At 57.7% G+C, this 115,343-nt stretch carries 100 protein-coding genes (2 of these 100 cut by a window edge); 37 read left to right on the plus strand and 63 right to left on the minus strand.

Annotated elements, in window-relative coordinates:
- From CFT68_RS18770 to CFT68_RS21590, 4 genes are all read right to left on the minus strand, one after another.
- Positions 1-403 carry the 5' portion of an MBOAT family O-acyltransferase gene (locus CFT68_RS18770; RefSeq protein ID WP_088845221.1) on the minus strand. The gene continues 1,022 nt to the left of window position 1, outside the view, so only the first 403 of its 1,425 coding nucleotides appear in the window; the start codon lies at positions 401-403; its stop codon lies beyond the left edge, outside the window.
- 129 nt (positions 404-532) lie between these two features.
- Positions 533-1,000 (minus strand): hypothetical protein, encoded by a 468-nt coding sequence (locus tag CFT68_RS18775; RefSeq protein ID WP_088845222.1) that lies wholly within the window; start codon positions 998-1,000, stop codon positions 533-535.
- A gap of 104 nt (positions 1,001-1,104) precedes the next feature.
- Positions 1,105-2,277 carry an alginate O-acetyltransferase AlgX-related protein gene (locus tag CFT68_RS18780; protein ID WP_088845223.1) on the minus strand — a complete coding sequence of 391 codons (1,173 nt, stop codon included), beginning with the start codon at positions 2,275-2,277 and terminating at the stop codon, positions 1,105-1,107.
- Positions 2,278-2,451: 174 nt separating this feature from the next.
- Positions 2,452-3,213 (minus strand): hypothetical protein, encoded by a 762-nt coding sequence (locus CFT68_RS21590; protein ID WP_141106623.1) that lies wholly within the window; start codon positions 3,211-3,213, stop codon positions 2,452-2,454.
- 581 nt (positions 3,214-3,794) lie between these two features.
- On the opposite strand from CFT68_RS21590, the gene uvrA reads away from it, so the two are divergent.
- Positions 3,795-6,659 carry an excinuclease ABC subunit UvrA gene (uvrA, locus tag CFT68_RS18790; RefSeq protein ID WP_088845506.1) on the plus strand — a complete coding sequence of 955 codons (2,865 nt, stop codon included), beginning with the start codon at positions 3,795-3,797 and terminating at the stop codon, positions 6,657-6,659.
- Between the two features lie 96 nt (positions 6,660-6,755).
- On the opposite strand, the gene CFT68_RS18795 is transcribed toward uvrA, so the two are convergent.
- The 4 genes from CFT68_RS18795 to CFT68_RS18810 are packed head-to-tail and all read right to left on the minus strand — an operon-like array spanning position 6,756 to position 8,941.
- On the minus strand, positions 6,756-7,397 hold the full coding sequence (locus CFT68_RS18795) for a DUF4142 domain-containing protein (RefSeq protein ID WP_088845224.1): 642 nt from the start codon (positions 7,395-7,397) through the stop codon (positions 6,756-6,758).
- Positions 7,398-7,443: 46 nt separating this feature from the next.
- Entirely contained in the window at positions 7,444-8,046 is a 603-nt protein-coding gene (locus CFT68_RS18800) for a DUF4142 domain-containing protein (protein ID WP_088845225.1), read from the minus strand.
- A 51-nt stretch (positions 8,047-8,097) separates the two neighbouring features.
- The gene (locus tag CFT68_RS18805) at positions 8,098-8,325 is read right to left on the minus strand and encodes a hypothetical protein (RefSeq protein ID WP_088845226.1); all 228 of its coding nucleotides are present in this window, start codon (positions 8,323-8,325) and stop codon (positions 8,098-8,100) included.
- A gap of 37 nt (positions 8,326-8,362) precedes the next feature.
- Positions 8,363-8,941: a DUF4142 domain-containing protein gene (locus tag CFT68_RS18810; protein ID WP_088845227.1), complete on the minus strand. Its 579-nt coding sequence runs from the start codon at positions 8,939-8,941 to the stop codon at positions 8,363-8,365.
- 174 nt (positions 8,942-9,115) lie between these two features.
- On the opposite strand from CFT68_RS18810, the gene CFT68_RS18815 reads away from it, so the two are divergent.
- On the plus strand, positions 9,116-9,967 hold the full coding sequence (locus CFT68_RS18815; protein WP_088845228.1) for a hypothetical protein: 852 nt from the start codon (positions 9,116-9,118) through the stop codon (positions 9,965-9,967).
- Positions 9,968-10,062: 95 nt separating this feature from the next.
- On the opposite strand, the gene CFT68_RS18820 is transcribed toward CFT68_RS18815, so the two are convergent.
- Both CFT68_RS18820 and queA read right to left on the minus strand, forming a co-directional pair.
- Positions 10,063-10,743 (minus strand): 2-C-methyl-D-erythritol 4-phosphate cytidylyltransferase, encoded by a 681-nt coding sequence (locus CFT68_RS18820; protein WP_088845229.1) that lies wholly within the window; start codon positions 10,741-10,743, stop codon positions 10,063-10,065.
- Between the two features lie 126 nt (positions 10,744-10,869).
- A complete protein-coding gene (queA, locus tag CFT68_RS18825; RefSeq protein ID WP_088845230.1) occupies positions 10,870-11,919 on the minus strand; it encodes a tRNA preQ1(34) S-adenosylmethionine ribosyltransferase-isomerase QueA in 1,050 nt (349 codons plus the stop codon).
- A gap of 202 nt (positions 11,920-12,121) precedes the next feature.
- Here queA and CFT68_RS18830 point away from each other — a divergent pair, with 202 nt between their 5' ends.
- From CFT68_RS18830 to CFT68_RS18840, 3 genes are all read left to right on the plus strand, one after another.
- Entirely contained in the window at positions 12,122-13,381 is a 1,260-nt protein-coding gene (locus CFT68_RS18830; protein ID WP_088845231.1) for an ABC transporter permease, read from the plus strand.
- Between the two features lie 238 nt (positions 13,382-13,619).
- Positions 13,620-14,483 carry an LOG family protein gene (locus CFT68_RS18835; RefSeq protein ID WP_088845232.1) on the plus strand — a complete coding sequence of 288 codons (864 nt, stop codon included), beginning with the start codon at positions 13,620-13,622 and terminating at the stop codon, positions 14,481-14,483.
- 226 nt (positions 14,484-14,709) lie between these two features.
- On the plus strand, positions 14,710-15,885 hold the full coding sequence (locus CFT68_RS18840; RefSeq protein WP_170934860.1) for a lycopene cyclase family protein: 1,176 nt from the start codon (positions 14,710-14,712) through the stop codon (positions 15,883-15,885).
- A gap of 206 nt (positions 15,886-16,091) precedes the next feature.
- On the opposite strand, the gene CFT68_RS18845 is transcribed toward CFT68_RS18840, so the two are convergent.
- The 3 genes from CFT68_RS18845 to CFT68_RS18855 form a co-directional block, all read right to left on the minus strand.
- Complete coding sequence (locus tag CFT68_RS18845) at positions 16,092-16,862, minus strand: ABC transporter ATP-binding protein (RefSeq protein ID WP_394340120.1); 771 nt, start codon at positions 16,860-16,862, stop codon at positions 16,092-16,094.
- A 44-nt stretch (positions 16,863-16,906) separates the two neighbouring features.
- Complete coding sequence (locus tag CFT68_RS18850; protein ID WP_019948259.1) at positions 16,907-17,128, minus strand: DUF2795 domain-containing protein; 222 nt, start codon at positions 17,126-17,128, stop codon at positions 16,907-16,909.
- 140 nt (positions 17,129-17,268) lie between these two features.
- On the minus strand, positions 17,269-18,576 hold the full coding sequence (locus CFT68_RS18855; protein WP_088845235.1) for a DUF349 domain-containing protein: 1,308 nt from the start codon (positions 18,574-18,576) through the stop codon (positions 17,269-17,271).
- Between the two features lie 419 nt (positions 18,577-18,995).
- Between CFT68_RS18855 and ettA the strand changes: the two genes are divergently transcribed.
- Positions 18,996-20,663: an energy-dependent translational throttle protein EttA gene (gene ettA / locus CFT68_RS18860; protein ID WP_088845236.1), complete on the plus strand. Its 1,668-nt coding sequence runs from the start codon at positions 18,996-18,998 to the stop codon at positions 20,661-20,663.
- An 82-nt stretch (positions 20,664-20,745) separates the two neighbouring features.
- On the opposite strand, the gene CFT68_RS18865 is transcribed toward ettA, so the two are convergent.
- The 4 genes from CFT68_RS18865 to CFT68_RS18880 all read right to left on the minus strand — a co-directional run bounded on the left by CFT68_RS18865 (position 20,746) and on the right by CFT68_RS18880 (position 23,731).
- Positions 20,746-22,368, minus strand: coding sequence for a Na+/H+ antiporter (locus CFT68_RS18865; protein WP_088845237.1), 1,623 nt, complete (start codon positions 22,366-22,368; stop codon positions 20,746-20,748).
- A 181-nt stretch (positions 22,369-22,549) separates the two neighbouring features.
- Entirely contained in the window at positions 22,550-22,774 is a 225-nt protein-coding gene (locus CFT68_RS18870; protein WP_088845238.1) for a hypothetical protein, read from the minus strand.
- A 90-nt stretch (positions 22,775-22,864) separates the two neighbouring features.
- A complete protein-coding gene (locus CFT68_RS18875; protein ID WP_245815451.1) occupies positions 22,865-23,209 on the minus strand; it encodes a DoxX family protein in 345 nt (114 codons plus the stop codon).
- Positions 23,210-23,308: 99 nt separating this feature from the next.
- Complete coding sequence (locus CFT68_RS18880; protein WP_088845239.1) at positions 23,309-23,731, minus strand: VOC family protein; 423 nt, start codon at positions 23,729-23,731, stop codon at positions 23,309-23,311.
- Between the two features lie 194 nt (positions 23,732-23,925).
- Here CFT68_RS18880 and CFT68_RS18885 point away from each other — a divergent pair, with 194 nt between their 5' ends.
- On the plus strand, positions 23,926-24,909 hold the full coding sequence (locus CFT68_RS18885; RefSeq protein WP_088845240.1) for a GlxA family transcriptional regulator: 984 nt from the start codon (positions 23,926-23,928) through the stop codon (positions 24,907-24,909).
- A gap of 129 nt (positions 24,910-25,038) precedes the next feature.
- Here the strand turns inward: CFT68_RS18885 and CFT68_RS18890 are convergent, their stop codons facing one another.
- The gene (locus tag CFT68_RS18890) at positions 25,039-25,989 is read right to left on the minus strand and encodes a GDSL-type esterase/lipase family protein (RefSeq protein WP_170934861.1); all 951 of its coding nucleotides are present in this window, start codon (positions 25,987-25,989) and stop codon (positions 25,039-25,041) included.
- Positions 25,990-26,104: 115 nt separating this feature from the next.
- Positions 26,105-26,737, minus strand: coding sequence for a helix-turn-helix transcriptional regulator (locus CFT68_RS18895; RefSeq protein ID WP_088845242.1), 633 nt, complete (start codon positions 26,735-26,737; stop codon positions 26,105-26,107).
- A gap of 234 nt (positions 26,738-26,971) precedes the next feature.
- On the opposite strand from CFT68_RS18895, the gene CFT68_RS18900 reads away from it, so the two are divergent.
- Positions 26,972-27,409 (plus strand): hypothetical protein, encoded by a 438-nt coding sequence (locus CFT68_RS18900; protein WP_088845243.1) that lies wholly within the window; start codon positions 26,972-26,974, stop codon positions 27,407-27,409.
- Positions 27,410-27,495: 86 nt separating this feature from the next.
- Entirely contained in the window at positions 27,496-27,900 is a 405-nt protein-coding gene (locus CFT68_RS18905) for a hypothetical protein (protein WP_088845244.1), read from the plus strand.
- Between the two features lie 22 nt (positions 27,901-27,922).
- Here the strand turns inward: CFT68_RS18905 and CFT68_RS18910 are convergent, their stop codons facing one another.
- Positions 27,923-28,864 carry an SMP-30/gluconolactonase/LRE family protein gene (locus CFT68_RS18910; RefSeq protein WP_088845245.1) on the minus strand — a complete coding sequence of 314 codons (942 nt, stop codon included), beginning with the start codon at positions 28,862-28,864 and terminating at the stop codon, positions 27,923-27,925.
- 314 nt (positions 28,865-29,178) lie between these two features.
- On the opposite strand from CFT68_RS18910, the gene CFT68_RS18915 reads away from it, so the two are divergent.
- The 3 genes from CFT68_RS18915 to CFT68_RS18925 all read left to right on the plus strand — a co-directional run bounded on the left by CFT68_RS18915 (position 29,179) and on the right by CFT68_RS18925 (position 32,815).
- Positions 29,179-30,258 (plus strand): PAS domain-containing sensor histidine kinase, encoded by a 1,080-nt coding sequence (locus tag CFT68_RS18915; RefSeq protein WP_170934862.1) that lies wholly within the window; start codon positions 29,179-29,181, stop codon positions 30,256-30,258.
- Between the two features lie 106 nt (positions 30,259-30,364).
- Entirely contained in the window at positions 30,365-31,939 is a 1,575-nt protein-coding gene (gene treF / locus CFT68_RS18920) for an alpha,alpha-trehalase TreF (RefSeq protein ID WP_088845247.1), read from the plus strand.
- A 207-nt stretch (positions 31,940-32,146) separates the two neighbouring features.
- Positions 32,147-32,815, plus strand: a complete 669-nt coding sequence (locus CFT68_RS18925; protein ID WP_088845248.1) for an SOS response-associated peptidase — start codon at positions 32,147-32,149, stop codon at positions 32,813-32,815.
- Between the two features lie 145 nt (positions 32,816-32,960).
- Here the strand turns inward: CFT68_RS18925 and CFT68_RS18930 are convergent, their stop codons facing one another.
- From CFT68_RS18930 to CFT68_RS18945, 4 genes are all read right to left on the minus strand, one after another.
- Positions 32,961-33,161, minus strand: coding sequence for a hypothetical protein (locus CFT68_RS18930; protein ID WP_088845249.1), 201 nt, complete (start codon positions 33,159-33,161; stop codon positions 32,961-32,963).
- Between the two features lie 209 nt (positions 33,162-33,370).
- Positions 33,371-33,640 (minus strand): hypothetical protein, encoded by a 270-nt coding sequence (locus CFT68_RS18935; RefSeq protein WP_088845250.1) that lies wholly within the window; start codon positions 33,638-33,640, stop codon positions 33,371-33,373.
- 233 nt (positions 33,641-33,873) lie between these two features.
- Positions 33,874-35,046, minus strand: coding sequence for a trypsin-like peptidase domain-containing protein (locus CFT68_RS18940; RefSeq protein ID WP_088845251.1), 1,173 nt, complete (start codon positions 35,044-35,046; stop codon positions 33,874-33,876).
- 114 nt (positions 35,047-35,160) lie between these two features.
- Positions 35,161-35,745 (minus strand): RNA polymerase sigma factor, encoded by a 585-nt coding sequence (locus tag CFT68_RS18945; protein WP_088845252.1) that lies wholly within the window; start codon positions 35,743-35,745, stop codon positions 35,161-35,163.
- A gap of 134 nt (positions 35,746-35,879) precedes the next feature.
- Between CFT68_RS18945 and CFT68_RS18950 the strand changes: the two genes are divergently transcribed.
- Positions 35,880-36,131: a hypothetical protein gene (locus tag CFT68_RS18950; protein WP_141106625.1), complete on the plus strand. Its 252-nt coding sequence runs from the start codon at positions 35,880-35,882 to the stop codon at positions 36,129-36,131.
- Between the two features lie 409 nt (positions 36,132-36,540).
- On the opposite strand, the gene CFT68_RS18955 is transcribed toward CFT68_RS18950, so the two are convergent.
- The 7 genes from CFT68_RS18955 to CFT68_RS18985 form a co-directional block, all read right to left on the minus strand.
- Positions 36,541-38,364 (minus strand): hypothetical protein, encoded by a 1,824-nt coding sequence (locus CFT68_RS18955; protein WP_088845254.1) that lies wholly within the window; start codon positions 38,362-38,364, stop codon positions 36,541-36,543.
- A 15-nt stretch (positions 38,365-38,379) separates the two neighbouring features.
- Positions 38,380-40,671, minus strand: a complete 2,292-nt coding sequence (locus tag CFT68_RS18960; protein ID WP_088845255.1) for a hypothetical protein — start codon at positions 40,669-40,671, stop codon at positions 38,380-38,382.
- Positions 40,668-42,284, minus strand: a complete 1,617-nt coding sequence (locus tag CFT68_RS18965) for a BatA domain-containing protein (protein ID WP_170934863.1) — start codon at positions 42,282-42,284, stop codon at positions 40,668-40,670. Before CFT68_RS18965 ends, CFT68_RS18960 begins: the two co-directional genes overlap by 4 nt.
- Before the next feature lie 200 nt (positions 42,285-42,484).
- Positions 42,485-43,144: a DUF4468 domain-containing protein gene (locus CFT68_RS18970; protein ID WP_088845257.1), complete on the minus strand. Its 660-nt coding sequence runs from the start codon at positions 43,142-43,144 to the stop codon at positions 42,485-42,487.
- A gap of 57 nt (positions 43,145-43,201) precedes the next feature.
- Complete coding sequence (locus CFT68_RS18975; protein ID WP_088845258.1) at positions 43,202-44,077, minus strand: DUF58 domain-containing protein; 876 nt, start codon at positions 44,075-44,077, stop codon at positions 43,202-43,204.
- 15 nt (positions 44,078-44,092) lie between these two features.
- On the minus strand, positions 44,093-45,070 hold the full coding sequence (locus tag CFT68_RS18980; protein ID WP_088845259.1) for an AAA family ATPase: 978 nt from the start codon (positions 45,068-45,070) through the stop codon (positions 44,093-44,095).
- Between the two features lie 67 nt (positions 45,071-45,137).
- Positions 45,138-45,761: a DUF4159 domain-containing protein gene (locus tag CFT68_RS18985; RefSeq protein ID WP_088845260.1), complete on the minus strand. Its 624-nt coding sequence runs from the start codon at positions 45,759-45,761 to the stop codon at positions 45,138-45,140.
- Between the two features lie 197 nt (positions 45,762-45,958).
- On the opposite strand from CFT68_RS18985, the gene CFT68_RS18990 reads away from it, so the two are divergent.
- On the plus strand, positions 45,959-46,555 hold the full coding sequence (locus tag CFT68_RS18990; protein WP_088845261.1) for a porin family protein: 597 nt from the start codon (positions 45,959-45,961) through the stop codon (positions 46,553-46,555).
- Positions 46,556-46,619: 64 nt separating this feature from the next.
- Here CFT68_RS18990 and CFT68_RS18995 read toward each other — a convergent pair whose 3' ends face one another.
- The 8 genes from CFT68_RS18995 to CFT68_RS22280 all read right to left on the minus strand — a co-directional run bounded on the left by CFT68_RS18995 (position 46,620) and on the right by CFT68_RS22280 (position 57,179).
- On the minus strand, positions 46,620-47,945 hold the full coding sequence (locus CFT68_RS18995) for a TldD/PmbA family protein (protein ID WP_088845262.1): 1,326 nt from the start codon (positions 47,943-47,945) through the stop codon (positions 46,620-46,622).
- A 184-nt stretch (positions 47,946-48,129) separates the two neighbouring features.
- Positions 48,130-49,782 (minus strand): TldD/PmbA family protein, encoded by a 1,653-nt coding sequence (locus tag CFT68_RS19000; protein ID WP_088845263.1) that lies wholly within the window; start codon positions 49,780-49,782, stop codon positions 48,130-48,132.
- A gap of 63 nt (positions 49,783-49,845) precedes the next feature.
- A complete protein-coding gene (locus CFT68_RS19005; protein WP_088845264.1) occupies positions 49,846-51,042 on the minus strand; it encodes a carboxypeptidase-like regulatory domain-containing protein in 1,197 nt (398 codons plus the stop codon).
- A gap of 156 nt (positions 51,043-51,198) precedes the next feature.
- On the minus strand, positions 51,199-52,533 hold the full coding sequence (locus CFT68_RS19010; RefSeq protein ID WP_088845265.1) for a TldD/PmbA family protein: 1,335 nt from the start codon (positions 52,531-52,533) through the stop codon (positions 51,199-51,201).
- A gap of 24 nt (positions 52,534-52,557) precedes the next feature.
- Positions 52,558-54,210: a TldD/PmbA family protein gene (locus CFT68_RS19015; RefSeq protein ID WP_088845266.1), complete on the minus strand. Its 1,653-nt coding sequence runs from the start codon at positions 54,208-54,210 to the stop codon at positions 52,558-52,560.
- 158 nt (positions 54,211-54,368) lie between these two features.
- Positions 54,369-55,400, minus strand: a complete 1,032-nt coding sequence (locus CFT68_RS19020) for a 5-methylcytosine restriction system specificity protein McrC (RefSeq protein ID WP_088845267.1) — start codon at positions 55,398-55,400, stop codon at positions 54,369-54,371.
- A gap of 219 nt (positions 55,401-55,619) precedes the next feature.
- On the minus strand, positions 55,620-56,936 hold the full coding sequence (locus tag CFT68_RS19025) for an AAA family ATPase (protein WP_088845268.1): 1,317 nt from the start codon (positions 56,934-56,936) through the stop codon (positions 55,620-55,622).
- A gap of 120 nt (positions 56,937-57,056) precedes the next feature.
- Positions 57,057-57,179 carry a hypothetical protein gene (locus CFT68_RS22280; protein WP_262490722.1) on the minus strand — a complete coding sequence of 41 codons (123 nt, stop codon included), beginning with the start codon at positions 57,177-57,179 and terminating at the stop codon, positions 57,057-57,059.
- A gap of 179 nt (positions 57,180-57,358) precedes the next feature.
- Between CFT68_RS22280 and CFT68_RS19030 the strand changes: the two genes are divergently transcribed.
- A complete protein-coding gene (locus CFT68_RS19030) occupies positions 57,359-58,759 on the plus strand; it encodes a hypothetical protein (protein ID WP_141106626.1) in 1,401 nt (466 codons plus the stop codon).
- Positions 58,760-58,790: 31 nt separating this feature from the next.
- Here CFT68_RS19030 and CFT68_RS19035 read toward each other — a convergent pair whose 3' ends face one another.
- The gene (locus CFT68_RS19035) at positions 58,791-60,893 is read right to left on the minus strand and encodes a sigma 54-interacting transcriptional regulator (RefSeq protein ID WP_088845270.1); all 2,103 of its coding nucleotides are present in this window, start codon (positions 60,891-60,893) and stop codon (positions 58,791-58,793) included.
- 219 nt (positions 60,894-61,112) lie between these two features.
- On the opposite strand from CFT68_RS19035, the gene CFT68_RS19040 reads away from it, so the two are divergent.
- From CFT68_RS19040 to CFT68_RS19050, 3 genes are all read left to right on the plus strand, one after another.
- Positions 61,113-62,447, plus strand: coding sequence for a TolC family protein (locus CFT68_RS19040; RefSeq protein WP_088845271.1), 1,335 nt, complete (start codon positions 61,113-61,115; stop codon positions 62,445-62,447).
- Positions 62,448-62,561: 114 nt separating this feature from the next.
- Positions 62,562-62,996: a universal stress protein gene (locus tag CFT68_RS19045; protein WP_088845272.1), complete on the plus strand. Its 435-nt coding sequence runs from the start codon at positions 62,562-62,564 to the stop codon at positions 62,994-62,996.
- A 120-nt stretch (positions 62,997-63,116) separates the two neighbouring features.
- Positions 63,117-64,229 (plus strand): HlyD family secretion protein, encoded by a 1,113-nt coding sequence (locus CFT68_RS19050; RefSeq protein ID WP_088845273.1) that lies wholly within the window; start codon positions 63,117-63,119, stop codon positions 64,227-64,229.
- Positions 64,230-64,274: 45 nt separating this feature from the next.
- Here CFT68_RS19050 and CFT68_RS19055 read toward each other — a convergent pair whose 3' ends face one another.
- Positions 64,275-64,664 (minus strand): four helix bundle protein, encoded by a 390-nt coding sequence (locus tag CFT68_RS19055; protein WP_088845274.1) that lies wholly within the window; start codon positions 64,662-64,664, stop codon positions 64,275-64,277.
- A gap of 81 nt (positions 64,665-64,745) precedes the next feature.
- Between CFT68_RS19055 and CFT68_RS19060 the strand changes: the two genes are divergently transcribed.
- Entirely contained in the window at positions 64,746-66,317 is a 1,572-nt protein-coding gene (locus CFT68_RS19060) for a DHA2 family efflux MFS transporter permease subunit (protein WP_088845275.1), read from the plus strand.
- A gap of 63 nt (positions 66,318-66,380) precedes the next feature.
- Here the strand turns inward: CFT68_RS19060 and CFT68_RS19065 are convergent, their stop codons facing one another.
- From CFT68_RS19065 to CFT68_RS19085, 5 genes are all read right to left on the minus strand, one after another.
- Complete coding sequence (locus CFT68_RS19065) at positions 66,381-69,878, minus strand: PAS domain S-box protein (RefSeq protein WP_088845276.1); 3,498 nt, start codon at positions 69,876-69,878, stop codon at positions 66,381-66,383.
- A 255-nt stretch (positions 69,879-70,133) separates the two neighbouring features.
- Complete coding sequence (locus CFT68_RS19070; protein ID WP_170934864.1) at positions 70,134-71,171, minus strand: hypothetical protein; 1,038 nt, start codon at positions 71,169-71,171, stop codon at positions 70,134-70,136.
- A 309-nt stretch (positions 71,172-71,480) separates the two neighbouring features.
- Complete coding sequence (locus CFT68_RS19075; protein WP_088845277.1) at positions 71,481-72,110, minus strand: DUF6624 domain-containing protein; 630 nt, start codon at positions 72,108-72,110, stop codon at positions 71,481-71,483.
- 63 nt (positions 72,111-72,173) lie between these two features.
- The gene (locus CFT68_RS19080; protein WP_170934865.1) at positions 72,174-73,601 is read right to left on the minus strand and encodes an energy transducer TonB; all 1,428 of its coding nucleotides are present in this window, start codon (positions 73,599-73,601) and stop codon (positions 72,174-72,176) included.
- Complete coding sequence (locus CFT68_RS19085) at positions 73,558-73,989, minus strand: BlaI/MecI/CopY family transcriptional regulator (protein WP_088845279.1); 432 nt, start codon at positions 73,987-73,989, stop codon at positions 73,558-73,560. Before CFT68_RS19085 ends, CFT68_RS19080 begins: the two co-directional genes overlap by 44 nt.
- Positions 73,990-74,194: 205 nt before the next feature.
- Between CFT68_RS19085 and CFT68_RS19090 the strand changes: the two genes are divergently transcribed.
- Positions 74,195-75,418 carry an alpha/beta hydrolase family protein gene (locus CFT68_RS19090; RefSeq protein ID WP_245815452.1) on the plus strand — a complete coding sequence of 408 codons (1,224 nt, stop codon included), beginning with the start codon at positions 74,195-74,197 and terminating at the stop codon, positions 75,416-75,418.
- 97 nt (positions 75,419-75,515) lie between these two features.
- Here the strand turns inward: CFT68_RS19090 and CFT68_RS19095 are convergent, their stop codons facing one another.
- From CFT68_RS19095 to CFT68_RS19110, 4 genes are all read right to left on the minus strand, one after another.
- A complete protein-coding gene (locus CFT68_RS19095) occupies positions 75,516-75,926 on the minus strand; it encodes a hypothetical protein (RefSeq protein WP_141106628.1) in 411 nt (136 codons plus the stop codon).
- A gap of 58 nt (positions 75,927-75,984) precedes the next feature.
- Positions 75,985-78,459 carry a penicillin acylase family protein gene (locus CFT68_RS19100; protein WP_088845281.1) on the minus strand — a complete coding sequence of 825 codons (2,475 nt, stop codon included), beginning with the start codon at positions 78,457-78,459 and terminating at the stop codon, positions 75,985-75,987.
- A gap of 73 nt (positions 78,460-78,532) precedes the next feature.
- A complete protein-coding gene (locus tag CFT68_RS19105; RefSeq protein WP_088845282.1) occupies positions 78,533-79,144 on the minus strand; it encodes a hypothetical protein in 612 nt (203 codons plus the stop codon).
- A gap of 165 nt (positions 79,145-79,309) precedes the next feature.
- Positions 79,310-80,134, minus strand: coding sequence for a septal ring lytic transglycosylase RlpA family protein (locus CFT68_RS19110; RefSeq protein WP_141106629.1), 825 nt, complete (start codon positions 80,132-80,134; stop codon positions 79,310-79,312).
- A gap of 392 nt (positions 80,135-80,526) precedes the next feature.
- On the opposite strand from CFT68_RS19110, the gene CFT68_RS19115 reads away from it, so the two are divergent.
- Positions 80,527-81,441, plus strand: coding sequence for a DUF72 domain-containing protein (locus tag CFT68_RS19115; protein ID WP_088845284.1), 915 nt, complete (start codon positions 80,527-80,529; stop codon positions 81,439-81,441).
- Positions 81,442-81,509: 68 nt separating this feature from the next.
- Here the strand turns inward: CFT68_RS19115 and CFT68_RS19120 are convergent, their stop codons facing one another.
- Positions 81,510-82,193: a hypothetical protein gene (locus CFT68_RS19120; protein WP_088845285.1), complete on the minus strand. Its 684-nt coding sequence runs from the start codon at positions 82,191-82,193 to the stop codon at positions 81,510-81,512.
- A 135-nt stretch (positions 82,194-82,328) separates the two neighbouring features.
- Positions 82,329-83,006, minus strand: coding sequence for a DUF3575 domain-containing protein (locus CFT68_RS19125; RefSeq protein ID WP_088845286.1), 678 nt, complete (start codon positions 83,004-83,006; stop codon positions 82,329-82,331).
- Between the two features lie 198 nt (positions 83,007-83,204).
- Here CFT68_RS19125 and CFT68_RS19130 point away from each other — a divergent pair, with 198 nt between their 5' ends.
- Complete coding sequence (locus CFT68_RS19130) at positions 83,205-85,319, plus strand: matrixin family metalloprotease (protein WP_088845287.1); 2,115 nt, start codon at positions 83,205-83,207, stop codon at positions 85,317-85,319.
- A 109-nt stretch (positions 85,320-85,428) separates the two neighbouring features.
- Here CFT68_RS19130 and CFT68_RS19135 read toward each other — a convergent pair whose 3' ends face one another.
- Positions 85,429-86,376 carry a 3-oxoacyl-ACP synthase III family protein gene (locus CFT68_RS19135; RefSeq protein WP_088845288.1) on the minus strand — a complete coding sequence of 316 codons (948 nt, stop codon included), beginning with the start codon at positions 86,374-86,376 and terminating at the stop codon, positions 85,429-85,431.
- Between the two features lie 161 nt (positions 86,377-86,537).
- On the opposite strand from CFT68_RS19135, the gene CFT68_RS19140 reads away from it, so the two are divergent.
- Together CFT68_RS19140 and CFT68_RS19145 are read left to right on the plus strand one after the other, a co-directional pair.
- Entirely contained in the window at positions 86,538-87,104 is a 567-nt protein-coding gene (locus tag CFT68_RS19140; RefSeq protein WP_212590444.1) for a hypothetical protein, read from the plus strand.
- 357 nt (positions 87,105-87,461) lie between these two features.
- On the plus strand, positions 87,462-90,353 hold the full coding sequence (locus CFT68_RS19145) for a PA14 domain-containing protein (RefSeq protein WP_088845289.1): 2,892 nt from the start codon (positions 87,462-87,464) through the stop codon (positions 90,351-90,353).
- A gap of 87 nt (positions 90,354-90,440) precedes the next feature.
- Here CFT68_RS19145 and CFT68_RS19150 read toward each other — a convergent pair whose 3' ends face one another.
- Positions 90,441-91,154 (minus strand): head GIN domain-containing protein, encoded by a 714-nt coding sequence (locus tag CFT68_RS19150; RefSeq protein WP_088845290.1) that lies wholly within the window; start codon positions 91,152-91,154, stop codon positions 90,441-90,443.
- A gap of 288 nt (positions 91,155-91,442) precedes the next feature.
- Between CFT68_RS19150 and CFT68_RS19155 the strand changes: the two genes are divergently transcribed.
- Positions 91,443-91,916 (plus strand): nuclear transport factor 2 family protein, encoded by a 474-nt coding sequence (locus CFT68_RS19155; protein WP_088845291.1) that lies wholly within the window; start codon positions 91,443-91,445, stop codon positions 91,914-91,916.
- Between the two features lie 56 nt (positions 91,917-91,972).
- Here CFT68_RS19155 and CFT68_RS19160 read toward each other — a convergent pair whose 3' ends face one another.
- On the minus strand, positions 91,973-94,030 hold the full coding sequence (locus CFT68_RS19160; protein ID WP_088845292.1) for a M13 family metallopeptidase: 2,058 nt from the start codon (positions 94,028-94,030) through the stop codon (positions 91,973-91,975).
- Between the two features lie 218 nt (positions 94,031-94,248).
- On the opposite strand from CFT68_RS19160, the gene CFT68_RS19165 reads away from it, so the two are divergent.
- A complete protein-coding gene (locus CFT68_RS19165; protein ID WP_088845293.1) occupies positions 94,249-94,692 on the plus strand; it encodes a hypothetical protein in 444 nt (147 codons plus the stop codon).
- Positions 94,693-94,752: 60 nt separating this feature from the next.
- Positions 94,753-95,160 (plus strand): alternative ribosome rescue aminoacyl-tRNA hydrolase ArfB, encoded by a 408-nt coding sequence (arfB, locus tag CFT68_RS19170; protein WP_088845294.1) that lies wholly within the window; start codon positions 94,753-94,755, stop codon positions 95,158-95,160.
- A gap of 19 nt (positions 95,161-95,179) precedes the next feature.
- Here the strand turns inward: arfB and CFT68_RS19175 are convergent, their stop codons facing one another.
- Together CFT68_RS19175 and mgtE are read right to left on the minus strand one after the other, a co-directional pair.
- A complete protein-coding gene (locus CFT68_RS19175; RefSeq protein WP_141106630.1) occupies positions 95,180-95,890 on the minus strand; it encodes a hypothetical protein in 711 nt (236 codons plus the stop codon).
- 53 nt (positions 95,891-95,943) lie between these two features.
- On the minus strand, positions 95,944-97,329 hold the full coding sequence (mgtE, locus tag CFT68_RS19180; protein WP_088845296.1) for a magnesium transporter: 1,386 nt from the start codon (positions 97,327-97,329) through the stop codon (positions 95,944-95,946).
- A gap of 303 nt (positions 97,330-97,632) precedes the next feature.
- On the opposite strand from mgtE, the gene CFT68_RS19185 reads away from it, so the two are divergent.
- The 3 genes from CFT68_RS19185 (at position 97,633) to CFT68_RS19195 (ending at position 101,499) form a co-directional block, all read left to right on the plus strand.
- The gene (locus CFT68_RS19185; RefSeq protein WP_088845297.1) at positions 97,633-98,478 is read left to right on the plus strand and encodes a cyanophycinase; all 846 of its coding nucleotides are present in this window, start codon (positions 97,633-97,635) and stop codon (positions 98,476-98,478) included.
- 281 nt (positions 98,479-98,759) lie between these two features.
- The gene (locus tag CFT68_RS19190; RefSeq protein ID WP_088845298.1) at positions 98,760-100,019 is read left to right on the plus strand and encodes an OmpP1/FadL family transporter; all 1,260 of its coding nucleotides are present in this window, start codon (positions 98,760-98,762) and stop codon (positions 100,017-100,019) included.
- A gap of 22 nt (positions 100,020-100,041) precedes the next feature.
- Positions 100,042-101,499, plus strand: a complete 1,458-nt coding sequence (locus CFT68_RS19195; protein ID WP_088845299.1) for an SGNH/GDSL hydrolase family protein — start codon at positions 100,042-100,044, stop codon at positions 101,497-101,499.
- Positions 101,500-101,581: 82 nt separating this feature from the next.
- Here the strand turns inward: CFT68_RS19195 and CFT68_RS19200 are convergent, their stop codons facing one another.
- Together CFT68_RS19200 and CFT68_RS19205 are read right to left on the minus strand one after the other, a co-directional pair.
- A complete protein-coding gene (locus tag CFT68_RS19200) occupies positions 101,582-102,598 on the minus strand; it encodes a YpdA family putative bacillithiol disulfide reductase (protein WP_088845300.1) in 1,017 nt (338 codons plus the stop codon).
- Between the two features lie 66 nt (positions 102,599-102,664).
- A complete protein-coding gene (locus tag CFT68_RS19205; RefSeq protein ID WP_088845301.1) occupies positions 102,665-103,087 on the minus strand; it encodes a DoxX family protein in 423 nt (140 codons plus the stop codon).
- A gap of 158 nt (positions 103,088-103,245) precedes the next feature.
- Between CFT68_RS19205 and CFT68_RS21595 the strand changes: the two genes are divergently transcribed.
- Positions 103,246-103,791 (plus strand): hypothetical protein, encoded by a 546-nt coding sequence (locus CFT68_RS21595; protein ID WP_141106631.1) that lies wholly within the window; start codon positions 103,246-103,248, stop codon positions 103,789-103,791.
- An 86-nt stretch (positions 103,792-103,877) separates the two neighbouring features.
- On the opposite strand, the gene polA is transcribed toward CFT68_RS21595, so the two are convergent.
- Entirely contained in the window at positions 103,878-106,763 is a 2,886-nt protein-coding gene (gene polA / locus CFT68_RS19215; protein WP_088845303.1) for a DNA polymerase I, read from the minus strand.
- A 305-nt stretch (positions 106,764-107,068) separates the two neighbouring features.
- Here polA and CFT68_RS19220 point away from each other — a divergent pair, with 305 nt between their 5' ends.
- The 4 genes from CFT68_RS19220 (at position 107,069) to CFT68_RS19235 (ending at position 111,795) form a co-directional block, all read left to right on the plus strand.
- The gene (locus tag CFT68_RS19220) at positions 107,069-109,597 is read left to right on the plus strand and encodes a T9SS type A sorting domain-containing protein (RefSeq protein ID WP_170934866.1); all 2,529 of its coding nucleotides are present in this window, start codon (positions 107,069-107,071) and stop codon (positions 109,595-109,597) included.
- Between the two features lie 60 nt (positions 109,598-109,657).
- On the plus strand, positions 109,658-110,260 hold the full coding sequence (locus CFT68_RS19225) for a 3'-5' exonuclease (RefSeq protein ID WP_088845305.1): 603 nt from the start codon (positions 109,658-109,660) through the stop codon (positions 110,258-110,260).
- 36 nt (positions 110,261-110,296) lie between these two features.
- On the plus strand, positions 110,297-110,935 hold the full coding sequence (locus CFT68_RS19230; protein ID WP_088845306.1) for a DUF1684 domain-containing protein: 639 nt from the start codon (positions 110,297-110,299) through the stop codon (positions 110,933-110,935).
- A 131-nt stretch (positions 110,936-111,066) separates the two neighbouring features.
- The gene (locus CFT68_RS19235) at positions 111,067-111,795 is read left to right on the plus strand and encodes a glycosyltransferase family 2 protein (RefSeq protein ID WP_088845307.1); all 729 of its coding nucleotides are present in this window, start codon (positions 111,067-111,069) and stop codon (positions 111,793-111,795) included.
- A 134-nt stretch (positions 111,796-111,929) separates the two neighbouring features.
- Here CFT68_RS19235 and CFT68_RS19240 read toward each other — a convergent pair whose 3' ends face one another.
- The 3 genes from CFT68_RS19240 to CFT68_RS19250 all read right to left on the minus strand — a co-directional run bounded on the left by CFT68_RS19240 (position 111,930) and on the right by CFT68_RS19250 (position 113,902).
- Positions 111,930-112,775 carry a TPM domain-containing protein gene (locus CFT68_RS19240; RefSeq protein WP_088845308.1) on the minus strand — a complete coding sequence of 282 codons (846 nt, stop codon included), beginning with the start codon at positions 112,773-112,775 and terminating at the stop codon, positions 111,930-111,932.
- Entirely contained in the window at positions 112,772-113,227 is a 456-nt protein-coding gene (locus tag CFT68_RS19245) for a TPM domain-containing protein (RefSeq protein WP_088845309.1), read from the minus strand. Before CFT68_RS19245 ends, CFT68_RS19240 begins: the two co-directional genes overlap by 4 nt.
- A gap of 96 nt (positions 113,228-113,323) precedes the next feature.
- Entirely contained in the window at positions 113,324-113,902 is a 579-nt protein-coding gene (locus tag CFT68_RS19250; RefSeq protein WP_088845310.1) for a LemA family protein, read from the minus strand.
- 209 nt (positions 113,903-114,111) lie between these two features.
- Here CFT68_RS19250 and CFT68_RS19255 point away from each other — a divergent pair, with 209 nt between their 5' ends.
- Positions 114,112-115,107 (plus strand): sugar phosphate nucleotidyltransferase, encoded by a 996-nt coding sequence (locus CFT68_RS19255; protein ID WP_088845311.1) that lies wholly within the window; start codon positions 114,112-114,114, stop codon positions 115,105-115,107.
- An 8-nt stretch (positions 115,108-115,115) separates the two neighbouring features.
- On the plus strand, positions 115,116-115,343 hold the beginning of the coding sequence (locus tag CFT68_RS19260; protein ID WP_170934867.1) for a DUF4272 domain-containing protein. Its footprint extends 486 nt past the window's final position; only the first 228 of its 714 coding nucleotides appear in the window; its start codon is at positions 115,116-115,118; the stop codon falls past the right edge of the window.

The raw sequence follows: 115,343 nt of genomic DNA on the forward strand, positions 1-115,343 counted from the left end.
AATACGTGAGCTTTTCAAAGGTGAAAAATGAGATACCGATGGGCAACACTACCTGCTGCCAATGCAGGGCTTCGCCGCCCAAAGCTGTCTTCACTTCGCTCAAGTTTCCGAGGAAGAAGTTGGCGTACTTGAAGTAGAACAGCATGCCTACATTCAGCAGGATGCTGCTGGTGAGGTAGATGCGTTTCTGCCAGCCCATGGCCGCGTCCATCAGCCGGATGAGGTAGAAGTTCAGAACTACCGAGCCCAGAAACAGCGCCAGAAAATTCAGGCCGCCCCAGGCGTAAAACAGCAAGCTCCCTATTAGCGCCACGGCATTTTTGAGGCGAGTAGGCGCCAGAAAATACAGCAGCAGAAACCCGGGCAGGAAATAGAACAGGAAGAGCGTACTGCTGAATACCATGAGGCGCGGAGTGGAAAGGCCCGGCGAAAATACAGGGCTACCGGCGGTACGCCGCAGCTGAGCACAAAAAAGCCGACCCGGCGCAGCAATGGATGCGCCGGGTCGGCTGATGAATCGTCGCCGGCAGGCCTAGTGCTTGCCCTTGCCGTGGCCTTTGCCGTTTCCGTTGCCATGCCCATTTCCGGGGTTGCCACCGTAGATTTTCTTGGCTTGTCCGGGCGGCAGACCTTTGCCGCTCTGCAGGCGCTTCACTTGTCCGGGCGGCAGGTATATTTCGCGGTGGCGGCTGTACTGCGACCACGGCTGCGAGCCATGATAATCCAGCACTACCGGGTGAAAAGAGCTCGGGTTGTAGCCATTGACATTCGCGACACGCACCCATTGCCCGTTTTGTGGGACGATGTAGCGCTGGGCCCGCAGATCATAGTAGCTCTGGGTTTCGGGAATGTAGTAATACTCGGTGCCGGCCGGGGTAGAAGGTCCCCAGGAGGGCGGGTTGATGTTGACCGTCACCTGAGCCTGGGCCGATGAAGTGGCTAGGCCAGTTAAGGAGCCAGCCAGTAGGCCAGTCAGGGCCATTTTTGCAAGAAGCTTCATAGAAAGAGGTGCTATGGTGGGAGGAGAAAGCATTAAGACAAGAACGGGGCCAAACCCCACGGTTCCCGCTTACGCTGCCGCTGCCAAAAATGATATAGCCAGGCTCAGGGCTTGCTGAACGCCTGTAGTGCATCTTGGCTGAAGCCTTGGTCGAAGTAGCGCAGGTTGTGCTCCGTGAAAAGTACCAGCACGATATCAAAGCGCAGCAGCTCCGCTTTACGGTCGAGGTTGGCAACACTAGTTTCGCCCTGCATCTTATCCTGATGTTTGCGCCAGACCACCTCCTTGTTGTAGTACCAAAACCGAGAGTCAGGGGAAAATAATGAGTCTAGGTAAGGATACTGTTCGATGAAATTCCAGACGAAACTATCGCCCACCACCAAGAGGCGGGGGCGCTGCTGCCCGGCCCGAATAGGCTCAAACTGAATGGTTGGGTAGGCCAACGGAAACGCCGGTGGGTTCCAGAGCAGGTTCAGGGCTTTGGTGATGTCGCCGTCGGGGTGGCGCGGCGTAGTGCTAACCTCTAGGCCAGTCTGGCGGAAGTTGGGCAGGTCGAGGTGGGCACGCTGCTCCAGGTAGCGGAAGAGGGTATCGGCCACAAGCGTGAGCCCATAGCCGCTCCAATGAATACCGCTCCGCGCAAACAACGGATACGGAGAAGAGGTCTTCCACTGCCGAAACAAGGCACCGGCATCCAGCACGTTCAGTCCGGCTTGCTGCATGTGCACAGCATAAAGATCATAGTTAGAAGAACGCTTTGGCTGATTCTCGTAGGCCACTGGCAGCAATTCCGGATATATGGCCGCCTTGCTGGGAGCCACCACAAACACCAGGAACTTGCCGCGGCGGGCCAGCGTATCCTGCACCGCCCGAAACCGACTCACGCTGGCTTGCACTTCTTCCTGGCTCACGGCATCCTGCCCAAGAGAGGCTAAAATGGGCGCTTCCTCAAACAACACCCCCCGTGCGCCTACCACCACGCCATGCGCCCTTGCTTGCCCGAAAAGACTGTAGGCCACCTGATTGCGCGGCCGGATCAGCAGATCATGAAAGCCAACATGCTCCGTGATGTAGCGCTCCAGTGCTGGCTGGTAGGTGTTGTCGCGCAGGCCTTGCCAGGTGAGAGTGGGGCGTGGTGCCGGCTCGGCATAGCCGGCTAATGAGCTCGTTCTGAAAATCTTAATATTAAGCCAGCCCTGAATGGCCGGCATCAGCAACAGCAGAAACAATACGCCAAACACGCGCCGCTTACCCGTCAGAAACGAAAACTTAGCCACGCCGCACGCTGAATAAAAACACAGAAACCATAAGAAACCCCGCCCCAGAACGCCCCGAAAAATAGCGACTATTTCGGGAGAGCCGCGTGGGCACTCATCCAGAATCAGGGCGACACAAAAAAGGCCCTTCCACCGGAAGGGCCTTTTTTGTGTTGGAAGCAGTAGCGGGTTGGGCTAGTTAATGCGGCCCCGGCCACCGCTCGGGGTGCTTATGGTCTGGTTCTGACCGCCACGGTTATTGTCGATGGTGCCGCGGTTGTCGTTCCGCTCGTAGCCGCCACCGCGGTTGTCATTACCACGATGATCATTGCTGCGGTTATCGTTGCCGCGGTTATCATGGGAGCCATAATTTCCGGGGCTTGGGTTGCTGCGGTTGTCATAGCCGCCACGATTGTCGTTGCGGTTGCCGCCGTAGTAGCCACCGCGGTTATCATCGCGGTAGTCGCCCCGGGCATACCCACCTTGGTTGTTCGGGCGGTTGTAGTAGCCATTGTTGCCGTTGTAATAGCTGCCGCGCGGAACCGCGTAGCTATAGCCGCGGCCCGGCCAGTTGGCGCCGTAGTAGCGGCCCGGCTGCACGCCCCAGTTGTTGCAATACGCACGGTGGTCACGCAGATAGCCCCAAGGCTGGCGGCCTACATACTGGATTACAACCGGGTGAAAGAAGCGCGGGTCGTAGGAAGCGTAGGCGCGCGGCAAAACCGGCGAGCTAACCCACGCTCCATATACAGGGTCGAAAAACAGGTAGGACTGGCTGTACAGATCGTAGTAGCCATCAATTTCAGGGATGTAGTAATACTGCACACCCTGCGCTACAGGTGGGCCCCAGTACGGCTGGTTGATACCCACTTGAATTTGCACCTGAGCCTGAGCTGGCTCCGTGTAAACCAGCAGGCCCAGCGCCAGCAGGAAGGCAGATTTGAGCAATAGTTTCATGAGCGAAGAGAACAAAAGGGAGATACCTATCAAACGCAAAAACAGCACCATAATTCAAAATATACGTTGGCGGCCTCAAGTTTTTAGCGGCTCGCCGGAAGAACTTCTGAAGGCGTGGGACATTTCGGCCACTTGCGTTGTTATAGGCCGTCTATCCTCTTCTGTACCTGTTGTTGAAACAGGAATGCTAAGCCGCTAACAGGCTTGGCAAATACCTACACGAGGGTAGCCATCGGGGCGCGTTTTGCGTACCTTTGCAGACTTATCCGCTTCGCTGTTGCATGGCCAAAAAAACAACTGCCGCTACTAGTTCCTCTACTTCGGCTGCTTCTAAAACCAAAGCGGCCCCCAAGGCCGACCGCGCAGCTAAAGCGCCGGCTACCAAGGCCGCCAAAAAAGCGGCTCCGGCGGCTCCTCAGCCCGACCTGACCACGGCGAAGGGTGCGCAGCAGGCGGCTATGGCTTCCACACCCCGCTCTGAACAGATTTCCGAAGCAGTAGTAGCCACGGCCACTACGCTGGAGCTGCCTGGCGTATTGCCCTCCCTCGCGAAAGGCCAGCTAGGCCACCACGCCGCCGATATGGACGCGCCTTTTATTGAGGTATATGGCGCACGGGAGCACAACCTGAAGAACGTATCTATTAAGATTCCGCGGGGCCGGCTGGTGGTGTTCACCGGTATTTCAGGCTCGGGCAAGTCGTCGTTGGCCTTCGATACCATCTATGCTGAGGGCCAGCGGCGCTACATGGAGACGTTTTCGGCCTATGCCCGGAGCTTCATGGGTGGCCTAGAGCGCCCCGATGTGGACAAGATTGAGGGCCTGTCGCCGGTTATCAGCATCGAGCAGAAAACCACTTCGCGCAACCCGCGCTCCACGGTCGGGACTATCACCGAGATATACGACTTCTTGCGCTTGTTCTACGCCCGTACCGCCGAGGCGTTCAGCTACGCTACGGGCAAGAAGATGATCCGGCAGAGCGATGACCAGATCATCAATTACATCCTCAAGCACTACGACGACAAGAAGCTGGTAGTGCTGGCTCCGGTAGTAAAGGGCCGGAAAGGGCACTACCGCGAGCTGTTCCAGCAGATTGCCAAGCTGGGCTTCACGAAGGTGCGCGTAGATGGCGAGCTGCTCGACATAACGCCCAAGATGCAGGTGGACCGCTACAAGATCCACGACATCGAGATTGTGATTGACCGCTTGGTGGTGAAGGAAGAAGACCGGTTCCGACTGTCGGGCTCGGCTCAGAACGCTCTCACCCACGGCAAAGGCACCATGCTGGTGCTGGCCCCCGACGAGAAGAATGAGGCCAAAAAGACGCAGTTCTTCTCGCGCTTCCTTATGGACCCCACTACCGGCATCGCCTACGATGACCCGGCCCCCAATACGTTTTCCTTCAACTCTCCATACGGTGCCTGCCCCGTCTGCAATGGCCTGGGTGAGGTACAGGAAATCACCGAAGACTCGGTGATGCCCGATAAGAAGCTGAGTGTGAGCCGCGGCGGCATTGCGCCGCTGGGCGAGTACAGAGATATCTGGATTTTCCAGCAGCTAGGCCTCATCCTGAAGAAGAATAAAGCTAGCCTCAGCACGCCCATCGAGAAGCTCCCCGAAGACTTAGTGCAGCGTCTGCTTTATGGTGTGGCCGAGGACGAAGATGCTGACCCCAAAAAGCCGAACTATACCGAGCCGTTCGAAGGCATTATCCCGTTCCTGCAGCGTCAGATGGAGTCCGATTCGGAGAACATCCGGGAATGGATTCAGCAGTATACCCAGGCGCAGGAGTGCCCCGAGTGCCACGGCTTCCGCCTGAAAAAGGAATCCCTGCACTTCAAGATTGCCGATAAGCACATTGGAGAGCTATCGGTGATGGATTTGAACGATCTGGCCGATTGGTTTGAAGGGCTGGAAGACCGTCTCACAGACCGCCAGAACCTGATTGCGCGTGAGCTGCTGAAAGAAATTCGCAAGCGCATTGGTTTCCTGCTGGAAGTAGGCCTCGATTACCTGAACCTGCACCGCTCCGTGCGTACACTTTCGGGCGGCGAAAGCCAGCGCATCCGTTTGGCCACCCAGATTGGTACCCAGCTGGTAGGCGTGCTCTACATCATGGATGAGCCCAGCATTGGTCTGCACCAGCGCGACAACGAGCGCCTGATCAAGGCCCTGCAGCACCTGCGCGACCTGGGTAACTCCGTGATTGTGGTGGAGCACGATAAGGACATGATCATGCACGCCGACCACGTGCTGGACATTGGCCCCGGTGCCGGTATTCATGGCGGGCACATTGTGGCGCAAGGTTCGCCCAAGGAAATCTTCACATCGGGCAGCTTAACCTCGCAGTATCTCAGTGGGCAGAAGCACATTGAGCTGCGCAAGAAAAAGCGTGCCGGTGAGGGCAATGAGCTGGTGCTGAAAGGTGCCCGTGGCCACAACCTCAAAAACGTAACGGCCAAGTTTCCGCTGGGCAAGCTCATTGCCGTGACGGGCGTATCAGGCTCGGGCAAGTCGTCGCTCATCCACGACACGCTGTACCCAATTCTCAACCAGCACTTCTTCAACGCCAAGCGTGAGCCACTGGCCTACGACAAGATCGAAGGCCTGGAGCTCATTGATAAAGTGATTGAGGTAGACCAGTCGCCGATTGGACGCACGCCGCGCTCCAATCCGGCTACGTACACCGGCGTGTTCACCGAGATTCGCCAGCTGTTCTCGTCGCTGCCGGAAGCCAAGATCCGGGGTTACGGGCCGGGCCGCTTTTCCTTCAACGTGAAGGGTGGGCGTTGCGAAACCTGCGAAGGAGCTGGCATGCGAACCATCGAGATGAACTTCCTGCCCGACGTGCACGTGCCCTGCGAAACCTGCAAAGGCCGTCGCTACAACCGCGAAACGCTGGAAGTTCGCTTCAAAGGCAAGTCCATTACCGACGTGCTGGATATGACGGTGGAGAAAGCTGTAGAGTTCTTCGAGTTTCAGCCCCGCATTCTGCGCAAGATCCAGACCCTGAATGAAGTAGGCCTCGGCTACCTCACGCTAGGCCAGCAAGCTACTACGCTTTCAGGTGGCGAAGCCCAGCGGGTGAAACTGGCCACCGAGCTCAGCAAAAAGGACACCGGCAAGACGTTCTACATCCTCGATGAGCCCACGACTGGCCTACACTTCGAGGACATCAACCACCTCTCGGTAGTGCTGCACAAGCTGGCCGATAAAGGCAACACAGTGCTCATCATTGAGCACAACCTGGACCTGATTAAGGTGGCCGACCACGTCATTGACATCGGGCCGGAAGGTGGCGGAGGTGGCGGCACTATTGTAGCCCAAGGCACACCGGAGCAGGTAGCTAAGTCGGGCAAGGGGCACACCAGCCGCTTCCTGGCCGAAGAGCTGCGCACCAGCAAATACGCTACTGAAACGGAAAGTAAAGCGGAAAAAGTGGCCTAGACCACTTTTTCCGCTTTACTTTAGTAAAGAACAAAAGAGCCGCTTCCTGAACAGGAAGCGGCTCTTTTATGATCAAGTATTTAGAGCCAAGGTGGCCTACATGGTACCGCTAGCGTGCTGCTTAAACATAGTGAGGTGGGCCTGTACTACGGGCTGCACCTTTGTGATGAAGCCTTGTACATCGCTGTCCTTGGTCATCTTCTGATGTGCTGCCAGCGTGTTCAGAGTCTTCTGGTGGTCCATTTCCATTTGCTGCATGTACTTCGTTTCGAAGTCCTTGCCCGACAGCTTGCGCATATCGGCGGCAATGGTCTTGTGCTCGGCGTCCATGTCGGCGGGGAGCGTTACGTTCTTTTTCTGCGCAATGGATTTCAGATCATTCGTGGACGTAGTGTGGTCCTTAATCATCATGTTGGCGTGGTCTTTCACCATGCCCGTTACGCCTTTCTCCAGGGCCAGCTTGCTGAGCTGAATCTCGTTCTGGTCGCTGGCTGCAGCCGACTTCATGAACTCAGCATCCGTGGAATGCGGAGCCGTAGGCCCGTTGGGGTCAGCCATAGCAGAACCAGCCGCCATACCAGAGTCGGCGGGCATGCCAGAGGTAGCCATACCGCTGGTATCGGTAGCGGTAGCATCCGTTGCTGTTGTATCAGAAGCAGCCGTCGTCGAGTCGTTCGAAGAGCAAGCCGAGGTAATCATCAGGGCCGCAATGGCCATGCTAAACAAAGTGCGTTTCATAGTAGTGGATGGTTTGGAGTGGGGTAGGGAAAAAACGCGCAAATAATTACTTACGCGATTCCAGGGCAGTGCTCATCTTTTGCGCCATTTCCAGGTGGTGCTGCAAGACGGGTACTTGTTTAGTAGCAAAAGCTTTAATCTCAGGATCAGAGGCTTTTACAGAGGCTTTCGTGAATTCCTTCACGTCTTCCTCATGGTCCTTGACCATTTCTTTCAGGTATTCTTTGTCCATCTCGGTGCCCTTTTCCTCGGTTACATCTTTCAGAACTTTCTGATGATCGTCGCCTAGGGTGGCGGGTAGCGTGATGTTCTTTTTGGCGGCCAGGGCTTTCAGCTCCGCATTGGCTTTGGTGTGGTCCTTCACCATCATGTTGGCGAATTCTTTGCCCTCCGAGGTGGTGCCCTTAGCGGCTACTGCCTGGCCTAGCTGTACTTCCAGCATGCCGCCACTAGCCGCTTTGGCCATAAACTCAGCATCGAAGTTTTTACCTTCTTCTTTCACATCACCCAACTCTGTGTCAGAAGTGGCTGCTTCGTTTTTCGCTTCATTCGTTTGCTCTGCTTGCTTCACCGAGTCCTGGGAGTTGCAGGCTGCGGTTCCAACGAGTAGGGCTAGGGAACAGGTCAGAAATAAGAAGGAACGTTTCATGGCAGATGAGGGGATAGAGGTGGATGCTACTGGTGGCCTAGAGCCGCTATGCTACTTGGCAGTGTCGGCGGTTGCCGAATCTGCATCGGCCGTAACGGTGGGGCCAGCATTGTTATCAATCACGACGGCATCGGCTTTCACACCACCTTCCGTGGCAGCAGAATCCATGTCCGTTACAGCCGTACCAGCAGTACCATCCGTGCGTTTGTTTGCGTCGCCGCAGCTGCTGAGTGAAAGGGCAGCGAAAAGGGACAGTACCGAGAGAATGCGCATTTTCATAAAGGAGAATGTTAAGTCCAGAAAACTGGAAAAGAAGTTATTTTTTGAGTTGATCTTGAAGTTCTTCAGCAGCTTCCAGATGCTGTTTCAGCAAGGGCAGCTGCTGGGTGGCCAGTTGCCGGATGTCGCCATCGTAGGCCTCATCCCGCATATCCTCCGCCTCGTCTACAGCTTTCTTGTGCAGGTCGATGAGCGCATCGGTATACTTTTGGTCGAAAGCGGCTCCGTTCAGGGCGGCTAACTGGCCTAGCGTCTGGGCTTGGTCGCCGCCTAGGCCAGTAGGCAGCACAATGTTTTTCTGCGCGGCCAGCGTCTGGATGGTTTGCTGGTTGGCCGCGTGTTGGGCTACCAGGCTCTGGGCAAGGGCTTTGACTGCTGGTGCAGTAGATTTAGTCTGGGCCAGTTGGCTGGCGTCGCGCACAAACATGTTGTGGCTGGCCGTATTCACCACGTACTCGGCATCCTGCTCCTGCTTTTCGGTAATGGCTTCGTCGCCAATGCGCTTTTCGTTTTTGAACTTGGCTTCTGCTACCGGGTCTTTGTTGCTCTCGCCCGAGGAGCAGGAGGAGAGGCCTAGCGGTAGAAGCAGAAGTGGGAACAACCGGGAAACAGACATAAAGACAGGATATTACGACCGATGGGGTAGATGCCCTGAACTATACGCACCCCCGGGAATGGAGTTGGGAAGGCCTTTTAAAAATACTTTCAAAAGCATTTAAACTTATCTATATAGTGTTGGTCCAAGCGCCGAAATCAGTTGTTCCACCACTCACCATTTCTCCCCCTCTTTATGTTTACTTCTACATCGCGCTTGCTCAGCGGCGTACTCTTGGCAGGTAGTTTATTCGTACTGGCTGGCTGCGACAAAGGCAATGATCCGCAGGATGCTGCTACTGTTACGGCCTCGGCCGAAGACCAAAGCGTGGCAGAGGACGAAAATGCGGCCATGGGCGACCTGGTAGAAGCCGCCTCGCCCGCCGATATCACGGTGGCCGGCAGCCCGGCCGCGGAGCCCACGGACCTAGTTCGCCTGGCGGGCTCTTGCTTCACGCGCACCTTTGATGCCGCCACTCGCACCCTCACCCTCGACTTTGGCCCCGTAAACTGCGTGGGCCCGAACGGCGTAGCGCGCCGAGGTAAGATTGTGGCCGTTTTCAGTGGCCCGTATCGGCAGGCGGGAGCCACAACCACCATTACCCTGGTAGATTATTACCGCAACGACAACCACCATACCGGTACGCGCACCATCACGAATCTTGGGGGCGGCTCCTGGGACCTCTCAGTGCAGGGGGCCAGCGTAACTACGCCGGCCGGCACGCATACCTGGACCTCGCAGCGCAAGTATACCCGTACGGCTGGTAGCGCTACCCGAACCGTGCTGGATGACACGTATTCCGTAACGGGGCAGGCCAGCGGCACAAACCGCCGGGGCGTCAGCTACACCGCTACTATTGATCAACCTCTGATCAAGAAGTTTCAACTGGGATGCGCCCGCACCTTTGTAGCCGGTACCCTGAGCATTACGAACTCGAAGGAGAAAACCATGCTGCTCAACTACGACCCCACCGGCACCCAGGCCTGCGACAACCTGGCTTCCGTAACCGTGAATGGCAAAACCTGGACCATCCGCTGCGGTCGTTAAGCCCAGCAGACATAAAAATGGCGGCCGGACTCCCAGAGTCCGGCCGCCATTTTTATGTCTGCTGAGGTGGCCTAGGCCACTCGTGCGAGCTTGCGCTACTGCGCGCGGAGCAGGGCTTCGGCCAGAATCAGGTCTTCCGGCGTCGTGATTTTCAGATTGCGGTAGTCGCCGTTTACCAGATGAATGGGTTGCAGGTCTTCCACCACGCTGGCATCATCGGTAAAAGTCGAGAGCTCCGGAAGCTGATAGGCGCGTTGTAATAGGCCTAGCTCGAAGCATTGGGGCGTTTGCACCAGGCGCAGTCGGGTGCGGTCGAGGGCATAGGAGCCCTGCTGACTCAAGCTGCGCACCGAGTCCTTGGGCGGCACTGCTGCTACGGCGGCGCCATGCAGCTCGGCGGCAGCATAAGTGGCCTCTATCACGGCAGCCGACACCAGCGGCCGTACGCCATCGTGTACAGCTACTACACCGGCTTTCTGGGCCTGCAGATGAGCGAGTCCGTTGCGTACTGAAGCCCACCGCGAATGGCCGCCAGCCACAATTGTATGCGGAATAGAAACGCTGTGCCGCGCACAGAGCTCATGCCAGATAGTAAACTGATCCTGAGGTAGTACTACCACACAGTCCTGCACGCTTAGCGCGGGTTCCATAAAGCGCCGAAGCGTATGCAGGAGCACTGGCTCACCGAGGAGTTCCAGAAACTGCTTCGGCCGGCCGGCGCCCATGCGCGTACCGGTTCCGCCCGCAACCAGAATGGCGAATCTGCTTAGTGGCATGCGTGAAACGAGATAAGAAGTGGGAAGATATACCTGGAGAGTGGCCTAGGCTAGTAAACCACAACGCCCAGCCACCAAAGGTAGCTGGGCGTTGTGGTTTGTAGGCGGTAGTCGTCGAAACGAAACCTACAGAATCAGCATGGCGTCGCCGTAGCTGAAGAACTTATACTTCTCCTTGATAGCCAACTGGTAGGCCTCAATTAGGAGTGGATGGCCGGCAAAAGCCGAAGCCATCATCATCAGCGTGCTCTCCGGAGTATGGAAGTTGGTGAGCAGAGCGTTCGAGATTTTGAACTCGTAAGGAGGGAAGATAAACTTATCCGTCCAGCCTTCCGTGGCCTTCAGGCGGGAGTGAGCCGATACCGACGATTCCATGGCGCGCATGGAAGTGGTGCCGATAGCGCAAACCCGCTTCTTGTTATCCAAGGCCCGGTTTACTATCGTGGCCGTTTCGGCGGGCACAATGAAGTTCTCCGAGTCCATTTTGTGCTTGGTCAGGTCTTCCACATCTACGGGGCGGAAGGTGCCTAGGCCTACGTGCAGCGTTACCGGAGCAACCTCTACGCCTTTGATTTCCAGGCGTTTCATTACCTCGCGGGTGAAATGCAAACCAGCCGAAGGCGCGGCTACAGCACCCGTGTTCTTGGCATAAATGGTCTGGTAGCGCTCCTTGTCGGCAGCTTCCGTTTCGCGCGGGATAAACTCCTTCGGAATTGGGGTTTCGCCCAGGTCGTGTAGTGCTTTGTAGAACTCCTCGTCGGGGCCATCAAACAAGAACTTGATAGTCCGGCCGCGCGAGGTGGTGTTGTCGATAACCTCGGCCACCATGTCGCTTTCGCCGAAATACAGCTTATTACCAACGCGGATTTTACGGGCCGGATCTACCAGCACGTCCCAGAGATGAATTTCCTTGTTCAGCTCACGGAGCAGAAATACTTCAATCTTGGCACCGGTTTTTTCCTTGTTGCCATACAGACGAGCGGGAAATACCTTCGTATCGTTTACTACGAAAACGTCTCCTTCGCCAAAATATTCAATAATATCTTTGAAGATGCGGTGCTCAATCTTGCCAGTATCGCGGTGCAGCACCATCAGGCGTGATTCGTCGCGGTTTTTGGCCGGATGCTGTGCCAGTAAGTTTTCAGGCAAGTCAAATTTGAACTCGGACAGTTTCATGGGCCAGACAGGGCAATAGGTGGGGAACCTAATGAAAAAATTGAGCCGCAAAAGTAGTCATTTGCGCCGGATTAATCGTTACTTTTCGCCCGGTGAGGTAAAATGGCGAATTCGTGAAATGGTGCGTGTGTCGTTCAGACTGTGCCATGGATGCCAATGGAACGTTCTGCCTGTCACCAGTGCCTAACTGCTTGCTTCCCTGATGAAAGAACTGCGCCTGACGTTGGAGAGTTTCCGCTTTGCCTGGCAAGCACTTAAGTCCAATCTTCTTCGTACAGTTTTGTCGCTGTTGGGCGTTACCGTCGGGATTTTTGCCATCATTGCGGTATTCACCGTCGTCGATTCGCTGGAAACGAACGTACGGCAAAGCATGAACTTCGTGGGCGACAAGGTCATTTATGTAAATAAGTGGCCGTGGGTGTTCGAAAACAACTTTGCGTGGTGGAAATACTTCAACCGACCCGTGCCTACGGTGCGGGAGTTCCGGGAGTTGCAGCGCCGCTTGGGGCCCAACAACAAGGGCATTGCCATCTTTGCTAATACCAGCGGCAATCTGTTTCGTGTGGGCAGTAACAGCATGGAAGGCTGCAACCTGCAGGGCGTGAGCATGGACTACAACATTGTCTCGGATGTGCCCATTGTGGAAGGACGCTATTTCACACCCCAGGAGGTAGAATCGGCGAGAAACGTGGCTATCATCGGGGCCGAAATTGCCGAAACGCTGTTCCCTAATGGCTCGGCATTGGGTCAGGAGTTCAAAACCCGCGGCCAGAAATTCGTAGTGATTGGCGTGATGCAGAAGGAAGGCAAGAAGCTACTTGATACTCCCAGCAACGACACTAACTGCTTGGTTCCGTTTGGCATGTTCACGAAGATGTTCGCCCTGAGCTCCAATGGCATGGGCGGCGTGGCCCCGAGCATTGGCGTGAAGGGCCGCGACGATGACCCTGGCCTGCTGGATCTGGAGTATGAGATGAAAGGCGTGATGCGCAACATTCGGGGCCTGAAGCCCCAGGATGAGGACAACTTCGCCCTGAACCGCCCCGAAATGCTGGCCAACGCCATTACACAACTCTTCTCGGTCATCGGCATTGCGGGCGCCGTCATAGGTTCGTTTGCTATGCTGGTGGGCGGCTTCGGTATTGCCAACATCATGTTTGTGTCGGTGAAGGAGCGCACCAATATCATCGGGATTCAAAAGTCGTTGGGGGCCAAGAATTATTTCATCCTGTTCCAGTTCCTGTTTGAAGCCGTGTTCCTATGCCTGCTGGGTGGTGGCGCCGGTATTTTGCTCGTGTTCCTGATTACGCTCTTGCCGCAGGATGGGCTGCCGCTTTTCCTTACGGCCGGCAACATCTCGCTGGGCCTGACGGTATCAGTAGTGATTGGGGTATTGGCCGGTATTATTCCGGCAGTGCTGGCCTCTAACCTGGACCCCGTAATTGCTATTCGGGCCCAATGAAAAGCGTTGGCAGTAAGCCTTCAGTGGCCTAGGCCTATCCGTAACAATTTCGTTACCTGGCCTAGGGTAATGTTAACAAATTGTTAACTTGCCGGTCGCTACTTTTGGTCGCCTTCCTTCCGTGAGGCGACCTTCTTTTTGCCATTTTCCTAATTTTTACCTTGGTACAGGCCAATCCCACGCCGTCAGTGGCTTCGTGCTGCTGGCTGTCTGTGCCATTTTTACCCTTGTAGCTCCTATGTCGAAGCTCAAAAAAACCAGTAGAACCAAAGTTGCCGACGAAGTACTGAACGCAGGCAGCGGCCAGACTATCAGGCAGCCCAACATCAACGACAATAAGGTCAAGACCATCAGTGATATCCGCGAGCAGACGCATGGTGAGCGTACCGTTCAGGTAGACGACGAGCAGCGCATCCGCAAAGCTTTCGTAGATAAAGACTGGAACGAAATCAAGATTGCCGACTCCTGGCAGATCTTCAAGGTGATGGCCGAGTTCGTGGAAGGCTTCGAGAAGATGTCGAAGATCGGGCCCTGCGTGTCCATCTTTGGCTCGGCCCGCACCAAGCCCGATAACCCCTACTATCAGATGGCCGAAGAAATTGCGGCTAAGCTGGTGCGCCACGGCTACGGCGTTATCACGGGGGGCGGCCCCGGCATCATGGAGGCTGGCAACAAGGGTGCCCACTCTGAGGGCGGCCGCTCGGTAGGCCTGAACATTGAGCTGCCCTTCGAGCAGTTCAACAACATCTACATCGACCCCGATAAGATCATCAACTTCGACTACTTCTTCGTGCGGAAGGTGATGTTCGTTAAGTATGCGCAGGGCTTCATCGGCATGCCCGGCGGCTTCGGCACGCTCGATGAGCTGTTTGAGGCTATTACCCTGATTCAGACCAAGAAGATTGGCCGCTTCCCCATCGTGCTGGTAGGTACCAAGTACTGGCAGGGGATGTTCGACTGGATTGAGCAAGTGATGCTCCAGGACGAGCGCAACATTTCGCCCGAGGACATGCACCTCGTGCAGTTGGTTGACGATGCCGAATCGGCGGTGAAAATCATCGACGATTTCTACAGCAAATACTTGCTCTCGCCAAACTTCTAGGCCACTTCGGCTGCTATACAAGCTCCCCGCTTTTTCGTGAGAAGAGGCGGGGAATTTTGTGTGTAGTGCGTCTGGTACGGTGGGTGAAGCGGTTGATGACTGCGACTTTAGCCCTAAGGCATGTTTCCAAAGCTGTGGCGCAGTTGGGCATATTACTGTTGTAATGCCGAAATCGGTGCGACTGGCTTACCTTGCAACGGCGGCCAAAACACGGTCGTCGTTTCGTATGGAGGCAGTAGTTGAGTATGATTATCTGATTGTGGGCGGCGGTGCGGCGGGGCTGAGCCTGGCTTATCACATCAGCCAGGAGCCGCGCCTGCGCCACAAGCGGGTGCTGCTGCTGGAACCCGAAGCCAAGGATAAAAACGACCGTACTTGGTCGTTCTGGGCTGATAAGCCCACGCTTTTCGATGGCATAGTGGCCTACGAGTGGGGCCAGCTGGCTTTTCGCAGCCCCGGTTTCGAGCACGTGTTTCCCTTGAAGCGCCACCGCTACAAAATGATTCGGGGCCTGGATTTCTACCGATTTGTACGGGCCGCGCTGGCCGATAACCCGCAGTTTACACTGCTCCAAACGACGGTGAGTGGCCTAGAGAACCGGCCTGAAGGTGGCGCACAAGCCACTACGCCGCTCGGCACGTTTACGGCCCGCTACGCCTTCGATAGCCGCCCGCCCGAGCTAGTGCCACGCCCCGAGAAGCATCGGTATCTGCTGCAGCATTTTGTGGGTTGGGAGGTAGAAACAGACCACGACGTGTTTGACCCCACCACGGTGGAGTTCATGGACTTTCGGGGTGAGCAGCACCACGAAGCACGCTTTATGTATGTGCTGCCCTTCAGTAAGCGCCGGGCTTTAGTCGAATATACCCTGTTTTCGGCCGAGCTGCTCCCTAAAGAGGCCTACGAACAGGCCATGCGACTATACCTGCACAATACGCTGGGAGTAACCGATTTCCGGATTGAGGCCGAGGAAATTGGCGCCATCCCGATGACGGACCACCCGCTGCAGAGCCGTGTAGGCCACTCCATCATCAACCTAGGCACCCGCGCCGGACGGGCAAAACCCAGCACGGGCTATGCCTTTAAGCGCATTCAGGAGCACTCGGCCCGCCTGGTGGAGGCGCTGGCTACTACTGACAACCCCCCCCGGAACTCTACCAACGACCACTGGCAGTTTCAGCTGTTTGATACGCTGCTGCTGGATATCATGCAGCGCCGCGGCGAGCGTACCCGCGACCTGTTCACGGAGCTTTTCCAGCGAAACCCACCGGAGCGGATTTTTGATTTTCTGGATGAGCGTACTTCCTGGGCTGAAAACCTGCAGGTGATGAACTCCGTGACGCCGTGGCCCTTTCTGCAGTCTATCTGGCACGTGTTGCGCCGCAGGCCGGGTAAAAGGTGAAATGGTCAAGCCGTGAGGTAGGGAAGAGGTGAAGATGTGACCTAGGGCATCTATGCCAACTACGCCTACTCTAAAAGCACGTCATCCTGAGCTGGCGCAGGATCTTGTCAGGTAAGAACGACTGGCCTAGAGCCCCGTGCTCACGTGAGAAGATCCTGCGCCAGGTTAGGATGACGTACTTGCTATACTTATATACTGCTCTGACTTCACTGTCTTACCGCCAGGCTTTCCTCGCTCTCTAGGTACTCCCGTGCGGCACGCACTGTAGCTGGGGTAAGCGGCTCTAAGCAGGGCGCGGGCGCGGAGAGATTGAGCAAATAGCCGCTCAGGCTTGGCAGATTATCCAGATCGTGCGTGATGCAGAGTACGGTTTTCTGTTGTTCTGTAACCCAGGAGTGCAACAAGTCGAACACGCGGCGCCGGTAGTACACATCGAGCTGCTGCGTGGGCTCATCGAGGAGGTACAGGGCGGCATCTTGCAGGCTCAGCTGCGCCAACCACACCAGTTGCTGCTCACCCCCCGATAGTTGGGTGAAGTCGCGCTCGGCGAGATGCGTGGCGCCCACTTTCGCCAAAGCTTCATCGGCCAGCGCATAATCAACCGATGTATAGGCACTCAGAAAACGGTGGTGCCGAAAACGGCCCATCACTACCAACTGACGCACCGAAATGGAAAACTCCACGCTGCCACGCTGGGGCAGGTAGGCCAGTAGGCCACTGTTGGCTGGCTGGCGCACCGTGCGCAAGTCCTGGCCGAGTACCTCAATGGTGCCTTGGTACGGAATGCGGCCCGTAAGGGCCCGGAAAAGAGTGGTTTTGCCGCAGCCGTTGTGGCCTACAATAGCTATGAAGGTGGGCTCAGGTACCGACAAAAAAAGATTGCGGAGCAGGACACGCTGTCCATACCCCGCAATCAGATTTTCTATAGTCAGAGGTAGAAGCTGGGAGCTAGATGCTAGAGGCGGTTGATTATCAATAACCTGCTGCATTTTCTTTGTCCTGGCTCCCGTCTTCTAGCTTCTTAATACTCGTCTTCGTTGAACATGAAGTCTTCTTTGGTCGGGTAGTCCGGCCAAACTTCTTCAATATTCTCGTAAGGCTGACCGTCGTCCTCCAGGGCCTGTAGGTTTTCCACTACTTCCATCGGGGCACCCGAGCGGATAGAGTAATCGATGAGCTCATCCTTGGTGGCAGGCCAGGGTGCATCTTCCAGATACGAAGCAAGTTCCAGAGTCCAGTACATAGTCGTGTGTGCTACTAAAAAAGGTTGGCAAATTGTAGAGCGTCGTTAGCAAAAACCTAGCCGATGCCGTGGGCATGACACCATTACCGACGCGGGGTTGCTTTTGCTGACGACAACGTAAAATACAAGCGAAAGTTGAACTACTGGCTTACGCGCTGGCGCAACATGGTAATCAGGTCGTTTTTAGTGCGAATTTTTCGCTCAAACGCCCTGATTTTGCCTTGCAGCATCGTGCGGAACGCGTCATTGCCGGGCGAGTCGTTGAGCTTGCCCAGGTTGTCCTCCAGCACTTCCTGTTCCTGCTTATCAGACTTGATGAAGTCGCGTAGGGCCTGCACCCGGATGGTGACCTGCTCCTCGGGCGTACCGGCCTCGGGGCCGGAGGGCTGGCGCTTCCGGATGAAATGCTCTAGGGCGCTCATCTCAAATACTTTATCGCAGGCAAGAATAAACTGCTCCCACACCCGGTCAGACTCTTCGCCACGCACCGGACCTACTTTTTTCCAGGCGGCCTGCAGCTCCTTGGCGCGGGCCACCGCCTCCGACATAGGCCTATTGATGAGGGCCTGTGCCTCCGTTACGAGGGCGCGCTTGCGGGTCAGGTTGTCATCGGTAGAGGAGGAAGTCTGGCCTTCGGTGCGCTTGCTTTCGATATGCACTTTCAGGCGCTCAAAGAAATGGTTGTGCGCCGCCCGGAAACGCGTCCAAAGGTCGTTGGCCTGCTTGCGCGGCAAGGAGCCGCCCACCTCTTTCCAGTCTTGCTGCAGCTGCTTGAGCTTGCGGGTGGTTTCCTCAAACTCGTTGGAGTTCTGCAGGGCTTCCGATTTGTGGATCAGCTCCTTATAACGGTCATACACACGGTTGACCATGGCCTTTTTCTCGGCCAGGAATTCCTTCTTGCGGGCAAAAAACGCATCAACGGCGGCCTGGAAACGGGCTTCTAGCTCATCGGTGAGGTGCTTTTCTACGGGGCCGGTCTTGATCCAGCCCTGGCGCAGATCCTTGATTTTCTCGGTGCCTTCCTGCCAGTCGATGGTTTCGGCCAGCTCCTCGGTTTCCTGAATCAGGCTGATTTTGGTGGCCAGGTTTTTCTCGCGGTTGCGAATAATCGTGACCTTGATGGAGTCCTCGGCCTCGGTCAGGCGGCGGTGCAGGCCTTCGAAATCTCCGAGGGCGTCGTAGCTGGCTACCTGCTCCTTCAGGTGCAGGGCTTTCATCAGGAAAGAGCCTTTGTTCTCCGACTCTTCCATTTTCTGCAGCAAATCCTCCACTTTGGTGCGGAAAAGCTCGAAACGCTGGGCAAAATAGACCAGAGAGGCGTCGCCGGATACTTTGACCTGACCCACCTGCCGGGCGGGCAGGTCCAGCAACGGGCGGAGCCACACCTGGTCGCCCTCGATGTAGCCATAACGGCGGGCTTCGGCCAGTAGGTGGTCTTGTTGTTCCATAAGTAGAATAGGAGGGGGAGCGGAATAGGTGGAAAGGTCGATACTGAGGCCAGAAAAGCTGTACAAGTTTACGCGTTGTCGGCTAAACCTTGCGTGGCAGCCGGCTGCGGAATCTTTCGCTAGGCTGCCTACCTTTGGCCCAACTGGCCTAGGGAAGCCTACCTTGCGCGTCAGCGGTTTGGTGGTTTCTGTGTGGAAGAGCTACGCACAGACGGCCAATGCGGTTATTTTCAGATCACAAGACACATACAATAACGAGCTAGATTACTTAAGCTTGCCCCGGGCCTAGGCCAGTAGCAGAATCAGCTCGCAAAATAGAAACCTAAATTGGGCGGGCAACTTTTTGTTTTGGGCTGCTAGTGGCCTAGCAAAGTGCCCAGCCTGCTTTTTACCCCTCATTCGCACCTCTTTTTCCTACTATGAGCGACCAACCCACCATTATCTTCTCCATGGAGAGGGTAAGCAAGATTTACCCCCCGCAAAAGCAGGTTCTCAAGAACATTTACCTCTCTTTCTTCTACGGCGCCAAAATCGGCGTACTCGGTCTGAACGGCTCGGGTAAGTCTTCTTTGCTGAAGATTATTGCCGGCGTAGACAAGCAGATTCAGGGCGACGTGGTATGGTCGCCGGGCTATACGGTGGGCTACCTGGAGCAGGAGCCTCAGCTGGATGCCACCAAAACGGTGCTGGAAGTAGTGCAGGAAGGCGTGGCCGAAACAGTGGCCTTGCTCAAGGAATTCGACGAAATCAACGAAGCCTTCGGGGCTGAGGATGCTGATTTCGACAAGCTGCTGGAGCGCCAGGGCACCGTACAGGAACGCTTGGACCAGCTCGACGCCTGGAACCTCGACAGCAAGCTGGAGCGTGCCATGGACGCCCTGCGCACCCCCGAAGCCGATGCTATCATCGGTAACCTCTCGGGTGGGGAGAAGCGCCGCGTAGCTCTGTGCCGCCTGCTGCTGCAGGAGCCCGATGTGCTGCTGCTCGACGAACCAACCAACCACCTCGACGCCGAAAGCGTGCTCTGGCTGGAGCAGCATCTGCAGCAGTACAAAGGCACCGTAATAGCCGTAACCCACGACCGGTACTTCCTCGATAACGTGGCCGGCTGGATTCTGGAGCTCGACCGCGGCGAAGGTATTCCGTGGAAAGGCAACTACTCTTCGTGGCTGGAGCAGAAGTCGAACCGTCTGGCGCAGGAAGAGAAAACCGAGAGCAAGCGCCAGAAAACGCTGCAGCGCGAGCTGGAGTGGGTGCGCATGGCCCCCAAGGCTCGCCAGGCCAAGAGCAAGGCCCGCCTCGCTGGCTATGACAAAATGGTGAACGAGGACTCCAAAGAGAAGGAGCAGAAGCTGGAGTTATTCATCCCTGATGGGCCACGCCTGGGCTCTCAGGTGATTGAGGCCGAGGGACTGAGCAAAGCCTTCGGCGACAAGCTGCTGTTTGAAAACCTGAGCTTCCAGCTTCCCCAAGGCGGCATCGTGGGCATCATCGGGCCGAACGGCGCCGGTAAAACCACGCTATTCCGTCTTATCACCGACCAAATCAAGCCTGACGCGGGTACGTTCGTGGTGGGCCCAACGGTGCTGACGGCTTACGTAGACCAGCAGCACGATACGCTGGAGCCGAATAAGTCGGTATTCGAAACGATTTCCGGTGGCACCGAGACCATGATGCTGGCGGGCCGCCCAGTTAACTCCCGTGCCTTCGTGAGCAACTTCAACTTCCGCGGCGGCGACCAGGAGAAGAAAGTGGGCTCGCTCTCCGGTGGGGAGCGAAACCGCGTGCACCTGGCCACTACCCTAAAGCAAGGCGCTAACCTGCTGCTACTCGACGAACCAACCAACGACCTGGACGTGAATGCCATCCGGGCCCTGGAAGATGCGCTGGAGAATTTCGCCGGTTGCGCCGTTATCATCAGCCACGACCGCTGGTTCCTGGACCGTCTGGCCACGCACATCCTGGCCTTCGAGGGCGACTCGCAGGTGGTGTGGTTTGAAGGCAACTTCTCTGACTACGAGGAAGCTAAGAAAAAGCGCCTCGGCGATGTGGAGCCCAAGCGTGTCCGCTACCGTAGCCTGAACTAGGCCAGTAGCTTATCTGCTTGACAGTGTAAAAAAGGCCCGCGCCAATATGGTGCGGGCCTTTGTGGTTTTCAGTGGCCTAGCGCTAGTGGGGCATGTGGCTGATTTTAGCCTCGTCGAGGTCGAGTTGCGCCTCTTGGTGGCGTAGCATCTCTTCCTCGAATACATCCTCGTGGCGCAGCACAAACAGTTCTTCCCGCTGCACGCGCAGCACATCCAAGAGCACTTGGTGGTAGCGCTGCAGGGCCTGGCGCTTGGTTTCGTCGTAGTCGAGGGCTTCCAGCAGGTTGCCGGTGCGCTGGGCTTCGGCCAGCATGCGCTGCTGCAGGGCTTTGATCAGCTCGTTTTTCTGCATATCGGGCGAGTAGTGCAGGTCCATGTGGGCCAGCGCTACCCGGCGCAGCCGCAGCCGGATGCCGGCTTCCTGGGCATCGGTAGGCATGCGTTCTTCCTGATCGGCTATGCCAGTTAAGCGAATAATGGCCGGTAGTGTCAGGCCCTGAAATACCAGCGTCACTAGAATAACTACGAAGGTGATGAACAGAATCAAGTTGCGCTGCGGGAATTCTTGCCCATTGCTGAGCAGCAACGGCACCGACAACGCCGACGCCAACGACACGACGCCCCGCATCCCCGCCCAACCGATAATCACAGGGCCCTTCCAGCCGGGGCTGGTTTCGTGGGTGCGAATACTGCGGAACAGCCACCGCGGCACAAAGGCGGCCGGGAACATCCACACCAACCGAATCAGGATAATAATGACGCTGATGATAAGACCATAGGTAATAGCCTCTTTGAGTGAGTAGTCGCCAAGGCCTTGCACGGCAATGGGCAGTTCTAGGCCTATCAGAATGAATACTAGGCCGTTGAGCGCAAAGCCCACACTGGCCCACACGCTATTGGCTTGCAAACGGGTATCAGCATCAAACACCCTATGCGACTTATGCGACAGCAGCAACCCTCCGCTCACCACGGCGAGTACGCCTGAATAGTGAAACTCCTCGGCCAGCAAATACATCACGTAAGGTGCAATGAACGTGAGCAGCGTATTGATGCTGGGCGTGGTGGGCAGGTAGCGGTGAATCAGGTAGAAACCATAGGCCACCACTAGACCTATGGCCAGGCCCAGGGTGCTGACCAACACGAAGGTGGTGGCGGCATCATGCAATACAAACGTGCCCGATACCACGGCAGCCAAGGCAAACCGAAACACAATAAGGCTGCTGGCGTCGTTGATGAGGCTTTCTCCTTCCAGAATACTGGTTACGCGGCGTGGCACCTTCACGCCCTTCAGCACAGACGTAGCGGCTACGGCATCGGGCGGCGAGATAATGCCGCCGAGCAGGAACCCCAGCGGTAGCGTGAAGCCCGGAATCATGGCCCGCGAGACGTAGGCCACTATGGTGGAAGTGAAAAATACTAGGCCGAAGGCAAGCAGGGTAATAGGGCGTTTCCAGCGCCAGAAATCCTGCCAGGAGGTTTCCCACGCCGCTTGGTACAGCAGGGGTGGCAGGAAAATCAGGAAAATCAGGTCGGGGTCGATGACGATGAGTGGCAACCCAGGCACGAAGCTCAATGCCAGCCCGGCTAGTACCAAGAAAATAGGGTAGGAGATACGCAGCTTCTGTCCCAGCATCACGAGCAGTAGCATGGCAAACAGGAGGCCTAGAACCAGCAGAATGTTTTCGTGCAGGGCGTTGTCAATCATCAGCAGCAAAAGCAATAGAATAGAGTCCGGACCGGAAGGTAGAGGCTACCTGCCGAAAACGCTACAGTTCTAGGCCACTTGCCTGTGGCTTCCTTCCCCGGCGCCCAGCAAAACGCCACCGGAATTTCTTCCGGTGGCGTTGTACTTAATGGACCAGCATAGGCTCGCGCCGCCCTACGACTCAAAAGTCATCGGGCAACACTTCGGCCTGAAAGCCAGCTTCCTGCAGCAATTGGATAAGGCTGCCGGGTTGAATACGCTCTTCGGGAGACTCAACTCGCAGAATCTGGTCACAATCTTCCAGATCGAAGTTGGCCCGGTAGCCCTGAAAATTCTGATGAATCTGGGCCACGAGGCGCCGGGCATGACGCCGGGCCTTCACGTTGGTTCTGAAAACTTCTACCATAACTGCAAACGGGCTTAAGCAGATGAGGCGCTTCAAAAGAAAGCGGGTTTACCATTCAGATACTGGCCTAGAAGGTACCAGTAGCATACGCTAGGCCAGTGTGGGCACCTGCGCCGAGAAACGGGCTGCTTGTGCTTGGCGCTGGTTGAGCCAGTAAGAAGCGGCAATCAGGGCGAAACCGATGGTGATGGGCAGCCAGGTACTAACCGGGTCGCCTATGGCATAGCTTGAATACATGGCTCCGCTCAAATCAAACACAAAGCCGGCGTAGGCCCATTCGCGAAGCTTCGGGAAGCTGGGCACCAGTATGGCAGCTACGCCCAGGAGCTTGGCCACGCCCAGGAAAGGCAGCAGGTAAGCGGGGTAGCCCAGGTGCTGGAAACCAGCTACTGCCTCCGGCACGCTCAACAGGTTCGACACGCCCGACATCGTCATCAGGGCCGCTAGCAGTCCGGTAAAAACCAGTACAGGATCTTTGTCTTTCTCATGATGGATGAGGCCGTGCCTCCGTTTAAGTGTGTGAATAAAAAAGGGTTACTGCTGCTCCGGCTTGTCGTAGTTGAGCAGCCAATCGATGCCGAACCGGTCTGTGAACATGCCGAAGGTGGCACCCCAAAACGTGTCTTCCAGCGGCATTGTGATGGTGCCGCCCGCGGAGAGCTGGCTGAACAAGCGCTGAATCTGCTCGGGGCTGGTGCAGTTCACAGACAGCGAAACCATGTTGCCCTTCGTGATTTTCTGCATCCCGGAGTCGGAGGCCATCAGCGTAAACTCCTCGCTTTTCAGGGTAGCATGCATCACGCCCTGTTGCGCCTCAGGAGGCATCAGCTCGCCGGCAGGGGAGTCGGCGAAAGATTGAATCATCAGCTCGCCGCCCAGGCACTGCTGATAGAAAGTAATGGCGTCGCGGCAGGTACCATCGAAAGCGAGGTAGGGAATAATCTGAAAGGCACTCATGGGGAGAGGGTGAAAAGTGAAAGGTGAAATATGCCGCAATACTACTGCTAATAAATATAGTAATATTGATTATCTTGTGTAGCTTGGTGCTAGCAAAATTAGTAATTGAGCGTGCCTTACTGCGGGCCGATTGCGACTAATTCAGGGCTAATTGCGACACTTCTTCCTCGACCTATCAACTCCTCTGAGCTTCTATGAAACGAATTTCCATCCTGGTTCCTAAGGGAGCTATTCTGGGTAGTATTGAAGGACCCCGACTGGTTTTTGCCGAAGTGAATGCGCTGTTGCAGCGCATGGGCAAGCCCGCTCTGTTTAGTATTCAGCTGGTAGGCCTGCACCACGCTACTTCCGTGTGCGGTGGCCTCTACACCGTGGCGACCGATGTGCTGCTACCGGACGTGACCCAGACGGACCTGGTGATTATTCCGGCAGTGGACGGCGACCTGGAGCAGGCGCTGGAGAACAACCGCGAGTTTCTGCCCTGGATAGTGCAGCAGTATAAAAGCGGGGCCGAAGTAGCCAGCCTGTGCCTGGGAGCCTTCCTGCTGGCAGCCACCGGGCTAATAGACGGCCGGCAGTGCACCACGCATTGGGCCGCGGCCAACGATTTTCGGCGCATGTTCCCCGGCGTGGAGCTGTGCGAGGACAAGCTCATTACCGATGAGCACGGCATTTATTCCAGCGGCGGCGCCTTTTCCTACCTGAACCTGGTACTCTACCTGATTGAAAAGTACGCCGGGCGCGAAATGGCCGTGTTCTGCGCCAAGGTGTTCCAGATTGATATTGAGCGGGTCAGTCAGTCGGCTTTCGTGGTGTTCAATGGGCAAAAGGCGCACGAAGACGAACCCATCAAAAAGGCCCAGGCCTACATCGAGGCGAACTACCAGGAGAAAATAACGGTGGATGAGCTGGCCTCCATGCTCGCGCTAGGCCGGCGCAACCTGGAGCGGCGCTTCAAGAAAGCCACCGCCAACTCAGTAGTGGAATACATCCAGCGGGTAAAGATGGAGGTAGCTAAAAACAGCCTGGAGTCGTCGCGAGAAAATGTAAATGAGGTGATGTACCAGGTAGGCTACACCGACCCCAAAGCTTTCCGCCTGACGTTCAAGCGTGTGACGGGCCTCTCGCCCAAACAGTACCGCAGCAAATACAGCCGCGAAAGTGCCGTGCGCGTCTAGGCCTATAGGCCTATTGGGCCACAGGTTTTCGCCGGAATGTGAGTTGACAAGTGCCGCTTGCCTTCTTCCGAAAGCCTGTGGCCGGTACCATAGAGTGTGGCGGACAGGCCTACAGTGCCATCGGGCTTCTCAGATAACGGCTGCAAACCGATTGGTAATCAGCTCGAAGCCGGCAGTGGTAGGGTGAAGCTCGTTGTCCCACCATTTCTTGTAGTTGGCGCCGCTTGATAAGCTCCCGCGCAGGTCTACGTACTTCACGTGGCGGAAAGCGGGCATGGCGGCTACCTCGGCCAGCATTACATTGAAGCGGTCAATGAGGTCTTTTGCAATCTTCTTGCGGACGGCCAGATTGCGGTAGCCTTTCACCTCGAAGCCTGGGGACAGCCAGGGCCCCGGCAAAATCCACCAGCCGCCCAAAAAGCCCCGCCCATCGGGCACGGGGTAGTCGTAGCCGTGCACCACAATAGGAATGGTGCGGTTCAGGTGCTGCTGGCATATCTGCGTAACGGCACTGAGAATAGAGATGTAGGCCAGTTTGATGCGTTCCTGAATCACGCCATCCACTACGGCTGTGTTCAGGCCTGGGGTGGCCGAGCTGGCGTAGTTCAGCAGCATGTAGAATTCATCGCCGGCTACGTCGTTGCCGCCGCCGGAAAGCAGGATTGCCCGCGGCACCACGTTGCGGCGCAGCAGCTTCTCGATGCGGCGGGTAAAGTTGGCCAGCTGCCCGTCGCTGTAGGCCATAGCCTCTACCCGGTCGCCCTTGTGCGCCACCGATTCCACATCGTACCCATGCTGGTCTTCCAACAGGCCTACGATATCAGCCCACGGATAATCAAACCAGGAGTCGCCTTCCGCTACCAGCACTCCTCTATTGCTCAGGCTGCCCATTGCCTGCACCAGCGCAGGTGCAGGCGCCTCCGGTTGCAGCATGGCCAACGACCTCAAGCCCTCTTTCTGCACTCGCTCGGTAAGCACCTCTTCCCGCTGCTCAAGCGCCTTGTCGCGTTGCCGAAGTACCCGCGTGGCCTGCTGCTGGCCTAGCGTTAAGGCCTTGTCAGCAATAGTCTTCTTCGCCATACCACCTGTGTGAATAAGATGAGAGTTTCTGAAAACGGAATGTACGCGCACCATCCGGCGCGATATGAAACGGGTTGTTTAACAGGTTTTTACGTGGCTAGGCCACTGGCCCGCACTACGCGCTAACCCAACCCTGCTTTACTGCCTGCACGGCCAGGCCTACCAGCGTGCGGACGCCGGCTTTCTGGAGCAGGGCGCGGCGGTGGCTCTCAACAGTGCGCACGCTCAGAAACAATTGGTCGGCTATTTCCTGGTTGCAGCAGTCCTGCACTACCAGGCGCAATACCTCCAGCTCGCGCCGGCTGAATGGGGTAGGAGGAAGCGAAAACCGTGGCACAGGAACTGACAAAGGAGCCTCTGCTGCATCTGGCGGCAGGAACGCATGAAACAAGGCGGCCACAGTAGCAGGCGCGGCGTGGCGCGGAACCCAGGTGTGCGCTGGGCTTGCCCCGGCCAGATACTGGCGCATATCAGGGGGCAAACGGTTGCTCGTGAGCAATAACACAGGCTGCGTGCTACGGATAGCCCGCAGCCGTTTCAGAAACACCGGAATAGGCTCCGTCAGTAAGGCACAATCCACTACTATTACCGCGTAGGCCTCCTGGTAAAGCAATCGGGGCAGACTAGCACTATCCAGCTGCAGGGTAATGTGCAGGGCGGGCCACGATTCGCGCAGTACCGTAACCAGCCCCTGACGGTGGAGCGTAGGCGGGGCTACAATCAGCACCCCATTAGCAAAGGCACACATAGGCTAAGGCGTAAATAGTTACGACGCGAAATAAGCCAGTAGCAATAGGTGAGCCCGAGGGCTATAGATAGGGCAGATTGTACTCTAAGAACGCCATTTTAAATTAAAATATCAATATTTTATATATGAATAATTAATTTACGGGTAATTGTCGTGGCGAAGAATTAAATTGTAGATAAACGCCACTATTCTTGGAAGCCAGCTTACGTAGAAGCTCTCTGCCAGCCTCCTTTTATGCAGCCTCTACCTTTCGCTGACTACCTGAGCTTAACGCATCGGCCCGATATGGGCGTGTTGGTAGCGCGCTGGCAGCGGCAACCGCTGCTGGAAGAGTTTCAGCACGGATATTGGCAAATGCTGGACATGGCCACAGCACAGCAGTGTCGATATTGGCTGATAGACTGCCGCCGCCGCGACAACGCCAACAACCAGAACGTGCAGTGGATGCTGGAGGCGTTTTTTCCAGCCCTGGCAGCGCAGCTTGGCCCGCCCGCGTATCTGGCGTATTTGTTCTCGCCTCAGCATTTGGCTGATATAGAGGCCGATACCACGGTGCCGGCCCTCGCGTACTTCGATGACCGCCCCTACCACGTGAAGCGCTTCACGGATGAACACCATGCTATGGAGTGGCTAGCCAATTGCCAGCAGGCTGATAAAAACAGAGCGACCTGACAGGAGTATTTTTAGCGCAAGGTGTCCCTGCCTTCCTATACATTAGAGGCTGCTTTCTCTTTGCCCATCAGGCCCGGTTACCTACTATGCAGCTGCATCCTATTCTTGATACTCCCGCCATTGCTATCGGCTACGACTCAGATAACCAGTGGCTTTATACCGATTGGAAAGGAGAGCATGATCAGGAATCGTCGCAGCAGGGGCGTCTCCTGATTCTGGAGTGCCTGCGGAAACATCCCTGCCACAAGATCCTGAACGATAATTCTAGCATCACCAGAACTACCGTGCAACTGTCAGTTTGGGGCGCGTGGTGGCTGGAAGAAATGATGCGCGCCGGCCTGGAGTATGTAGCCTGGGTGTATCCGCGCAATTTTGAGGCCCGCCAGGCTACAGAGGCTACGTTGCTTCTAATTCAGAAGCCAGTGGTAGTAAGCTTCGATGATGTGGCTACGGCTTATCTGTGGCTACAGAAGCAAGGCCAGAAGGTGTAGCCAAGCCTCCTGGACCAGTGGCCTACTGCACACCTTTTACCCGCATCGGGAGCACATATACCGCCTCAGAGGCCGTTATAAACAGGGTTTTGCGGTCTTTGCCTCCGAAGCAGAGGTTGGCCGTCCACTCCTCCGGAACATCAATGTGCTCTATCTGCTGGCCGGCGGCGTTGTACACCGTAACGCCCTTGCCGGTCAGGTAAATGTTGCCCTGGTTGTCGATGGTCATGCCATCGGAGCCCTGGCCTACAAAGAGCCGGCGGTTGGTGAGCGTACCGTCGGGTGCAATCTGGTACTGGTAGGTTTTGTTAGCCTCAATATCAGCCACGTACAGCACCTTGCCATCGGGAGTGCCCACGAGGCCGTTGGGCTTTTTTAGTTGGTCGTCTACCACCTGGGCCGTTTTCTTTCCGGGAGCCAGGTAGTACAGTTTCTGGCCCCCAAGGCCAGGGTCGGGGGCCTGGCGCGTCCAGTAGTCGCGCTGATAGTAGGGGTCCGTGAAGTAAATACCCTCATTCCTGGGGTTCACCCACACGTCGTTGGGGCCATTGAGCTGGTGGCCTTCTACGTGGGAGAGCAGTACGGTGGGCTGGCCCTTTCTGTCAACAGACCACAGCTGGTTCTGCTCATCGGCGCAGGCCAGCAGGTTGCCCTTCTGGTCGAAGTACAGGCCATTAGACCGTCCGGCTTTTTCCATAAATACGGAAAGCTTACCGTCGGTGCCGTACTTCCAGATCTTGTCGTTGGGCTGGTCCGTGAAAAACACATTCCCCGCCTTATCTACAGCCGGTCCTTCCGTGAATTTGAACTGCCTTGCCACGAGCTTCGGCTTCGCCTGCCCAGCCACCACCGAACTACTCTGTAGGCCAGTAGGTAGCGGGGCTCTGGTTGCAAAGGCCTGGTAGGCACTGGCGGCCACGGCGGCAGTCAGGAGGCTGAAATAGAGAAAGTGACGGGTTTTCATAGGCAAGATCTGAGAGAAGAGAACGAGTGAACAGCTTTCACAGACATACGCAGGCTCAAGTAGAATGGCAGCCTTCGGGATGCAAGCCGGATGGGCTGGGTAGCATCAGACAGTGGCCTAGAAGCTGCCAGTGATTTATGTAAATATAAAATTGTCAATAATTTAACTGTGTAATTTGTCGTGGCCAGGCCGCCACGGAAAGGTACTTTTCCGCGGTTTGCTTCCGGCCGTAACACCGAAATGCGCAACGCCCCGCTTGCAGGCGCGTATGCACAGCACAATATATAGTTAAGGCCATGTTGGATTTTGCAGTTTTGTTTCGTCCATTTCTTGAGCGCGGGCAGCTCCTGTACTTTGTCTACCATCTGGAAGCGCAGCGGGTAGTATTTGTAAGCTCTGCCTACGAAGGCATTGTGGGCCGCTCTCCGGAAACTGTGAACGAGGACCTGCCCAGCCTGCTGGCCCGCTTGCACCCCGACGATCTGGAGTATGCCAGCACCCGCATGAAGCACCTACTGCAGGGTAAGTTTGTGGAAGACATTGAGTTGCGCCTGCGCCCCGCCCTCGACCCCGAAGAGCAGGTGCAGTGGCTGTGTTGCACCGCGGCGCGCGTAGAGTATGCGCCGGGCCACACCTACCTCAGTGGTACGCTGCAGGACAATACCAGCACTCGCCAGTACATGGAGAATGCCGACCGCTTCAACAAGAAAAAGAACACAACGCTGGAGATTCTATCGCACGATCTGGCTGGCCCCTTCACCATGATTCAGCAGGTGGCCGGCTACGTGAGCGAGAAGGTGGAAGGGCTAAAGGATGACAAGCTCAATGAGCTGTTGAGCGTGATGAAGACCACCTGCCAGGATAGCATCAACCTGATTCGGGACTTCGTGGACAACGAGTTTCTGGAATCGGTGAACGTGGACATGAAAACCGAGCGGATCAATCTGGCGCATGAGCTTAGCGATTTGATCGGCCAGTTTCAGAAATCAGAGACCAACCTGGAAAAGTACTTCGCCTATGAAGGACCGGAACAGCTGTATTACTCCCTCGACTACAACAAGTTTATGCAGGTATTCAATAACCTGCTCAGCAACTCCATGAAGTTCACGCCGGATGGGGGCCGCATTACCGTTACCTTGGAGCAACAGCCCAATCAGCTACTGCTTTCGGTGGCCGATACCGGCATTGGCATTCCGGAAGTCATGCAACCGGTTATCTTTGAGCGGTTTACTCCGGCTCGCCGACCTGGCCTACGCGGCGAAAAAACCACCGGCCTGGGCATGTCCATCATCAAAACCATTGTGGAACTGCATCAGGGCCACATTTGGTTGGAAAGCAAGGAAGGCGAGGGTAGCACCTTCTTTATCTCGCTGCCGCTGGACAAGTTGGGCTAGTGACGCGAGTGGCCTAGGCCACTTCCAATCTACCACCGCCCTTGGGTAGGTGGGAGCTGCCTGCCTGAGTAGCCATATCATCCGCTCCTTAACCGCAACACCCCGCATGAAGAACGCCCTACTTGCCTGCTTCTGCTTCCTGGCACTGACCGTTTCGGCCCAGACCACCAACCTGCGCACTCCCCGGCAGCTTTTTCCCGGGCTGTTTGAGCAAGTACAGCTGCAGCGCATTTTCCCCGACAATAAGACCTTTGTGGATGCCGTGCCTAAGGAGGCACCGGCGGTTATTCTGGCGGCCTACGAACAGCAGCGGAGCCTGCCCGGCTTCGATCTGAACCGGTTTGTGCTGGCCTATTTCCGGCTGCCTGCTTCTGCTGCCACCGCCTACCACACCAATATTGCCGGTGGCCTACGCCGCCACCTCGATACGCTCTGGACGGTACTGCAGCGCCCGCCTACCGATACGGTGGCACGGTACTCGTCGTTGCTGCCGCTGCCCCGGCCCTACGTGGTGCCCGGCGGGCGTTTCCGGGAAGTGTACTACTGGGATTCCTACTTCACCATGCTCGGCCTGCAGGTCAGCCACCGGCCCGATCTGATCCGGGGCATGCTGGATAACTTCGCCTTCCTGATTAACCGCTACGGCTTCATCCCAAACGGCAACCGCACCTACTACCTCACCCGCTCGCAGCCGCCGTTTTTTAGCCGCATGGTGGAACTGCTGGCCCGCGAGCAAGGCGACAGTGTGCTGCGGCGCTACCACGGGCCTTTGCTCCGCGAGTACCAGTTCTGGATGGCCGGCTCCGATTCTGTAAGCCCGGGGGCCGCCCGCCGCTCCGTGGTGCGTATGCCTGGCGGCGAACTGCTTAACCGCTACTGGGACCAAAGTGCCGAGCCCCGAGAAGAGTCGTATGAGAAAGATGTGCAGGCGGCCAAACGCAGCACCCGCCCAGCGGCCCAGTTCTACCGCGATGTGCGCGCGGCCGCCGCTTCCGGCTGGGACTTTAGCAGCCGCTGGTTTGTGCCCGGCGCCGGCCTGGAGTCCATCCGCACCACCAGTCTGGTGCCCGTCGATCTGAATAGCTTGCTGTATCAGTTGGAAATGACGCTGGCCCGCAGTAGCCAACTGCAGGGCCAGACCGCCGCGGCTAAGGATTTCCGGGCCAAAGCGGCGGCTCGCAGCAAAGCTCTGCAGCGCTACTGTTGGGACCAAAATGCCGGCTGGTTCGTGGATTATGACTGGGAGAAGCGCAAGCCTTCCCTGATCCGGACGCTGGCGGGCGTATTTCCGTTGGAGAGTGGCCTAGCTACGCCAGCGCAGGCCCGTAAAGTAGCCGAAGGCCTCCGCCGCGACTTCCTGAAGCCTGGTGGATTGGTGACCACGCTGGCAAGCACCGGCCAGCAGTGGGATGCTCCCAACGCCTGGGCGCCCTTGCAATGGATGGCCATTGAAGGGTTGCGCCACTACAAGCAAGATGAACTGGCGCGCACCATTGCCCTGCGCTGGATTGACCTCAACCGAGGCGTGTTTCAGCAAACGGGCAAGCTGATGGAAAAATATAATGTGGAGCAGACTGGCGCACTGGGGGGCGGCGGCGAGTACCCGCTGCAAGACGGTTTCGGCTGGACCAATGGCGTGCTGCTGCAATTACTCAATCGGTATCCCGACGCCAATCAGTAGCCATCTGGCCTAGCTAGCTTCGTTCTACTTCCTAAGAGTGGCCTACTGGAAGCGTGCAGCACTAGGCCTATAGCACCGAATCATTAGCTTTCTGAAAAGCCTGGCCGTGTATGCGGCTGGGACTTTTTTATTGGGTTACTAAATGACTGAAGTAGTCGGATGCCCCGGATTTACGTAAAAAACGGAAACCCAAAACTCCTTCCTGCTATGTGTGGCCGCTATACTCTTACACCTGCCCCAGGTATTTTAGAAGACCGGTTTGATGCTGCCTTTGCGGCAAGTTTACCGGGCCCTACCTACAACGCGGCGCCTTCCCAGTCGCTCCCCGTTATTCTCAACACCGAGCCCGGTCGCATACAACTGATGCGCTGGGGCCTAGTGCCAGGCTGGGTGAAAGACCTGAAGGCCGCGCCGAAACCCATTAATGCGCGCGCTGAAACCCTCACGGAAAAGCCGTCATTCCGGACGCTGCTGCAGCGGCGCCGCGCCTTGGTGCTTGCCGACAGTTTCTACGAGTGGCAAGCCAGTACCCACGGCAAAACGCCCTACCGGATCCTACTCAAAGATCAGCAGCCCTTTGCTTTCGCCGGCCTCTGGGACGAGTGGGTTGACCGGCAGACGGGAGAGGTACTGCCTACTTTCACCATCATCACTACGGAACCCAACGAGCTGATGGCTCCCATCCATAACCGGATGCCCGTCATTCTGCCAAGCCGGGAGTCTGAGCTGGCCTGGCTCGATGATGGCCTAGGCCTAGAGGAGTACCAGCACCTGTTGCAGCCTTATCCTGCCGAGGCAATGCAGGCCTACGCCATTAGTACCCTCGTAAACTCGCCCGCCCACAACTCCCCGGAGGTGATGGCACCAGCTGCCTAGGCCTGTGTCGAGCTACACTTTACTTGTCAGGTATACTCAGAAATCGTTCATACAAAAGCCCAACCTACACTGGCGTAGGTCGGGCTTTTGTATGAACGATTAAGTGGCCTAGGGCTGCTAAAAACCCGACAGGGAAAGAGAAATGTTAGAAACGGGAATGCAGCTTGCGTTTCCGGTTTTGCTTATAAGCTACATTCGTCCGGCGCTTTTTCTTGCGCTTTAAAATGCTTTCTGAGGATTTGACGCTCGGGCTGACGGTTGCGGTTGCGGTGGTGGCTGTAGCGGAACTATGCTGGTAAGGAGCGAGGAAGGCTCCCAGCAGCAGCAGGGTAACAACTCGTTTCATTGAGGATGAGGTGTGTGGAAGGATATGCGAGTAAGTATATGTATAGTTTTTGTTTAAATTATATATAATATTATTTATATAATATGGTCTGATGCACTTCACTACTTTTATGCTTACTCTACCACTCCAGAAGCAAACCAAGCACAAAAACCAACGGCCTCTTTCCAGCTAGTGGAAAGAGGCCGTTGGGTAAATAAGAATTAGCCAGACTAGGCGTGCGACTCATCTGTATCGTGCTCAGCTGCTTTGGCCGCCGCGAAAACGGCAATGCTGGCGAGAACGGCAATACCGATGATGAGCTGCGTAGTACTGAAACGCTGAGAAGCCTTACGGATCAGCTGTCCGCCGTGCTTTAAGAACTCATCCAGTTGCTCTGCTTCGCCGCTGAACACTTTGTAGCCGCTTTGCAGTGTATTGATGATATCTTCAGGAAGGATTTTCTCGATGTTTTTTTCCAGTTGAGTGCTCGGGTTGCTCATAACAGAGGTGGAAAGTGCAGATGAATGGAGTCAGGAATAATGGCGGGTCTGCCGCCGGAAACCATGTACGCAAACTCCTCCAATTTTGATATAGTCGACTTAGGTAACCCCAGAGTTACTTGCCCTTAATCAGACAGAACTTCAGACTTTATGCCGACAGGCCTAGGGCCGCCCCTAACAAAAAAAAGCCCTTCAGGATAACTGAAGGGCTTTTTCGAGAGAGCGAAGTTGGTTTATTCGTACACTTTCACTACGAATATATAATCGCGCAGCTTGCGGATTTGCTGAGGGCGTGAGGTGCCGGCAAGCTGGTTGTTGCGGGGCATGTTGTAGGGCTGCGCGGTACCAGCCGCACTCAAGGAGTCAACCAAACGCATCAGGTACGACGATTTAGTGGCGAAAGCGGCGCTTTGCACATCCATCTGCCGGCCACTGATGATGCCAATCAGGTTACCCCGGTCATCAAGAAGCGGGCCGCCCGAGTTGCCGGGGTTCACCGGAATGCTGATCTGGTAGAAGCCCGTGTCGCCTTCAAAGCCAGAGCGCGCACTCAGTGAGCCATCATTGAACACCAAGTCTTCGCGGGGGTAGCCCAGCGTGTACACTTTCTCGCCCAGGTCCGATTGGCCGCGCTTAAACGAATACGGCAGGCGGCCAAAACCCTTAAAGGAAGCGTCTTTGATGTGCAGAATTGCCAGATCGTGGGCTACGTCGGTGAAGACTGGCTCGGCCCGGTACCGCTGCCGGTCGTGGCCTTCAATCAGCAGAGAATCAGCACCCTGAATAACGTGGTAGCTTGTAACCAAATAGCCGTCGGCGGTCAGGGCGAAGCCCGTTCCGCTGAACTTACCTTGGTTAGCGGAAGGCGTGTTGGGCGCACCTATCTGATTGATAGCCTTGTTCATCACGCGCTGGGTGCGTTTGATGCGGTCCACCTCACGGCGCAGCGTAGCATAACCGTACACAGAAGGCTGCTGACGAGCTTTCCACCACTCCAGGCCCAGCAGCGTAGCAAATACGGCCATGATGGCTACTGAGGCCGCTACCATCATGGTGGCGCGGTGAGCACCCCAGAACTGGCGCAGCTTCTCCTCCGTCCGCGAAATGCGCAGCATAGGGCGCGGCACCTCGTCGGTAGAGAAAATACCCGCCGGGGAGTCTTCGGGGGAGAGGCGCACGGCCCGCTCGGCGTTCATATCCGCCTGAATGGCGCGCAGCTTGCGGCGCGTAGCCAGGCGCTGGCCGTAAGCGGTCAGCGTATTGGTCAGGGATTCATAATCGGCCAGCCGGCGCGCCAAGTCCGGATCAGCGGCTAAGCGATGCTCCAGTTCGGCCCGCTCAGAAGCTGCCATCTCGCCGGAGCGGTAGGCATCAAATAAAGCGTAGTAATCAGCTTCGGTTTTCATTTCGTGGAGGCGGGTGGGTGGTCCCGCGTATCTCGTCGACTGAGAACTAGAAAGTTAGGAGAAGGTAGAAAACGGTTGTGGCTTCCTCAACTCCTCGGCCTTATAACTCAGTTGTTATGTCTCAAATTCCTGATACTGATTGAAAAAAAGCTTTTTCAGTCTGACCAGGCACTTGTATTTCTGATTTTTGGCGTTGTCGGCGTTGGTATAGCCAAACTCAGCCGTAAGCTGCTGCATCGATTTATCGAGCAGATAAAATCCTTCTAAAAGCGAGCGGCAAGGCTCCCCAATGCGCTCCAGTGCTTCGGCCATGGTGGCAAAGCGCCGGTCGCGCTCCTCGGCCAGCTCCAGGTCGGCTTCGGCCCCGGTTTCGAGGTAAGGCTCATGGTCATCGAGACGGCCGCCGAAGCGGGTTTTCTCGGTGAGCCGTTTGAGCCACAAACGGCGGCACACGGCATAGAGGTACGTCTTGATCTGGCAGCTAAGTTCCAGAGAACCATCACGAACCTTCTCATAAAATACCATCACCCCTTCCTGATACACATCCTGGGCTTCATCGTCGGTGCCGCTGTTTTGCAGCACGTAATGCGAAACCATCGGAAAATGCAGCCGGTAGAGCTGTGCCAGCGCCCGGTCGTCGCCGTGGCGGATAGCCGCCACGAACTCCTCGTCGGTGTAGGCAGGTTGTCCCTTACCCATTCGCTTTGTTGATTAATACATGATACCCTTCTTGGTAACCCAGCGAATAAATATTTTCTATACCTGGGTTACCTTTCGTCATGGACGGGATAAAGGGCGTTTTTCGGACTAAATTTTCCAAACCTACTACCAAAATGAAGAACCTCCTGAAGGTATCCGCTCTTGCCGTTGTTTTCGCTGCTACCCTCGTTTCTTGCGGCGAGAACAAGACTGCTGAAACTACTACCGCTACTGAAACCAGCACGGTAGAAGCTACTACGGACACTACGGCTACCGCTGTTACTACTGACACGACTGCTGCTGCTACCACCGCTGCTCCTGCTACCACGGAGGCTGCTACCACTACGGAAGCAACTACCACCACTACTACCACCGAGCAGAAGTAATTACGGACTGGCCTAGGCCAGTAGCTAAATTATTTTGCAAAAAGCCCGAATAGCTGCCTGGCACTATTCGGGCTTTTTTTGTTGGACAAGCCCAACCATTAAAACGTTCTGCTAAGTAAGAATTCTCCAAAATCTGGTAGAAGCCCGGATTTTGGCGCCAACTTTGCCTCTGCTTTCTTACTAGTATTATTCTACGGTTTCATTTCGCTTTAGCCTTGTCATCTACTATCCCAGTTCCAGAAGCAGACGGTACCCCCGCGGTATCCCACTCTATTTCCGGCGCTACTACGTTACCTACGGCCGAGCTGCCTACCCTTGCGGTGGGAGAGTATATTATCGGCGATGCTGGCTGCGAACAGCTAAGCGGCCATCCTGATATCCGGTACTAGCGTTACTGGAGAAAAGTGGCCTAGAGCTTTTCTTCGAGCCAGAGCAATCCGGCACCCAGCAAAAACAACCCAAATCCCCACCACCGTGACCACGGCTGCGAAGTAGCGGCCGTTACCCGTGTGCCCGAGGCGGACCTTGGCTGCGCCATCCATGTAGCCGCGGCCTGCTGCCGGAGCTGGGTTTCGGGGCCTTGCCAGTGCTGCTTCGAGAAAACATAGAACCACGAGGTAGTTTTGCCCTGGGAGGCCTGGTGCCAGCCGTCGGTGCTGGGCCAGTACATGCCCTGGGCCCATTCTGCCACGCGGGCATCTTGCCGCAAGGCTACTTTGGTGCTGTTACCACCCACTGCCCGAATGGTAATAGGACCGTCGGGAAGATTGGTGGTTTGTATTGCCACTGGCGCATCTGGTCGCGGCCACGGTGCCTGCGGCATTATGCTGGCCCCAGCGGCTTGCGGGGGCGCGGCGGCAGAAAGTAAGTGGCTCCAATAGGCCGCGTAGGCCACTGTCTGGCCTTGTAGAACCCAAGGGAACGTTTCGGCGATGGTTGTCACTACTACCTGGCCTAGGCCTATCCGGCGGGCCGCCGCTACCGGCTGGCGGCGCTGCGTTGTGACCAGCGTGCGGAGCGCTGGGCTGGACCGAAACGTTGCCGGGACTATTGCCAGGGTGGTTGCAGAGGCGCTAGGCCACTGAAGCTTTTGCGGCTCCTGCGCGGCTACCGTAGGCTGGGGCTCTACCCGGAAATCTGAGCGAGCCGGCAAGGAGCGCGGCAACGCAGCGGCGGGTTCTGCCAGCAGCACCAAACCACTTTGGCCGTTGCGCAGGGCTCCCTGTAAAGCGGTTGTTTCAGCTCCGGAAAGCGAGGCCAGGATAGCTGCATCCGTTAGAACAATATCAGTGCGGCTCAGCAGAGCAGGGGTAAGGCGGCCCACTTCAGACGCGGGCTGATTAAGGAATTCTGTTTGAGTAAGGCCCCGGCTCAAGCCTATTCGCACGGCTACGGAGTGGCCTTTTCGACCCAGATATTCTTTCAAGAAGCGAAACTCAAAAGAAGGAGTGCCCGCCAGCAGCAGCACCCGCAACGGGCGCGCCGGCACTATTTCCAGCGGCAGTGGCTCCGCTGGTACGCGTAGGCCACCACGGCCGGTAGTACGAGCCTCTAATTGGTACACTGTGCGGCCTTCGGTTTTGGGAGCAAATACCAACCGAAACGGCCCGTGCCCAGCCGGGAGCTGTACCGAATCGCGGACGGCCCCCGCTGCCCGCAGGCGCACCCACACGGGGCCTGTGCCAGCTGGGTTCTCCAGGTATCCTTCCACCGTCCAGGAGTGGCCTACCTCCGTGCTACGGGCCCAATTGGCCATCCGAAAACCTGCTTTGGGAGCTGAGGCATGCGCAACTACTTCCACCGGACCCAGCCCAGGAAGGTCGGCGGAAGGCAACCCCTGGCCTAGCACGTGCACACGCTGCAGATCCGGCATGCGCTGGCGCAGAGCCGCCAGGTTGCTGAGCGTAAGTGTATCGGGCGATGAGGTGGGCGCCGCGTAGCGCCAGTACCGGGTGCCAGGGCCAAGTTGCCGGAGCAGGTGGCGCAGGGTATCAGCGGAATAGCCATCAGTAAGCAACAGAACCTCCGAGGTAGAGCTGCGCAGCTGTTTGCTGGGCGGATAAGCCAACAGCCACAGGCCTGCCACAGCTACCAGGCCCGCTCCCAGACGCCAGGTGAGGCGTGTGCGGTTAGCGCGGCGCACTGCCACGAGGCTGAGGCCTACTACCAGTAGCAGGCACATCGCCAATAGCAGCAGAAAAGGCAGCAACGGATTAGGGAGCGAATAAGTCATGCGGAAAAAGAAGGCTTATCGGCTGAGTTCCTGAAAATAGCGGCGGGCCAACCGACTAGTGCCGACCGGGCGCTGAGGAGCTGGGGGAGAGGGAGGAAGCAAATCCGTAAGGGCCCGCTCGGCTACTGGCAACGCTGCTAAGGGCAACGCCCGCTTCGCTCGCAGCGCCGAGCTGGTTTGACGCACAGCACGCAGCGCTGCCAGGTAGTGGCCCGGCTGTTGCAAAGCGGCCCGGGCCAGCTCCCCGCCGGCTAGGTCCAGCGCTGCCGCCGCGCCCGGCCCCACCGACTGGCCTACGCGGAGCTGCCCCAGGATACGCAGCGCTTCGCGTACGGCCGGCTGAGTGGCTGGCGTCGCTAGCTGTTCCTGACGGCGGGGCGCGCCGGCGCCCTTTAGCTCGCCGGTGAGGCGGGTGGTGGCTTCCGGCATCGGGGGCGGGGTAAAACCGGCTTTCTTCACATAGGCCCTGGTTTGCTGCTGCACCTGCTTGAGCAAACGCAACGCCCGGTACTCGTAGGGCAAGGCTTCTTTGGGGCGGCCCGTGCGCAGGCGCAGCTCGGCGTCCCACATTTGGGCCAGCACGGCTTGCAGCTTGGCCTTCACGGCAGGCTCCAGAAAGTCGGCGGTTTCGGAGTCGTCGTGGCGGTGGATGTACGGCTCCATTAGCTCGGCAGTGCGGGCTTCGCCAGCCGTTGCGTTGGGATTGCTGGGGGCTGGCGCATGGTCGTGCCCGTCCTGGTCGTGGTGTTCTTCGGTTGTGGCGGGCTTGTCCGGTGTGACGTGGTCTTCAGCTACTACCGAACCCATTCCGGGGTCTTCCTCTGGCTCCGCCGCGGGGGCGTGCGCCGTTTCGCCGATGTTGCCTTCGGCTTCTTCGCCCAGAAACTTGCCATAGCGCATGCGCAGTATTTTCTGGTCGAAGCCAATGGCGTTGCTCCGCTCCAGCAAAGTGGCGGCCGAAAGGCGCGACTGTTCGGCCAGTAGCTTTTCCGTGTCGATAATAATCTGGCGCTGACTGCGGAAGTAGGCCGGGGCCGTTTTCACACCCAGCGACACATCCAAGGTGCTTTCCTGCACGGTAGTGTCTTCCCACTGCACGAGGTAGGTGTCGGAGCGCGTCATGTGCTGCTGATTATCCCAGGCCTGCACGTAGAAATATACCTCGTCGCCGTAGGTGAGGCCGAGGGCGGGCAGCCGAAGCTGATGGCGCAGGGTAGCCTGGGTGGGCTGCCCCGCTAGGCCACTGCTGAGGTCCGTGACGACCTCCTTGAATTTCACGGCTTCGCCCTGGCCCTGGGCTACGGTAGCCACCAGGCGGGCGCGGGTCAGGCCGTAATCGTCGCGGGCATCTACCTCCACGGCTACTTGCGGCGGGCGACCAAATTCTACCAGCGTGTAGGCCTTCGGCGAAACAATGCGGAGCACCGGAACCTGATCTGGCTGCACCTCAATGGCATAATCATCGGAAGGGCGGCCGGCAAAACGGATCCGGTACAAGACGGAAGTCTGAACGATCAGCTCTGTAAAGAACTCCGTAGGCCTGCCCGCTACGGCTTGCAACGGTACACGCCGCGCCCCCAGTTCCAGCACGGGCGGCGCATCGGCTGCATGATTCACGCGCACTTCCCACCGCACCCGGCTACCCTGTGGGCATTGGAAGGAGGGCTGGGCGGCCGCGTAGGCCACCCTGCGTGTGTAGGCTGGGGGCGTCACCCGGATGCGGGTGTCCAAGACTCGCGCCGGCACTGGCTGGCCCGGAGCAGCAGGAGTTTCTTCAAAGTGGAGCTGCAACGCGGGCGCGGCCACAGCGGCAGCCCGCGCCGCTGGCCGAAACCACCAGATACCAGCCGCCACCAGCAGCAAACCAGCCGCCAACAGTGCCGGCCGCTGAAAGCTCACGGGTAGCAGCGGCGCCTCGGTGGTGGCGTGCAGGGTGTGCAGGCGGTTGGCTACGCGTTGCTGCTGAAAACCAGCCAATAGGGTAAGCTCCTCAGAAGAAGGGTGCAGGAGCAGGCCCGTGCTATCTTCCAGTTCCGGGAACTGGCGGTCGAGGTGGCGGGTGAGGGCTGCTACATCGGTTTGGAACAGGCGAAACAGCTTCCAGACCATCCAACCCAAAACCAGGGCTAGGCCACTTATAGCCAGCCAGCGGAGGCTAGGCCAGTAGGTAGCGACCAACCCGAGGGCAAGTAGGGCAGCACTAGTTGGCAGGAGCAGGGCTAGGGCGCGCCGCGTTACCCAACTGCGGCGGAGGTCGCGGAGCAAGGCAGGAGCTTCAGCGGCTGGGAAAGTAGCTACGGCGTTCATGCAGACACGGGTAAAGAATGAGCACTACGCCGAGCCGCCAGCCAGCGCTCCAGCCCAAACAGTGCCCCAGCCGCCAGCACCAGCCAGGGCGTGTAGTCACGCACCAAGCCCCGGTCAGAAGAGGAGGCAAGTACGGAGGTTTTTTTGGTGCCGACGGAATCGGGCGTTGAGGAAGAACCAGGGCGCTGAACAACTACTTGGCCCGGGTCGAGTACTCGTAAATCAGCCACGCCAGATTCTAATTCTACTGTAGGCCACAGGTAAGGCAGCAACTGCGCGGGTAGCTCCGGGGAATCGGCTAGCTCACTCCAGGGCTGCGTGAGGCGGGTATGGAGTTGATAAAGTCGGCCCTGGCCTTGTTGTTGAACAGAGAGCAATGGGCCACCCTGCGCATCCCGCCACAACACCCAACCAGCTGGCAGCACCCCCAGCGTATCGTGGCGCAGGATGCGTACCGGAGCGCTGGCCGAGAAGGAAACGCTGGTGGCCGCAGGAGTTCCGGGGCCCGCCGCTTCCTGCCACACCCGAAGCCCTCGGCGCACGCGCCGCTGCCAGCCAGCCGGTACCGGAGCCGACCGCAGCCAGAACAGACCTGTCAAAGAATCAGCCTCAGCGGGCAGGGCTGTGGTGGCCGTTACCTGGGGCGGAACAGGGGCTACAGAACCTGCCGCTTTTAGAGCAGCACTCAGCACTCGCGCATCAGCGGTATGTTCCGCATCATAACTGATCCAGAGGCGCGATTGGGCAGTTTGTACCGGAATGGTTGTGGTAGAAGTTGCGGTTTTTACTTCCAACTCCGCTTTGCCGGCCACCACCTGATAGCGCACCTTGTCTGGTGCAGGTAGCACGCGCAACACTGCACCGGGCGCCGGGTGGCCTAGCCGCACGCGCCGAAAGCTGACGCCGGTTTCGGTGCTGTAGGCCATCAGCAGTAAAAGACTATCGGGGCGGGGCTGCCAGGCGGCCACCAGCTGCACCACCGAGTCTGGGGTAGCGGGGGTGGGGAGCCAGCGTACCGCAGCGGGCAGCATAGGGCGTGTGCCCTGAAAACGGCGCAACGAAAGTGGCGCCACCACCACCAAAGGCCGATGGGGGAAAGAGTCGGCGGCTTGCTGCAACTGCGTCCACCTGTTATCGGCAGCCTGGCCTATAGATGCGCCGGAGAAGGTTGCGGGCTCAGAGCGTTGCCCGGTAAGCCACGTGTTCTGAGAATCAGGTGCAACCAGCGGCAGGCCGGCCTTCAATTCCCGCAACTCATAGCCACGGCGCAGCAGGGAATCCAGCGTAGGGCGCAGGCTGCGCAATGCCTCGGCTGATGCTTCCGAACTCAGCAGAATCTGGCCGCGCCGGGGAGGCACCTGGCCTAGCCAGCTCGGGCCCGCCAAGGCCACCGCCAGCAGGCTCAGAATGGCCACCCGAACCAGCAGCAGCAACAGGCCTTCGGGCTTGAGACTGCGCAGGCGGCGGTTGGCGGCGGCTTCCAGCCACCGTAAGCTGCCCACCTGCACCACCCGCCCTGGCTTCCGGTTCCAGAGGTAAATAGCCACCGGCACAGCCAGCCCTAGCAGGGCCAGCAATCCGGCGGTTGGGTGTTGGAAGTAGAAAGCGGGCAAGCTGTAAGGCGTAAGAAGTGAAAAGACCGAAGGTGGCCTAGCTGATAAGGCAAGCTGAATTTTCTATGGCATTAAGGGCTACTAGATACTAATAGACCAGTCAGCCAAACCCACAGACACCGAATGAGCTGCTGCCGTTGCCGAGAACCCCGGAATCCGGCTTAAGAAATCCAACTTGTTGAGTTCGGGTTCGGCTAGCTCTAGGGTTTGGTGGCAGTGGTTTGGCTGAAGGATGCCAAGACCGCACGCATGGCCGTATCAATGCCCCTGACGTCGCGCAGGAGCCGCGGGCGCGGACGGCCTTTGCTGTCATAGTTTGTATCGGATTCCAGATCAGGTTCAATTCGGGCGCGCGCTGTTTGCGCTTCTGCCGTACTTATGCGGGAGTTCAGGTTCTTGTTGGTCCACTCGGCCAGAGCGTCGGCAACCTGTCCGCCGGAACTGCTAGAAGTAGCACTCGTAACCAAGTTGCTCGGGTAGCTCAGGTCCGTAAACTCATAGGTGCAGCGGCCATCGGTGAAGCGCAGGCAGAACAAGAAGCTTAGTTGAAAGTCGCGGGGCGAGGCGTTTTCTACCAGGGGGCCGTGGGCCATCGTCATGGCTCGCCCAATCAGGACGCCTCGGGCGGGGTCGGTAAGGTGAAGCACCTGCCGCGAATCTTCAAACTCGCGCGCTACCCATTCCTGCGCGCGCCCATACAGCTCCGCAGCCGGCACACCCGGCACCAGCAGAGTGCCGTGGTACGAAACCCGGTGCGTAACGCTATCAAGCGGCAGACCCAACGCTGCCCGACGGACCGGCGCCTGGCCCCGGGCCTGTACCGCCAGACTCAGCAATAAAACCCATAGAATATTCTTCATTCTAAGTTCTGGAGAGAGAGTAGTAGTAAGAAATAAGCAGGTGGTTTAATAGCAAACTCAGACCATCTTCGTGCGCAGCCGCAGAAACTCCCGCATGGCCTGGTCTAAGGGGGCAGCAGTATTCATCTGGTAATAATCGAAACCCTGGCGGCGGGCCTGGGAGGCCGTAGTGCGGAGCCAGTCCTGCATCTGCTGTTGCCACGCTTGGCGCTGCTGGTCGGCATCGAGCTGCAGGGTGTGGCCAGTCTCGAGGTCCTCGAAGGTTACGGCGCCGCGGTAGGTGAATTCGACCTCGTTACGGGCCAGCAGGTGCAATATCAGCACCTCGCCGCCCGCCGCCCGCAGGCGCGTCAGGAGTCGCCCAATTTCCTCATCTTCCTCATACAAATCACTCACGCAGATCAGCAACGCCGGCTGGCGGCGCGCCGTGAGTGGAGCCAGGGTGGTCGTATCCGGAAACTTGCCAGCGGCCTGCACATTTTCCAGGGCATGATACAGACGGGAGAGCTGGCGGGCATCGGCACGGGGCGGTAGGTGCTGTAGGCCACTCGGGTGCAGAATGGTCAGGGCTACGGCATCGCCTTGCTGGGTGGCCACGTAGGCCAGTGCCGCGCACAGCAGGCGGCTATAGTCGAGCTTGCTGAGGCCGTTGTCGTCACGGTGGTTCATGCTAGCGGTGGCATCCAGCACCAAGTGCACCGTCAGGCTGGTTTCTACTTCCGATTCGCGAATATAGTAGCGGTCGGAACGGGCCGCCAGGCGCCAGTCGAGGCGTCGCAGGTCGTCGCCGGGCTGGTAGGGTCGGTACTGGCTGAACTCCATGCCCGCACCCTTGCGCCGACTCAGGTGGTGGCCGTGCAGCAGCCCTTCGGCCGCTTGGCGAGCAGCCAGCGGCAGGTTGTGCAGCGCATGTAAGTGTTCAGGAGTCAGCATATCCGTAGTAGTACTTTACACCTGAATAGCTTTCAATAGAGCCGTCACGGCATCATCGGGCGTTAGGTTTTCGGCTTCCGCATTGAAGTTGAGCAGCACGCGGTGGCGCAACACGGCCGGGGCCAGCGTCCGGATATCTTCCAGCGTGGCGGCAAACCGGCCTTGCAACAATGCCCGAGCCTTAGCACACAGAATCAGGGCCTGACCAGCGCGCGGACCAGCGCCCCAGCGGCCATACTCTTTGATAAAGGGCACCTCAGAAGTAGCAGGACGGGTAGCGCGCACCAACCGGTTCACGAAGCTCAGCAGCTCCTGGCTGATGCTGACCTGGCGCGTAAGCTGTTGCAGCTGCCGCACATCCTCGCCGCCCAGCACGGGATTTACCACGGGGCGTGCCGAGCCGGTGGTGCCGCTCAGCACGGCCATTTCCTCCTGTTCCGTGGGGTAGCCGATGCGTACGTAGAGCAGGAACCGGTCGAGCTGGGCTTCCGGCAGCGGGTACGTGCCCGATTGCTCAATGGGGTTCTGGGTGGCCAACAGAAAAAACGGCTTGGGCAATGCGTGTTCCTGGCCGGCGTATGTCACGTGGCCTTCCTGCATGGCCTCCAGTAAGGCCGCCTGGGTTTTGGGCGGTGTCCGGTTGATTTCGTCGGCTAGCACGAGGCTGGCGAAAATGGGGCCCTCGTTGAACTTGAAGGAGCGGTGGCCGGTGCCATGGTCTTCCTCCAGTACCTCCGTACCCAGAATGTCGGTGGGCATCAGGTCGGGCGTGAACTGGATGCGGCGGAAAGGCAAATCGGTGGCTTGTGCCAGGGTACGTACCAGCAGGGTTTTGGCTAGGCCCGGTACGCCTTCCAGTAGGGCATGGCCGCCAGCCAGCAGCGCCACCAGCACCTCATCCAGCACCTCCTGCTGGCCTACAATCACTTTTCCAATTTCCTGTTTGAGCTGCGGCAGCTTCGCGAGAAGCTTATTTACGTCTTGTTCGGTCATGTGGTCGGTGGTTCTCGCGGAGACCCGCGGAGGAATGCCCAGAAGGAAAAGAAGTGAGTCGGTTAGATCAGGTGGTGAGGGCGTAGAGCAGAATATTCACGCCAAACTTGGTGTTGTCTTCGGCCAGAAAGCGCTTGTTGCGGAAGTCGTAGTCCCACTCGCAGCCATAGTCTTTGTTGGAGTACAGCACCCGTAGGCGGCCGTTGATTTCGATGCCCTTCAGATAGTCGTGCACGAGGTCGTCGCCCCAGCCGTTGAGCTCAAAACCAGTGTTGGGCGGGCCTTCCGGAAACTTGAAAAACTGCGAGTAGATGGGGTGAGTCCTGGGAAGCTTTTTCAGGGCCGAAGCCCCGAAGCACACGCGCATCTGTTCCTCGAAGCTGCGCGCAAACAGCCCATCAATGTCGTGGTTGCAGTCGTCCACGAATACAAAGCCGCCGCCGCGCACGTACTGCTCGAAGTTTTTGCGCTCAGCGGCCGAAAACTGCACCAGCCGGTGCCCCGAGAGGTAGCAGAACGGATAGCGGAACAGCTCCGGCGAATCCAGCGCCACTACTTTTTCCTTGGGGTTCACCGGAACCTTGGTGTATTGCACCAACGAATGCAGCAGGTTGGCGGGCATCCGCTCATCCACGGCGTCCCAGTCGCCGGAGTGGTATTGCAGACGCACGAAAGTAAACGAAGCGGGCACAGAAGAGGAGTAGAGACCGGGAAAGGACGCGGAACCGAACCGTAAGGTGGCCTAGAGTGGCTTCGGAAACCAAAAAATTAGGCTCAAGCGTAATAAAAATCTCTTTCCGCCTGAGGCACAAACATATACCGCCGCACGCATTTTTCGTTAGCTCCAGGTAATTCTTGTTCAACCGCCCCTCTACTGCTACCTGTGCAATGAAACAACTCCTGCTTTTCCTACTGGCTCTGCTACTGACGGTTACCACTGCCCAAGCGCAGTTTGGCATCAAGGCCGGCATCAATGCCGCCGTGCTCGATGGCCAGGATTTGGGCTCGACTTCCACCAAATACAAGACCTATTACCACGCCGGCATTTTCTACAATGCCACGCTTATCGGGCCCGTGTCCATTCAGCCGGAACTGCTGTATTCCTTGCAGGGTAGCTCCTTTAAAGATGCCCTAGGCAACTACGACACCAAGCTGCACTACCTCAACCTCCCTATTCTGGCCAAAGTTACCATTGGGCCAGTGTTCGTGGAGGCCGGGCCGCAACTTGGTGTGCTACTGACTAAAGAGCAGAACGGCGAAGTGAGCCTTTCCGCCTCCGGCAACGGCCCCTACAGCAGCTACAAGCGCGGCGACCTGAGCTTGTGCGCTGGCGGCGGCCTCAAACTGGGCAACATATTGCTGGGCGCCCGCTTCAATGCCGGCGTCAATGATATCAACGACGTGAGAAACCTAAGCGGCACCAACGACCCGCGCCTCCGCAACCGCGTAATTCAGGGCTACCTGGCCTACCAGTTCGGCAAATAGTGGCTTAGGCCAGTCAGAAATAAAAACGGACCTTCCAAGCGGCTGCTCGGAAGGTCCGTTTTGCTTATACCGCGTCGGAGAGGCTGGTGAAGGTGAAGTCCCGGATTTTGAGCGGGGGCACCAGGTTGCCGCCCAACCGCACGGGCTTCCCTATGGCCTCAATGTTATTGAGCATAATCACGGGGCTCTCGTTGAAGCGGAAGTTCTTGATGGGGAACTTGATCTTGCCGTTTTCGATGTAGAATGTTCCGTCCCGCGTGAGGCCCGTGAACAGCAGCGTCTGCGGGTCCACGTCGCGGATGTACCATAGGCGCGTCACCAAGATGCCTTTTGCGGTGCTCTTGATCAAGTCCTGCACGCTCTGGGTGCCGCCTTCCATAATGAAGTTACCGGAGAAGGCCGTGGGCTCGGCTTTGCTTTTCTCGGCCCAGTAGCGGGAGTAATACAGGTTTTTCACCACACCCTTTTCCACCCAGTTGATGCGCTTCACGGGCAGGCCTTCGCCATCGAACACGGAGCTCGGCGCCTGGGCATTGAGCGGGTCAGAATAGATGCTGATGCGTGAGTCGAAAAGCTTCTCGCCTTTGCGGTTGCCACCCCCTTTTTTGCTCAAAAACGAGCGGCCTTCATCAGCCTCGCGGGCCCCGAAGGAGTAGATCAGGTTGTTGAGCAACCCCTCATCCGACACCAGGGCGGCGGGCTCCAGAATGACGGTGTACTTGCCGGGTTCCAGGGCCTTGGCGTTGCGCGAGCCGGCGGCTTTGTCTACTGCAATCTGCGTGAGCGTCTTGGCATTGAACTTCGATACGTCGGTGAAGTCGGCTACGGCGTAGCCGGAGCCGGTTCCATCGGGCGTGCGCACGGTCACGGAGAAGTCTAGGCCAGTGCTTTGCTGGTAGGCCTCCAGACCCTTGTTGTTACGCATGGCCTGGAAGTAGGCGCCATCTTCGAGGTAGCCAGCGGCAGTGAGCTGCTTGCCTACTGCCAAGCCAATGCTATCGGCGGCCACCTGCGACCGGAAGTCGGGCTTAATGGCGGCGGTGCTGGCGGCGTAGCTTACCGGGGTGAGGTACTGCTGCGGCCCCAGCATGGGCATATACTCCGGGTCTTCGGGAGCGAGACGGGCAATTTCCTCGGCCCGCTGCACGCAGCGGCGCAGCGTGGCATCGTCAAACTGGTTGCAAGTGGCCACGCCGCTGCGCTTGCCGAAGCGGGCTTCTACCACCAGCGAGATATTATCCGACAGGCCCGCGGTACTCACATTGTTGCGGGCATAGCGGATGTTGCCCACCGTGCGCCCATTCAGGTTGGCCTGGCATTCATCAGCAGTACTAAAGCTTAGCACTTTCTTCAGGATAGCCTGAGATTCGTCTTTGGAAAGTATCGCCATATAGTTGATAATCTGAAGTGGGAATGGGCGAATATGTTGGTGCTTTGGTGCTTAAACAGAACGTCATGCTGAGCGGAGTCGAAGCATCTCTACCGCTTCGGTGCAATAGGTCTAGGCCAGTTGACTAGACAGAGGTAGAGATGCTTCGGCAAGCTCAGCATGACGGTCCGATTAAGATAGTGGCCTAGCTGATCTTGCGGGCCGTGTTGATGACGTTCACGGCGTTGAAGCGCGTGGTAGCCGAGCCGTGGCTCACGGCAGAGCTTTGCGAAGGCTGGCCTTTGCCATCGTTGAAGAAGCCCGCAAACCGGTAGTCCGACTGGTCGCAGCTACCGGCGCAGCTGTTCCAGAACTCCAGCGTGTTGGTCTGGTAGGCCACATCTTCCAGCATGCCCGTGATTTTGCCTTTCTCGATGGCGTAGAATACCTGTCCGCCGAACTGCGAGTTGTAGCGCTGCTGGTCGATGGAGAAGGAACCGTTGCCGGCAATGTAAATGCCTTTATCCACGCCTTTTACCAGATCATCGACACTCATTTTGGTGGCGCTGGGTTTCAGGCTCACGTTGGGCATGCGCTGAAACTGCACATCACTCCACGACTGCGCGTAGCAGCACCCATCCGACTCGGTCTGGCCTACAATGTGGGCCTGGTCCCGGATCTTCTCGTAGTTCACGAGCTTGCCTTGCTCAATGAGGTTCCACTCCTTGGTTTTCACGCCTTCGTCGTCGTAGCCCACCGCGCCCAATGAGCCCGGCTGCAGTTTGTCGGCCACAATGTTCACGTACTTTGAGCCATAGGGCTGGCCTTTGGCCTTCCACTCCAGCGTCGCGAAGGAAGTGCCAGCGTAGTTGGCCTCGTAGCCCAGCACGCGGTCCAGCTCTAAGGGGTGGCCTACGGACTCGTGAATGGTCAGGCCCAAGTGATGCGGATCGAGTATGAGGTCGTACTTACCCGCCGTTACGCTCTTGGCTGTGAGCTTTTCTTTTGCTTGGCGAGCAGCCAGGGCGGCATCTTCCAGCATGTCGTAGCTGTTCTTATAGCCGATAACGCCGGAGCCAGCGGGGCCCGCTACTTTGTCTTCGGCTTTCGGCGTCAGGTACTCGTAGCCTAGGCCCATCGGCGAGCTGAGTGACTGGCGGCTGCGGAACTTGCCTGAAGCGCGGTCTACCACCGTCACGCCAAACGTGGGGTAAATGCGGTGAATATCCTGGTCGATGTAGGAGCCATCGGTAGAGGCAAAGTACTTCTGCTCGTTTACCTGAAACAGCACCGAGTTTACGAAGCTCGCGCCGTTTTCCAGTGCTTTGGCATTAGCGGCCAGCAGCAAATCCACTTTGTCCTTGATGGGTACCTCAAAGGCGTTCTGCTTGATAGGTGCCTTCCAGGAAACTTCACCGTAACCTTTCTGCGGGGCCAGCTGCACTTTCTCCTTCTGCACTTTGGAGTTGGCCTTGGCAATTTCCACAGCCAGCTGGGCGGCCTTGGCTAGGCCTGCCTCGGTTACGATGTTGGTAGAAGCAAAGCCCCAAGTACCGTTGGCAATAACGCGAATACCGGCGCCGTAGCTTTCCGTGCTGGCAATGTTCTGCACCTGCTTTTCGCGGGTGAAAATTCCTTGGTTTAGGTAGCGGCCAATGCGCACATCGGTATAAGTGGCGCCGGCAGCTTTGGCGGCGTTTAGGGCGGCATCGGCGAGGCGCTTTTTCACGGCTACGTCCACACCTTGCTCTAACAGTTGGGCCGGATCAACCAGCGTTCCGCTGAAACCCGGAATGGAAGGCAGCCACAGCGCTCCGGTCGCTAGGCCAGTCAGGCCCACAAAATCACGTCTTTTCAAAGGAGTACAGGTTAGGTAGTGGAGAATGGAGGGTGAAAGCAACAGCGGGCCGTTGCCTCAGATTTAGGGAGTGAGCATGGTGCCAAAAGCGCCTTTCTGCTCAAATGCTTTAATGATGGCCTCTTCCAGAGGCGTCCGCTTCACGGCAGAGTTATTCTGCCAGAAGGCAGCGTTGTAGGCCATAGCCTCAATAACTTGCAAATCAGACTCGCCTGATTGAGCTGCAGCATACGTTACATCCGCGGGGGCCTTAGTCTGGCCGTCGTAGAGTAGCGTGAAGGACGAAGCCTGTACCTTCATGTCGGACCTTAGCGGTCGGTGGAGCGTGGCTTGGTAGTCTACCTTGATATGGTCGAGCAAGGCCGCGCCGCCGGTCGGGGTTGGCCGAAACACCCATTCGAGAGTAGTGGCCTGGTTGGTGAGCTTAAAAGCTGGGTTATTGATTCTTACATTCAGCGCCTGCGTTACGGTGCGGTAGCGCAGTACCTGCAGAGTGGTTTCATCAATCAACAAGCTTCCATATTCTGTATTGGGGGCTGCTTTCTTGGCGAAACCTATTTCCACCAGCTGATGCGTGCCGTCCTGCGTTACGCCAAGTAGGCGCAGCGTATTCAGCTCCGTTGGGTTGGGGCCGAGCAGCGTTTTCAGTAAAGCCGTATCGGACTTGAACAGGCTGATCTGGTTCTTCTTGGTGTAAAGAGAGAAGTTTTTGAAGTTCAGCACCGTTTTTTTCTTGGCGTAGCGGCCCTGCGCCATGGCCGTGCCGGCTAGGCCAGTATTGCCTGATTTGGCGTGCCAGATCATTTCCTGAATCTCCGTCGGCTCATTATCCAGGCGTGTAACCTGCCGGTAAAAGGCGGCGCTGTAGGCTTGCTGCGCATTTGTTCGTTCTAGCTGGCGGTATGCCTTCTTTATCAGCTCAGCCGTGTAGCTGCCCATCTTCACCTCCGGAAGCACCACCGCCGTTGGCTTCAGCCGAACCTGCAGAACCGCGCTAGCACTTGCTACCGCCACCGTATCGGTCCGGTGGCTTAGCTCCGAAACCACCAGCTTGCCCGGTAATACCGCCTGCCTGAGCTCGAACTCGCCCTCAGCATTGCTGGTAGTACCTACCCGGCTATGGAGCACCGACACGCTGGCGTAGGGCACCGGTAGGCCTGTTTCCGCATCTACCACCTTGCCGCTTAGCCGTTGGGCCTGAGCGGAGAGGCTAAGCAGCGTGAGCATACTCGCGCAAGCGTAGGGGTAGAGTGCTCTCATGCAGGTAAGTAATGAATCGGTTGCCTAAATAACTCAGCTAGTAAATCTGCTCTTCTCATACTCCGCCCTTTACAGAGCCCAACTGCCTGGTTCCAGGCCCGCGCAGCACTGCTACAAGCAGCCAGCACGGGCCTGGAACTACAGACAAGCAGTGGCCTACACCGCGTCGGAGAGGCTGGTAAAGGTGAAGTCCCGGATTTTGAGCGGGGGCACCAGGTTGCCACCTACCCGCACCGGCTTACCGATGGCTTCCAGGTTGTTGAGCATAATAATCGGCGACTCGTTGAAGCGGAAGTTCTTCACGGGATGCTTGATTTTGCCGTTTTCGATGAAGAACGTTCCGTCGCGGGTCAGGCCGGTGTAGAGCAGCGTCTGGGGGTCAACGGGACGAATGTACCACAGGCGCGTAACCAGAATACCGCGGGCCGTGCCTTTGATGAGGTCGGCGGTGCTTTGGGTGCCGCCTTCCATAATCCAGCCACCGGGGCGCGCCAAGTCCGGAATATTGTTTTTCTGGGCCCAGTAGCGCGTAGAGTACAGGTTCTTTACTACGCCTTTCTCAATCCAGGTTACCTTCTGCAAAGGCCGGCCGTCGCCGGAGAAGGTGAGGTCAGCAATTTCTGGGTTGGTGGGGTCAGAGTAGATAGTTACACGCTCATCAAAGAGCTTTTCGCCTTTGCGGTTTCCACCACCTTTTTTGCTCAGGAAGGAACGGCCTTCGTCGGCGTTGCGGGCGTCCAGTGCACCCATCAGGGCCTGCATCAGCGAGGCATCGGTATTGGCAACCAGGGCGGCCGGCTCCAGAATGACGGTGTATTTACCGGGCTCCAGGGCCTTGGCATTGCGCGAGCCGGAGGCTTTATCGGCGGCAATGCGCGTCAGCAGGGCTGCGTCGAACTTGCTGGCATCGTTGTAGTCGGCGGTAGCATAGCCGGAGCCAGTGCCATCGGGCGTGCGCACCGTGATGCTGAACTCTAGGCCACTGCGCTGCTGGTAAGCCTCTAGGCCTTTGTTGTTGCGCTTGGCCACAAACCCAGCCCCGTCGTTAAGGAAGGCAGCTGATGTGAGCTTCTTTTCGTCGCAGATTTTCATGCTGGCACCTACCTGCTCCGCGCGGTATGCGGGCGTGATGTCGGCCGTGCTCTTGGCAAACGACTTCGGCGACTCCAGGTATTTCTGGGGGCCGAGCAGGGGCATGTACTCAGGGCTTTCGGGGGCGAGGCGGGCAATTTCTTCGGCCCGCTGCACGCACCGGCGCAGGGTAGCATCGTCAAACTCGTTGCAGGTGGCCACGCCACTGCGCTTGCCGAAGCGGGCTTCTACGGCCAAGGCTACGTTATCAACACCGCCGCTGGTGCTGATGGCATTGCGCGCCGAGCGCACGTTGCCGCCCGTATTGCCGGTAAGGGTTGCCTCGCACTCATCGGCGGTGCTAAAGCTCAGGACCTTCTTCAGGATGGCCTGGGATTCGTCTTTGGAAAGTATTGCCATTACTAGAGTTGATGCGGAAGAAGGTTAGCTAATCTTGCGGGCGGTGTTGATGACGTTCACGGCGTTGAAGCGCGTGGTGGCCGAGCCGTGGCTCACGGCCGAAACCTGCGAAGGCTGGCCCTTGCCGTCGAAGAAGGAGCCGAACAAGCGGTAGTCCGACTGGTCGCAGCTACCGGCGCAGCTGTTCCAGAATTCCTGTGTATTCGCCTGGTAGGCCACATCTTCCAGCTGACCGGCAATTTTGCCTTTCTCGATGGCGTAGAATACGGTACCGCCGAACTGGAAATTGTAGCGCTGCTGGTCAATAGAGAAGGAACCGCGGCCAGCAATGTAGATGCCCTTATCCACGCCCTTAATCATTTCGTCCACGCTCATTTTGGTGGCGCTAGGCTTTAGGCTCACGTTGGGCATGCGCTGGAACTGCACCGTGCTCCAGGAGTCGGCGTAGCAGCATCCGTCCGATTCTTTCTGCCCGACGATGGCCGCCTGGTCCCGAATCTTCTGGTAATCCACGAGCTTGCCTTCTTTGATGAGGTCCCACTCCTTGGTTTTCACGCCTTCGTCGTCGTAACCCACTGCGCCCAGCGAGCCAGGCTGCAGCTTATCGGCCACAATGTTCACGTACTTCGAGCCATACGGAATGTTCTTGGCTTTCCATTCCAGCGTAGCGAAGGAGGTGCCAGCATAGTTGGCTTCGTAGCCCAGCACGCGGTCCAGCTCCAAGGGGTGGCCTACCGATTCGTGAATGGTCAGGCCCAAGTGGTTCGGGTCGAGTACTAAGTCATATTTGCCCGCCGTTACACTCTTGGCTGTAAGCTTGGCTTTGGCCTGCTGCGCCGCCAGAGTCGCATCTTCCAGAATATCGTAGCTCTGCTTGTAGCCGATGAGGCCTGTGCCCTGCGGACCGGCAATTTTGTCTTCGGCTTTGGGCGTCAGGTACTCGTAGCCGAGGCCCATGGGGGAGCTGAGCGCATCGCGGGAGCGGAACTTGCCCGAGGCCTTATCAATGGCCGTTACGCTGAACGTGGGCCAGATGCGGTGCACATCCTGATCGATGTAGGAGCCGTCGGTAGAGGCAAAGTACTTCTGCTCGTTGATCTGGAATAGGCTGGAATTGACGAAGTTGGCGCCGTTGTCCATGGCCTTGGCGTTGGCCGCCAGCAGCAGCTCTACCTTCTCTTTCACCGGCACCTCAAAGGCGTTGCGCTGGATAGGCGTTTTCCAGGATACCTCACCATAGCCCTTTTGGGGTGCCAGCTGCACGGGCTGCTTTTGCACCTTGGAGTTGGCCTTGGCAATTTCCACAGCCAGCTGGGAAGCTTTGGCTAGGCCGGCTTCGGTTACAATATTGGTAGCCGCAAAGCCCCAAGTGCCGTTGGCAATAACCCGCACACCGGCGCCGTAGCTTTCCCCACTGGCAATGTTTTGCACCTGCTTTTCGCGGGTGAAAATGCTTTGGTTGAGGTAGCGTCCGATCCGAACGTCGGCGTAGGTGGCGCCGGCCGATTTTGCCGCATTCAAGGCCGCATCGGCCATCCGTTTATTCAGGGCAGCGTCTACCGTTTCGAGCAGGCGGGCCGGATCTACGGGCGTAGATTCGGCGAAGCCTGGAAGAGAAGGCAGCCACAGCGCCCCGGTCGCCAGGCCAGTGAGGCCCACGAAGTCGCGTCGTTTCAAGAGGTAGTAAGTTTGGTGATAGAGAAGGAAAGCGTGGTGAAGTTTAGCCAGAAGCCCGGCCAATTGCAACCAAACGACGCAAATGGCGTAAGTGGGCTGCATTTTTTCAACAAACAGGCTGAAGTATTGCTGATTTACCCAGCCAAGTAGCGCTTTTGTTACTTCACCAACTGCAGCAAATCCTGCGCAATACCTTCCCAGGGCTGCTCCAGATTAATCGTAACGACCCGGACGGGGTGGCCTAGCAAGGTGTAGCGCAGATCGGTGGTTTGCGCGGCGGCCGGATACAGCAGAATGCCCTCCAACTGTTGGCCCGGAAGCGTGGGCTGGTTTTGCAGGTAGGCGTAGAGCTGGTAGAGGTGGGGCGAAATCAGCTTTTGCTGATCGTAGCGGGTGCGCAGCGCGGCAGCGTAGTACTTGGTGTCGAGGATGATTTTGCGGTCGGAGGCTTCTAGCGTGGTGTCCGTAATCATGGCCGGCAACAGGCCTATGGCGGCTTCATCTGCGGCTTCGGCCTGCCAGGCAATGGTTTCGGACAGCACCCGAAACCGGCGCTGCTCCAGACGGTAGAAGTTGCGCACGAACTGCTCAAACAACCGCGCCATCAGCACCTCATCGCGCCGGAAGTCGCGGAAACGGGCAGGGCCTTCCGCGTTTGGCGCGGGCAGCGCACTATGGTAAATCAGCTCGCACACATTCAGCAGAAACCCGCTGGCTCCGGTCGGGCGCAGCCGACGAACAGCACGCAGGTTTTCGGAGGTGAGTGGCCTAGCAGATATTGCGGCCGGAAAGCGCCGCACAGCCAGACGAATTTCCTGGCGCAAAGTGGTGGGCAAGCTGCGCGAGCGGCTGAGGTGGCCTAGCGTGCCCAGCAGCAGCTGGTTGAAGGGCGTATCGGGACCTAGCTCATCAAACTCACACACGGCCCGGCCCCGGCGCAGCAGGTTGCGTGCCACAGTGGGTGCCAATTGCACTCGCCCCCTTATTTCCGTCAGCTCCTCCTCATGGGTGCTGTAGGCCATTCCTAATCCCTGGCGCAACAGGCGCCGCGTACCCGTGAGCAGCACATGCGCCAACAACTCCAGCGGCCGATGAAACGCCGCGGCGTCCGTCGCCAGCAGCTCCTCACGTTCCGGCAGCCGATTCCAGGCGTAGCATAGCAGATAATAGAGGTTCTGAATGGGAATCATTGAGCGGGGATTGGCCTAGAACAACATACAAGAACGTCAATGAAAGCCCATCTCGTGGGCCCCCACCCCAGCCCCTCCCTTCGGGGAGAGGGGCTTAGAGTACTATTGCAAATTCAGCTACGGAAGTCATTGTGGTACCAACGTGAGCCCCTCTCCCCGAGGGGAGGGGTTGGGGTGGGGGCCCGCGGCCGCACATAAGATTAAGCAGAGCAGGCAGCGTTACTTCCGCAGCAGCTTCTTCTTGTGGGCGGCGGCTTTTGCGGGCTGATCCAGCCAATAGTCATCTAGGAGCGGCGCAATTTCCTGTTCCAGAATCAGCGTAAGCCACTGTTCTGCCTCGGTGGGCTGGGCAGGCGGCTGGCAGAAGTAACTATGGCCGATGCGAAACTCGGGGCCTAATTCCGGATCATCGGCAATGGCTTGGTTAAGCTCCGTGAGGCGCGCTACAAGGCGCTGCACAACCTGGGCCGGTACTCCGTGCTGTGCCAGCAGTTCCTGCAGCGGCGGCCCAAACTCCGGCTCCATCTCCACGAACGCAAAGCGGCGACGCAGGGCATAATCCAGGGGCGCCAGGCTGCGGTCGGCCAGGTTCATGGTCCCGATGAAATGCACATTGGCCGGCACGTAAAAATGAGGCGCATCGGCGGGGGAGTAGGGCAGGCGCACGGCGTGCTCGGGGCCGCGCTTGTCGGCTTCCAGGAGCAGCAACAGCTCCCCAAATATCCGGCTCAGGTTGCCGCGGTTCAGCTCATCAATCAGCAGAAAATACGGCCGCTCCGGCTCCTGGGCGGCGCGGCGGCAAAAATCCAGCAGTATGCCTTCCTGAAGCTGAAATGTGCCGTGGGCATTCGGCCGGAAGCCCTGCACAAAGTCCTCGTAGCTATAGCTGGGGTGGAACTGCACCAGCTCCACGCGGCGGGCATCCGTCTGGCCCAGCTGCAGCCAGGCCAGGCGGCGCGCCAGAAACGTTTTGCCCGTACCGGGTGGGCCCTGCAGCACTACGTTGCGGCGGCGGTTGAGTGCCGCCAGCACCGCATTCAGCTTATCCTCAGTAATAAATAATTCCTGTAGGGCCTGCTCGCGGCTGTACGGTACGGGCGCGGGAAGCTCGTAGGCCAGTGCGGGCTCCTGGGCCAGCGTTTCGGCCGCTGCCGCAGTAGCTGCTTTGTCGGGGCCAGTAGGGGCTTTGGTTGATTGGGGCGCGTACAGCTCCTGCATGGCTTCCTGGGCCGCTACGTCGCCATCCAGTGCGGAGTTTTCGAGGGTAGGCCGCTTGGTGGCAATAGTGAAATCGAGCTGCTCCAGCACGCGGTTGGTAGGCCCCCCGGCCGCCAATGGCCAGACGGCTTCGGGCTCATGCAGCGCCAGGCGCCAGGCGGCGCGGGCCACCGTGCGCGGGGCGTAGCGCCGGCCCTTATACACCAGGTCGTAGACGGTGCTGAGCGGCATGCGCGGGCCCTCACGGTCTAGCTGGCGCAGGGCGCGCAGCACATGGTCGCGGGTGAGGTGGGTGGGGTCGAAGGGAGGAGCTGGCATTCGGTTCTAAAGTACGGTCAAAACACCGGTGGCGCTACTTTTAGCTCCCTGGTTACGCGCTAGGCCACTAAAAAAGCCCGGCTGCTGATAGGCAACCGGGCTTTTTTGAAATATATAGGACTACCCTTTCTGCGTAGTCTTCTTTTTACCATCGGGCTTGTCCTTGATGGTTTCTTCGTTCTTTTTCTCCTGGTTCTTGGTGGCAGGATCGGTATGCTGGGGCGTGGTGGTAGGCTGGGCCATGATGTCGGGAAGTATGATGAATAGATAGCCTGTCTACGATGAAGTTGCGGGCACGGTGATAAAAGCCGAAGTCTTATGTCAGATTCGGGAAGTAAGTGTGTGCAGAGGCGCTTATCTCGCTGTGCGGTGTACATTCGCCCCACAACTATGCTACCGCTGCTCTATTGCTCTTGGCCAACATGAAAAAACGTTATTTCTGGCCCCTGGTGGCCGTTTTATGGTGCCTGTTGACTAACTCGGCAGTTGCCCAGCAGCTTCACTTCGAAAAAGACTCGCTAGGCCAGGTGCTGCAACGGGCGCGCCAACAGCAAAAGCCCGTTTTTCTGCTTCTGACCTTGGGCCCGCGGCCAGAGGCGGCAGGCCTCACCAAAGCCCAGCTAGACCAAGTCTACGGGACTGGCCTAGATTATGGCATTGTTGCCAAAGAGCTAGAGCGCGACTTTCTGCTGGTAAAAGTGCCGTTTGGTACCCCCGAGGCACAGCGCATCTCGCGGCGCTACTACGTCAATACGTACCCCACGTATCTCTACCTCCACCCCGATGGCACCGTGCTGCACCGGAGCTACTCTAGCTCGCAAGATCCCCAGCGCTACCTCCGCGACATCGAAACGTTTCGGCAGAAGCTAGCCAGCCCCAACAACCTCAGCCAGTTGGAACAGCGCTATGCCCAGGGTGAGCGAGGCGTAGAATTTCTGCGGCAGTACATCAAGACGCGCCAGAGTGTGGGCGCCCCCATCCGGCCCGCCCTGCTCGATGCCTACGTGCGCGAATTGCCAGTTAAGGCCTTCGATGACTTTTTGGAGGTGGTGTTTGTGCACGAATGCGGCCCGCTGGTGGATAGCCGCGCCTATAAGCTGGCTCGCTTCAACAAACGCCTGACCGACAGCATGTATGCCACGCTGCCCTTGGCCCGACGCATCACATTCAACAATCTGATTATCAGCAACACCATCCAGGAGGCCATTGCCCGCCGCGACCAAAACCTAGCCATGCAAGGCGCTAGTTTTGCGCGCGGCACGTGGCCTAGCACCGACTACCTGAATGGCTCGCGCACCTTTGACCAGAACATGATGCGCTACTACCAGGGTGTGCGAGATACCGCGCGATACCTGCCGTTGTTGGTGAATTTCTACGAGCGTCACTACATGGCCGTGCCCGCCGACACCCTCCGGCGCCGGCAGGCTATGCGACGGGCGTTGCAGAACAGCTTCCAGAACCCCCGGCCCTATCCCAACTTGTCCCTGCCTGATTCTTCGGTGAAAAAGGTGTGGGTCGAATCGAGAACCAAGCCCATTGACACCTACGCCCTCGACCTGAATAATGGGGCATGGGCGCTCTATATCTCCGGCACCAAGCGCGCAACATACCTCCTGCAAGCCATGCGCTGGAGCCAACGTTCCATCGAGCTTGACCCGCAAGCCGGCTACTACGATACGCTGGCCCACCTCCTGTATAATCTGCGCCTTCATGCTGAAGCAGAGGCCACGCAACAAAAAGCCGTAGCGCTAGCCAAAAAAGAAGGCAAGGCAACCGAAGGATATAAGGAAGTACTACGCAAAATCAAGAACGGCACCCTCTAGGCCACTACTAAGCTGGCCTAGGGCGTGCCGCTTACCCCGCCGTGATGGTGCGCTGAATCCCGAGCTTCTTCATGCGGGCCTCCAGGGTCTTGGGATTGATATCGAGCAAGATAGCGGCCCCAGTAGGCCCGCTTACCCGGCCGCCAGTGCGCCGCAGGGCCGCCAGAATATGGTCGCGCTCCTGGTCTTTCAGCGTTTTGATGGGCCCACCCACTTCCGGTGTCGCCTGACTGGCCTGCGCCGCTTGTGCCACGGCCGAGAACCCCGCAAACTCCAGAAACGGGCCCTGGCTCACGATAACGGCCTGCTCCAGCACGTGTTCCAGCTCGCGCACATTGCCCGGCCAGCTATACTGCTGCATAGAGCGCAAATCCCGCTCGCGTAGGCCACGTACGGGCTTGCCCATCTGCTTGGTGAAACGCTCCAGGAAGTGGCGCATGAGAGGCTCAATATCTTCGGGCCGCTCTCGGAGCGGGGGCACCAGCAGGGGAAATACATTGAGGCGGTAATACAAATCGGCCCGGAAGCGGCCGGCCGCTACCTCGTCTTCCAGCACTCGGTTGGTAGCCGCAATTACGCGCACATCGGCCTGAATGACGCGCCGACCGCCAATGCGCTCGAATTCCTTTTCCTGCAGCACCCGCAGCAGCTTGGCCTGTAAGTCCAGGGGCAGTTCGCCTACTTCGTCCAGAAAAATGGTGCCGCCATCAGCCAGCTCAAACTTGCCGATGCGCCGATCATGCGCCCCGGTAAAGGCGCCTTTCTCATGCCCAAACAACTCACTCTCGATGAGTTGAGCGGGCAGCGCAGCGCAGTTCAGCTTAATCAGCGCCCGCTCGGCGCGCGGTGAAAGATTATGCAGAGCGCGGGCCACCAGCTCTTTGCCCGTTCCGGTTTCGCCCTGAATGAGCACGGTGGTATCGGTGGGAGCTACCTGGGCTAGGCGGGTGTACACCTGCTGCATCACGGCGCTGCCGCCCACAAAGTCATCGAGGCGGGCCGCAGCAGTGGTATTGATTTCGTCGATGAGGTAGGTCCGCTCCCGCTCCAGTTGGGTGCGCAGGGCGTCAATCTGCTCGAAGGCAAACACGTTTTGGATGGCCAGCCGAATCTGCGGAACCAGGCTCTGGATCAGCTCCAGGGTGGCGGCTGTAAACGCCATGGGCTGATGGCTGGCCAGAATCAGCGCGGCGGTTTGTTCGTTGCCTACATCAAGTGGCGTGCACAAAATCGACTGGGTGCCGCGCTGCTCCCGGATATAACGCAGGATGTCGTAGCGCTGGGCCAGATTCTCAAAATCGGCTCCTACGTACACGCTGGGATGGGCAAACAGCTCAATGGCCGCCAACTTGCTCTTCTCCGACTGCGGCAGGTCGTCGTAGCGGTTCTCATCCAGCGGACTAAACGTGCCGTCAGGCTGCTTGCTGAACTCGGCGAAGGAGCGAACCGGCGAGTCGGGCTGCCGCACCCGCACCCCGAAGTAATCGAAGGGAGCCACGCGGTTAATTTCCGTTGCAATGCTCCGAAACAGCTCGCCCCGTTCTTTAATACTTAGTAGCGCATTATTGAGCGCCAACTGCATGGTTTTCTGCTGCTCCCGCCGCGCAATATCCTCGAACGCCAAGGTGTTTGTGACAGCTACTGCCACTAGACTACCGATTTTTTCCAGTAGATCGGCGTCGCTATCGGAAAACTCTGGCCGGCGCCGGGCCACCAATGACATCAGCCCGATCAGTTGGCCACCCGTACGAAGGGGAACCACCGCCATGTACCGCATGCCGCGCTCTAGTAACACGCGAAATGGTTGAAATTCTGCGCGCTCCGATAGCATATCCTGCAGATCGTAGAGGTGCAGGTGCGGCTCTTTAATGAAGGTTTCAACCGGAGAGCCTTTGATTGGGGAATGCTCAGGCTTCTGCAACTCGCCATCGGGCAAAAGAACCTCGCCTAAATAATCGCGCAGAAATACCCGGCGGTACTGGTGTTCGGCATCGAAGGTGATGATAGTGATGGCATCAAAGGGAAATATCAGCCGCAACTTCTCCGTGATGTTGCGAAAAAGCTTCTCCTTACTGCGCGTAGTAGCAATGGCATCATTGAGATAAAGCAGTAAGGAGTCGTCTTGGTTGTGCATCACGGGAGTCAATATTTCCTGATATATCAGGAGTAAATTTGAGGAAGTCCTGATATAATAGGAAAACAGGTGAGTGTGCTACAAGGTTATGCTAGGCCACTAAAAATTATTTTTCTGCGTTTAAAGAGAATAGAAGCAGATTTTATTGGAAATTAATCTGTTTTTAATGGCTTGGCACAAGGTTAGGTAGGGGAGCGGCACCAACAAGCTGTTTTTACGATGCTTTCCCGACCACAATACGCTACACCATTTCTGGTAACTCTTGGGTTGCTGGTGGGTAGTGCTGCACACGCTCAGGTGCCGATTTCCGCTGCGACAGGTGGTGACTCCTTGTCGCTGGAAACCACCATCCGCTCGGTGTTGGATGCCAACCCGGCCATCAATGCCCTCCAAGAAGAAGTAAACCAGGCGCAAAGCCGCCTCGATCAGAGCCGCACGTCGTTGCGCCCCATCGTAGACGGTACGGTGAGTTTCACGCGGGTTGACCCCGTAGTGAAGATTCCGCTGGCGGGCGAAACGTTTCAGCTGGCTCCCGCTAACAACTACGATGGCCACGTAACGGCGCGCTATACGCTGCTGGACTTTGGGCGTGCCAACGCGGCCATTGAAGCAGCCCGCAGCCGCAGCCTCACAGCCGCCGACAATATCAACGTAACCCGCCGCGACCTGGCCTACGCCGCCGCGCAAACTTACTACGGCATCCTGTTTGCCCGGGAAGCTATTCGGGTGCAGGATGCCCAGATTGTATCGTTGCGCCAGCACCAGCGCGAAATGGAAAAGCGCGTAGAAGGCGGCGTGAGCACGCAATTCGACGTGACGACCACGCAAGTGCGCATTGCCCAGGCTCAGGACCGCAAAATAGACCTCCAGAACCAGCTCCGTAACCAGGAAATTCAGCTGGCGCGCCTGTTGCACCGCCCCGAGGGCGAAGCCGCAGTTGTGCGCGGCCGCTTCGAGTACCAGCCCCAGGCCGTGAACGTGCAGGAAGCCCTCGCGAAAGGCTCGGAAAACCGGCCCGAAGTGAAGCTGGCTAAAGATGCCGAGCAGACCGCCACGGCGCTGCTGCGGGTGGCCGAAGTTGGCAATAAACCTTCGCTAGGCCTATTAGCGCAGGCGGGTGGCAAAAACGGCTATATCGTACCTAATCTGGAGCGCGTGCGCTTCAATACGGTAGCCGGCGCACAGCTCTCCATCCCGATTTACGATGCTGGCCGCAACAAGCTGCAGCGCCTGGAGGCCCAATCGGCTATTAAAGGTGCTCAGGCCCGCTCGCAGGACACCCAGGAGCAAGTGCGCGCCGATGTGTTGCAGGCAGTAAACAACATGCAGACCAGCACTGCCCGCTACGACAACTCGCAGGTGCAGATTACGCAGGCTTCCGACGCGCTTACCCGCGCCAAGGCCCGCTACCGCTATGGCGTAGGCTCTAACCTCGATGTGCTGGATGCCGAAACGCAGCTGGCCCAGTCGCGCCTCTCGCGCCTGCAGTCCATCTATAACTATACGCTAGGCCAGTACCAGCTCCGCCGGGCCACTGGCGAGCAAATCTGGTAGTGGTGAAGTGGTGAGTTGCTGTTTGACTGGCCTACGCGGCGCAATCAGTACCAGCAGCACGTCCAACACACTATTTCACCACTTTACCACCTTATTACTTCATCATCTCCCCGCATGATTCTTTCCACCATTTTGTGTCCTATTGACTTCTCGGAAGCGACGGAGCCATTGGTGGCCTACGCGGCGGCTTTGGCGGCAGGTACGGGCGCTGAGTTGCGCATTCTGCACGTGCTGGAACCTCAGCCCACCCTGAACGGACCCTCTGATCTGGATTTGGCTCAGAAGTTGGCGCATTACCATGCGGCCGCCACGCAGGCCGGCGCTACGGTCAGCACGGCTATTGTGCCGGGCGCCGATGCCGCCACCGAAATTGTGGCCGATGCCAAGCGCCTGTCGGCCGACATGATTGTTATTGGGGCGCACGGCCGCACCGGCCTGAAGCGCTTCCTGATGGGCAACACTGCCGAAGTAGTAGTTCGCACGGCTCCGTGCGTGACACTGCTGGTGAAGTCGCCGCCGGCGCCCGTATCGTACCGCGAATCGGCCTAGGCCACTCTTTTCTTTCAGCTGCCACCGTTTTTGTGTCGGCTAACCTCCTGTTAATCTGTGCTTCCGTACAAGTGGCAGGCTCTCTTCAACCATCGAAACACGCATAATTTCATACCGTACATGGCAACCCCCGTTCAACAAGATCCGGCCGTAGCACCTCATCATTCTACGGCGCCCGCCTACACGCCGGAAGTCGAAGAACAAGCTGAAGGTCGTTCCAAGCGTCCGATTATCCTGATTATCCTGGCCCTGGTGCTGCTGGTTGGCGGCTACTTCGGCTGGCAGCGCTACCAGTTCGGCCAAGCCCACGAGGAAACCGACGATGCGCAGGTAGAAGGCGACGTATATCCTATTCTACCGCGCGTATCTGGCCCAGTGCTGGAAGTGAAAGTAGAAGACAACCAGCCCGTTAAAAAAGGCGACGTACTGGTAACCGTAGACCCCGCCGATTATCAGCAGCGCGTAAACGCCGCTGAAGCAGCATTGGCGGCCGCCCAGGCAAACGTAGTAGCCGCTCGTGCCGGCGTCGGTACGGCTTCGGCTAACGTGAGCAGTGCCCAATCGGCCATTGGTGTTAGTGATGCAAACCGTGCCCGTCTGCAGAAAGACCTGAAGCGCAGCGAGTTTCTGCGTAAAGAGGATATCATTCCGCAGAGCGAGTACGATGCGGTGCAGGCTAACCTGAAGTCTACTTCGGCCCAACGGGCTACGGCCCAACAGCAAGTGCGCGTGGCTCAGCAGCAGGTAACTGCTGCCCGTCAGCAAATTGCAGTAGCTGAAGCCGTAGTAAAACAGCGCCAGGCCGACCTCGACAATGCCAAGCTGCAACTCAGCTACGCCACCATCACGGCGCCCGGCAACGGCATCATTAGCAAGAAGGGCGTGCAGCCTGGCCAGGTAGTAAGCCCCAACCAGCAGCTGATGGGTATTGTGGCCTCTGACCGCACCTGGGTGGTAGCCAACTTCAAGGAAACCCAACTGGAAAACATGCGTGTAGGCCAGCCCGTGACCATTGAGGTAGACGCTTACCCGAACGAGGAATTCACGGGCAAAATTGAATCGCTCTCGGCGGCTACTGGTGCTCGTTTCGCCCTGCTGCCCCCCGATAACGCCAGCGGTAACTTTGTGAAAGTAACCCAGCGCGTGCCCGTGAAAATTGTACTCGATAAAGTAGACCCCGAGCATCCGCTCCGCGCCGGCATGAGTGTAACCGCCACGGTGAAAACCAAGTAGTGAAATTGTGAAAGGTGAAGTTGTGAAACAAAGCAGCTTCACTTTTCACAATTTAGACTTTGCCTTTTTGCGGATAGAAGCGAGAATTGATACGATCTCTTTGTATTCTTTTTCTAAGTCAGATAAACGGGGTTTTGCTATAATATCTGCATCGCCAAGGAGCTCAAGCCAAAATAGAGTTTCATCAGCTTCCTCCACGCAGATGCAGAGTTTAGCGTACCACTCGGCTGGTGAGCGGCCTCTGCAAGCTGCCCGAAAATTAGCAGCTACGGAAGTAGCCGAGCGCAAGAGCTGCTTACCAAGGACACTAGCCTCACCTGTGCGAGTCAATTGCTGAAATAGCCGAATAATACGTAGCGAAGCCTGCTTCGTTCGCAGTCGAATATCTTCATTAAAAGATAGATAGTTAGAGGATTGTAGCGGCTCGTTATCCATAATATAGTGTAAGGAAGAAATAGACTGTCAAGCTACGAAAGCTGGTCATTTCACAACTTCACAACTTCACAATTTCACCTCATGGAAACCGGATTTACCAAGTGGATCATCGTCGTTACGGTGGTGATGTGCTGCTTGCTGGAGCTCATTGATACCAGTATAGTAAACGTGGCCCTCACCCAGATGATGGGTAACCTCTCGGCCACGCAGCAGGAAGTAAGCTGGGTAGTGGCCTCCTACGGCATTGCCAACGTTATCGTGATTCCGATGACGGGCTTCCTGGCCGAGCAGTTCGGCCGCAAAAACTACTACCTGTTCTCGGTGGTGCTGTTCACCATTGCCTCCATGCTGTGCGGGCAGAGCACCAACATCTGGGAGCTGGTAGCCTTCCGCTTTATTCAGGGTGTAGGCGGCGGTGCCCTCATGGCTACCTCGCAGGCTATCCTCATTGACACCTTCCCGCCCAAGCAACTGCCGCTAGGCCAGGCACTGTTCGGGATGGGCGTAATTATCGGGCCTACCATCGGCCCTACGCTTGGGGGCTACATCGTAGATAACTACGACTGGCCCTGGATTTTCTACGTGAACGTACCGGTGGGCATTCTGGCCTCCATCTTCACGGTGCTGTTCATCCGGGACCCCGAGCGCATCAAGAACGCCATTCCTAGGCCACTCCGGGAGATTGATTGGACGGGTATTTTCCTGCTGATTCTGGGTGTGGGCTCGTTACAGCTAGTGCTGGAGCAGGGCGAAACCGAGGATTGGTTCGACAGCCTTTACATCAACTTCTTCACCCTGATGGCCGTGGTCGGCGTAGTTGGCTTCATCTGGCGCGAGCTGACGGCCAAGCACCCGATTGTGGATCTGCGGGTACTTACCAAGAGCCGGAACCTGGCTATTGGCGCGTTCCTGTCGTTTATTCTGGGCTTCGGGCTGTTTGCCTCGGTGTTCGTATTCCCAATTTTCTGCCAGCGGATTCTCGGCTTCACGGCGGCCCAAACGGGCTACCTGCTGCTGCCGGGGGCATTGCTTTCGGGCTTTATGATGCCGGTAGTCGGTAAGATGATTCAGGGGGGGGTGCCGCAGAAGTACATTCTGCCCGTGGGCTTCGCTACCTTCTTCGTGTTCTCTTACTGGATGAGCACCCAGATTTCGCCCACGGCCGGCGAGAGCGACTTCTTCTGGCCGCTCATTCTGCGGGGCTTCGGGCTGGCGCTGCTGTTCCTGCCCATCACCACCATGTCGCTCTCCGGCATAAGTGGCAAGGATGCGGGCCAGGCTGCTGGTCTCACCGGTATGATTCGTCAGTTGGGCGGCTCCTTCGGGGTGGCGCTGGTGGGTACGTACCTGGAGCGTTCCATTGCGCAAAACCGCGTAGGTATTGCCTCCAACGTATCTCTGTACGACCCCGAAACGCAGCAGCGTCTGCAGGGTCTCACGGCCAGCTTCATGAGCAAAGGCGCCAGCTTCTTCGATGCCCAGAAACAGGCCTACGCCGCCCTCAGCGGCATGATCATGAAGCAGACCTCCATCGTTACGTACGGCCAGACGTTCCTGATGATCGGTACCTTCTTCCTGCTTTGCCTGCCCCTGATTCTGTTGGTGCAGCGCCCCAAGCCGGGCGAGAAGGTAGACCTGAACGCTGCCCACTAATACTAGGTAGCTCTTGTAGCATAGCACAACGCCGCCGGCCCAAAAGGTCGGCGGCGTTGTGGTTTAGGGTTTGGAAACCGGCAGAAACAGGCGGAACAGTGTGCCTTTATCGACCTCACTTTCCAGCTCGAGGCGGCCGCCCATCTGCTGCACCAGCCGATTCACGAGGTATAGGCCCATGCCGGAGCCCGGTACATGGTGATGGAAACGCCGAAACAGCTGAAAGAGCTGGGGGCCGTGGCGTTCCAGATCAATGCCCAGCCCGTTGTCCTGCACCGTCAGGAGCAGGGTCTGCTCATCGGGCCATGCAGTAGCTACCCGAATAACCGGCACCCGCTCCGGCGCGGCGTATTTCAGAGCATTGCTGAGCAGGTTGTAGAGAATGCTCTGCAGGTTGGGCCGCACGAAGAGCAGGGTAGGAGACGCCGCGAAATCCAGCTCTATGCGGGCGTGCAGCTCCTCCATCTGGTCTTGCAGGCTATGGACGATTTCCTGCGTAAACGGGAGTAGCTGGATTTGCTCCAGCGGAAGCAGTTCCTGCTGGCGCTGCACTTGCACCACATCGGAAAGGTCCCGGATGGTGGTATTGATCTGCTGCAGGGCTCCTTCAAACATGCCCACTAGCTCCGTGGCGGCTTCATCGTGGAAGGTAGCGGTGCGCTTCAGCTCCTCGAAGATGCCGGCCATGTTCGTAATGGGCTGCTTCAGGTCGTGGGAGGCGGTGTACACGAAGTTGTCGAGGGCCTGGTTGATTTGGGTGAGCTGGGTATTCTGCTGCTGCATTAGCTGCTGGGTCTGCTTCACGTCATCGATATCGGTGCAGGAGCCAAACCAGCGGAGCACTTCGCCCTCTTCGTTGCGCAAGGGCTCGGCTCGGCCCAGAAACCAGCGGTAGCCCCCCGTGCGCGACGCAAACCGGTACTCAATCTCGTACTGGCTGCCCGTACTGGCAGCGGCCTGCCAGATAGCCAAGCTGCGCTGCTGGTCATCGGGGTGCAAAATGTTGGCCCAGGCCGAGGGGCCCAGGCAGTCGGCGGGGCGTAGGCCAGTTACTTCAAATAAGCGCTCATTGAAGTAGTCGACCTGCCCGTCGGCCTCGGCCGTCCAGATAATCTGTGGCACACTTTCGGAGAGAAAGCGGAAGTATTCTTCGCTCTGCCGCAACGCCTCCGTTAGCTCCTTTTGTTCATGGATGTCCGTGTTCGAGCCGTACCAGCGCAGCAACTGACCTTGTGCATCCAGCTCCGGCTGCGCCTTATTCAGAAACCAGCGGTAGGAGCCATCGTAGCGCCGGAAGCGTACCTCAAAGCTCCATCCGCAGGCTTTGTGGCGCGCCCGTTGATACGCCGCTTCTACCCGTACTATATCCTCGGGGTGCACCACACTGCGCCAATGGTTGGCGATGCTGGAGCCTTCTGCTAGGCCAGTATAGGTGTACCACTGCGGGCTCACGTAGTGGCCTACGCCCGCCGCTTCATTAATGAAGGTCATGTTGGGCAGCGCTTCCGTCATGCGCCGGAGGCGTTCGTCGCTGCGGCGTACCTCTGCGGTCAGGGTTTCGGCCCGCTGCCGGCCCAGTACCTGCTCGGTAACATCTACCCCAAAGCACAGCACGCCTTGTGCCTGGCCTTCAGTGTCATACAGGGGCTGGTACACGAAGTTCAGGTAGTAGTTCCGCTGGCCGCCCGTGCTGGCATCCAGAACCTGAAGCGGAGTTTCGTGGCCGAGGTAGGGTTGTTTAGTGCGGTAGACGGTATTGAGCAACTCCACAAACCCCTGGGCGGCTACTTCGGGCAGCAGATCGGCGGCGGGCTGGCCTAGCTGCACCCGCCCACTCATGAGCGCCTGGTAGTTGGGGGTAGCGAAGGTGAACCGGTGCTCCGGGCCGGCCACGGTAGCAATGTAGGCGGGCACCTGGCTCAGAATCAGCATCAGCTGCTGGTCCTTCGCCTCCAACTGCTGCTGAAATAGTTTGGCGTCGTGGATATCAATGGTAGAGCCGTACCAGCGCTCTACCGTGCCATCGGGCTGCAACAGCGGCACGGCTTGCTTCAGATGCCAGCGGTACTGTCCATCGTGGCGGCGCAAACGAAACTCGCCCGACCAGGGCGAGGTGGTGCGGCGCCCCTCGGCAAAAATTTCCCGCATGCGCAGCACATCATCGGGGTGGATGGCGTCCTCCCAGTTATCGGTAGAGGAGGGTTGGCCCGTATATGCCTGGCGCTGGGGGTTAAAGTAAAGCACGTTGCCCTCGGCGTCGGTGATGAAGATAAACAGCGGCAACGACTCAACCAGCGTCCGGAATTGGGCATCCTGCTGGCGTATCTCCTCCATCAGCTCAGCGGTGCGCTGGCGCGCTACCACGCGCTCGGTCACATCAATGCCAAACACCAGAATGCCCTGGGTCTGGCCCTGCTCATCGGTGAGGGGCTGCAGGGTGCCATCAAAGTACAGCGTACTCACCGAGCCATTGGGCGCGGGCGGCTGGGCCATGGGCATCTCACTGAGCAGGAAGGGCTTCGCGGTTCGGTACACTTCATCAATCAGGTGCAGATAGCCATTCGTGACGAACTCGGGCCGCGCAACAGCTGCCGGCACGCCTAGCTCTACGGCGCCGCCAAACAGCTGCTCGCTGCGCTCATTCATGAAGGTATAGATGTGCTCGGGGCCACTGAGGGTGGCAATATGCGCCGGAATCTGCTGCAGAATCTGGCGCAGCTGCCGGTCCTTGGCGGCTAGCTGCTGCTGCACCTGCTTCAGCTCCTGAATGTCGGTGCCGGTGCCCACCCAGGCCACTATTTCGCCGGTTTCATTGCGCCGGGGGATGCCTCGGCTCAGCATCCAGCGGTACTGCCCATCATGGCGGCGCAGTTGGTACTCCACCTCGTAGAGGCTGCCACTGGCCTGGGCTTTATCCCAGACTTCCTGGGCGCGCACCCGATCATCGGGGTGCATGTCTTCCAGCCAGCTTCGGCCGGCTATGTCCTCCAGTTGACGGCCCGTAAACTCCAGCCAGCGCGGGTTTTGGTAGTCCCCGGAACCGTCAGCGTTGGTGGTCCACAGCATGATGGGCAAGGCTTCCAGCAGGAAACGCGCCTGGTTCTGGCTCTCCGCCAGCTCGTGCTCAGTTTGCCGCCGCTGCTGCTCTGCCAGATGCTGGCTGGTTACATCTTCGGTTTGCTGCAGGATAAAGTGCAGCTCGCCCTGCTCGTTCAGAATAGGATAGTGCGTGGCCTGCCAGTATAGCTCCTGTAGGCCACCTCCCTGCTCCGTGGTCCGCTCCAAGTCATACCGAATGAGGGGCATAATGTGGGTTTGCTGATGCTGGCGCACGTAGGCCAGGGAGTGCTGCAGAATCAGGTAGTTGTGCTTGTCGGAGGGCGGAAAGGCCTCAAACAACGGGCGCCCTACTATATCAGCCCGGCTTTTCAACGACACGGCTACATGCCCATCGGAGTTATCGAGAATGGTGAAATCTGCATCGGGCGCCAGCAGCAGATAGTTGCCCGGCAGGTGCCGGAACAGGGTAAGATAATCGGACGGGGAAATACCTGGGGCCATACCAGCAGCATACAATGGAGTGAGCAATGCGCATCCCGAGGCTAAGTGCTCCGGTTTCCATCTCTTAAAGGTACTAACCAAAGGCGGGCTCCACTGTCTTAGTTTTTTTGCGACAGATCTTGCTTATATCTGCTTTCCCGGCAAGCTCAACAATGGGCCTGTCAATCGTCTAGGCCTGTAAATTGAAATAAGAAAGCAGCAAAAAGCCCCGCCGGTTGGGCGAGGCTTTTTGGGAGTAGCGGCCAGAGCAGCAGACTACTGATACTGGATGTAGAGCGGCTTGGGCGTAAGCTCCGCCAGCACTTCTTTGGCCGTCATGATGTGGTGAGGCTTGGGACGGGCGTCGTACTCATAGAACAGCTTGAAGCCAGTGTACTGCACGGGCTCGGTCTGAATGTAGTCGTGGTACGAGTCCTTTTTCAGGGTCGGCTCGCCGTGGCCGTCCATGTGCATCACAATCTGCACGCGGGGGTCAAGCTTGATGTTTTTGTAGTTGGTAATCATCTTCCGCGTGAAGCGGTGCACCGTCAGAACCTTGGGTGGAAGCTTGTTTTCGCTCACAATGCGAGCCAAGAAGTTTACCGTGAAGTTCACGTCCTTGGCATCCAGGGTGCCGATTTTCTGATTGGGGCGCACGCCGGGCATGGTCGACAGCGAGAACTCGGGGTCGATGCCGAGGTGCACGATAGGGTCTTTCAGGTATTGCTCCAGCTTGGGCAGCTCTGCCTCCAGGGTGCTGTGGCCCGGCTGCACGTCCAGAAACAGCAGGCAGTTGTGCTCTTTGGCCCAGCTGAGTACTTCCTCAATGGTAGCTTTGGAGTTCATCAGGCGCCACTTGCCATCCTTGCCGGGCGTGCCCTGGGCCGTGATGGTTACGTTGTGCAGCGCGGCCTGCACCGGAATAGATGGGTCGGCAGCCTGCCACTCCTTCAGTACCCCCTCAAACTTGCGGAACATCTGCTCCTTAGGCTCGCGGCCCAAAATGCCCATGCCTTTCGAGCGGATGTTGCCGTAGAATGCAATAATGCGGTGACCGGGCAGAATAGCGCCGGGCAGCTGCCCGCTTTTCTTCACGATAGAGTCGGCCTTGAGCGAATCACGGCGCATGGCGGCCATTTTCAGCGAGGCGCTGTCTACTACTACTGGCTTAGCGGTGTCGGCTACGGCCGCAGGCGTTTCGGCTTCGGTGCCGGCACGGGAGCCGCAGCCGGGAAGCGTAACTAGAGAAAATGCGAGGCCAAGCGTGGCCAGAGCAGGGGCCGTCAGGCGGGTGAAGGTCCGAGAATAAGACACTGAAAAGAAACGTATTAAAGACGAATGGTGCCTCTAAGGTAGCCGGTTTTCCGGGGAAAATCGGAATGCTCTGGTCGGCCTCGCCCCGGTATTACATGGTTTTAATCTGTTTTTAATGCGCTAGGCCACTAGTACAGCCTCGCTGCTCCGTGTTGGTGAAGTGCCGACGTAAATTGGTGTTGGAGCCGCAACAGAAGAACCAGAGTAGCTGCCCGACTGGCCTAGAAGATGCTTGGCTACACCAATATTCGGTTCGCGGTGCTCAGCATGACGTCTTTTTTCCTAAGGATACTCCTGATAGTTTTTGAGCTATAGCGCTGCCGGCTTTGGGGTGTTCATTTCCTTGTGCATGTTGCTCATCATGTCGAGGTATTTCTGGAGGGGTTCCATTCCGATGGCGGCGCGGCGCTTATCCACGCTCTTGGGGTCGCGGAGCGACTTAGGCACTGCTTTACCGATGCCAGGACCCTCGTACACTACTTGAGTGCCGTATTCTTCTGGTTGACCGGAGTTGATGGCCACGCGGTCGGTGAGGTAAGCGTAGTTGATGGGGCTGGCATTCTTCCTTTTCACCTCGGGGAGCATCAGCTGTAGTATCTGGCGCTGAAAGGCTGGGTAAGCATCGGCGTGCTGCACCAGAAGCCAGAAGTTGTTGGAGCTTTTTTCGCCTACCTGCCGGAAGCCAGGGTACCCCACTTGGCGCACTATCTTTTCGAGGATAGGCTGGTGGCGCGCAAAGTTGTCGGTTTCTACCTGCACCAGGTTTCGGCCGGCACTGTCGGGCAGCTGCTTAAAAAGTTGCTGCATCGGCCACTGGTCCACGTAGGCCAGGCTGTCGAGCGTTTTGCTAAGCTTAGGATAGGCTACGGGCTTGGTTTGCGCGGCAGCAGTGAGGATGCCTATGCTCCAGAGGGCGCCTGAAAAAATCAGTAATTTCATTGGGGGTCAATAAGTGATACTAGAGTGGAGGATAAAATCGGGCCTCCCTAACTGCCGCTGAAGCTATTTGAGCGAAAACGTAATGGGCACCGTGAAAAAAACCGCCACGGGCTGGCCATTCTGTGTGCCGGGTTTCCACTGGCCGGGCAGGTTGCGCACGGCGTTGAGAGCGGCTTCGTTCATAGCCTGCGCGGCTGGCGTGGTAATTCGGGTGGTCTGCTGCTGCCCATCGGCGCCAGGGTATTTTACCTCGTAATCGATACCTTTTTGCAGTTGAGCGGCCTGTAAGCTGCCATCAGCGGCTACAATAAACCTGATAAACACGCGGCCCTCCAGCTTCTCGGCTAAGGCACTAGCCGGGTATTTCACCTGCTTACCAATATCTGCAAGAAGCTTCTCCTGGCCTCCGACATATTCGGGCATGTGCTCAACAAAAAAATAAACCGGTGGTGGTGGGGGCGGAGGGGTGTCTTCGGCTTCTTGTGCCGGAGGTGGTGGGAGTGGAGGCTCGCTGAGGGAAGCATCGGATTTGGTGATGACGCTGGCCGGGTCAGTAGCCTTTTCGCAGGCCACCAGCAGCACCAGCGCAGTGCTCAGCGGCAACAGCAGCCACTGCTTCCAGCGGCGCACGGGGGACTGGGAGGTAAGCATACGGATACGCGTAAGGGTGAAGGATTGCGTAAACGAATGGGTAAGTGGTAGTTCCAGATGCAGCTGGCGCAGCGCCACCCGCGCTAGCAGCGTGGTGTAAGACTCGGCCGCGCCAGTACCTTCTGAGTGGCCTAGCGCAGCCTCATCGGCCAGCAGCTCATGCGTAAGCTCCAGAGCGGCGGGGTAAAAATGCACGAAAGGGTTGAACCAGAGCAGAGTCCGCGCCAGCTCCAGCATCAACCGCTCCCGGGAGTGGCCTAGCTTTATGTGGGCTTCTTCGTGGCGCAGTATCTGGGCGGCCTCGTCGGCAGAAAGCCCTAGCGTCTCATCCCAGAAAATGCGGTGCCCAAACGAGCTGACGGGCCGTTGGCCGCCGGTGTAGGCCAGGGTATACCCTTGGCGGGCTTCGGTAGGCCAGGAGCGCGCCGTTTGCCATAGCAGAAGCAACTGCCAGGCTTTGCCGCTCATCAGGGCCAGTACGCCAGCGCCATACACCAGCAGTAGCCAGTGCATATCCAAGCTCGCAGGGCCGGGTGCCCCGGTGGCGCTGATGGTAACGGCCGGGAGCACCCCACCCGAAAGCAACCCCGAGGTGCCGGGCACCAGCGTCTGCCAGGTAAGCAGCAAGCTCGCTAGCCAGGGGCCGGCTAGGCCTAGCAGCGGCGGCAGCGCCAGTACTAGCCACGGCGTGTAGAGCAAAAACCGGCTATTAAACTGAAAACACCGCTCCTGGCGCAATAGCACGCGATAGAACAACCAGCAGGCGCCCAGCAGCACGGTGCTCAGCAGCATCCAGCTAAGCAGGCCGGTGGGGCTCGGAAGAAGGGGGGAGAGGCTCATCGGTGGGTGGGGTAGAGGAAGTATCTTGTTGGGCGTGGCGGAGCAGCTCTTCCAGCTGCGCGGCATCGAGGTCTTCTTCCTTGGCGAAAAAGGAAACCAGCCGTGAGAAGGAGCCCCCGAAATACCCGCCCAGCAGCTTGCGCAGCGAGAACCGCCGATACTCATCCTGGCCTACCAGGGCATGGTAGCGGTGCGTGCGCCCGAACGCCTCATGACCTACAAAACCCTTCTGCTCCAGAATCCGGATGATGGTGGACACGGTGTTGTAGGCCGGCGTAGGCGCGGGTAGCTCAGGTAGCACGTCCTTTACATAAGCAGGACCAAGGCGCCAGAGCACCTGCATCACTTGTTCTTCGGCGCGCGTTAGTTCGGGAAATGCTTGTGACATAGGAGGGTAAGTTGAGCCTGATGAAGATAGAACTAGTGTTCAAGTTGTACAACTAATTTTATAGTTAATTATTGGGAGAGAATGCACTGCCTTTGGCTGAACTGCTGTGTGTTGGATATGAATTGGGCCTAGGCCACTCTGGGTGAATCTTTTGGCGGGTTTCGTGTTCTAAAGCCTAGAATCATAAGGCCAGAAAAATTTTCCTGTGAAGCATCCTATTTTTCCTCGTCGGGGTACCCGGCTGCCTGCTACGGCGCTGGCCTGGCTCTTCGCCTTTCTCCTGATTGGCCCAAGCTGTAAGAGCGACGCGCCCGAGCCCAACGTAACAACTGAGCCTACGCCATCGGCTCCTACTGCCCTTATTAATAGCACGTTAATTGGCGAGTATAGTCAGGCCACCCTGGCGGGGCGTGTGGGGGATGTGCCCCTGGTAGGCGCATTGGCGCGCTTGCCCATCAAAGTATATAAGCTCACCTACACCACTCAGAACACCGATGGGCAGCGCATCACGGCCTCCGGGGCCGTCCTGGTTCCGGTGAGTACGCAGGCGCTGCCTGTAATCAGTTACCAGCACGGCACCATCCGGCCCGATGACGAGGACCGTGCCCCTTCCTACTACAGCGCCAATAGTGAGTTGTGGTCGGCGGTATCGGTGCTGGCCTCCACCGGCTACGTGGTGTCGGCCCCCGACTACATTGGGTATGGTGCCTCCAAGGCTTTGCCCCACCCTTACGAGCACGCGGCCTCGCTGGCCTCCGCCTCGGCAGATATGCTGCGCGCCACCCGCGAGTTCTGTAAGCAGCAGAACGTGAAGCTGAACGAGAAAAACTTCCTGTTGGGGTATTCTGAAGGGGGCTATGCTACCCTGGCGCTGCACAAGCTCCTGGAAGAAAAGTATGCCACGGAGCTGCCCGTAGCGGCCAGCGCACCCGGCGCGGGGGCCTACCACAAGTCGGCCTTCGCTAAGTACATCATTGGCTCCGACCAGCCGCTGAGCTTCCTGAGTACCTATGTGTGGGTGCTGGATACTTACAACCGCGTGTATAAGCTCAACCAGCCGACGACGGCCTACTATCAGGAGCCCTACGCTACCCAGCTGCAAGCCAACCCGTTTGGCTCGGTGCCCAGTCTGCCCAGCCAGCTCTTCACCAGCGCTTTCCGCCAACGTGTACAGGCCGATGCCGATGCGGCGCTGCTCGCTGCCCTGCGAGATAATGATATCTTCGACTGGAAGCCCAAGGCGCCCTTAGCGCTCTTTCACGGCACCGCCGATGACTACGTGCCCTACTTCAACTCCCAGGATGCCTACACGGCCATGCGGGCCCGGGGCGCTACGCAGGTGCAGCTTCGTCCCATCCAGGGCGGCAACCACTTCACGTCGGTGGCTACGTATACGCTGGCCGCCTACGCGTTCATCTCGCAGTACTAAGTTCCAGTAACGGGTCATTCCGAGCGGAGGTGAGGAATCTTGGTTAGGCGCTAGGCCAGCATTCCAGATTCCTCGCCTCCGCTCGGAATGACATGTTTTAGGTTGGCTGCGAAGCTGATGTAACTGGCCTAGGAGCCAATGCCTGCCGTACCCAGGCACCACTAAGCGCCGCTAGGCCACCTACCAGCCCGGCCAGCAGCCCGGCCACCAGTACAAGTACCCAGGAGCTGCCGCCGAGGGGAAGTAGCGTAGCCAGCCGCTGGGCCAGGCGCTCTACTCCGTGCAGGTTCAGCCAGGTGGCCGGAATCCACCAGCTCAGTCCCGCGCCCAAGAGGCCCGCCAGAAACGCTTGCCCGCCAGGGCTGCCGCGCCACAACGCCAACAGGAAACACACCGGCACGATGCTCCACCAGGGTAGAAAAAGCTGGAATACAGCACAAAACACCAGTATCAGGAGCAGAAGCCAGAGAAATCGGGGCTTCGGTTGAGAGGAAACCGGAGAGGTCATTGAGGATGTATCAGGAAACAAAGGAGAGAATAACGAGCGGCAACTAGTGGCCTAGGGGTTACTGAGAGGCTTCCAAGCGCCAGGCGGACTGGAGGCGTGGGTGGTTTTCGTCGGCGGCGCGCAGGAACACCAGCTCATCGAGGTGGCCTACGCGCCAGGGCTCAATCATATCATCATAATACGCCGAGGCCGGGTTGCCGCTTTGCCCGCCGGGGAAGATACCGTAGGCCTGCACCTTCGGGCCCAGCGCTACCACCATGCGCCACGACGGGCCGTTGCGCGGGCCGGTAGCATTCACGCTGCCGGGGCTGCCGGCGCAATCGATATCCGCGCGGCCGAAGCCGGGCAAGTTGGCCAAGTGGTTGATGTCGGTGCTTTTCTGATTGGCCCAGGCCCACTTCGGTCCCAGCGGCCCAAATTTGCGCGTCAGAGAATCGACGGCGAAGTTTAGCGACGCTAGCAGTAGATCGTGCACGTTTTCCTGCTTAGCCGTGCGCCGGTCGTCAATCCATGGAGACGTCGTGCTGCGCTTGGGCGCTTCGGTTTCTGCCAGCAGCAACCTATTCGTACGGTCGCGGGATGGGTAGCGCATCTCTAGGCCAGTGGCTTTCGAGCTAAAGTCATCCTCCCACAAGCGGTCAACCAGATTATTATACCACAACTCAAAAACGGTAGCGCCTACAGCATCGGCATTGTAGTGATAATCCCAGCGTTGTAGCGCCTCCTGCGCGCTGTAAGCAGGAGAGTTGGGTGACAATGGGGCTTCTTTGCTGAGCGCGCGCAGCATGGCTGGCAGCATCAGGCGGGCATTCACACCCAAGTTGTCGTTCTGGAGTTGGCGCAGACTATCGGGAGTGGCGCGCCGCATTTTGGCCAGCTGCTCATTAATGCGGTGGGCGCGGTCAGCAGGGGCATAGTCCCAGCCCAGGTAATAGGGGTAGTCGAGGCCAGCGGAGGGCTGGTTGGCTGAGGATACGAAGCCGCGCGCTGGGTTTTCTACGTGCGGGTTCTGCTCCATCGGAATCCAGCCGTGCCAGTCGTAGGCCACATCAGAGCCATCCAGGATAAATTTGCCCTGGTCCTGCCACTTCAGCGGGAAGCGGCCGTTGGGTCGGATGGCAATATCATTCTGGTTGCTGGCAAAAATGAAGTTCTGGGCCGGTGAGCCGTACGTTTTCAGCGCCGCCGAGTAATCCTGGTAGGAGCGGGCCCGGTTGAGGCGGTAGAAGGCCAGCACCTCGTTGGCGCCATCGTGGGCGGTCCAGCGCATGGCGTGCCGGATGGGCGTCTGCTTGTTGAACACCTTTTCTTCCCGGTCATACACGATGGGGCCGTGGTGGGTGTAGAGCACCGTATCGAGAAGGTCGGGCTGGCCACGCACTACCACCCGCTCTACCACGCGGCGCACCGGTTTCCAGCGACCCTCGTGCCAGTACTCGCGCATGGCCTTGTTCTTAAACTTGAGCTGATACCAGTCGAGCACGTCGCCGCCCACGTTGGTCACGCCCCAGGCCACATTCTCATTGAAGCCGATAATCACGGCCGGCGCCCCCGGAATGGTCACGCCGTACACGTTCAGGCCAGGCGCGGTCATCTGTACCTGGTACCAGATGCTGGGCAGGTTGAGCTGCAGGTGCGGGTCGTTGGCCAGAATGGGTAGGCCCGAGGCCGAGCGGCTGCCCGCCACCGCAAAGTTGTTGGAACCCAGCTCCGCATCCGGTTCCCGGGCCGGCACTTTATCGGAAATAGCTGCCGCGAAGGAGGGCGGCGCCACGGGTACCGGCACGGGCTTAAACGCCAGCGGCGAGCCGGTGGGCACAATAGCATCCTGGCGGTTAGGGTAGTCGGGAAACAGGTCCTGCACCACTTTGGGGCCATATTTGCGCAGAATGTTGCTCAGGCGCAGATCGTCGGAGCGGCCGCTCAGGTCCCAGGCCATGAGCTTAAGTAGCAGCGCGCATTTCAGCGGCTGCCAGGGCTCGGGAGCATAGTCCAGAAGCTTGTATTCAAACGGATAGTCTTTGGGGGCAAGGGTGTTGATGTAGGCATTCACGCCCTCGGAGTACGACTCCAGCACCACGCGCGTGGTAGGGTCTTTCAGCATCTCGCGCAGGGAGTTTTCGGCGCCGTAGGCCAGTCCCATGCGCCGCTGAAACCGGTCGTACTCCAGCGCCTTCGAGCCCACCACTTCCGAGATGCGGCCGGCCGCCACGCGGGTCATAAACTCCATCTGCCAGAGTCGGTCGTGGGCCGTTAGGTAGCCTTGGGCGTAGTAGAGGTCGTGCTCGTTCTCGGCAAAAATGTGGGGCACGCGCCGGTCGTCGAAACGGACGCGGACGGGCTGGCGTAGGCCAGGTAGCTGCAGGGTTTGGGGCTCCTCCAACGCTTGGGCATCTTCGCCGTTCTGCCAGATGCCGCGGTAGGGGCTCAAGAGCTTGCCCATGGGCGGCACGTCGCCCTGTTTAGCGTTCAGAACCCACGTGAGGGTGAGCGTGATAACAACGGCCAGCAAGGCCTTCAGAATACGAAGCATAGACTACCAGAAAGCCAGAGCCCGGAAGGTAGTAAATGCTTCGTATTCTACGGTTCAGTATGGCCGCTATGCTTTACTCAGTCGAGGCCGCAGTAGCGCCGCCTTGAGGCAGATATATCCGGAAGCCCAGGTTGAGGCCAAGAGAGCCCCGGCCGAACCCTTCGGAGGTGCCTGAGTTATGGCTGTAGGCCAGTAGGGTCTCTAGGCCTACGTTGGGCGCCAGGAAATACGTGTAGCCAAGTCCGGCGCTGGCTTGCAGGTTCACATTATTGCTGCTGATAGCAGCGAAGCCTACTGGTTTTACACGATTGCTGTTCAGGACGCCACCTACGCTAAGCTCCCCAAAAAAGCGGTGCCGGCTAGTGGAAGGTAGATAATACCGTAGCCAAGGCAGAAGTCCTATTGCCAGACCTCGTTGTTTTGTCCGGCTGCTGAAGGAATCCTGATACTTTACAAACGAGTAGCCAATGGGCAGGCTTACCCCTAAAGCCACATTATCTGCCACAAACGTGCCTATTGAAGGAGCCAGTGTAGCACTGATTCGCTTGTAGTAATCTGTTTTCTGATAACTGATATCTCCGGCGCTCAGGCCCAGTACGCGGGTGCCTTTCGTGGTTTGAGCCTGGGCCTTAGTGATGGATAGCGTGGCTGCGAAAAGTGCCACGAGATAAAAGGGTTTGTGCATGTAGCGAAGTGATAAAAATTAGAGTGATACAAAAATGCTGTATCAACTCCGATGCACCCAGCCTAAGTATACCAATTCTCTATATTTAATCAAAAAAGCGCTGATTAAAGCAAAAAGGCCGCTTTCCCTCTGGGGAAGCGGCCTTTTGTGTTGCTAGAAGGTGGCCTAGAGGTTCTCGCCCTGCCGAACCAGCCCGGCAATGCCAATGCGCTGAAGGCGCAGGCGCACTGCATCGGCCTCGGCTTGCGAGGCGAAGCGGCCTACTACAATACGGTTGAGCGTTTTGCCCGATGCAGTGCTGGTGGCTACCGACGTAACAAGCAACTTAGGCTCCAGGCCCTGAATTTTTTCCATCACGGCCTGCGCGTTGCGCAATTCGCCGAAGGTGCCCGCCTGAATAACATACGTGGCAACAGGCTCGGGGCGTAGCGCTACATCGGCGGCTTCCGTTTCGCCGGCCCGGATATCGGTCAGGACGCTGACTTCTGCCACGGCGGCTTCATCCTGAAGCAGTGCCGCCAGATTCTCAGGAGCGTCAACGGGGCCCAGCGGAGTGTCTTGGGGCATTACCTCGGCCACTACCGATACGGCACCGTGCGTCACGATACCGAGCGGGCGGGCCGCTACTTCTGATAGATCGAGGATGCGCTGGTGGCGGAACGGGCCGCGGTCAGAAACGCGTACTACTACAGCTTTGCCGGTTTCGGGGTTGGTTACGCGCAACCGAGTGCCAAAGGGCAGGGTTTTGTGCGCGCAGGTGTACTTGTTGCGGTCGAACCGCTCGCCGCTGCTGGTGCGGAGACCTTGGTGTTCCTTTCCGTACCAGGAGGCACGGCCGCGCAACACAGCGGACTTTTTGGCCGAGGCGGCCGGGGCTTTTTCATCATCACTTACCCGCAGCGTACGGGCCGAGACCGAGAAGGCCGTCAGCAGCACGAGGAGCATGGCCATCATCAAGCCCGAGACATGCAGTCGTAGAGTCAACTTCATCTATTCTCTTGGTTGGTGAGTAAGACAAATCTATAAGTGTCCGCCAAACCATTGCCATACCTGCCACTCTCACTTGACTAGAGAAAGCCTATTAATTTACCTTTTCTAAGAAAATTTGCATTTAAATAATCAAGTATAGGAATAAGAAATAGTGGATTGTGTTTCCCTAAGAGTGATTTTGTATTCTAATTAGACTTATTCCGGGGCAACTGAAAAATAAGACTATGCGCTGCTGAAAAAATTTTGGCTTCGGCGCTACGTCTATGTCTGGAGGTAGGTTGCAAAAGTCTCGGAAATTTTATAAGGGATATAGGCTAGGACACTTGCAGGATTGACAAGATTCTGGTAAATGGACGCTACCCACGCCGGCCGGTTTCGCCGTATCTTTGGCCATGGATTTTGGCCGCCTTTCCGACCTGCGCTACGTTGATTTCCGGCTCCCCGCCGACCACCCCGAAACCGCCGCCGTGCTGGCCCGGGCGCTGCCTACCCAGGGCGCCCCGCCGCAGGTGTATGTGGGTTGCCCCATCTGGACGAATAAGGCCTGGCTGGGCAACTATTTTCCGGCCGGTATTAAGGATACCGAATACCTGCACCACTACGCCCGGCAGTTCAACAGCATCGAGCTGAATACCACGCACTACCGCATTCCGGATGCTACTACGGTGCGCAAGTGGCGCGAGGCGGTGCCCGCCACGTTCCGGTTTTGCCCCAAAATTCCACAAATCATCAGCCACGACCGGGCCCTGTACAACGCCGATGACCTCACGAGCAGCTTTTGCCGCGCCATTGAAGGGCTAGGCGAAACGCTAGGCCACGCGTTCTTGCAGCTGCCGCCCACGTTTGGCCCCGAGCACCTGCGCCGCCTAGAGCGCTACCTGCTCGATTTTCCGGACTACGTGCCGCTGGCCGTAGAGCTGCGCCACCCTGCCTGGTATGCTGACCGGGAGCTGCTCTCCTCCGTGACGGCCATGCTGGAGGCGCTGGGCAAAGTGCTGGTGCTGAGTGATGTGGCGGGCCGCCGCGATGTGCTGCACATGCGCCTGACTACGCCCACGGCCTTCGTGCGCCTCAACGGCCACGGCCTCATCGACTCCGACTTCCGCCGCGCCGATGATTGGGCCGCGCGTATTGCGAGCTGGCTGGAGAGTGGCCTACATACTGCCTATGTCTTCATTCATCAGAAGGACATCATGCACTCCCCGCTCTGGGCCGAGCACTTCCTGCGCCGCCTCCACGAGCTAACTGGCCTACACGTACAGCCGCCCCGCGTGATTCCGCAACCGGTGCAGGGCAGCTTGTTCTAAACCGAAAGTGGCCTAGCACCTCACTATGAAGTTGCTAGGCCACTTTGTTTACTTGAGTTTTAAATGCTCTAAGGAACGAGGCTGATTTTCACAACTCCCTCAAGGTTCAGGTTGGGCCGGCGCTTGTAATCAGGGAAGTTGCCAGGGCCCATAGTGTACTGATTGGAAACACCAGCGCCTGCGTAACCATCAAACAATCCGTGGCGACCAATCCGACGTTGCATACCCCAAATCAGGTTAAGCGAAGAATAGCCGTAGCCGATGTGGAGACGTTCAGTAGAGCTCTGTCGTTGGTAGGTGTAGAAGGCGGAGGAAGAATGTAGTGCTAAATAATTCCCCACGAAGGGGCCAGTAGCCCGACCCTTCGATTTACGCTTTTCCTGGTTGTAGTAGTAACGCACCCCGGCATCGGAGCCAGGGTCTATTAGTAAGGGAGCATTATAGCTGTAGTAGCGACGTCGCGTGAGATGAAGGCCTGTAGATAAGTTTCCGTAGATAGATACTGCCGGACTCAGGTGGTGCTCTACGCCTAGCACTACGGGAACACTCACCCCCCGGAAGTCCCCAAATCCAAGTCCGGCACCGCGCGTTAGGCCAGTGCCCAGCTTAAACAGCGTGTTTTTGGTGGGAGCTGGCTCAGGTGCTGCTGGAGCTATAGCCTCGGTAGGAGGGTGGGAAGGAGATTGGGCCCGCGCGATAATCGGAGTGGTGGCTACTAAGGCCAGAATTACCTTGAAATAGGAGGTGCACATAGGCAAACTAGAATAAATAGAAATGGATTCGGGATAGTAACTATAGAAGTATGCAGTATAGTATATGATTAACTAACGCGGCAGACTTTTTTGGAGGTGCTACGTCCTGGTATGCCTGCATAAGATAAAATATCCTTAAGGAATCAGGCTGATCTTGATACCTATTTCGGCGTTTATGCCGAGTTGCCGCTTGTACTCCGGGTAGCCGTTTCGGTAAGATGACATCATGGGGTTCTCAATACCGGCGCCCACGTAAGCATCTAGCAGCCCATGCTTGCCTATGCGCCGCTGCGCGCCCCACAGCAGGCTCAGGCTGGAGTTGTCATACTGGTAGCGATACGCTTCGTTGTAGGAGTTTTGGGGATGGTTGGAGTAAAAGGAAGAGGTAGTTTGGAGCGCGAAATAGTTGCCAACGAAGGGGCCGGTAGCGCGGCCTTTCTCTTTGCGTTTTTGCTGATTGTAATAGTAGCGCACGCCGGCATCGGCACCGAAAGACCGGAGGAAGGAACGGTCAAAGTCACTACGCCGCCCAATGTTCAGGCCCCCAAACGCGTTGCTATACACCGATACGGCTGGGGTAAGGTGGCGCTCTACGCCCAACACCAGCGGCACCGATAGGCCAGAGTAACCGCCCAGCTCAAAGCCCCGCGTGATGCCGGTACCTGCCTTGAACAGCGTCTTCTGCGTGATTTCGGGCGCCGGAGTTGGTAGCTGAACAGCTGCGGCCGGAGCTGGCGTAGTAGTTTGGGCCAGCACGGCAGCCGGAGCGCCGACTGCCAAGGCCAGCGCTAGTTTCAGATAAGCAGTACGCATAGAAATAGGAAGTAAAAATGGAGGATACCCCTAGGAGAGAAGGAGCCAGCAAAAGGTTGGCAGTGGCCTAGAATATTCTGCGTAGCGCTTGGCCACCTGCCATCTATAAAATATGGGCACAATGGTCTCAGGTAAATCCAAGGGCGGGGCAAAACCTGTATCTTGAGCCTGCGCCGCACCTGGGGCCTATTATACCATATGAACGCATCGGCTTTTGCTCTGATATCAACCTTTTCGCTCCTCCTTGCTGCCGGCGCCGGCGCACAGACGCTGCCTGCCGCCACCCCCGAAGTGCACTGCTCCTTGCTGGCAGTGGGCGTAAAGGAGCGCGCGGCTGCCGTACCTCTCATCATTGAGGGCGAAGTACTGGAAAGCCAGGGCTTTCGGGGCACCAATGGCCGCATCTACACCAGCAACCGGGTACGCGTGTACAAGCTGCTGAAAGGCCAGGCACCCGCTGAGCTGACGCTGCTTACCGAAGGCGGCACCGTAGGCCTAGACCGCCAAGACCTGACCAATACGCTTAGCCTTGTGCCCGGCCAGCAAGGGGTTTTCTTTCTGGAGCCGGCCGCTTTCAGTGGTACCGCTGCCGCCGGAGTGGCCTACGCGGCCTACGCCAGTTTGCAGGGCTTCGTGCGTTACGATGTAAGCACGCTCACGGCCGCCGAGCCCTTTCGCACGTACTCGTCCGTTGATGCTGACTTCTACCAGCAAGTGGCCCCCGGCACTCGTGTAGCGCAGCTGCAGGCAAACCCTACGCTGGAAGCGGCAGTAGCTCGTCGGCTGACGCCGGTGGCCAGAAAAGTGCTAGCCCCTGTCATCTCGTTTATTGGGCCGCTTACCGTAACGGCCGGTACCGGAACTGTACTCACCATCACGGGCACCGGCTTCGGAACCACCCGGGGCAGCGGGTTCGTGGAGTTCCGCAACGCCGACGATGGCGGCGCTACCTACACCAAAGCCACCGACGCGGACATAGTCAGCTGGACTGATAACCGGATTCAGGTGCTGGTACCGTCTTTGAGTGCCAGTGGTAATACGGCAGGCACCGGCCCCGTGCGCGTCACGACCACTGATCAGCAGCAGGCCGTGAGTCCGGCTATTATCACGGTGGTATATGCTGCCACCAACGTGCAGGATGACCGGTTGAAGCTACGTACGCTGCCCGGGGCTCTCAACCAGAATAAGGAAGGCGGCTACTCTTTCCGCTTCGACCCCAACTTTGCTTCCAATGCGCTGGCCAATGCTGCCTGGCAGCGCGCCCTGGCCAACTGGCGGTGCCAGACTGGTGTGAACTGGGTAGTAGGCGACCCCCGAACCAAGGGCGGCGTGGCCGAAGACGGCGAGAATGCGGTCGGCTTTGACACGGGAACGGAGCTGCCAACCAACGTGCTGGGCCGTACTACCAGCTACTACCGCGGGTGCTACCTTTCCAACGACCGGGTAAGCTTCTATGTGCAGGAGATTGATACGCAGTTTGATAGTGGCACCAACTGGCAGTATGGGCCCGCAAACCCTTCCTCAAACCAGATTGATTTTGAATCGGTGGCGTTGCACGAGCTAGGCCACGCTCAGCAGCTTTCCCACCTGATTCTGCCCAGCGCCGTGATGCACTATGCCGTGGCCCGGGGGCAGGTTGGCCGGCGGCTGGCGGCTGTCAGCGACATAGCCGGGGGGCGCTACGTGCTGCGCACCAGGGGCTTTGTACGCTCCGAATGCAGCAGTGGCAGCAATCCTATGCTGCCGGCCCCAGTTACGCGCCAGCTGGTAGAGTTCGTGCCTGGCGCTGGCACTATCTTCCAGTGGATCACGCGCGACGAGTGTTTCGTGACGGGCTACGTGGTGGAGCGGGCCTCCTCTGATACCACGGCCGGTTGGCAGGCCGTGGGTACCGTAGCGGCCGGCGCCGCAAACGGAACTTACCGCATTACGGATCCGCAGCCCCGCTCCGGACTAAGCTACTACCGCCTGCGGGTGCGCCGCCCCGATAACTCGCTTGATTCGGCCGTGCCGCTGGCCTCAACCGATGATGCGTCAGCGGCAGCCAAGGGCTTGGTACTGTATCCAAACCCCATCATAGGCGCCAGTACGCCCGTAACGCTGCAGTACCAGGGCGGCGCCAGCTCCGGCAAAATCACGGTGCTTTTCTATGATGCCATCGGGCGCTATCAGGGCGGCACGGTGCTCAACTATGAGCCGGGTCTGAATATCTTGCCTATTGTGCCGCCGCTGATGCGAGCCGGACTGTACATTGCCCGCTGGAGCGACTCCAACGGCGCCAGTGGCCGGGTGCGGCTAGTGTTTGCACGCTAGGCCAGTACAGTACGAAGCCCGCCCTCGCTACCCGAATGTGGCGCTGGGGCGGGCTTCGTGTATAGCGTGTATAGTATCAGAACGGAAAAGTGTTCTGTAGGTCAGTCGGTTATCGTTGCAGCAGCATGGCGCCGTAGGAGTAGCCGCCGCCAAACACCGTAATGACGACATTCTGACCAGGCTGCAGGCTAGGCCAGGTGTCGGCGAGGGCAATGGCTGCCCCAGCGCAGCCCGTGTTGCCAAGCTCCTCGATATTAGATACCGCGCACTCTTCAGCCAGCCCGAGCTGCTGCACCACGTTTTTGGTAATGCGCAGGTTGGCCTGATGCGGAATCAGGTAGCTGACGTCCTGCACGCCCAGGTTGTTGCGCTCCAGGACCTGCTGCGTCACGCGCGTCATGTACTGGCAGGCATTGATGAACACATCTTTGCCGAACGGCATTACAATACCTTTCTCAACCGGCTTCAGCGTAACCGATACATCGGCCTTGCCAATGTTGCCGGCGCCGCCTGTCAGCACGGTACGCACTAGCAGGTCGGTGGGGGCGAGGCGCTCCGGTGTCAGGAGCAGCGCCGCCGCGCCATCGCCCCAGAGGTGGCCCGCCATGGTATCATGTTCGTTGTTGTAGGCCGTGTTGTGCTCACTTACTACTACCAAGGCCCGCCGGGCTTTGCCCATAGCGAAGTAGCCTTCCACAATCTCAATGGCGTTGAGCAGCGAAGAGCAGGCCGAGGAAATGCTGACCACCGGAATATCCGACACGTTCAGATCCCGTTGCACCGCATGGGCCAGCGTAAAAATGGTGTCGTGGGGCGTGTAGGTAGCCCCCACAATTAGGTCTACCTCAGCCGCCTCAAAAGCGGGAGCGGCTGCCAGCACCCGGCGGGTAGCTTCCAGCGCCATGGTGTTGGTGTTTTCTTCGGCAGAAGCCTTCCGGCGTGCCCGAATGCCTGTGCGTTCCGTAATCCACTCGTCGGATAACCCGTTTAAACGGGTGAAATGCTCGTTATTGATGATTTCGGCGGGCAAATAAGCCGCCACCTGATGAATGTACACGCGGTAGTGGGAGGAATGAGGGCAAAGCAAAATACGGTACAAGGTACGCTGCTGACCGCAACTTCTGCCGGCATTTCGGCAGATGGCCCGTACTTTGCACGCCGTATCTTCGTTCAACGGCCTGTAGTTTGCTCAGGTTCAGGTGCGGCTCTTATAAGATTATGATGTTTCTGAAATTCCTTCGCCGGGCCTTGGTAGTGGTGGGCTGTGGCCTATTGTGGGTGCCAGCCGCCCAGGCGCAAAAGTATCGTACGGCCGCAGGTATCCGTCTGGGTGCTGGTAATTACGGCCTAACAGTGCAGCAAAAGATCTTCGACAAAACAACTCTGGAGGGCCTAGGCCTGGTGTCTTCGCGCGAGGTAACGGCTACTCTGCTGGCCGAGCGCCACTTCGGGATTCTGGGGCCCAGCCTCAACTATTACTTCGGTGCTGGCGGCCACGTGGGGCGCAACAAAGATACCGGCGCATTTGGGGGCATTGATGCGCTGGCCGGCATCGAGTACAAGGTCGCTCTCACTCCCTTTGTGCTTTCTCTGGATTTCAAGCCCAGCGTGGAGTTCAACTCCGACGATTGGGCCCGGTTTCCCACCGCTTTTTCTGTGCGCTATATCCTGATAAAAGAGAAAAAGACTGGCCTACTCAACGACATCTTCGGCAGCGACAAAGACAAGCAAAAGTCGAAACGCAAAGCCAAACCAGCTGATCGGAGAGGACTGTTTGACTTCTAGGATATTGTTTAGCTTGATGCGTAGTAAGTGCTTGACCAATAAGGAGTAATAAGGAGATAAAGTTGAGCTTAAATAGGAGATCAGCCCCGGGCGGCAGAACATTTGTTCTGTTCGTCCGGGGCTGCTCTCATTGTTGGAAGTGAGCCCACACAATGATATAATTATATAAACTTGAAATTTTTTATCATAAGTGTTTGAAATAAAGGGCTTTGTAATAGTAATCGTATTTCGTCCTATGCATTTAGTATAATCTATCTTTATTAATTAATACTAAATAAAATAAAAATGTTGCAATTGGTTTACCGTTATGTATATTTAATATAAGTATTGTCCTGTATTTGTTAAAAATCCCCACCTATGGAAACACTTACTACTTCACTGGCCCGACGGGTGCTCGGATGGATATTGTTATTATTGCTTCTGCTGCTTGTAAAAGTGTCTCATGCCCAACCTACCGGCTGCACAGGTTCTGACGCCGGGGGGCAGCCCGCCACCAATGGTTTGTACGCAGAGTATTTTACAGGCTATTTCCAGGATAACCAGACTTTCTTCAACGATAAGCAGAATCCACCGGGCCTACGGCGGATAGATGCGCAAGTGAATTTTCCTTCGGCAGCAAGCTGGGGCAACTTGCAGCCAACTGCCGGCAGTGGAACAGCCCAGGACGCCGACAACTATAGCGTGCGCCTGCGCGGCAGCCTGCGCATTGCCACTGCTGGCACGTACACGTTCTATCTCAAATCCGATGATGCTGCCTATCTCTGGCTTGATGGGGCGGCCCTGGCCCTAACTCCTACAACCGCTTCCGCGCTGATTGATAATGGCGGCAACCATTCCACCAGGACAGTAGCAGTGCCTGTTGAGCTTACCGCTGGCCTCCATAACGTCCTGATCCATTACGGGGATGACTGCTGCGACAACGTGCTGGTATGGGAATATGAAGGGCCGGGTATCAGTCGGCAGGTGGTGCCTTCGGAGGTGCTCTGCACGGCCCAACAGCCGGGGCCGCTGAGCCCACGTACCCTGGCCTACACGCCTGCCTCCCAGGCGCTGGTTGCCGGCAACGCGGTTACGTCAGGAGTACCGGTCGTGGATGATGGAGGTTCGGCCATCACGGGCTTTGCACTCGCCAACACCACTCCACTGCCCGCTGGCATCAGCATCAACTCCTCTACGGGTGCACTGGCTGTAACGGCCTCGGTGCCAGCCGGCGCGTATGCGCTGGATGTAGCGGCCATCAACGCCAATGGCACCACTATCTTCCGCAATGCCTACCAGTTTCTGGTAACGCCGGGGCTGACTGGTGGGTGTGGCGGCAACGACCTCGCCGGAAACCCGGTAACTGCGGGCCTCTTCGCGGAGTATTTTTCGGGGTATTACAACGGCGACGTCAATTTCTTCACTACTAACAAGCCCGGCTTTACCCGCACCGATGCCCAGCTAAACTTCCCGGATGACGCCAGCTGGGGAAATATTACCAGCGTAGCCAGCGGCCCGGTAGATGCCCCCGACGTCTTTAGTGTGCGGCTGCGCAGCAGCTTGTACATCCCCACCACGGGCAGTTACACCTTCTATCTGACCTCCGATGATGCCGCCTATTTGTGGCTGGATAACGCTGCTTTGGAAGCAGCCCCGCAGCAATCGGAAGCGGTTATCGATAATGGCGGCAACCACCCCGCCCGCACCGTGGCCACCACGCTTCGCCTGGAAGCCGGCCTGCACAACCTCCTGATTCTCTACGGCGACGAGACTCTAGGCAGCGCTCTGGTGCTGGAGTTTGAGTCGGCCGAGGCCAACATTGCGCGCCAGATAGTGCCGGCCGCACAGTTCTGCACGTCGGTTCAGCCGCTCCAGCCACTGGCTACCAGGCTGCAATACTCGCCGAGCGTGCTGCGGGTGCAGACTGGCCTAGCAGGCGTTTCGGGTATGCCTACGGCCAGCAGCGCTTCCGCCATTGTAGAGTACATCCTGGAAAATGCCGCCGACCTGCCAGTGGGCATCACGCTCAATGCCGTTACGGGGCAGGTGCTGGTAGCCAGCAGCGTACCGCTCGGAGACTATGAGCTAAACATTGGCGCCCGCAATGCCGGCAGCACGGCCATCTTCAACGATGTAGTAGAAATAAGCGTGATTCCGGCGCCGCCTACCGGGTGCCGGGGCATCAATCCCGATGGTACACTGGCTACTTCCGGCCTCTATGCTCAATATTACAAAGGCTACTTCGGCTACGACCTCACCTTCTTCGACCGGACGCCCGTAGGCCTCTCCCGCTCCGAAAATCGGCTGGACTTTGATGGGGAAAGCTGGGGTGACCTGGCCAGCGTAGCCAGCGGCACGGCGCAGGACCCCGACGGGTTCAGTGCCCAGTTTCGTGGCCGAATCCTGATAACGAAGGCCGGCAACTACACTTTCCACCTTACCTCCGATGATGGGTCTTTGCTCTGGCTGGATGCCGGTGCTCTAGCCACGTCACCTTCAATTACCAACGTGCTTATTGATAACCGGGGCTACCACCCTGCCGAGACGCTGACAGGTACCATATTCCTGGCAGCTGGCCTGCACGATATGCTCGTGATTTATGGCGACGATAGTGCCTTCAATGTGCTGAAACTGGAGTACGAAAGTGCTGACGCGGGTGTGCCGCTGCAGGTAGTACCCATTGCTTCGCTTTGCACCACTGGTTCCTCGGCGCCATTGCCCGTTGTTCTGACGCGCTTCACCACCGAAACCGTAGCAGCTGGTATCAAAGCCAACTGGGAAACGGCGCAGGAAACCAATAGCGACTTCTTCGAGGTAGAGCGTTCGGCTAACGGGAAAGTGTTTGAGGCCGTGGAGCGCCGCAAAGCCGCTGGCACCACTACCCAGCGACAGGCCTACACCCTCACCGACCGCGCTCCGTTGGCGGGTGTGAGCTACTACCGCCTGCGCCAGGTAGACCTGGATGGTACCGTACATTTCTCCTCTGTGGTAGCCGCTAAGTGGAACGGCAACCTAGCGCAAAACCTAACGGCCACCATCTTCCCGAACCCTACCTCGGGCAGCTTTACGGTGCGCGTGCAGCAGCCCACTGAGCAGCCCGTGCAGCTAGAACTGCTGGATATGCAGGGCCGGGTATTGCGCCGGGAAACTATTTTGGGGCAGGCTGCGCAGTCGTACACCGTGCAGCCGGGCCACCTGCCGGCCGGCCTCTATCTGCTGCGCCTGACCACCAGCGCAGGCCGCATCACGGAACGCCTGGCGGTGGAATAGGCCTAGGCTAGTACCTAGTAAATAAAAAGCCTCGACTACCTGGTAGCCGGGGCTTTTTGTTGTCAGAGAGTTAATTAGCCAGAGTGGCTACTCGCGGTGGATGCGGCCGCTGCCGATGATTGAGCTGCTGATTTTGGGGCTGCCCATCACATACACATCACCCGAGCCCACAATGCTGGCATCCAGGCTCTTGGTAGCCATGAGGCGGCAGTCGCCAGAGCCGCTGATGCTCACGTGGCAGGCCTCGCTGCGTAGTTTGGTGGCCTTCACGGTGCCGGAGCCGCTCACGCTTACATCATGCGAAGGAGCAATGCCCGCCGCCTCAATGGTACCGGAGCCGGCCAGGGAAGTGCTAAGCTTGTCTGCCGTCAGGTTGGCCAGCTCAATGCCGCCGGAACCACTTACCGAGAGGTCAAGGTCTCCTGTTTTTACGGCATCGTTGGCCCGTATTTTCCCGGAGCCACCTACTGATAAGGCCTTGATAGTCGGCATGGTGATGTACACCGTCACGTTGCCTTTATTGCGGTACCAGGAGGTGCCGCTCTCCTTTTTGTTGCCGATGCGCAGGCGCCCGTTGCTCACGGTCGTTTCGAGGTGGCCTAGGTCTTCCGCATCACCTTCTACTTCTACTTTTTGCGGGCTGCCCTGGCGCAAAATTACGGTGGGCGAGCCGGCCAGGCCAATGGAGGTGAAGGCCGAAACCGTGCGCGTTTCGCGGGTGGCCACCACACGCGGCCGGAACGCTGGTAGAACGAGCAGGGCAAGCAGCAGGGCCGGCAGTAATAAGCGAAGCGTTTTCATGGACAGAAGGAATAAGGTGAGTTTCAAAAGGATAGATGTAACCCTCTGAACAACGGTTGCCCGAGAGGCAGAAAGAATTTTGTCTTATCTATATAGCCTGCAAGCCTACTTCAGTCAGGCCTAGGCCACCGCTGGGCTGAGGGAAGCCAAGGCACATCCGGCCTGCTGTGGCTTCAGGATAGGCCTAGCAGCTGGTTATCATTGAAACATACTCTTCCAAGAGGCGGCGCCGTCTCACTGCGCGGCTTTATATACACCGACTGATTATAAGTTTCCCTACTCTCTGCTATGCACCCGAACGAAGAACTTTTGCATCGTTTCTACCAGGCGTTTCAGCGCCGTGAGTATGCGACCATGGCCGCGTGCTACCACCCCGAGGCCACCTTCGATGATGCGGCCTTCGCCCTCCGGGGAACTGATATAGGGCTGATGTGGCGCATGCTCTGTGAGCGTGGCAAAGACCTGCAGCTCACCTATACGGGCGTAACCGCCGATGACCACGTAGGCCACGCCAACTGGGATGCGCACTACACCTTTTCACAAACTAACCGAAAGGTGCATAACCATGTGCCAGCTCATTTCACCTTCCGGGATAACCTCATCCTGACGCACCACGATGACTTCAACTTCTGGCGCTGGTCGAGGCAGGCGCTGGGCCCGATGGGGTGGCTGCTGGGCTGGTCGGCGTTTCTTAAGAATAAGGTCCGCACTTCTGCCCGCCAAGGGCTGGAGGCCTACAAAGCACAGCTGCTGAAAGCATAAAAAAGCCCGGACTGCACTTGGCAGTCCGGGCTTTTTTAAGGTTATCCTGCCTTATTCTACCAGATTTTTACACGCGCAGAATCAGCCAGATACAGCTTCTGGCCGGGCTTCACATTGAAAGCTTCATAGAAGGCCGGCACGTCGGCGAAGGGGCCGTTTACGCGGTACTGAGCCGGAGAGTGTACATCGGTGAGGATGCGCTGGGCCAGCACCTCATCGCGCTGATGGTTCTGCCAGCCCAAGGCGTAGCCCAGGAAGTAGCGCTGGGTAGGGGTGAGGCCCCCAATTTTCTCGCCTTTCTTGTACTGGTCGGTTTTCTTGAAGGCATCGAAGGCAATGACGATGCCGCCCAAGTCGGCAATGTTCTCACCGGCCGTGGCCTTGCCATTGATGTGCAAAGAATCAAGCACGGTGTAGCCATTAAACTGGCGCACGATGCTGTTTACGCGCTGCTGGAAGGCGGCGCGGTCTTTCTTGCTCCACCAGTTGCGCAGGTTGCCTTTCTCATCAAACTGGCTGCCCTCGTCGTCGAAGCCGTGGGTCAGCTCGTGGCCGATAGTGCTGGCGCCCGCGTAGCCGTAGATGATGGCGTCGTCGGCGTCTTTGTCGGCTAAGCCAGGTACGGAGAAGATGGCGGCCGGCAACACGATTTCGTTGTTGCTGGGGTTGTAGTAGGCATTGTAGGTCTGGGGCGTCATTTCCCACTCAGTGCGGTCAACGGGCTTGCCCAGCTTGTTGATGTTGTAGCGGTACTGCCACTCGTTGGCCCGCATCACGTTCCCGAGGTAAGAATCGCGCGTGATGTTGAGCGAGGAATAGTCGCGCCACTTGTCGGGGTAGCCTACTTTCGGGGCGATTTTGGTCAGCTTCACCAGGGCCTTTTGCTTGGTGGAGTCGCTCATCCAATCCAGCGCTTGAATATGCTCGCGGAAGGCGGCCACCACGTTCTGCGTTAGCTTGGCATAGCGCTCCTTGGTTTCGGGGGTGAAGTATTCCTTCACGAAAAGCTGACCCAGGATTTCGCCCATGCCGCCTTCTTCCTCATCCAGCACGCGCTTCCAGCGGGGACGCTGCTCTTTCTGGCCCTGCAGAATGGTGCCGTAGAAACGGAAGTTCTCATTGTCAACCGGGTGGCTGAGCTGGCCGGCGAAGCTGTGCACGAGGTGCCACTGCAGATAGGCCTGCCACTGCTCAAGGGGTGTAGACTTCAGCAGCTGCCCGGCCTTCTGGTAGAACTCGGGCTGGCCTACAATCACGGTATCTACTTTACCCAGCTCCATCTGGGCCAGCCAGGGTTTCCAATCGAGGCCAGGGGTGAGCTTGCTCAGGCCGGCTACCGGCATTTTGTTGTAGTTGGCGTACGGGTCGCGGAGGGCTTCCAGCTTGCGCGAGGAGCCGGCCAAGGCCGTTTCCAGCTGCATAATCTGGGCACTGTGGCGCTGGGCCGTCACGGAGTCCTGGCCTAGCAGCTGCAACATGCGCGCTACGTGGCGCACGTACTCCTTGCGGATGTTGCTGGTGCGGGTGTCCTTATTGAAGTAGTAGTCGCGGTTGGGCAGACCCAGGCCAGCCTGGTACAGGTGCATGGCCATTTTGTCGCTGTTCTTGGCATCCTGGCCTACATAGCCGCCAATCAGCGAGTTCACACCCAGCACCTTGTGGCGCGCAATAACCGCCTGCACATCCGCTACTGATTTGATGGCCGCAATTCGGTCCAGCTCCGGCTTCAGGGGCGCGATGCCTTGCTTGTCAATCGTCACGGAATCAAGGCCTGATGCCCAGAAGTCGCCGATTTTCTGTTGGCTGCTGCCGGCTTTGGCATTGGCTTTGGCGGCTTCCTCGTTGAGGGCGCGCAGGCGGGCGTACACCTCGTTCTGCACTTCCTTCCCAATGCCCCATGAGCTTTCAGACGCCGGAATAGGGTGAGCCTTGAGCCAGGCGCCGTTAGCGTACGTGAAGAAGTCGTCGCCGGGGCGTACGGTGGTGTCGAGGTTGGCCTGGAGCAGATCGGTCTGGGCCGCGCCAGACTTGCCGCCGGATTGACAGGCCGTGAACACCAGACCGAGCATCGGCGCAGCCAGCAGCCAGGGCCGCAGAGTAAAAGGGAAGTGCATAGAGGAGAACGGGACAAAATGTGTGCGGCGAATGTAGCAGGAAGCTCGCATTTCGCGTAGGCCTATGGACGCAGACTGTTGGGCTAAGGCTGCGTGTCGTAGGCCAGTATTCGGAACCAGTTGTTTGAGTAATCTGTATCTTAAACAGTGCCGGAGAAGTGGCCTGGAAGCTCCCCTGGGTTACTGCCTGTAACCAGCCTGATTCTACCCGTTTTCCTATGCCGCTTAAGCTCCTGCTGCTCCTCAACTTTGGCCTGGCCGCGTACCTCACCGGCGTCATCTGGACGGTGCAGTTGGTGCATTACCCCAGCTTCGCGCAAGCCGCCCGCGACACGTTTCCGGCCTTTCATCAGCAGCATTCCAGCCGCATCAGTTGGGTAGTGCTGGCCCCGATGGTGCTGGAGCTGGGGCTGGCCATCTGGCTGGCGTGGCAGGGGAGGGCGCTAGGCCAGGGCGTATGGTGGGCGCTCGGGCTGGTGCTCCTGATTTGGGCCGCCACGTTTTTCATCTCCGTACCGTTCCACAACCGCCTGGCCTTGGGCTACGACTACGTAGCCATCGATGGCCTGGTGCGTACCAACTGGATCCGGACCCTGGCCTGGACGGTGCGCAGTGGCCTGTTGGGCTGGCTCCTGTGGAAAATGCTGAATTTTGCGGCCTGAACCTGGCTTGGCTACTCGCGTAGCATCCCACCTGACCTATCTTCTGCCATACATCATCCCATGCTTCCTCCCGCCGACGCCTTTCTTCCCGAGCTTCAGTTCCAGACCAGCCGTAGCAGTGGCCCCGGGGGACAGAACGTGAACAAAGTAGAGTCCAGGGTAGAATTGCGGTTTAGCATTCCGGCTTCTCAGCTACTAACGGAGGAACAAAAGGAAACGCTGCTGCAAAAGCTGGCTTCCAAATTGACCACGGAGAGCGAGCTACTTATCTCGGCGCAGGAAGACCGCAGCCAACTGCGCAACAAGGAAATTGCTGTGCAGAAGTTCTACGAAACCCTGCGCAAAGCTCTGCACAAGCCTAAAGCCCGCAAAGCCACCAAGCCAAGCAAAGGCGCCGTGCGGCAGAGGCTGGAGTCCAAGAAAAAGCATGGCGACAAAAAAGCCAATCGTGGTCGGGTTGACTTCTAGGGCACTGGCTATAAGTATATTAATTTAGGTCTAGGCCGAACAGCACGCCAAACCAAGGCTTATGCTGATAGATCCAGCTACGGCCATCGGGGCCGAGCAGGTGGTCGGCCCCGATGGCCAGGCCCAGGTTGAAAATGTGCGCATCGTAAATGGCAGCTGCTCCGGCATGCACCACGAAGCCTTCGTATTCTGTGACAGCTTGCTGCCGCGTAAAGTCGGGCGTGATGAGTGATGAGCCTAGGCCAGTAAACAGGCCGTAGCCCAAACCAGTAGTGCGCACCACTGGCTGGCGGCGCCCACCCAACAACTGGTGGCTGGTAAGATGATAGAAATCAAGACGCCGGCCTAGGTAAAGCGCCGCGTTGAAGTTGGTGTTGAGCTGAAGAGGAACTCCGCCCCGAGAAGGCCGAATCTTGAAGGGAATTGTGAACACATCTAAGTCAAACCGCCGTGCCGCTACCACCACATGGTGGCCAGGGCGAAGGCGGTAGAAAGCGGGCAGGCTAGGCCACTTAGCTTGCGCTGGACTGAGACTATCGGCCCGAAAAAAGAGCGTGTCGCCCTGCTGCCGGGCGTAAAGGGGGCGGCCCGGCGGCAGCGCCTGTCGTAGGGTTGCTTCGTTGGTTTGTATGGCTCTATACTGGCCCTCGGGCAACTGATCTAGCTGGCCTACTGCGGCGCAGCCTGCCAGCATACCACCTCCTAAGGCACCCGTCCATCGGGCTGCCATTCTCTGCAAATAGAAAGCCCGATGGTCCATGGCGCAGTAGTTAGCGCTTGAATCTACAGCAAAGTGCCGCTTAGCACGAACGTTGCTACTGAGAAGTAGATAATCAGGCCGGTAACGTCTACCAGCGTAGCCACGAACGGCGCCGAAGACGTAGCCGGGTCGAGGCCTAGTTTCCGCAGCAGCATGGGAAGCATGGCGCCAGATAGTGCCCCCCACAGCACAATGCCCAGCAGCGAGAAGCCTACCGTAACGGCAATCAGCTGCCAGTACGGCCCAAAGTAGCCTGGGTCGATGTAATTAGCCCACAGTACGATGCGTAAGGCGCCCACCACGCCCAGAATACCACCCAGCGCCAGCCCCGAAATGATTTCGCGGCGCATTACAATCCACCAGTCGCTGAGCGTAAACTCGCCAAGGCTCATGGCCCGGATGATGAGCGAAGTGGCCTGGGAGCCCGCGTTGCCGCCCGCCGAAATAATGAGCGGGATAAACAGGCCTAGTACGGCCGCCTTCTGTAAGTCATCCTCGAAGTGGTGCATGGCCGAGGTGGTCAGCATCTCACCGATGAGCAGAATCACGAGCCAGCCAGCCCGCTTCTTCACCATCTTCCAAATGGGCGTATCGAGGTACGGCTCATCGAGGGCCTCCGAACCACCCAGTTTCTGGATATCTTCGGTGTCTTCCTCTTCTCGAATGTCGAGGATGTCGTCGATGGTCACGATGCCGAACAGCACACCGTCGTCGTTCACAACGGGCAGGGCCACGCGGTTGTTGCGCCGAAACACCTCAATAGCTTCTTCCTGGTCCTGCATAGCTTTCAGGAACACGTAGCGGCGGTCCATGAGCTCGGTCACGCGCTTCTGCGGGTCGGCCAGCAGTACCTCCCGAATACCGATGTCGTCTACCAGCACGCCCCGCTCGTCCGTTACGTAGAGCACGCTCAGGGTTTCCGACTGCCCGCCGTGCCGGCGGATGTAGTCCAGAATCTGCTGCACCGTCCAGCTTTCCCGAATGGCAATGTAGTCGGGCGTCATGAGGCGGCCCACCGAGTACTCGGGGTAGCCCAGCAACTCCAGCGTTACCTTGCGCTCCGGCTCCGAGAGCGTCTGAATCAGCTCTTTTACGAAGTCATCGGGCAGGAATTCCAGCAAGGCCGTCCGGTCATCCGGCGACATCTCGTTGAGAATGTCCGAAATTTTATCCTGCGAGAGGTTAGCCAGAAAGTGCTTCTGAATATCCAGATCGAGGTATTCGAATACCTGCGTGGCCAAACTTAGTGGCAGCAACCGGAAGATAATCAGCTGTTCCCGTTCTTCCTCTTCGTCAATCAGCTCGACCAACTCGGCCGGCTCAAAATTTTTGAGGAGTTCCTTGAGCTTGAAAAACTCGCCCTCCTGAATCAGGGACGTAATGTGTTCGGTAGTCGGGTGCTGATTCATGTAAACAAAGAGGGGTGTGTCTCGCTAGGCAGAGGGTGTTGGTGACAAGAGCCGAACCGGCGCGCAAAAGTAGCCTTTCGGGGGCAGATTACTGGGGTGCGCTGCAGAATAAATCCCCGGCCAACTATGCCCCATCTACGCAGGTAAGTGGCCTACGGACTTTTAGTTACCTCAACAGTCTCGCTAGGCTACCTGGTTTAGGTTAGTGGGCTGCGCAGCGGGCGAGCGTAACCTTCCGCTGATGCTGGCAGTTCAGAGCCGAGTAGGTACGTACTTTAGCGCCCGTTCATCTTGCGCCCTTCTATGTCTGATCTGTCCGTTGTGCCACTTGGTACGCTCGTCGCCCTGGGTGGAGGCGATGATGATGCGCTGCTGGCGCTACTCAGCGACATGCTGCCGACGCCAGATGCGCCGCTGGAAATTGTTACGGTAGCCTCGCCCAATGCTTCCCGCACCGCCTCGGCCTATGAGAAAGCCTTCCGCGAACTGGGTTGCCGCAACGCCCATCACCTCACCATCAACGAGCATTACCGCGCCGATGCGCCCGCTACGTTGCGCCGCCTGCGCCGCGCCAGCCTCGTGTTCTTCAGTGGCGGCGACCAGGAGCGCATCACCGATTTTCTGCAGCACACCGAGTTCCTGACCATTCTGCGCGAACGGTACCAGCAGGATGCCGCTTTCATAGTGGCTGGTACCAGTGCCGGTGCCGCCGCCCTGCCCGATATAATGCTGGTGGCGGGCTACGGCTGGCGCGCCTTGCGCAAAGGCGGCATCCAGACGAAGCCTGGCCTAGGCCTGTTGCCGCGGGTGCTCATTGATCAGCACTTTGTGGAGCGCGGCCGCTTCGGGCGGTTGGCCCACGCTCTGCTTACGCACTCCATGTGCTTGGGGCTAGGCCTGTCGGAAGAAACCGGCGTCATTATCCGGGGCGGCCAGGAGGCAGAAGTGTTTGGTGATGGCATTGTGATGGTGGTGGATGGCCACCAACTGACGGGCAGCAACCTGGGCCGCATTGGGCGCGGCGAGCCGGTAAGCGGCCAGAATCTGCGCGTGCACCTGCTGGTAGCCGGGCAGCGCCTCAACCTCGAAACCCGGGAGCTGATTTCGGCAGAGGGGCAAACATTTCAGGAAGAAGCCGACGTGCGCTAGGCCACCTGCCGCCACTTCTGCACGCGCATAGTAGTTTTCTGGGGGAAGCATACGGCCCGTTTGGGTTTCTGCGTTCAAGGCCTTGCGGAAGAGAAAACCCACTGTGCTTGCCATACTGGCCGATATCTGACGCCGGATGAGTATTATTAGGCCTGTAAACAGAAGGAAAATGGCAGGAGGTGAGTGATGACTCAAAAACTTACTCGGCTTGCCTAATATCGGATTGTTTTTTCTGCCTACATTTAGCTCCATAACCCCAAATTCTCACTCAATTCCACATTATGACTTTTAAATCTCTACTCCTCGTGGGTGGTGCGCTACTTACGGGTACGGCGGCCTCGGCGGGTGGCTATCAGGTGACGCTGGCCGGTCAGAAAAACAACGGCATGGGCGGCGTAGGTGTGGGGCTTTCCCTTGATCAGGCCGCTATGTTCTACAACCCCGGCGCACTGGCTATGGTGAAAGACCGCGGCGTGCAGGTGGGCGTAAACGCTACCATTGCGCGCCAGGCGTTCCGGGCCGAGGCTGGCGGCACGCAGCGTGAGCTACAAACCACTACTTCTACTCCCTTCAACCTCTACGCCGGCTTCGGCCCGACGGAAGGTAAATTCCGGGCTGGTATTGCCGTATACACGCCCTTCGGCTCGCAGCTGAAGTACGCTGATGGTTGGGAAGGCCGCTTTGCCCTCACCGACATCGACCTGAAGGCGATTTATGTGCAGCCCACCGCCAGCTACGCCATTACCGATCAGCTGAGCGTAGGCGCAGGCCTGATGATTCTGGCGCATGGCTCCGTAAACCTGCAGCGCGATATTCCTGCCCAGAACTCGGCCGGAGAGTTTGGCCACATTGAGCTCGATGGCAAGGCTGACACCAAATTTGGCTACAACGTAGGCCTGTTCTACAAGCCTTCGGATAAGTTGAGCGTTGGCCTGAGCTACCGCTCCAAAATCAACGCCACGGTAAAAGATGGGGACGTAACGTTCTCGGGCCTCTCAAATACTGCTGCTGCCAGCTTCCAGGCGAAGAAATTCGGGGCTACGCTGCCACTGCCTGCTACAGCCAGCGTAGGTATCGGCGTAACGCCGAATGAGAAACTGACTCTTGGCTTTGATGTAAACTGGGTAGAGTGGAGCGCTTACGAGACGCTGAACTTCACGTTTGATGCACCAGTAAACGGCGCTAGCACCAGCACCTCGAAGCGTTATTACGAAGACGCCCTGACCTTCCGCCTCGGTGGCCAATACCAGGTTACCAGCGGCCTGACCGTACGTGCCGGTGCTGCTTACGACAACTCGCCCGTGCGTGACGGCTTCGTAACGCCCGAAACGCCAGATGCTGACCGTCGGACGGCTACCATCGGTGCTTCTTACAAGTTCGGTGAGCATTTCGGTCTAGACCTGAGCGCCCAGTACGTTAACCTGAAGAAGCGTACTGAAACTCAGTCTGACCTGATCAACAACGGCACTACGGACCGTGTGGCCGGTACTTACAAGACGATTGCCGTTGTGCCCGGTGTAGGCCTCAATTACACTTTCTAGTTCATTGAAATTCCCCCTACGCATGAATACTTTTTCCTTGAAGCGCGTGCTGCCAGCCCTAGGTCTGCTAGGTATGGTTGCCTGTCAACCGGATATTGATGAGCCAAAAGTTGACCGTGGCTCGGCTGATTTCACGAATTACGTAGCTATCGGCAATTCGCTTACCTCGGGTTACCAAAGTGGTGGCTTGTCGTTGGAGGGCCAGCAAAACTCTTATCCAGCTATTCTCGCTAAGCAATTTGCAAAAGCGGGCGGTGGAGAGTTTGTGCAGCCACTGTTTGCCGATGCTCAAAAAGATGGCTCCGGCTATTTGAACCTGTTGGGGTTTACCAATACAGGTAGCCCTATTCTGCTTAGCCCTGGTCAAAGCGTAACTGTAACACCTGCCGGCGAGACTACGCCTCGGGTGGTAACCAACACAAAGGCCTACCAACTGGCCTATACTGGTAAGCAGCTGCCAGCCCCTCCCTTTGGCTCAGGAGCCAACGAATTGGCTCCTTACACAGGGGCCTTGCCTAACAACTTGGCGGTTCCGGGCATCTCGGTGCTGAGTGCAGATGCTACTGCTTCAACCAACCCCCTTGTGTCAGGTGCTGCTCGGGCATATGGTAACCTCAATAACTTCTACCAGCGTCTGCTGCCAACTGCTGATCGTGGTACTAAGGATTATGTAACGTATATCAGCCAGGCAACCCCCACGTTCTTCAGCTGCTGGTTAGGTAATAACGACGTGCTGACTTATGCTACGGCCGGGGCAGTAGCCGATGCTACCAACCCCTTCAGCAATATGACGGATACAACGAGCTTCAGCCGTGGCTATCGTAATATCCTGAATATTCTTTCTAAGGGGGGGACGGTAAAAGGAGTGGTAGCTAATATCCCGAACGTAACAAACTTGCCTTACTTCACGGCGGTGCCAGTAGCCACTATCATTGCCGGCATCAAAGGCAATGCGGCTATCCCGAATGCTGCTAATGCTAGCCTGTACATCCGGACTGGGGCAGGTACAGTGCGCGAGGCCACAGCAACTGATCTGCTTGTGTTACCTGCTTCATCTGTTATTGGTTCTGCTTCTACTACAGTTGGTAACCCTTTGCCAGTAGGAGTAGGGTACTCGGCTACTCAAAGCAACCCCTTGGATAGCAAGTATGTGCTGGATGCAGCAGAAGTAACAGCCATCGTTACGCGTACCAATCAGCTTAATACAATTATCGCGAGAGCGGCAATTCGCAACAAAGTCGCGTTGGCTGACATGAACGGCTTCTTTGGCTCAGTTGCCATGAATGGTTTCGCTACGAACGCCGTGGCCAACAACGCTAGCTTCATCCGCGGCAATTTGTTCTCACTGGACGGTGTGCATCCTACCTCGCGTGGCTATGCCGTTATTGCCAATGAGTTCATTCGGGTTATCAATCGGAACTACGGAGCATCTGTTCCGCTGGTGAACCCTAACGAGTATAATGCTATTCTGCTACCCTAATTGGTTGATTAGCGCAATAAAAAAGCCTTTCCATTAGCATGGGAAGGCTTTTTTATTGCCAGTAGGCCAGTAGCAAGGTGGCCTAGGAAAGCTGGACTGGTTGCAATACTTGGGGCAGTTCCGGGGCTACCTCGCCGGCTAAGCGGGCGGCAATGACCTGGGCATGGTAGCGGCCATTCTCGATAAACCAGCGGCTTGTGTTCAGGCCGCCACAGACGGTACCAGCTAGGTATACGCCAGGGCGGTTGGTTTCCAGGGTTTCGGCATCGTGCGTGGGCGTTTGGGCGGCATCCAGTTCGCAGGTGATGCCCAGGGCAGCCAGGAAGCTGAAGTCGGGGTGGTAGCCGGTGAGGGCGTATACGTAGGAGGCGGGCAATATTTCTAGGCCACTCGGGGTCTGGATTTCTACTGCCTCTGGAGTAATGCGCTGAATGGTAGTATCGAAAAGCGCTTTGATGCGGCCTTCTTTAATGCGGTTTATCAGATCGGGTCGAATCCAGTACTTCACAGACTGGCTGATTTCTGCCCCCCGGATGACCATGGTAACATCCGCGCCAGCGCGCAGGAGTTGCAGCGCTGCCTTGGCGGAAGAGTTTTTGGCGCCCACCACTACTACCCGCTGCCCGGTATGGGCATAAGGCTCCTTGTAGTAGTGGTTTACATGAGGCAAGTCCTCGCCGGGTACGTTCAGGTAGTTGGGTATATCGTAGAAGCCGGTAGCCACTACCACAAAGCGGCAGGCTATGCGGCCTTTCTCCGTAATAACCTCATACTGGCCTAGGCCACCTTCTAGGCCAGTCACGCGCTCATAGAGCCGCAACGGAATCTTCTCCGAGAAGGCTACCCGACGGTAATAATCCAGGCCATCTTCGCGCAGGGGCTTGTAATGGCTGGTTGGGAAGGGGTGGGCACCTATTTCCAGCAGCTCGGGCGTCGAGAAGAACTCCATGTTAGTGGGATACCCGATGATGGAGTTCACCAAAGCCCCTTTATCCATAGCCACTACGGAAAAGCCGCGCCGCTGTACTTCAATGGCACACGCTAGGCCTACCGGTCCGGCGCCTATCACCACTACATCAAAAGCAGAATCTGTCGTCATATGCTGTAAGACCAACTTAAGGCCCGAGAGTTTACCTTGATGTCGGCCCGGGAACAGGTGGTGCTGTTACTGCTTGCGTTTCAGGGCGCTGAGAGCACCCGTCGACCACAAGGCCCAGCCCATGAGCACCGGTTGAAAGAAAAGCCGCCCCAGCCGTTTCGCATCGGTATCAAGGCCAAACGCGGAAATGTGGTGGGTGTACTGGTGCACATTGCCCGGAAAAACCAGCGCGTAAAACACGGCCAGCCCTAGGCCCATCCGCACCCGATGTTTGCCTTTCAAGGTGAGTAGCGCTAGGCCCAGACCTATCTCTACCACTCCCGATTGCAGCACCACGGTATCCTTGCTCAGCGGAACAAAATCGGGTACCTGGGCCTGAAATTCCTGCCGGGCAAACGTGAGGTGACCCGTGCCGGCTACTACCATAAAGGTGCCTAGTAGGCCACGGGCTACATTTTGTAGCGTGGTTGTGTGTGCATTTTCTATCATACCAAGTGCACTGAGATTGGCTCAGCCGCTAAGTATACGCCCAACTAGCTAAGCCAGATACTTCGATTGAAGGTGCCTGCAGATAAGAGCAGAGCCAGATACAACCTTTTGGCTAGTTGCCAGGTCATGGCTGTACACACCCTCTACCATATTTTTTTATGAAAAGTATACTGAAGTTACTGTTGGTCACAACCCTAGGTTTAAGTGCCTGCTCAAAAGACCACACCCCTCCTAAAGATTCCAAAATTGCCCTGCAGGGTACTTCTTGGCGCATGACGGCTTACAGTGTTGAGACTAAGCCGCTCACAGGAACGGGAAGTAGAATCTATGATTTTTTCAGATCGTACAGCCAGTATGCTCCGGTGCCATGCTTGGGACTAAATACCTTAACCTTTGCTTCAAGTGGAGAATTGCTTTGGACACAAGAGGCGGGAGGGTGCACAGTAGGTATAAGCCAAAATCCGCAGGGAGGAGCCATCAGCACGTGGGGAAAATGGCGCTTAAATGATGCAAAAACGCAATTGACGGTTGATACAGAATTTGCGGCGCCCGGCAGTTCTATGCTGCCCGTGATGTATGCCGCATCGGGTGCCTATGAGGTCATTCAGGTAGATAAATCGGCGTTGATTCTCAGCAGCAAACACATTATAGGTCGTCAGAAAGATTCCCTTCTGATAGAGCGGACTGTGTTTGCTCCGTTATAATCGAGCTTATTCTACAACCAACGGCCCGGCTTCTTACTAGCATAAGAAGCCGGGCCGTTGGTTGCACTTGCGGACAATTGTTTGGGTTAGTGCGCCTGCAGCCAGTTCTGGCCAGTGCCTACCTCTACCTCCAAGGGCACGCCGTGGGGCAGGAGAAGGGCCTGCGTCATCAGTTCCTTGATTTTGGGCGTGATGTACTCTACCTCTTCCCGCACAGCATCAAACACCAGTTCGTCGTGTACCTGCAGAATCATGCGGGTACCGAGTTTTTCCTCAAGCAGCCAGCTGTGGATGTTGATCATGGCCTTCTTGATGATGTCGGCGGCCGTGCCCTGGATGGGGGCGTTGATGGCGTTGCGCTCGGTGTAGCCGCGCAGCGTGGCGTTGCGCGAGTTGATGTCGCGCAGGTAGCGGCGGCGGCCCAGCAGCGTGGTAGCATATTCCAGCTCCCGCGCTTTGTTGATGCTGTCATCCATGAACTGCTTCACCGACGGAAACTCCTGGAAATAGGTATCAATGATTTCGGTGGCCTCTTTGCGGCTGATGCCGATGCGCTGAGCCAAGCCAAACGCCGAAATGCCGTAGATGATACCGAAGTTCACCGTTTTAGCCTTACGGCGCATCTCGCTGTCCACCTGATCCAGCGCAACATGGAAAACCTTGCTGGCCGTGCTGGTATGAATATCAAGCCCTTGCCGGAAAGACTCAATCATCGTTTTGTCGCCCGAGAAGTCGGCCATAATGCGCAGCTCCACCTGCGAGTAGTCGGCCGCGACGAGCACGTGGTTTTCATCGCGTGGCACAAAGGCTTTCCGGATTTCGCGGCCTTTTTCCGTTCTGATGGGGATGTTCTGGAGGTTGGGGTTGGTGCTGCTCAAGCGGCCGGTAGCCGTCACGGCCTGGTTGAAGGACGTATGCACGCGGCCGTCCAACTCACACACCAGCTGGGGCAAGGCCTCCACGTAGGTAGAGCGCAGCTTGGTGAGCTGCCGATGCTCCAGAATCAGGCCGGCAATGGGGTTGTCGGCGGCCAGTGTGCTCAGGATTTCCTCGCCGGTAGCGTACTGGCCGGTTTTGGTCTTCTTGATTTTGCCGCCGCCCAGGCCTAGCTTATCAAACAATACTTCGCCCAGCTGCTTCGGCGAACCAATGTTGAACTCCTGGCCGGCTTCCTGAAAAATCTGTTTTTCCATTTCCTGGATGTAGCCCTGCAGCTCCGCCGAGTACTCGCCCATGGCGTTGCTGTCGATCTTTACGCCTTCATATTCAATGTCGGCCAGCACGGGCACCAGCGGGTTTTCCACCTCGTTCAGCAAATCCAGGAGGCCTACTTCTTTCAGCAGCGGCTCGAACACGTGTTTGAGTTGCAAGGTTACGTCGGCATCTTCGCAGGCGTAGTCCGAAACTTCGGCCGGCGGAATATCGGCCATGGTTTTCTGATTTTTGCCTTTCGGCCCGATCAGGGAAATGATGGAAACCGGCGTGTAGTGCAGGTAGGTTTCGGCCAGCACATCCATGTTGTGGCGCATGTCGGGCTCCAGCAGGTAGTGGGCCAGCATAGTATCGAAGAGTGGCCCTCGGATCTGCACTTTGTAGTGCTTCAGAATGGTGAGGTCGTACTTGATGTTCTGCCCAATTTTCAGAATATTTTCAGCCTCGAAAAAAGGGCAGAACTCATCCACCAGCGCCTGCGCAGCCGCTTGGTCGTCGGTGGGGACGGGCACGTAATAGGCCTCGCCGGGCATCCAACAGAAGGAGAGGCCTACGAGGCGTGCCGTCATGGTGTCTAGGCCAGTCGTTTCTGTGTCGAAGCTGACCTCCGTTTGCTGCAGCAGGAATCGGAGCAAAGACTTGCGCAGCTCCGGCGTATCCATCAGGTGGTAATTGTGCGGCACATCAGCCAGCGTCAAGCGCGGTCCGGATGGGGCACCAAAAGAGCCGGTTTCGCCTTCTTCGGCACCAATAGCCACGGCGGCATCAGAAGAGTTGCCAAACAGGCTGGCCTGGCCTTCGGCTACTTTAGGCCGCCGCGCGCCGCGTGGGGTAGGGGTAGCGCTGGTGCCGGCGGAGCTGCCGCCATCCAGCACACGGGCGGCCAGCTGCCGGAATTCCAGCTCATCGAAGAGCTGCCGCAGCTGGTCGGCATCGGGCTTATCCAGTACCAGCTTGTCGGCTTCAAACTCAATGGGTACTGTTAAGTGAATAGTTGCTAGCTCCTTGCTCATCAGGCCCTGCTCGGCGAAGTTGCGCACGTTTTCCTGGAGCTTGCCCTTGAGCTGATCCACGTTGGCAATCAGGTTCTCGACGGAGCCAAACTCTTGAACTAGCTTTTTGGCCGTTTTCTCGCCAATGCCCGGAATGCCCGGAATGTTGTCGGAGGCATCGCCTTGCAGGCCTAAAATGTCAATTACCTGCTCCACACGTTCTACCTCGAAGCGTTGCAGTACGTGCTCCACATCCAGCACCTCGGCGGCATTGCCCATAAAGGCCGGCCGGTAAATCTTGATGCACTTGGTCACGAGTTGGCAATAGTCCTTGTCGGGTGTCATCATGTACACCTCGCCAAAACCCTGCGCCTCAGCGCGCTGCGCTAGGGTGCCAATTACGTCATCTGCCTCGAAGCCTTCCACCATCAGAATTGGGATATGGAAAGCCTTGATTATCTTCTTAATATACGGAATGGCTAGGCCTATATCCTCGGGCATAGCCTGGCGCTGGGCCTTGTAATCGGCAAACTGCTCGTGGCGGAACGTCTTTTTGGCGGCATCGAAGGCCACACCAATGTGGGTGGGCTTCTCCTTCTGCAGCACCTCTACCAGCGTGTTGGTAAAGCCCAGAATGGCTCCGGTATTCAGGCCCTTGGAGTTCACGCGCGGGTTCTTGCTAAAGGCAAAGTGGGCGCGGTAAATCAGGGCAAACGCGTCGAGAAGGAAGAGCTTATGGGGGCGGGTGTCGGCAGATTCAGTCGTCATAGAAGGGCGAAGGTAGGAAACCGGAAGGCAGCTCCGGTCTAGCAAAGAAGAGTTGCTACTAGCTTACGAAGGATTTAGAATTTCTATAAAGCCCTAGGCCACTCCGCTCGGATTTTTCTAGTGACGCTTGTCGTCGCTAGGCCTATTGGCAAACCGCATTATAGCCAAGGCAGCTACGAATACACCATATTTTTAACGGGCAAAAGTAAAACTTGCGGGAAATAGAACTTTCTAGAGACAGCGACTGGCCTATATGCTATATTTTTGAACATTGTATAGATATGCTGCACTCATTAGAGCGTTATATGAAACAACTGTTACTCTGGATTACCTTGGTTCTTACTGCTTCATTCAGTGTACTGGCCCAGGCACCTGACCCATCGTTTCGGCCCGGTGAGGTGTACCAGACTGGCCTAGTGAAAGCAGTAGCTACTTTCCCGGATGGCAGCACGGTGGTGTTGGGCAAGTTTGCCTTTGTGAATGGGGGCAGGGCGCCCAACTTGGTGCGCTTTACGGCTGAGGGCTACTACGACTCCGCTTTCCGGCCGGATATTACCGACGGTACCGCCAACTTACTGACTAACATCCGGCCACTGCCGGGCGGCAAGCTGCTGCTGGTCGGCATTCAGGAGCTAACGATTGGCGGGCACACGTCAAGAACGCTACTGGTGCTTAACCCAGACGGGACCCCGGACACTCATTTTACCTTTAATAGTTACGTATATGCCGGCTACGCGCTTTCCGGTAGCGCACGTACGGCTGTGCAGCCCGATGGTAAGATTCTGCTGTCCGGCGCTAGCTTTACCCACAACGGCGTGCAACGCTCTGGCTTGGTGCGCCTCAACCTCGATGGCAGCTACGACACGTCTTTCGCGCCCAACGGACTCTCCATTGGTGATATATCGACTATTGCGCTGCAACCCGATGGGCGCATTGTGGTGGGTGGGTCTTTTGAGTACGTGAACAACGCGGTGTGGCGGCGGCTGGCCCGGTTCAACACCGATGGCACGCAAGATCTCACGTTGCGCACCGACAATTATGTAACCATCAATGAGTTGCTGGTGCAGCCCGATGGGAAAATTTTAGTAGGCGGCCTCAGCAACAACAGCTTCGGCACCAACTACCTCATCAGTGGCCTACACCGGCTACTGCCCGATGGTACTCGCGACCCGGTGTTTGCAGCGCCCAACTTTGCCAATGGCGACAACATTCTGAATGCTTTCGATGCCCACAATATGCTGCTGCAGCCCGATGGTCGCATTGTAGCCGCCGTAATGCCCTACACGGCTCCTGACCAAACCCCGCAGCCGCGTCTGGTGCGCTACTTGCCCACCGGACAGCCTGACCCTACCTGGCCTACAGATCTGCGGGCCGCTGGCTCCCTCACCACGATGGCCTTCCGGCCCGATGGCACGCTACTGGCGGGTGGCTCGTTCACTGCCCTGGCTAACCGGGCGGGCTGCCTGACAGCTTTCGGGCCGAACGGGCAGTTGCACCCCGGTTTCGTGCCGAAGTTTCATAACCCAGGAACCGTGGAGGCGCTGGCCCTGCAGCCCGATGGTAAGGTGCTGGTAGTAGGCGACTTCTCCGAAATTAACGGTGTAGAGGCCAATAAAGTAAGCCGGCTTCTGGCGAGTGGCGACGTGGACCCCACCTTCCGGGGGCCGGCTTCTATCACGGGACCTTTGCTGAGCGTGGCTGCCCAGCCCGATGGGCGGATTCTGATTGGCGGCGATCTGAACTCCGTGAACGGGGAGCAGCGCCTGGGCGTGGCGCGCCTGCTAGCCGACGGCACCTTCGACCCGACGTTTAACGTCACGGGCCTGTATTACAACGGCCCCAGCACCCGGCAGCGCGTGCTCTGCATGGAGTTTCTGTCCGATGGTAAAATTCTACTCGGCGGCAGCCTGTTTCATATTGCCGGTACCACTTACCGCTCCGGCATCCTGCGCGTACAGCCCGACGGCACCCTGGACCCTTCCTTCACTGCCAAGCTGGGCGATGGTGGCGGGGAGGTGCATGCCCTTAAGCAACAGGGGGCTGGCCTTTTGGTAGGAGGCGTGTGGTTTGGGCCGCGCCCTGAGGTACTCACCCGCCTGCTCCCTGATGGTAGCCAAGACCCCACCTTCGCCAACCTGAAGCCGGACCCTACGCCCAGCGGCATCATCAATAGCATTGCGGAGCTGCCCGATGGCCGTCTGGTAGTAGCCGGGCGGTTGCTGGTCGCGTTTCAGCGGGCCACCTACCACGTAGTGCGCCTGACGCCCAACGGGGCCCAGGATGCCGGTTTCAGCTCCAGTCTGCGCGAAGAAAGCTATGTAAGCGGCCTAGTGTGCCAGCCAAATGGCCGGCTGCTGGTCTGGGGCAGCTTGGGCACCTCTACCGCGCCGGTGTATTTGCAGCGCTTAGAAAGCGACGGCCACCCCGACCTGACCTTCAACATGGGGCAAGGGCCTGATAGGCCAGTAAAAAGCATGTTGTTGCAGCCAGATGGCGCCTTGCTGCTGGGTGGCGCTTTCCAGCAGATTAATACGTGGCAGCTGGCAGGTGTGGCTCGTCTGGTAGTGCCCTTTGTGCTGAAAGTAGCCGACCCCGGCGTGGCTCATCATATGGTAAAAGCATTCCCGAACCCCGTACAAGACCAGTTGCACGTAGAACTGGCGGCCGGTGCCCGCCACATGGCGCTGCAGGATGTCACCGGCCGCACGGTCTGGCAACGGGCAGCACCACCGGTTGTTAGTGCCGTGCCCGTAGGCCACTTGCCCGCCGGTGTATATGTGCTGCAAGTGACCTATCATGGGGGTCTAGTAACGCGCCGGGTGGTAGTGCAGTAAGCAGGCATCGTGACGTCAGGTGGCCCCAACGCATCTACTACCCCGCCCGTACTGGCCTAGATGCGCTACATTTCCCTCGACCTCGAAACCACCGGCGGCAAACCCCAGCGCCACCAGATACTGGAGCTGGCCGCCGTGGTAGAAGACACCAAGACGCTACTACCACTACCCGAACTGCCCGCATTCCGGCGCGTGGTGCGACACCCCGAGTACGTGGGCACAGCCGGCGCGCTGGCCCTGAACGCAGGGTTGCTGGAAGAGCTGGCCCGCAAAGAGCCCAACCCAGAGCTCTGCGCGCCCGATGAACTGCTGCCTCAGCTGCGGGAGTTTTTGCTAGGCCAGGGGTTCCGGCCCGATAAGCACGATTGCGTAGCGGTAGTGATGGCCGGCAAAAACATTGCCTCCTTCGATTTGGGCTTTCTGCGCGAACTGCCTGGCTATGGCAAGTTGGTGCGCGCTGAGCCCGCCATGCTCGACCCCGCTGCCTTCTACCTCAATTGGCGCAAAGACACCCGCCTGCCCACCATGCAAACCTGCAAGGCCCGCGCTGGCTTCGAGGATGACACCGTAGCCCACCAGGCCTTGGCCGATGCGCTGGATGTGGTGCAGTTGCTACGTCCGTTCTATGCGCTGCCCGTGTACCAGCAGGTGCGCGAAAACTAGAAGCGTAGAGTCGAAGCATAGCGTTTACTTTGCGCTATGCTTCGACTCTACGCCTCTGTACTTCTGTGCGCTATTCTATTGATTTCAGGAGTGGCAACAGCTCAACACGCTAGCAAGCGGCCTACGGCGCAGGAGTTCGAAGTGGCCATTGTGGCATTTCAGCAGACGCTCAATACTGAATACCGCAACCCCACCGAGTCGCCGCTGCCGCCCGAGGCGCGGGAGAAGTTTACAGGCTTGGCTTTCTTCCCAAGCAACTACAGTGCTTGTGTGCTGGCTCGTTTCGTGCGAGACTCATTGCAGGCGCCGTTTCCTATGCCCACCAGCACAGTTCGTAGGCCACTCTACCAAAAGTATGGGGAGCTGCATTTCACGCTGGAAGGAAAGCGTCTCCAACTCACAGTATATCAAAGCCTCGACCTGCTGCAGAAGCCAGGGTATCAGGATTACTTGTTTGTCCCGTTCACTGACCAAACCAACGGGCGCACCAGCTATGGCGGAGGCCGCTACATTGATTTGCGCCTAGGCCAGATTCAGCAAGGACAGGTAGTAGTGGATTTTAATCAGGCCTACAATCCCTTTTGCGCCTATAGCCCACAATACTCCTGCCCGGTTCCGCCCATCGAAAACCGCCTGCCTGTTGCAATAAAGGCGGGTGTTATGAGTGACCACTAGTGACGTTGGTTACTCACCTGGCCGGTGAACCAGCACCAGCAGCCTGATACGCAACTACTGCTTACTACCTTATGTACCCCGCGGCTGTCCGCGCTTTACTAAACGTTACCTACCCCGCCTTTCGCCCACTCATGACGGTACCGTTCAACACGCTTTCTATCGTTATTCCGGTTTACAATGAAGCCCGCACGGTGCACCAGATTCTGGATGTGCTGCGGGAGCTGGAGCTGGTGTACGGCATCGGCAAGGAGATTATTCTGGTAGATGACTGCTCCAGTGACGCGTCTGTGGAGGTGATACAGGCCTACGCAACCCGCTACCCCGGGGTGGGTCTGCGGCTCCTGCGTCATGCGGTAAACCAGGGCAAAGGGGCGGCCCTGCATACCGGAATTCGGGAAGCTACGGGCGAGTACATCATCATTCAGGATGCCGATCTGGAGTACGACCCGCAGGAGTACAACCTGCTGCTGCGGCCCGTGCTGCGTGGCTCCGCCGATGTGGTGTATGGCTCCCGCTTCATGGGTGGCAACCCACACCGGATTCTGTTTTTCTGGCATAGCATCGGCAACGGGGTGCTCACGTTCCTCTCGAACATGTGCACCGACCTGAACCTGACCGACATGGAAACCTGCTACAAGCTGTTCCGTCGCGACATTCTGCAAGGATTAAAGCTCGAAGAAAAGCGCTTTGGATTTGAGCCGGAGGTGACGGCGAAAGTAGCCCGGGTACCCGGGGTGCGCATCTATGAAGTAGGCATTAGCTACTACGGCCGCACCTACGCGGAAGGCAAGAAAATTGGCTGGCGCGATGGGGTCCGGGCTATTTACTGCATTCTCAAATACGGGCTACTGCGGCAATAAAGAGCCAATAGCCAACTGCCCGCGTACGTATCTGGAACGCACAAAAAAGGCCCTCTGAAAGCAGGTTTCAGAGGGCTTTTTGTATGGAAGTACCTTTTAAGGAATCAGGCTATTGCCGAAACAGGCCTACGGGCTTACCAGTTGCCGCTGGCACCGCCGCCGCCGGAGCTGCCCCCGCCGAAGCCGCCAAAACCGCCTCCACCACCACCCCCGAAGCCGCCTCCGCCGCCAAAGCCGCCGCCGCCAAACACGCCGCGTCCGCCGCTAAAGTCGCCGAAGATAATAGGGGGGATGCCCATGCCGCCAAAGCCGCGGTTGCGGCGTCCGCCGCTTCCGCCGCCTCGGTTGCGGAGCAGGATGAACAGAATCAGGGCGCCAATAACAAGCCAGAACGTCCAGCCGGAGCCACTGTCGTCTGACCGGCGGCGCTGCTGGGGCATGGTGGTTGGATCGGCCTTATACTCGCCTTTTGCTAACGCAATCAGCTGATCGGTGGCCCGATCCAGGCCTTCGTAATAGCGCTCTTCCCGAAAAGCCGGCGCAATGGTGTTGGAGATAATCCGCTTGGCCAAGGCGTCGGGCACGGCACCTTCCAGGCCATAGCCCGTCTGAATGCGCGCCACACGCTCCTGCTGGCCTACCAGCACCAGAATGCCATTGTTGTTGTTTTTCTGCCCGATGCCCCACGTTTCGTAGAGCTTTTGGGCATAGTCGGCCACCTCGTAGTCGCCTAAGGTAGGCACAGTTACTACCGCAATCTGCGACGACGTGGAGTCGTTGTAGGCCACTAGCTTCTGCTCCAGCCGCTGCACCTCTTCGGGGCGCATCATGCCGGCCAGGTCATTAACCAGGCGGGGCGGATTAGGACGTGGAGGAATGTTCTGCGCTAGTGCCTGTGGGCTGAAAGCGGGCACAAAGGCCAGAAACAGCGCCAGGGCAAGTAGCCAGCGACGAGTAGTGAGAGAGAGAGTATAGATCATACGCGCGGCGGCGCGGGGTCGCCAAACGAGATGGAGTCGTCGAGTTCGTTTTTGTCGGTCTTGGCATTGTAGGGGAAGTAGCGCTGTAGCTGCTCGCCCACCATGCGCACCCCATGCTCTAGGCCAGTGGCATAGCGCTCGGCCCGAAACTGCTGCAATACGGTTTCCTTGGTGGTTTCCCAGAAGTCGTCGGGCACTACCGAGTTGATGGCAATGTCGCCGATAACGGCAAACTGGCGGCTTTCCCACGCCATGTAGAACAGCACGCCATTACGCTCCGCTGTTTTGTGCATGGCCAGATCGGCAAACACCTGCGCTGCTCTATCAAGCGGCTCAGGGGTAGGGCAGGTGTCTTCCAGATGCACCCGAATTTCGCCCGACGTAGTAATTTCTGCCTGCTTGATGGCTGCCACCAAGGCGGCTTCCTGCTCTGGGGTGAGAGGGTTGGTCATAATTGAGTTGCCAGTTATCAGTTGCCGGTTGCCAATTGTCAGTCGCCAGCAAACCTATGCAAACTAACAACTGGCAACCGGCAACTAGTAACTCCATTAAAACTGTACCGTGGGGGCTTTCTGCGAAGCGGCATCCGCCTCAAAGTAGGGCTTCTCCTTGAAGCCGAAAATACCGGCAAACAGGTTGTTGGGGAAAGACTTCACGAAGCCGTTGTAGTCGTTCGTGGTGGTGTTGAACTTGTTGCGCTCCACGTTGATCCGGTTTTCCGTGCCTTCAATCTGGGCTTGCAGCTCCTGGAAGTTGGCGTTGGCTTTCAGCTCCGGATAGTTTTCCGAAACGGCCAGCAACCGGCCTAGGCCACTGCTCAATTGGCTCTGGGCCTCCTGGAATTTCTGGATGTTTTCGGGGGTGAGCTGGTCGCCGCTCAGCTGCACGCTTGTGGCTTTAGCGCGGGCATTAATCACGTCCGTCAGCGTCGATTTCTCGAAGTTGGCGGCGCCTTTCACCGTATTCACGAGGTTCGGAATTAGGTCGGAGCGGCGCTGGTAGGCACTTTGCACGTTGGCCCACTGCGATTTTACGGCCTGGTCGCGGCTTACCATGCCGTTGTAGCCGCACGATGATTGCGAGAGCAGAATAATCAGGCCTGCGAAGTAGAGGAGGAAACGTTTCATGATAGGGAAAAAGGTAGGGAGAAGTGAAAAGGAGAAACGAAGTGAAGTGGGCCGAACCCTAGGCCAGGTTGGGCGGTTACTGCCGGGGCAGCTTCCCGCAATAGAATGCGGGTGCGCTGCAAAGTACGGATTCGGAACACAGCGGTTGTGTTGTGAGCTGCTCCCGTCTCAATTCACTATTTTGCGTGCTTACGCAGTGCTCATTGTTCATGAAAGCAGTTATTCCTGTTGCCGGTATCGGGTCGCGCCTGCGGCCTCACACGCATACGCAGCCAAAATCGCTGGTGCCTGTGGCTGGCAATACCATCTTAGGCCACATTATTGATCGGCTGGTAGCCGCTGGCGTTGAGGAGTTCGTCTTCATCATTGGCTACCTGGGCGAGAAAATTGAAAGCTACGTGCGCCGCCAATATCCGCAGCTGCGCAGCACGTTTGTGGTGCAGGAGCCGCGCGAAGGCATTGCGCACGCCCTGTGGCTGGCCCGCGAGCAGTTTCGGCACGAGCAGGATGGTATGCTGATTTTGCTCGGCGACACAATCGTTGATGTAGACCTGCCCGCCGTAATGCGCACGCCCGGCAACGTGCTGGCGGTAAAGGAAGTGAAAACGCCCTCCATGTTTGGTCTGGTTGAAACCGGCAGCGGCGGCCGCGTCACGAAAGTGGTCGAGAAGCCGCGCATTCCCAAGTCGAACTACGCCCTCGTAGGCCTCTATAAAATTGCCAACGCCGACTGGCTGGCGTCGGCCCTGGAGCGCATCATCGACCAGGATCAGCGCACGCACGGCGAGTTTCAGCTGACGGATGCGCTCATGCTCATGATTCAGGACGGCGCCGACATGACGACGGTATCAGTGGATAACTGGTTTGACTGCGGCCGCAAAGAGAGCCTCCTCGAAGCCAATGCCCGCCTGCTCAACGTGCCCGAGTTCCTGAGCAAGTCGCCGCAGTTCCCGGATACCATCATCATTCCGCCCGTCAGCATCGGCAAGGATTGCCAGATCAGCAATTCCATTATCGGCCCCAACGTGGCCATCGGCGACCGTACCATCGTCAAGAATACCATACTCAGCGACTCCATCATCGGCTCTTATTCCGAGTTGCGCTCCGCCGTCATGCACGACTGCATCGTCGGCTCCGACGCCCTGTTCAAAGGCACCCGCCACAGCCTCAACATCGGCGACAACACGGAGATTGACTACAGCTAATAGCCGCAGTGTTTAAATCCCTGAAAAAACTGTTTGGATCTTCGGCCAGCAACTCCACCTCACCTGCACAGAGCGAGGCTATAACGGATGAGTTTCGCCAGCGTGTTAAAGCGCAGTCCGAAGCAAAAGTACTGGCCCTTGATGGACGTGTCTGCGACTGGCTACCGCTGCTAGATATTCCGGAATTGCGGGACATAGAGGCAATTCGGGGCCGGATAAGTGTAGTGAATGCACTG

This window comes from Hymenobacter gelipurpurascens (assembly GCF_900187375.1).
GTDB lineage: Bacteria > Bacteroidota > Bacteroidia > Cytophagales > Hymenobacteraceae > Hymenobacter > Hymenobacter gelipurpurascens.

Coding starts and splice junctions, on each gene's coding strand:
- treF (WP_088845247.1), top strand. CDS start 30,365: ATGAAGAACGCCCTACTTGCCTGCTTCTGCTTCCTGGCACTGACCGTT.
- CFT68_RS18800 (WP_088845225.1), bottom strand. CDS start 8,046: ATGAAACGTTCCTTCTTATTTCTGACCTGTTCCCTAGCCCTACTCGTT.
- polA (WP_088845303.1), bottom strand. CDS start 106,763: ATGACGACTGAATCTGCCGACACCCGCCCCCATAAGCTCTTCCTTCTC.
- CFT68_RS19150 (WP_088845290.1), bottom strand. CDS start 91,154: ATGAAAACGCTTCGCTTATTACTGCCGGCCCTGCTGCTTGCCCTGCTC.
- CFT68_RS19190 (WP_088845298.1), top strand. CDS start 98,760: ATGACTTTTAAATCTCTACTCCTCGTGGGTGGTGCGCTACTTACGGGT.
- CFT68_RS18990 (WP_088845261.1), top strand. CDS start 45,959: ATGAAACAACTCCTGCTTTTCCTACTGGCTCTGCTACTGACGGTTACC.
- CFT68_RS18815 (WP_088845228.1), top strand. CDS start 9,116: ATGTTTACTTCTACATCGCGCTTGCTCAGCGGCGTACTCTTGGCAGGT.
- uvrA (WP_088845506.1), top strand. CDS start 3,795: ATGGACGCGCCTTTTATTGAGGTATATGGCGCACGGGAGCACAACCTG.
- CFT68_RS19080 (WP_170934865.1), bottom strand. CDS start 73,601: ATGAGCCTCTCCCCCCTTCTTCCGAGCCCCACCGGCCTGCTTAGCTGG.
- CFT68_RS18980 (WP_088845259.1), bottom strand. CDS start 45,070: ATGACCGAACAAGACGTAAATAAGCTTCTCGCGAAGCTGCCGCAGCTC.
- CFT68_RS19095 (WP_141106628.1), bottom strand. CDS start 75,926: ATGACCTCTCCGGTTTCCTCTCAACCGAAGCCCCGATTTCTCTGGCTT.
- CFT68_RS18805 (WP_088845226.1), bottom strand. CDS start 8,325: ATGAAAATGCGCATTCTCTCGGTACTGTCCCTTTTCGCTGCCCTTTCA.
- CFT68_RS18935 (WP_088845250.1), bottom strand. CDS start 33,640: ATGAGCAACCCGAGCACTCAACTGGAAAAAAACATCGAGAAAATCCTT.
- CFT68_RS19155 (WP_088845291.1), top strand. CDS start 91,443: ATGCACCCGAACGAAGAACTTTTGCATCGTTTCTACCAGGCGTTTCAG.
- CFT68_RS19060 (WP_088845275.1), top strand. CDS start 64,746: ATGGAAACCGGATTTACCAAGTGGATCATCGTCGTTACGGTGGTGATG.
- CFT68_RS19030 (WP_141106626.1), top strand. CDS start 57,359: ATGAAAAAACGTTATTTCTGGCCCCTGGTGGCCGTTTTATGGTGCCTG.
- mgtE (WP_088845296.1), bottom strand. CDS start 97,329: ATGAATCAGCACCCGACTACCGAACACATTACGTCCCTGATTCAGGAG.
- CFT68_RS18975 (WP_088845258.1), bottom strand. CDS start 44,077: ATGCTGACTCCTGAACACTTACATGCGCTGCACAACCTGCCGCTGGCT.
- CFT68_RS19120 (WP_088845285.1), bottom strand. CDS start 82,193: ATGTGCACCTCCTATTTCAAGGTAATTCTGGCCTTAGTAGCCACCACT.
- CFT68_RS18880 (WP_088845239.1), bottom strand. CDS start 23,731: ATGAGTGCCTTTCAGATTATTCCCTACCTCGCTTTCGATGGTACCTGC.
- CFT68_RS18970 (WP_088845257.1), bottom strand. CDS start 43,144: ATGAAGAATATTCTATGGGTTTTATTGCTGAGTCTGGCGGTACAGGCC.
- CFT68_RS18775 (WP_088845222.1), bottom strand. CDS start 1,000: ATGAAGCTTCTTGCAAAAATGGCCCTGACTGGCCTACTGGCTGGCTCC.
- CFT68_RS19105 (WP_088845282.1), bottom strand. CDS start 79,144: ATGCACAAACCCTTTTATCTCGTGGCACTTTTCGCAGCCACGCTATCC.
- CFT68_RS19220 (WP_170934866.1), top strand. CDS start 107,069: ATGAAACAACTGTTACTCTGGATTACCTTGGTTCTTACTGCTTCATTC.
- CFT68_RS19040 (WP_088845271.1), top strand. CDS start 61,113: ATGCTTTCCCGACCACAATACGCTACACCATTTCTGGTAACTCTTGGG.
- CFT68_RS18870 (WP_088845238.1), bottom strand. CDS start 22,774: ATGGTAGAAGTTTTCAGAACCAACGTGAAGGCCCGGCGTCATGCCCGG.
- CFT68_RS19130 (WP_088845287.1), top strand. CDS start 83,205: ATGAACGCATCGGCTTTTGCTCTGATATCAACCTTTTCGCTCCTCCTT.
- CFT68_RS19115 (WP_088845284.1), top strand. CDS start 80,527: ATGGATTTTGGCCGCCTTTCCGACCTGCGCTACGTTGATTTCCGGCTC.
- CFT68_RS19035 (WP_088845270.1), bottom strand. CDS start 60,893: ATGCACAACCAAGACGACTCCTTACTGCTTTATCTCAATGATGCCATT.
- CFT68_RS18885 (WP_088845240.1), top strand. CDS start 23,926: ATGAAACGAATTTCCATCCTGGTTCCTAAGGGAGCTATTCTGGGTAGT.
- CFT68_RS18940 (WP_088845251.1), bottom strand. CDS start 35,046: ATGAAAACCGAAGCTGATTACTACGCTTTATTTGATGCCTACCGCTCC.
- CFT68_RS19110 (WP_141106629.1), bottom strand. CDS start 80,134: ATGAAGTTGACTCTACGACTGCATGTCTCGGGCTTGATGATGGCCATG.
- CFT68_RS21595 (WP_141106631.1), top strand. CDS start 103,246: ATGAAAAGTATACTGAAGTTACTGTTGGTCACAACCCTAGGTTTAAGT.
- CFT68_RS19140 (WP_212590444.1), top strand. CDS start 86,538: ATGATGTTTCTGAAATTCCTTCGCCGGGCCTTGGTAGTGGTGGGCTGT.
- CFT68_RS18795 (WP_088845224.1), bottom strand. CDS start 7,397: ATGAAACGCACTTTGTTTAGCATGGCCATTGCGGCCCTGATGATTACC.
- CFT68_RS19020 (WP_088845267.1), bottom strand. CDS start 55,400: ATGATTCCCATTCAGAACCTCTATTATCTGCTATGCTACGCCTGGAAT.
- CFT68_RS18830 (WP_088845231.1), top strand. CDS start 12,122: ATGAAAGAACTGCGCCTGACGTTGGAGAGTTTCCGCTTTGCCTGGCAA.
- CFT68_RS19010 (WP_088845265.1), bottom strand. CDS start 52,533: ATGGCAATACTTTCCAAAGACGAATCCCAGGCCATCCTGAAGAAGGTC.
- CFT68_RS19055 (WP_088845274.1), bottom strand. CDS start 64,664: ATGGATAACGAGCCGCTACAATCCTCTAACTATCTATCTTTTAATGAA.
- CFT68_RS18875 (WP_245815451.1), bottom strand. CDS start 23,209: ATGACGATGTCGGGCGTGTCGAACCTGTTGAGCGTGCCGGAGGCAGTA.
- CFT68_RS18900 (WP_088845243.1), top strand. CDS start 26,972: ATGCAGCCTCTACCTTTCGCTGACTACCTGAGCTTAACGCATCGGCCC.
- CFT68_RS18850 (WP_019948259.1), bottom strand. CDS start 17,128: ATGTACTGGACTCTGGAACTTGCTTCGTATCTGGAAGATGCACCCTGG.
- CFT68_RS19240 (WP_088845308.1), bottom strand. CDS start 112,775: ATGATCTATACTCTCTCTCTCACTACTCGTCGCTGGCTACTTGCCCTG.
- CFT68_RS22280 (WP_262490722.1), bottom strand. CDS start 57,179: ATGGCCCAGCCTACCACCACGCCCCAGCATACCGATCCTGCCACCAAG.
- CFT68_RS18930 (WP_088845249.1), bottom strand. CDS start 33,161: ATGAAACGAGTTGTTACCCTGCTGCTGCTGGGAGCCTTCCTCGCTCCT.
- CFT68_RS19205 (WP_088845301.1), bottom strand. CDS start 103,087: ATGATAGAAAATGCACACACAACCACGCTACAAAATGTAGCCCGTGGC.
- CFT68_RS19125 (WP_088845286.1), bottom strand. CDS start 83,006: ATGCGTACTGCTTATCTGAAACTAGCGCTGGCCTTGGCAGTCGGCGCT.
- CFT68_RS18945 (WP_088845252.1), bottom strand. CDS start 35,745: ATGGGTAAGGGACAACCTGCCTACACCGACGAGGAGTTCGTGGCGGCT.
- CFT68_RS19045 (WP_088845272.1), top strand. CDS start 62,562: ATGATTCTTTCCACCATTTTGTGTCCTATTGACTTCTCGGAAGCGACG.
- CFT68_RS18810 (WP_088845227.1), bottom strand. CDS start 8,941: ATGTCTGTTTCCCGGTTGTTCCCACTTCTGCTTCTACCGCTAGGCCTC.
- CFT68_RS19230 (WP_088845306.1), top strand. CDS start 110,297: ATGCTTCGACTCTACGCCTCTGTACTTCTGTGCGCTATTCTATTGATT.
- CFT68_RS18890 (WP_170934861.1), bottom strand. CDS start 25,989: ATGGCGAAGAAGACTATTGCTGACAAGGCCTTAACGCTAGGCCAGCAG.
- CFT68_RS18895 (WP_088845242.1), bottom strand. CDS start 26,737: ATGTGTGCCTTTGCTAATGGGGTGCTGATTGTAGCCCCGCCTACGCTC.
- CFT68_RS19160 (WP_088845292.1), bottom strand. CDS start 94,030: ATGCACTTCCCTTTTACTCTGCGGCCCTGGCTGCTGGCTGCGCCGATG.
- CFT68_RS19185 (WP_088845297.1), top strand. CDS start 97,633: ATGTCTGATCTGTCCGTTGTGCCACTTGGTACGCTCGTCGCCCTGGGT.
- CFT68_RS18960 (WP_088845255.1), bottom strand. CDS start 40,671: ATGAACGCCGTAGCTACTTTCCCAGCCGCTGAAGCTCCTGCCTTGCTC.
- CFT68_RS19085 (WP_088845279.1), bottom strand. CDS start 73,989: ATGTCACAAGCATTTCCCGAACTAACGCGCGCCGAAGAACAAGTGATG.
- CFT68_RS19235 (WP_088845307.1), top strand. CDS start 111,067: ATGACGGTACCGTTCAACACGCTTTCTATCGTTATTCCGGTTTACAAT.
- CFT68_RS19195 (WP_088845299.1), top strand. CDS start 100,042: ATGAATACTTTTTCCTTGAAGCGCGTGCTGCCAGCCCTAGGTCTGCTA.
- CFT68_RS19050 (WP_088845273.1), top strand. CDS start 63,117: ATGGCAACCCCCGTTCAACAAGATCCGGCCGTAGCACCTCATCATTCT.
- CFT68_RS18925 (WP_088845248.1), top strand. CDS start 32,147: ATGTGTGGCCGCTATACTCTTACACCTGCCCCAGGTATTTTAGAAGAC.
- arfB (WP_088845294.1), top strand. CDS start 94,753: ATGCTTCCTCCCGCCGACGCCTTTCTTCCCGAGCTTCAGTTCCAGACC.
- CFT68_RS19245 (WP_088845309.1), bottom strand. CDS start 113,227: ATGACCAACCCTCTCACCCCAGAGCAGGAAGCCGCCTTGGTGGCAGCC.
- CFT68_RS18820 (WP_088845229.1), bottom strand. CDS start 10,743: ATGCCACTAAGCAGATTCGCCATTCTGGTTGCGGGCGGAACCGGTACG.
- CFT68_RS19100 (WP_088845281.1), bottom strand. CDS start 78,459: ATGCTTCGTATTCTGAAGGCCTTGCTGGCCGTTGTTATCACGCTCACC.
- CFT68_RS19250 (WP_088845310.1), bottom strand. CDS start 113,902: ATGAAACGTTTCCTCCTCTACTTCGCAGGCCTGATTATTCTGCTCTCG.
- CFT68_RS18955 (WP_088845254.1), bottom strand. CDS start 38,364: ATGACTTATTCGCTCCCTAATCCGTTGCTGCCTTTTCTGCTGCTATTG.
- CFT68_RS19025 (WP_088845268.1), bottom strand. CDS start 56,936: ATGCCAGCTCCTCCCTTCGACCCCACCCACCTCACCCGCGACCATGTG.
- ettA (WP_088845236.1), top strand. CDS start 18,996: ATGAGCGACCAACCCACCATTATCTTCTCCATGGAGAGGGTAAGCAAG.
- CFT68_RS18995 (WP_088845262.1), bottom strand. CDS start 47,945: ATGGCGATACTTTCCAAAGACGAATCTCAGGCTATCCTGAAGAAAGTG.
- CFT68_RS19225 (WP_088845305.1), top strand. CDS start 109,658: ATGCGCTACATTTCCCTCGACCTCGAAACCACCGGCGGCAAACCCCAG.
- CFT68_RS21590 (WP_141106623.1), bottom strand. CDS start 3,213: ATGAAACTATTGCTCAAATCTGCCTTCCTGCTGGCGCTGGGCCTGCTG.
- CFT68_RS19255 (WP_088845311.1), top strand. CDS start 114,112: ATGAAAGCAGTTATTCCTGTTGCCGGTATCGGGTCGCGCCTGCGGCCT.
- CFT68_RS18950 (WP_141106625.1), top strand. CDS start 35,880: ATGAAGAACCTCCTGAAGGTATCCGCTCTTGCCGTTGTTTTCGCTGCT.
- CFT68_RS19175 (WP_141106630.1), bottom strand. CDS start 95,890: ATGGCAGCCCGATGGACGGGTGCCTTAGGAGGTGGTATGCTGGCAGGC.
- queA (WP_088845230.1), bottom strand. CDS start 11,919: ATGAAACTGTCCGAGTTCAAATTTGACTTGCCTGAAAACTTACTGGCA.
- CFT68_RS18840 (WP_170934860.1), top strand. CDS start 14,710: ATGGAGGCAGTAGTTGAGTATGATTATCTGATTGTGGGCGGCGGTGCG.
- CFT68_RS18910 (WP_088845245.1), bottom strand. CDS start 28,864: ATGAAAACCCGTCACTTTCTCTATTTCAGCCTCCTGACTGCCGCCGTG.
- CFT68_RS19165 (WP_088845293.1), top strand. CDS start 94,249: ATGCCGCTTAAGCTCCTGCTGCTCCTCAACTTTGGCCTGGCCGCGTAC.
- CFT68_RS18905 (WP_088845244.1), top strand. CDS start 27,496: ATGCAGCTGCATCCTATTCTTGATACTCCCGCCATTGCTATCGGCTAC.
- CFT68_RS19005 (WP_088845264.1), bottom strand. CDS start 51,042: ATGAGAGCACTCTACCCCTACGCTTGCGCGAGTATGCTCACGCTGCTT.
- CFT68_RS19065 (WP_088845276.1), bottom strand. CDS start 69,878: ATGGCCCCAGGTATTTCCCCGTCCGATTATCTTACCCTGTTCCGGCAC.
- CFT68_RS19075 (WP_088845277.1), bottom strand. CDS start 72,110: ATGAAATTACTGATTTTTTCAGGCGCCCTCTGGAGCATAGGCATCCTC.
- CFT68_RS18835 (WP_088845232.1), top strand. CDS start 13,620: ATGTCGAAGCTCAAAAAAACCAGTAGAACCAAAGTTGCCGACGAAGTA.
- CFT68_RS19200 (WP_088845300.1), bottom strand. CDS start 102,598: ATGACGACAGATTCTGCTTTTGATGTAGTGGTGATAGGCGCCGGACCG.
- CFT68_RS19145 (WP_088845289.1), top strand. CDS start 87,462: ATGGAAACACTTACTACTTCACTGGCCCGACGGGTGCTCGGATGGATA.
- CFT68_RS18855 (WP_088845235.1), bottom strand. CDS start 18,576: ATGGAACAACAAGACCACCTACTGGCCGAAGCCCGCCGTTATGGCTAC.
- CFT68_RS18865 (WP_088845237.1), bottom strand. CDS start 22,368: ATGATTGACAACGCCCTGCACGAAAACATTCTGCTGGTTCTAGGCCTC.